Raw genomic sequence first — 90,801 nt, 5'->3', positions numbered from 1 at the left:
CCCCGCCCACGAGTCGGTAACTCGCCAACCTTCAACCACTTACACATTGAAAAAAGTTTAAACTTTTTTCAACAGATGGTTCTTCTTACCCTTTGAGACCAGTATATACCGGTCTTGAAGCCATTCAAGGTCGACCGAAGAGGCTGGATCAGATACCTTAGTTTTGTTGATACTGACTGCATTTTGTGTGATTGCCCTCCGGGCTTCCCCTTTTGATGCATATACTTCGCCTTTGCTGGCGATAGATAGTAAGTCAGTAATATCTTTACTATTGGCCAATTCCTCAGTTGTTATCTCGGTTTGTGGTACTCCTTCGAAAATAACATCGAACTCGTCGACCTGAATCGATCGTAGCGTGTCAAGCGTGGCTTTCCCAAACAATACATCTGATGCTTTCACGGCCAGATCATATCCCGCCTGTGAGTGGATACGGATTGTCACTTCTTTGGCAATCGCTTTCTGTAGTATTCGCAGATGTGGTGCTTCGGCGTGTTCTTGCTCCAATGCTTCGATTTCTTCGCGCGGCAACAGCGTAAATACACGAATTAGACGCGGACAATCGGCATCCGTTGTGTTAAGCCAAAATTGGTAGAACTGGTAGGGCGATGTCAGCAATGGATCAAGCCAGACATTGCCGCTTTCAGATTTCCCGAATTTGGTGCCATCTGCTTTTGTGACCAACGGTGTTGTCAGCGCGTAAGCCAAATGCTCGTCCGTCTGCTCTGTGCTATTACTCTCTTTTCTACGAATCAGCTCGGTTCCGGTAGTAATATTACCCCATTGGTCAGAACCGCCCATCTGTAGGCGGACGTTCTTATTCTTGTATAACCAGTAAAAATCGTATCCCTGTAAGAGCTGGTACGAGAATTCGGTAAAGGATATGCCGGTTTCGAGCCGCTTCTTAACCGAATCCTTAGCCATCATATAATTGACGGTAATATGCTTTCCTGCTTCGCGCAGAAAACCCAGGAAGGAGATCTCTTTGAACCAGTCGTAGTTATTGACCATTTCGGCTGAATTGACCCCACAATCGAAGTCCAGGAATTTGGTCAGTTGCTGCCGTATACCTTCCTGGTTCTTGCGCAGTGTCTCTTCGGACAAAAATTCCCGTTCGGCCGCCTTCCCCGATGGGTCACCGATCATTCCCGTTGCCCCTCCTACCAGCGCAAAGGGTTTATGACCACTTCGCTGAAGGTGTACCAACAGCATGACTGTGGCCAGGTTACCAATATGAAGTGACGCAGCAGTGGGATCAAAACCGATATACCCTGCTGTCATTTCTTTCAGCAGTTGTTCTTCGGTACCGGGGGTCATGTCATTTAACATACCCCGCCAGCGGAGTTCTTCGATAAAATTCATACAAATAGAGGGTAAATGAGCGAAGAGCAGCCTATACGCGCTCGTTCACTTTTTGACTATTGCAAATTAATGGTTTATGGTAGTAGTAGCGATGAATCACCGTAACTCAGGAAGCGATAATCGTTTTCGAGTGCTTCCTTATATATATGTTTCCATTCCTCACCGACCAGCGCTGCTATGAGCAGAATCAGCGTTGAGCCAGGCTGGTGAAAATTTGTGATGATTCCTTGACAGAGCCGGAACCGATAACCGGGCGTTATATAGATACCCGTATGCGCAACGATTGATTCCTGTTTTGTATCGATCATATAAGTCAGGATGGCCCGGACGGATTCCTCAACCGATGGTTGCTGAGCGTGCGGAAGCTGGTAGGCATAATGCTGATCGAGCTGAAACGGCTCCGGATCATTTTGCAACAACTTTGCTCCCATCCAATATAAACTTTCCAGCGCGCGCATGGATGTCGTCCCGACGGCAATGATTGACTTGAGATGACTCAACAGACTGTACAGGTTGGCTTTGGTGTATACCACCTGCTCTGTGTGCATATGGTGCTGCCGGATATTCTCTTCCTTAATTGGCTGGAAGGTTCCGGCACCCACATGTAAGGTCAGATAGTCGTGCTCGATGCCGCGTTTGGTTAACTCATTGAATATAGCCTCCGTAAAATGCAATCCAGCGGTTGGAGCAGCTACGGCCCCCTCCTGCTTTGAATAGACGGTCTGATAGGTTTCCCGATCAGCCTCGGTAGCATCACGTTTCAAATAAGGGGGCAAGGGAATTTCACCCGCATACTGGATGATCTGCGCAAATGTCAATTCGGCGGGCTGCCATTGTAATCGAACTACTGACTGGTCATAATCATACCAACTGGCCGTCAGCAAAACGTTTCCATGCGGTGTTGATAGCGTTGTTTCCAGCGTTTCAGAAGCTCGCCATCGCTTTCGATTCCCAATCATTCCCTGCCAGATGGCCTCACCGGTCGCTTCCATAGCCAGACTGATGGGTTGCAGCTCGCCCGATGCACCCGTCTTCAGAAATGGGCTCAGTAGAAAAATCTCGATGACAGCACCGGTGGTTTTCGTGAAATGCAGCCGGGCCGGAATGACTTTCGTGTTATTAAAAACCAGGAAACTGCCAGCTGGCAATTGATCAGGCAAACCCGAAAACGGCTCATGATTGATCTGACCTCCGCGATAAACGAGCAGCTTAGACGCGTCGCGCTGGGGTAATGGAAACCGGGCAATTCGCTCGTCGGGCAAATGGTATTGAAACTGACTCAATACTAATTCCTTTTGTTCAGTCATTGTCGCTGGGTTTCATGAACAAGCGAATTGGCAAAGCTATTATTACACCAATCAGCATAATCGCACTAAGTGGAAGCAACCAGGCATAGTCATACGTGTTGATGCCCCGATCAGAGCGGTTCAACAACGACAAAGCGATCAATCCAAGTGCTAAGACCGTATTGATGGCTGCCGTTAGCGCATAGAACCAATTGGTGAAAATATCGTTCAATTGCGAACGATGCGCAGCCCAAACGGCTTGATTCGGAACTGGAATACTGGCCGACGGCAGCCGTAGAAACAGTCGGGAAATCGCTTTCATCATCGTAATGTTGATCAGGAAAATGGCAACGGCGATATAGAAAATCACCTCGCGATCAATCATCTGAATCGGCTGGTTCTGTTCATCGAAACGAACGACAACTTCGCCTGGATACGAAATATAGCTGTTAAAAAGAGCGAACAAAAAGCCCAGAATGGACAGTATACGCCAGGTGCGCACAAAAAAAGTACCTGCTTTCATGTAAATGAGTAAAAGAGTGAACGAACAGGACCAGGACTAAGTCAGCACGATGACGCGGAAACAATACCTGCGGTCGATCACTTTATGAATTTGCTACAGACTTTTTCAAATCAGGCCGCAAAGGTACGGCCCGAATGGTGGAATTCCGTTAGCTTAGCCATTTGTTGCAACTATTGGTTTGGAGATTGTATGAAAATTTACACGAAAACGGGCGACAAGGGGCAAACAGCCCTGATTGGTGGGCGACGGGTGAGCAAAGCTGATCTGCGCATTGATGCCTACGGAACCGTTGATGAACTAAATGCCTGGGTTGGTCTGGTACGCGATCAGGCGGTTAACAGTGGCCGGAAAGAACTATTGAAAGAAATCCAGGATCGGCTATTTACGATTGGGGCCGAACTGGCGACCGATCCGGGCAAGGCTCCGACACGATCAATGCCCGCTATTGTTCCGGATGATGTGCTGGTGCTCGAAAACGAAATGGATGCTATGGATGCTGAACTACCGGAACTTCGAGCGTTTGTGCTGCCAGGAGGCCACGAATCAGTATCGTTTTGCCACCTTGCCCGAACGGTTTGCCGCAGAGCTGAACGATTGATTGTTGCGCTAACTGACGAATCGCCGGTAGATGATTTGGTAATACAATACATCAACCGCTTATCTGACTACCTGTTTGTGCTAAGTCGCAAAATAGCACTGGAAGCGGAGGTTGAAGAAGTAGCCTGGAAACCAAGGACATAGTCGTTTTGCGACCCTCAAAAAAAGTTGTCTTGACAACTAAATTAACTCAATCTATTTTTTTAGATTTGCTGCAGGTGGTTCCTAACCCACCTAACTCATTAACCAATACCCTGATTATGACGACGGACGTCTTACAAATTGAATTACGGAAAGCGGAGCGCTCCCGGATTCAGGAGGTAGATTTTAATCATCTGCCTTTCGGAAAACATTTCTCGGATCACATGTTTGTGGCCGATTTTATTGACGGTCAATGGCAGAATCAGATGATCGTGCCCTTCGACAACTTTACGCTAAGTCCGGCTCTATCGTCGCTCCATTACGGTCAGTCTATTTTTGAAGGAATGAAAGCCTTCAAAAATGAATCAGGTGAGGTGATGCTCTTCCGGCCTTTTATGAATTTCGAGCGGATGAACGAGTCGGCCCGGCGTATGTGCATGGCCACGTTGACCGAAGACGTATTCATGGGTGGTCTGGAAGCGCTGCTACGCGTCGATGCGGATTGGGTTCCGACCGCACCTGAAAGCTCGCTTTATGTTCGTCCGTATATGTTCGCAACGGACACCTACCTGGGTGTAGCGCCGTCGAAAACCTATCGGTTCTGTATTTTCACCTGTCCGGTAGGGGCTTATTACTCGAATCCGCCGAAACTGAAAGTAGAAACGGAATACATCCGCTCGGCTCCGGGTGGTGTAGGCTATGCCAAGTGTGCGGGCAATTACGCAGGTTCAATGTATCCAACGTTACTGGCCCAGCAGCAGGGCTATGATCAGTTGATCTGGACCGATGCCCGCGAGCACAAATACATTGAGGAATCGGGCACGATGAACATTATGTTCGTCATCGACGGTAAATTAGTGACTCCGGCTACGTCTGATTCGATCCTGAAAGGTGTCACCCGCGATTCGATTTTGCAGATCGCCCGGAGTTGGGGGATGGAGGTTGAAGAGCGGTTGGTCTCCATTGAAGAAGTTATCAACGGTATCGAAACGGGTCGGTTGACCGAAGCGTTTGGCGCTGGAACAGCTGTTGGCTCGTCGCCCTATTCGCTCATTGGGTACAACGGAAAGGACTACATGCTACCCGAATTTTCTCCGGAAGATTCGTTCGCTGCCCGGATCAGAAACTACCTGTCCGACTTGCGCACAGGTAAAATCGACGATACGTTCGGCTGGATGCATACGGTATAACTGACTGTTATGATGCATTGAAAAGCCCCGACCAATTGGTTGGGGCTTTTCGTTTTTTATAGTATTGTCCAGCGATCAGAAAGTAGCCAATACCAATTTTTATAATTAATTGACTATATTTTATGCTTTTACAACTATAATTGTCTACTTGAGGATACTTTTCATAAAAACTGTCTGCGACTCTTCTGTATGATTAGACTAGCTCTATTTGTATCGGCACTGTGCCTTTCTGTTCCCGAAGCCTATAGTCAGTTTACAGTTTCCCAGAACGAAAAAGGCCAACTACTCACAACCGTCGATGTGTATGGTCCGGGGAAGATCAATGCAACGTCTTACAATAAGATTACCTATTTGGGTAGCCCTTTCCTGAACTATCCTGTCTGGCAACCGGGTACAATTCAAATTGATAGATCGGGGAAAGAAATCCCTTGCCAATTAGCCTACAACCTTGTCACAAATGAAGTACTCTTCCGGTTCGATGAGACTTCGGCGGTTAAAATCATTACACCCGACCTATTCAAAATAAATGACACCGAGTATATCAGGCAGAACGATAAGTCGCTTGGCGTAGACCATCACCTGTATGTTACCACGATACACAATGGCCCCACGCAGTTACTGACATGTGTAACGAAGCGACTAGCAAATCTGAATAGCTCGGAGGCAGTCAATAATACCTACAATAGAGATTTAAACGTTGAGGGCATCTACCGAACGAAGACAACGTACTACATCCGAAAAGGTGATGCCCGCCCTGAACTCATTAGCCTAACGAAAAAGTCACTCTTGGAAATCTTTCGCGAACAAGCGCAACAACTTGCCAATAGAATTCCCGACAAAGCACTGACGACGCTCGATATCATCCATGTGATCAATGCTTACGATAGCCTGATGGTTATTGCCCGATCCGGCACATACCCATTGAATCACAACCCTTTATTTATTCAGTCTCTTCAGGACAAGATTATCTACCCGAACTGGGCCGGAAGCCAGGGAGTTTACGGACGCGTATACGCTGGCTTTGACATCGACTCGCTGGGTAAAGTCAAAAATGTAGCTTTACTCAGCCCAAATAATGCGGGATTTGGGCTGGCCCAGGGCGTACTGAAAGCACTGGATAAGCTTCCGGTTTTAGATCCAGCTTACAAAGGAACGTACGTATTACCCGTTGCCTTTACCTACACCAATTCCCTGGAAAAAGCCGGGACTCATGTCCCTATCAACCAGTTACCCGACGAACGAATGGGCAATCGTATTGTCTTAGCAGAATTTGTTGTCCCTTACGTCGTGTCGAAACAGACGATTACGGCCAAAGAGGTTTGGGGATATTATCGATAGAGACCACTCATCAGAACCAGTCAGCCAACCACAAGAAAGCCCCGACCAGTTGGTTGGGGCTTTTCGATGTATCACTACCCGATTATCCAGTAGCTTGCTCCTACTTAGCCGAAGCGGTTACGGCACCACCAGCGGGAGCAATTTTGATTTTCAACCCGAAATCTTTGCCCTTTGAAACGTCTTTCATCGTGATGGTCTCCCCTTTTGGCCCAGTCCAGATGTTGCCGCCACTGGCTGGTTTCGATGCCCCATAGCGAGCGGTGAAGTAAGGCGTCAGTTCCTTTTGGTACGCATCCACCGATTGACGCGTGTTTAAAAACAGATCGACATCGATCGCCGATACGTTCTGATTTGTCTGGTAGTACAGAATATCAGCGGTTTCAAGATTTTTGAATTCGACCGTATAGCCAATGTGTTTGGCATCACTCTCAAACGGTTCCCCTTTTTCGGTGGTTTTTACGCTGCTGAACGCATCGCCAAGATTGATTCCGCGCCAGTGGCTATCGGCGGTGAGCCCCAGATCGGCCAGCCGTCCGGTGACCGGTGTGTTCGGAGCGGTTTCGGTAACCGATGCCGTTTCTGCGGTTGAACTGGTTGTTTGATCGTCGGTTTTCTGCTTACTTCCGCAAGCCTGAAGAACGACTGTCAACGCAACGGTAATGGCAATAAAAACGTAAGTACGCATGTGCTAATGATCGATTCGAAAGAGTATCGCGGCAAAGTTAACGCATTGGTATGGATTGCCGAAATAACCGGACAAAGGCAAATTATCGGCATTCAGTCCCTTCTACGCAAACATCATTTTATAAACTTTATCTGAGATTTATCCAATCTTATGAATAGCTTAGGGAACTCAAATAGACAGAATAAGTTGATACTAGCGTACGTTTTTTTGTCACAACTATTTATTCGTTATGCCTTTTTCCTTGTTTGGTGCAGATAAAATTCCGTTTGACAGCATTCACACTATTGAAAAAAACATTCCTAACATAATACTGTGGGCAGTGCCGGTTATGCTGTTCTTTACGGCTATTGAAATGGCGGTTGCCTACTATCAGGAACACGATTTTTACGAGAAGAAAGAGACAATCGGCTCAATTCTTGTCGGTCTTGGCAACCTGGTCGTTAGTGCCGCGATCAAACTTGGTTTACTCTATCTGTGCATCTGGATCTACAATCTATTGCCCTGGCGGATGGAGCTACAATGGTGGACGCTTATCCCCTGTTACGTCATCTACGATTTTTTCAGCTACTGGGCACACCGGGTTTCGCACGAGCAACGCTTCTGGTGGGCAACGCACGTAGTACACCACTCCAGTGAACATTACAACCTGACGGTTTCCTATCGCCTGAGCTGGATTCAGCACTTGAAGATCGTTTTCTTCCTGCCGGTAGCGTTCATGGGATTCCACCCGATCATTTTCTTCGTGACGAATCAACTTGGCGTTCTGTTCCAGTTCTGGGTGCACACCGAATACATCCGTCGACTACCCGCCTGGTTTGAATACATTTTCGCTACGCCGTCAAACCACCGGGTTCATCATGGTTCGCAGGAACAATACATCGACAAGAATTTTGGCGCGACGTTCATTTTCTGGGACCGGATTTTTGGCACGTTTGAGCCCGAAGACGAGCCGGTTATTTACGGCATCACGACCAACATCCCCAATAAAGCTAACCCCTTTTTCATCAATTTTCACGAACTGTCCGACATGGTTGCCGACGCCCGAAACGCCAAAGGGCTGCGTCAGAAGCTGTTCTACATTTTCGGCAGTCCGATCAAGATCGCGGAAGAGAAGAAACGGATGTCGGTTCAGGAAACTGCTGACGAGCGAGTGGGCGTTTGATTAAACTGTCAGCGATTAACTGACTCGTTTTCTGTGGAGAAGCATATCGACCGCGTCGTTGAGCGACCCGGCTTTGGTTACCTGACCGGCGTTGATGAAGAATATTTCGTCTGCGCTCTCGATTGTGTTCAGCCGGTGAGCAATGATGATGCGGGTTGTCTTTTCGGGCAGTTTCCGCAAAATATCGTCTAAAAGCTTCTCCGTAATTGTATCGATATTGGCCGTGGCTTCGTCGAGGATGAGGAGATCGGGGTTGCGCAATACGGCCCGCATAAAGGCAATCAGCTGTTTCTGTCCCAGACTAATGGCGTCGCCACTCGTCTGCACATTCGTGTCCAGCCCATCGTCAAAACGCGCCAGCAGTTCGTCCAGATTGGCGTCATGGATAACGTCGGCCAGTTGCTCATTGGAAAAGCCGGCATACTGCTCGTTGCTGTACAGAATATTGTCCCGCACCGTGCCCGTAAACAGAAACGGCTCCTGCAAAATGAACCCAACTTTCTGCGTTCGCTCACTAGCCTCATACGACCGTATATCTTTCCCATCCAGCACAATAGTACCGCTGGTTGGGTCGTACAATCGGGCAATCAGCGATGCCGTTGTTGTTTTTCCGCCACCGGTAGGCCCAACCAGCGCGTAGGTTTTCCCCCGCTCAAGATCGAACGTAATATCGTGAAGTACCTCCTGCCCGTTGGGATACCCAAACGACACCTGTTGAAACGATAGCAGCGACGTGCTGGCTACCGGGACTGGCATATCGATCGTTTTCAGATTCGATTGAAGGGCCAGTAAATGCGCAATGCGGTCCCACCCGGCCAAAGCCACCTGGAAGCTTGACCATAACGTAGCAAGTTGCCGGAGGTTATTATACAGGTTGGTCACGTAGCTCATAAAGCTAACCAGCAGCCCAATCGTGAAGCGATCCGTGGCGATCAGGTAGATGCCAAACGTGAGAATGACAAGCTGGCCAAGGTTTGCCGAAATGCCGTAGACGGGCAAATAGACGTTGTTCGCCAACCCGGCGCCAACGGCGGTTTTGTAGTTATCCTGGTTGGCCTCGTCAAACCGTTTCCTGAAATAATCGCGCCGGTTGAAGGCAATAATGGCTTTAAAATTGGTCAGGCTCTCCTGAATTTCGGCGCTCATATCGCCCGTGCTCCTCAGATTGAGCGCGTTTTTTCGTTTCACCCACGCCGACGTTGCCTGTGTAAAAACCAGCAGCAACAGCGCAGGGACCAGTGCTGCGGCTCCGAGGGGCAGATTTATGGACAATAGAAACAGGCTGGAACCCGTAATAAAGAAGAGACTGCTCACAAACTGCATCAGTGCCTGCGAGAAGAACAGGTTCAGTTTATCGGTATCGTTGTTGACCCGCGAAATAAGATCGCCCGCTTTGTTCTGGTTGAAAAAGGCAACGGGTAGCTCCTGAAGTTTACTGAATACGGCACCACGAAGTTTAAATAGCGTCCGTTGTCCTACTCCACCCATCAACCGCGTTTGCGCGTACCCCGTCCCGAAGGCGAATAGGTAGATCACGAGCAGAATCCCGGCATTCCGTAAAACCCCGTCGAACTGTTTGGTTTGGATGTACTGATCAACCGTCCGCCCGATGAGGATGGGACCGAGTAGAACAAGTCCGGCGTAGACAAGAATGGCCAGAAACGCCAGCATCAGCGTTCGGTGTTCATCCTTGATGAGCGTCAGCAGTTTCCGAAGTGCTTTGAAAGTCGCGTTTTTTTCGTCTTCCTGCCCGGCAAACTGATTAAGATCGTAGTTCATACTGACTGGTACTGCGTTGCGACTGGTAAATCTGAATGTATTCGGGGCTAGTGCTCATCAATTCGGCGTGGGTGCCTTTGGCAATAAGTTCGCCGTCCATCAGCAGCATGATTTGCTCGTACTCTTCCACCGAAGCGATCTTCTGCGTTACAGAGATCAGGGTCAGACCGGGATAATTCGCCTGAATGTTCCGGACAATTTTCTGTTCGGTATTGGTATCGACACGGGCGGTAAAATCATCCAGAAGTAATATCCGGGGGTTGATCGCCAGCGCGCGGGCCAGCATGATCCGCTGCTTTTGCCCACCCGACAGGCTCGACCCCCGCTCAGAAACGATGGTTTGTAATTGTTCGGGCAATGCCTCGATAAAGCCCCGCAGTTCGGCGGTATCGATGGCTTTGTTCAGCGATTCGTCGGTCACCGTGTCAGTAAACGCAATGTTCTCCCGCAGGCTCATGTTGAAAATAATGCTATCCTGAAACACGAAACCCACCTGCCGGTGAAACGTCTCTTCGTCGTAGCTGTCGATTGGTCGGCCATCGTAGTCGACGCTCCCTTCCGACGCATTGATCAGCCCGGTCAGCAGATAGAGGAGTTGACTCTTTCCAGCAGCCGTCGGGCCGACGATAGCAGTTCGCGTACCGGCTTTCACGGCGAATGAGATATCCTTCAGTGCCGGTTTACCTTCGTAATAAATCGATACATTCCGTACATTGATCTCACCCGTCAGGGCCAGGTCGGTGGTGCCGGTTTTAACCGTTTCGGGAGCCAGTAACACCTGATTGACCCGCTCGAACGAGGCCGATGCCTGCGCAATGACGTTGCTCATAAATCCAATGATAATGATCGGGAAAACCAGCAACGCCAGATAACTATTGAAGGCGGCAAAATCGCCCAGCGACATGCTACCGGTGATGACAAAATGCCCGCCCAGCACCAGAATGCTTAACGCAGCCATGTTAGCGGTGAAGCTGATGATGGGAATCAAGGCCGCGAACAGGCGCAAAATGGCTAAGCCAATGTCTTTGGCATCGATATTGGCAGCCAGAAATTTATCGTATTCGAGTTGTTGCGCGTTAAGCACCCGAATCAGTGCCGAGCCTAGTACACTCTCGTTAATGACTTTGTTGAGCCAATCGACAACACCCCGGCTCCGCATAAACAATGTTCTCACCTGGCGCATCAACAGGTAGAACGTTACGCCGACGATGGGAATAATTGCCATGACGGTGAGGCCCAGTTTCCAGTTGATGCTGAGTAGCAGAATACTGGCACCAATAATAATACACAGCGAAGACACGATCGACACCACCGCCTGCGAAACAAAGGTCTTGACTGAATCAATATCGGAGGTCAGGTTGGTGAGTAACCGCGATGGGTTGGCCTGCTGGATATACGAAAAGCTCTGGCGTGAGATTTTGGCCGCTAGTTTTGTGCGCAGATCCCGAGCGACCCGCTCAGAAGCATACGTCTGAATGATACTTTGCAGGTAAGAGAAAATAAAAATGAACAGCGCAGCACTCAGAAACTGGGTAACGACCTGCTTCAGCACAAATTTCCCGGCGGTATAATCATCGATACCATGCGAAATAATCATCGGAAGAATCAGGTTCACGCCATTGCTGATGAGCGCAAATACGATCAGCAACATAACCATTCTGGAATAGGGTCCGAGAAGGCTCAACAAAGGAAACGATGACTTTTTGGGGGCCTCCTGTTGTGGTATACCTTTGTCCATAGAGGGTAAATAGCCGAAAGGAAGAGACTGACGCTACGATAAAAGAACAAACCAAAGGTAGCCAGATAAACGAATTGTTGGGGTATCCGAAGTCGTTTTCTCAGCACTAGACCGGATAAATCAGCCCGTTTCCGCCATCTAGATACAGCGATGAACCGCGTTTTCGTCAAAAAATAGGTGTATCCGCTTTCAGCTTCCGGTCAGTTACCAATGGGCGTAAATAAGCCTGAAAACCAGGAAATGATAGTCCCCCTGACCTGTATACCTGTAGTATGCAAACGAATTAGTGAGCTTACTGGCCGCCATAATTACGCAGCGCTGAAAGTAGGTTCTTTCTCACAATGGCTTTATTTAGCAGTAGCATACCAATGCGTCTGGCAGACAAGCAGCGACTGTACTAATGACCACGACAGTGCTGTCCGCTCAAGGACGTTCAACTAACCTTACATTCACCGTGACTGACGACATGTCTTTCATTAATCGATTCATTTAAAATAACTAATGGAAAATAAGCCCGGAAACTTTCGATGGACGGTTGTTACGCTCCTTTTCTTCGCCACTACAATCAACTATCTCGACCGGCAAGTGATCGGTCTGCTCAAGCCTTCGCTTGAAAAGGAATTTAGCTGGACGGAAACAGACTACAGCCGAATTGTGATGGCTTTTGCCGCTGCGTACGCCGTTGGTCTACTGCTTTTTGGCCGGGTCATTGATCGTATTGGCACCAAACTGGGGTACACCATTTCACTGATCGCCTGGAGTTTCGCGGCTATCGCTCATGCCTTCGCGACCAGTACCTTCGGGTTTGGCGTTGCGCGGGCCGCTTTGGGACTGGGTGAATCCGGCAACTTTCCGGCGGCTATCAAAGCCGTGGCCGAGTGGTTTCCCAAGAAAGAGCGGGCATTTGCTACGGGTATTTTCAACTCGGGCGCGAACATTGGTGCCGTCGTTGCGCCAGTTATGGTTCCGTGGATTCTGGGCGTTTATGGCTGGGAGGAAGCTTTTATCATTACCGGAGCAATCGGTTTCATCTGGCTTGGGTTCTGGATCTACTATTACGAAATACCGTCCCGCCAGAAACGGGTAACGCAGGCCGAACTGGTTTACATCCATAGCGATAACGAAGTAGAGTCAGCCAATGCCAAGCCCGTTCAATGGGGTAAATTGTTCGGTATCCGGCAGACCTGGGCCTTTGTCTTCGGAAAAATGCTGACCGATCCTATCTGGTGGTTCTTCCTGTTCTGGCTTCCTTCTTATTTCTCAACCACGTTCAATCTCGATCTTAAAAAACCAAGTTTACCGCTCGTGATCGTCTATACGGCTACCACAATCGGCAGTATCGGCGGTGGATATCTCTCGTCGTACCTGATCCGGCGCGGTTGGGGCGTGTTCAGAGCGCGCAAAACAGCGATGTTCTTATTTGCCGTAGCAGTAGTACCCATCATGGCGGCCCGTTACGCCACGGATATCTGGCAGGCCGTAGCCTTGATCAGTCTGGCCGCAGCTGCACACCAGGCGTGGAGCGCGAACATTTACACCACGGCATCGGACGTTTTCCCAAAGAAAGCACTGAGTTCGGTGATCGGTATCGGTGGTATGGCTGGCTCAGTTGGCGGCATTCTGTTCCCACTCCTTGTCGGCTGGTTACTGGATACGTATAAAACGGCTGGCGATATAAACGGTGGCTACAACCTGATCTTTATCATCTGCGGCTTTGCGTATCTGGTTGCCTGGGCCATCATGCACTTCTTCACACCGCGTATGGAAATGGTCAACCTCGACGATGAGCCAACAAAATCACCCGAATCAGTAACGGTTTCGTAAAATCAACATTCGGTGCCCGGTTTCAGGGCTAATACGTCAATACAAGAGGGCCGACATTTGCGCAAATGTCGGCCCTCTTGTATTGACGTATTAGCCCTGAAACTAGTTGAAATGACCCATCCATTATATATAGCCAATTGCGCTGATATCATTTATTCGGCAGAACAAATGCATCTATTTTGGCCTATGTTCAGCCCGTTTGACGGCACTCGGATTTATATCTATCCGCGCGACCATAACCCTCCTCATTTTCACGCATACTATTTGGCAGCAAAATGAAAAGCCCCTTGACGTATGACGCTGATGGGTTGTACAGTCCCAGTCAACCTATGGAATTTTACCGATTGGTGCCCATTTCAGACACGAAACAGGCGGCCTGAGCTAAAATTCCTGCGCCAGATTAAAGTAGAAACCCGCCTTTCCTTGCCGGTTAATTGACCCGCTGAACCGCACGACGAAGTTGTAATACGTCACCACATCCAGGCTCATACCCGTTCCCAGAAGCAGGCGATTGGCCAGTTTGCTCTGGTATTGTTCGGCTACCGTGCTGCTCACGTAACCCGCATCAGCAAAAGCGGTGATGTACGCGGCAATAGGAATTGTGTTGAACTGTCTGATGTGCAACCAGTTTAATTGCTTGACCGTGTTGAACAATTGATAACGGACGCTATTCCGCCAGATCGCCGATCGCTGTCCATCGATTACGTACAGTTCATAACCGCGCACCATTTCACTCGAACTGCCCAGTCCGCGCAGGTTAAAATAGGGCTGACGGGTAGGCCAGGATGAACGGCCACGAATGCTACCAGCCGCATAAAAACGACCGCCTAGGGGCCAGTAGCGCGTCATCGATGCCGCCAGTTCAAGGTAGCGAAAATTGTCGTTAGGTAGAATTCCCGACACTCCGATAACGCCACCGATTACGGTTCCCCGAAGTGGGTAAGACACGTTGTCGCGCCGATCATAGCGGTAGCTGTAGTTCATGCCCAGGTATTGCTGACGGGTACGACCATCCAGAAAATAATCCGGGTTCAGACGGGTGATGGTATCGGCAATTGTATTCCGGGTGTAGCGCGCTTCGAGAACGTGGTAATGATAGAGCCCCCGCCGGTTAGTGAGGATCAGACTCGCATAGGCGCGCTCCCGCAGTACCTGCTCATCGCGCACGTACACCCACTTGTCGGCCATCGTCCGATAGGGAATCTCTTTATTGGTAATGTAAGCCAGATCGACCCGAAGCCCGATTCGCTGCGCTTTGTCGATATAGGGTTTGGCGTATGACAGAACCGTTCGCTGCGAAAAACCCCGTTCAAAAATGACCTGGAGCTGGTCGTTATTGCCGGTCACATTTTTGTAGCTGAGTCGCCCCCCGTAGATGACCCGACGAAGGTCCCGACCCCGATCGTACCACCATTCATTAAAATTTCGGTCTGCCAGATCGAATACGGGATAGGCAATAATATACCACCGTTCTTTCATGGTAACCGTCAGATCAAGCAGGCCCAGTTGCGTCGAATCATCGGGGGTAACCTGTACCGTTGATACGTCTACCGTAACGAATAGATTGGTGTTGTTGATATTACGTTGATCCCACTCAACCCGTCCGGGCAGCTCACTCAACCGAATCGTATCGCCGACGTGCATCGTCATCTCTCGCAGAATAATCCGGTCACGCGTCCGAAAATTACCAGTAAGCGAAACGGAACGTACGATAACGGACCGTGCAGAGTCTGCCGGAGTAGTCGCCCATGCCAATTGGAAAGAAAAGAAAAAAGCCGTAAGCAGCAAAGTAACGGACAGCCGAGCGTTCGGGATCATGCTTGAAATTACGTCTTTTCAGAAAAATAAGCCAATATTTTCTCTGTATCCTGCTAACGTCTGTGTATTATTGTTGTTCATTCGTTAAAGCTACGGCCACCCTTAAAATTTACAGTACATGCAGACCGAAAAAATTCAGAAACCCACTGGCGTGACTAAGCCTTCGTTGAGTTTCTGGCAAGTCTGGAATATGAGTTTTGGCTTTCTGGGTATTCAATATGGTTTCGGTCTGCAACAAGCCAACATGAGCCCCATATTTCGGTATCTGCATGCCGACGAATCGGCAATCCCGGCCCTGTGGTTAGCCGGACCGATGACGGGCCTGCTGGTTCAGCCCATTATCGGGGCCATGAGCGACCGGACGTGGTCGGAGCGGTGGGGTCGGCGGAAACCGTTCTTTCTCATTGGGGCTCTTATCACCAGCATTGCGTTGGTCCTGATGCCCAATTCGTCCTCGCTCTGGATGGCCGCCAGCGTAATGTGGCTGCTCGATGCCGGGCTTAATGTATCGATGGAGCCATTCCGGGCATTCATCGGGGATAAGCTGAACGACAAACAACGTGATCTGGGCTTTGCCGTCCAGAGTTTCTTCGTCGGTTTCGGACAGACACTGGCAAATCTTATGCCCCGTATTCTGCCCCTGTTCGGCGTAACGATGGTCGCTGCCGGAGCCAATGGCATTCCCGATTTTGTCAAATACTCCTTCTACGTTGGTAGTGTAGCCGTGTTGGCGGCTGTTCTCTGGACCGTTTATACCACAAAAGAATACCCGCCGGAAGATATGGCCGCGTTTGAGCGTGAGAAGCGCGAAAGTGGTGGCCTGCTTCACGTCTTCTCCGAAGTAGGCACGGCCCTGCGCGAAATGCCAACCACGATGCGTCAACTCTGGTGGGTCAAGTTCTTCACCTGGTACGGACTTCCGCTCATGTGGCAGTATCTGTCGCTGGCCATTGCCCGCCATGCCTTCAATGCACCAACGCCGGAATCACCGGGTTTCGAAAAAGGGATTGAAGTGGGTAACGACTGCTTTGCCCTGTTCAACGTCGGCTGTTTTGGTATTTCATTCTTTCTGCCCGCCATTGCTGCTCGTATCGGTCGCCGGGCTACGCACGCTACTTTCCTGACCATCGGTGGTCTTGGCTTTCTGTCCATGCTGATTTCCAGCGACCGAAGTGCGTTTCTGATCGGTATGACTATGGTTGGCCTGGCCTGGGGGTCGATTCTGTCGATGCCGTACGTGCTTTTGTCGTCGTCAGTGCCGAAAGAGCGAATGGGTGTTTACATGGGAATTTTCAACGGATTTATCGTGATTCCCCAGATCATCAACATGATTACCATTCCGTTCCTGTACAAAAATGTACTCGGCAATGACCCGCTCAATGCGCTGATTTTGTGTGGTATCTGCCTGATTCTTGCTGCCGGAGCATGTTTTCTGGTCAAGGAGAATAAGCCGAGCGAAGATGCCGCCCTGCCCGTTCATCCGGGCGGAAATTAACCGTGCCGCTCTTTTTCGCAGGCTGTGGTTTACTTTGTTTTTTACATTTGCCATTCCAACCAGATGACTGCTGAACCAAACACCTCATTTGGTTGGGATGCTTTTTCTATGACGACTTCTCCCCGCCCCTACACTCTTCTCGCCGTTGGCGAATTACTGGCCGATCTGATTGGTCACCATGTTTCATCCAGTTTGCTCGACGCGCTGGACTTTAGACGATACCAAGGTGGAAGTCCGGCCAATATGGCGGCCAATATGGCCCGGCTGGGAAACAAAACGGCTATGGTCGCCTGCGTAGGGGCCGACAATATAGGTCTGTATCTGACGCGTGAGGTTGCCGAAGCGGGTGTCGATACTCAATTTATTACCAACGATCCATTGGAACCGACGAGTATTGTACTCGTGTCCCGAACGGCCGCTACGCCTGATTTCGTTGCTTACCGTCATGCCGACTGTCAGATCAAACCCAGCCAGATTCCGGATTCCCTCTTGGCGCAGGCACAATTGTTTCATACAACCTGCTTTGCGCTGAGTCGGCAACCCGCTCAAGCCGTCATTGTCGATGCGGCCAAACGTGCTCAGGCGGCTGGCTGTCAGGTAACGATCGATGCGAACTATGCGCCGAGTATCTGGCCCGACCGTGAACAGGCGTGGCAGGTGCTGGCCGATTATTGTTCGGCGGGTGCGCTGGTTAAACTGAGTGAGGATGATGCCGAACGGCTTTACGGCAAAAAACAGCCAACCGAACGCATTTTGAGCGATTTTCATACTATGGGCGCTTCGATGATCTGTTTCACGATGGGCCCGAATGGGAGCTTGGTTTCGTACGAGGGCGGTACTCAACAAGCGATCGTACCGGGTAAGAAAGTTGATGTTGTCGATGTTACGGGGGCAGGTGATGCGTACTGGGCGGGCTTTTTAACCGCTTTCGTTGATGGGCATACTCCGGAACAATGCGCTCGATCAGGTGCCACACTAGCGCACATGAAACTCGCCCGGCAGGGGCCACTTCCGCGTCAGGTTGACCGCAAATCATTATATCGTTGATCGGTAGCTAACCGTTGACTGACACGAACAATCCGAATGTGTTTAGGTCAGTCAACGGAGCTTATAAATTCCGAATGTATTTCTGGCCGCCGAGATACCGCATCTGTCGGGAGATCTGGCGTGTCCGTCGCACCACGTAGTTCGACGGATTTTTAATGGAAAACTGACGCGGATTCGGCAATACCGCAGCGATTCGGGCAGCTTCACTACGTGACAGCGTTGCGGCTGAGTGACCGTAAAACCGCTCCGACGCGGCTTCTACGCCAAAGGTCATCGGCCCGGTTTCGGCCACGTTCAGGTATACTTCCAGGATGCGCTTTTTTCCCCAGATCAACTCGATCAGCGCGGTAAAATACACTTCCAGCCCTTTGCGGATATAACTGCGTCCATTCCACAAAAATACGTTCTTCGCCACCTGCTGCGAAATCGTACTGGCCCCGCGAGGGCGTTTCCGCGTCTGGTTCTCTTTGATCGCATCCTGAATTTCGTCGAAATCGAACCCCCAGTGCGTTGGGAAATCCTGATCTTCTGACGCAACGACGGCCAAAGCCGCTTCCCTATTGATCTCGTCGTACGACTTCCATTTTTTGTACACATGACTACTCTCATCGGTTCCGAAGGTATCGACCCAGCGTGCCACAACTAATGGCGTTACCCAGACCGGTACGTATTTCAGAACGATTACGTAGCCAAACGATCCGAAAAATAACCACAGAAACGCTTTGATACAGAACCAGTAAATCCGTTCCAGCAGCGGACGTTCACGAATATACAGCCGTGCCTTCTGCCAACGTCCCCCCTTCTGTAGGCGCTGCGCCGATGAGTGGCCAGCTTTAGGCCGGGGTTGCTGCGGGGCAGTCCTGAATGCATTCGCGGGGCGCTGAGGAGTATTCATAAAAGCGATTCTAGTACGCGAAAATGATAGTTTTTCTAGTAGTGTGGACAAATTGGTTTCTCTTTTCTTCAGAAACCTATCTACCCGTCTGATCCAGTCAGCCTTCACTACCCGGCCTCCGTTTAACGTGAAAGAGGCCAGTCTCATTTTATAAATTGATACTCACTTTATTACATATTCTTTGCCAATTGCCAGCACCACTCGCAACGGTTCAATCAGCTTGCCGACGACAGCACGAATAATGGATGAACAACCCAACTTAAATGCCGGTAATCCTGTTAATTCTCTCAATCAGTCACGCAGGTGACTATCGCAAGTCATTGTACTTCGCGACCCTATTACGCTAGCTACTTATTCATGGATTTAATACCTTCTCCCCCACTCACCCGCGCTCAGGAGTCGCGCGTTGCTATTGAACGGTTGTACATCACGATGCGCCATTTATTTAACCGGGGGTTTTATAAACCGTCAGGCGTATCCGGCGAAGAGATCCGTCGGGCTCTCCTGACGCTCCAACCCGAAATCTACGGGCTGGTCGGTGACCCGCAACGGGTTGAACTGGATGGGCTGGTCTACGTGATGGACCGACTCCCCAAGGGCATTGAAGCCTGCCGGATTATTTCGCTGGCCTCCCGGGAAGGCTTCGAACATTCACACTTCCCGGTGCTGGTTCCCGCCAAACGCCGTCGCAACTGTTACCGGATCGATGACGAACAGATGGTGATTGAGGTAACGAATGGCCGCAGCGAAATCTACGACATTCTGACTCACCTAACATTCATGTTCATGGAAGCGGACAAAATCCGGCGCAACGCTTTTCAGGAACGTGGTAGCCGGACTCGTGAGTGGGAAAAACTGGAAGCCATCATTCAATCGGGCGGAACGGTATCGGACGACGAACGCGAACTGGCGCTGATGTACCTCAGCTCCATTTTGGGCCGCACGTTTGAAGAGACCCAGCGTGCCTACAACCGGTTTGCCGAAAATGCCGGTACGAACAACGGTCTGTTTCAGATCGTCTACAATCTGGGCAGCGTGTCGGTACGTGAAACGCGCGAGACCAATACAGCGCGCGAAATTAATTTCACGCCCATGCTTCGCGAACGGATCGGCCAACACCTCTACGGCGAACGCTGGGCAACCCGCATTAAACAGTACATCTGGGAACATAACCTACAGGATCGGCCCATTCACATTATCAGCGCCAACCCCCACAGCGTTATGAATTGTTTGTACGCACCCGGTGCGCTGGCCGAAACAACAACCTGGGATAATCTCTACGATCTGGCCCTGAAACTGAGTCTGCCCGCTCAACGCGAATCGCGAAAGCAAGTGATCAGCTACGCCAAGGAACACGGGATGCACATACTGGAAGACATCGCCGGAACCAGTTTGCTGGTGCAACTCATCGACACTGCTCGGCTGGACATAACAACGCTATCGTCGGAGATTACTCACGATCCCGAACACCTCAAGGCGACACAACCCTTGCTGCTGATCATGGATTATGCATTCGGTGAGCAGGCGTTTGAAACAATGGATGAGTTGTTGAAACCCTTCGAGCGGGGCGAAGAAATCATGCCGCTCAATGTGTCATCGATTTCGATCATCGGGAAAGCGGGTATCCTGACGGGCGAAAAAGGCGACCTGATGATTCCAACATCGCATATTTTTGAAGGCACCGCCGATAACTACCCGCTCGAAAACGATTTTTGCAAAGCGGACTTTGAGGGACATGGTCTTGGGGTCTACGAAGGTGCCATGATTACGGTGCTGGGAACATCGCTACAGAACAAAGACGTATTAAGCTATTTCCGGAGTTCGTCGTGGCAGGCAATTGGCCTCGAAATGGAAGGCGCTCATTATCAGAAAGCGATTCAGGCGCAGTCAAAAATACGCGATAGCATTTCAGCTACGGTGAAAGTGCGTTACGCCTATTATGCATCCGACAATCCGCTGCTCACCGGCGCTACACTGGCCTCCGGCAGTCTCGGCACGTTAGGGGTAAAACCTACATATCTGATCACCGTCAAATGCCTTGAGAAAGTGTTGACGTAGCGTGGACCGCTCGGGCGGCCCCGTTCCAGTCCGCAGGTTAACTTCATATATAATATAACTTGCGGACTGGAACGGGGCCGCCCGAGCGGTCCGCGTTACGCTAAAACGTGTGAATCCTCACGCATCACAGTGTATCCAGCTTCGCCAACAACCCCTGACAGTAAGTACGGCGCACGTATTGCTTTAGCCTAATAATGCTATTAATTAAAAAAATAGTAAAAATTCCTTATTATTTCTTTGTTGTTTAAAGGATTAAGCATAGATTTGAGCGCCGTAAAAACTAGATGAGTACTAAAAAAACTTCGCTAAAGGATATAGCGCAAAAAGCCGGTGTTTCAACCGCACTAGTGTCTTATGTTCTGAATGGAAAGGAGAAGGAGAGTCGGGTCGGTCAGGAAATTGCCCGCAAAATCAAACAAATTGCGACCGAACTCCATTACCAGCCCAATCACTTGGCGAAAAGTCTGCGCAGCGGAAAAACGCATACCATTGGACTGATCATTGCCGATATCTCGAACCCGTTTTTCGCCAATATAGCCAGGGTTGTTGAGGATGAAGCGAAGCGCAACGGGTATACTGTTATTATCGGCAGTTCGGACGAGAACGCTGATAAGTCACGGGATTTATTGAATGTACTGATAAACAGACAGGTCGATGGCTTCATCATTGTCTCATCCGAAAATTCGGAAGAACAGATTCTCGATCTAAAAGAAAAGAATATTCCTTTTGTTCTGTTAGACCGGTATTTTCCGGATATACAGACCGATTTTGTTTCTACCGATCATTATAAAGCATCGTATGAAGCCACTACCCACCTAATCGAAAATGGATACCAGCGGGTCGGCATGATCGCGTATGACTCGCAAATGTTCCACATGCAGGAGCGCATACGAGGGTATCAGGATGCGCTAGAAGCGGGCAGCCAGCATGTTCAAAAATCCTGGTTGAAAGTCGTTCGGATCGATACGATTGAGACCGGTGTCAGAACCGCTATCGATGAGTTGCTGAAAGCTGATTATCCGGTTGATGCGCTTCTATTTGCAACCTACAGTCTGGCTATCAATGGTCTGAAGTACATCAACACGCTACAGCTGAACGTACCTTCGGAACTGGCCATAGTCAGTTTTGGGCAAGCCGAAGTATTTGAGTTATACCATTGCCCGATAACCTATCTGAAGCAACCGATTGTGCTGCTGGGCCAGACAGCTATTGAGCTGTTAGTGAAGAAATTAGCTAATAACGTAACCGAACCCGCGCAGATTCTGATGAAAGCCGAACTAGTAGAGCGAGCGTCCTCTAAAACCAAAAAAGAAGGATCGACTTAAATTTAATCAATTGCTTAAACGATTAAGCGTACTCTTTTCAATTCCTCAATCAGCCAATGCAACGCAGATCCTTTCTCAAATCCTCCTTCATCAGTTCAGCCGCCATCTGGGCCGGTTTACCGCAAAGCATGGTTCAGGCTGCGCCAAAACTAAAGATTACTAAAATCAGGTACTACGCGGCCCCCGGTTACAACAAACCGCTCTTTAATCAGGCTCGTGGTATCGTTGAGATTCAGACCGATGGCGGTGTTGTCGGCATTGGTGAGGGCGGTTCCAAAGATATGATCGAACAGTGTGCCCAGATGATGATCGGCGAAGACCCGTTCCGCATCGAGCACATCTGGCAGAACGTGTACCGGGGTATGTTCTACCCGCCGGGCCGCGAAAAGCTTCACGCGCTGGGGGCGCTCGAAATGGCCTTGTGGGACATCAAGGGGAAAGCACTGGGCGTTCCCGTCTACGATTTGTTGGGCGGGGCTACGCGCGACTACGTTGAATGTTATGCAACCGGCTTTCGGGCGTCAAAAGCCAAAACGGAAGAAGAACGGGCGCGGGACTGTATCGAAGCGGGGCTGCGGGCTTATCGGATCGGGCCAACGGGTGGCAACGGGGAAGCCCCGTTTGACTTCTATGACAACGCCAAAAAGACGATTGAGTTATGTAAACGAATCGACGCGGCTGTGGGCGGTGGTGGCAAATGGGCCATTGATCTGCACACTCGCTTTGACACCACCGAGGGCATCAAAATCTGCAAAGCCCTTGAAAATCTGGAGCCTTACTTCGTTGAAGATATTGTTCGGTCTGAAAATCCGGATGTGTACAAAACGGTTCGCCAGATGACCACCGTACCCATTGCGGTGGGGGAACAATTCGGCGACCGCTGGGACAGCAACACGTTTATCGAACAACGCCTGATCGATTACACCCGCTTCACGCTCCCCAATACCGGTGGCATATCTGAGTTCAAAAAGCTGGCGTCCATGTGTGAAACGCACTACGTAGGCATGATTCCGCACTTCACGGGACCATTGGCAACGGCTACGCTCGTGCACGTACTGGGTTCCAGCAGTCCGATGCGCTGCCTGATGGAACTCGGTGGTGGGGAGCCGGAACGTCCTGCGTACTTCAATGAGGATTTCGTCAACTTCAAAAACGGCAAGCTTTACCTGAATCCGGAACCTGGCCTAGGGGTCAAATTCGACCCGAAGAAAGCAACCTTCGTTATGGAGGTCACCGCCAAAACGCAGTTTCCGCACCCAATCCTGAAAAGTCCCGACGGCGCGATACACAACTGGTAAGACCGCTCGCCAGTAACCTGAAGAAGAAGGCAGGACTGCTACCACGACCCGGATTTATCGCCGGGATGGGCAGTCGTTTCCGGAGCCGCCATAAAGTTACACTATACCAATAGTAATTAGTGATATAAGTAGTTGATTTTACCTCTTTTCCTTAACCCTATATCCTATTTCCATGAACAGAGCTCTAGTCTTTCTTCTTTTTCTGTGTCTGAGCGGTAGCCTGACACTAGCCCAGACGAACCGAATAACCGGGCAGGTCACCGGTCCCGACAAACAAGGGTTGCCAGGTGTAAACGTGCTGGTTAGCGGTACAACGATTGGCACAGCCACCGATGCGACTGGTAGTTACGCTATTAACGCTCCGGCAACGGCTTCGCTGGTTTTTTCATACATCAGCTACGTAAGTCAAACGGTTCCCATTAACAATCGCTCCGTTGTCAATGTGCAGATGGCTGAAGATGCGAAAGCCATCGACGAAGTGGTCGTTACGGCACTTGGCATCAAACGGGAATCAAAAACGCTGGGTTACGCAACGGCAACGGTCAATGCCGATCAGATTTCGACCAACCGGACGCCCAATTTTGTGAGCGGACTACAGGGCAAAATGGCGGGCGTGAATATTACCACGATGGGGACGGGACCAGCCGGAACGGCCAAAATCCGCATCCGTGGTCAGTCGTCGTTCAGTGGCCAGAACAACCCGCTGATCGTGGTGAACGGCGTACCGATCGACAATTCGAACTACTCACTGGGGGGCGATTTTGGCTCGCGTGCGGCCAACAATTCAGACGGTGGCGATGGGCTGAGTAGCATCAATCCCGACGACATTGAAACAATGACGGTGCTGAAAGGAGCCACGGCAGCTGCCCTCTATGGCTCACGGGCTAAAGATGGGGTTGTAATGATCACGACAAAAAGCCGGGGTACTGGCAAAGGCTTCGGCGTCACGTACAACACCAATTTCACCACCGATACACCGCTGGACTTTACTGATTTCCAGTATGAGTACGGGCAGGGCGAAGGCGGCAAACGACCAACTAGCCCGAACCCGACATCGGGCGTATGGAGCTTTGGCGAGAAGTTTCAGCCGGGCATGACGCAGATTCTGTTCGACAACAAAACGTATCCCTACGAGCCTGTCTACAATCGGGTAAAACAGTTCTACCGCGTGGGTACCAACTTCACCAACACCGTAACGGTAGCCAACAACGGGACAAATGGTGGTTTCAGCTTGTCGTTTGGCAACACCGACAACCGGGGTATTCTAGAGAATAACACCTTCAATCGCAAAGTGATCAACCTGGGTTTCAGCCAGAACATCAACAGCAAATTGACAGCCTCCGGAAATATCAACTACTCAAAAGAAAATAACATCAACCCGCCCCAACTGAACGCTCAGGATTTTTCGGTCTCGACAGTGGTGTTCACACTAGCCAATTCCATGCCGTTTCAGGCACTGCGGGACAATCAGACCTTACCTAATGGCGACGAGTTTGTGTTCTCTCGCTTTCTGGTGCGGAACAACCCGTACTATTCGATGAGCCATCACTTCGAGAACATCCGGCGCGACCGCTTATTTGGCAACGTTGCGCTCAAATATCAGTTCACGGACTGGCTCTATCTACAGGCACGAATTGCCCAGGATTTTTACATCCGCAACCAGGATTACAACATTCCGAACGGCTACGCGCCCATTGCCAAAGCACCCGTCGGCTTCGTAAACGGCTCATACACACAGGACGTTCGCCAGAACACCGAACGAAATCTGGACTTTATTCTGGGTGCCAACCGGACGTTCGGAAAAATTGGCGTCGACATAACCCTGGGTGGTAATGCCCGCTACGCCCGTAACGACTACAACAGCGTAACGGTCCAGGATTTTGTACAGCCGGGCTTGTATACGGTAGCCAATGGGCGGGTCAAAAATCCGATCTACGGGCTGGCAGAAAAGAAAATCAACTCCCTGTTCGGGGCTGCAACCCTCTCCTACCGGGACTATCTGTTCCTGAACGTAACGGCACGCAATGACTGGTTTTCAACGCTGGCCCCCTCTAACCGGAGCATCCTGTACCCATCGGTCACCGGTAGTTTCGTATTCTCCCAGGCGTTTGAGGCCCTGCCAGCCTGGTTGTCATTCGGAAAGGTGCGGGCGGCCTATGCGCAGGTCGGTTCCGACAACGTAGATCCCTATTCCAACGCGCTTTACTACCAGGTCGACAACAACGCCTTCGCCAATCCGTCGGGTCAGCTGGTGCCGGTAGGCGGCATTAATGCGACGCAGGTTCCCAATAAAAACCTGCGTCCGCTGCGCGTTCAGGAAGCGGAGGTTGGGCTGGAACTGAAGCTATTCAATAACAAGATCGGCTTTGACTTCACGTACTACCACAAAACAACCGACGATCAGATTCTGGCGGCTCAGATTTCCGATGCGTCGTCCTACACGACTAAGCTAATCAACGTAGGGCGCAGTCAGAACCAGGGGATCGAGATGTTATTAACATTTTCGCCCATCGTTACGCCGAAATTCCGGTGGGATGTTAGCGCCAACGTATCTTACAATACCTCAAAAGTGCTGCGCTTGGGGTTATCGCCCAATGATACCATCATCACGGCAAGCGGAGGTAGCGGCCGGGTGCTGAATCAGGTCGTCGGCAAACCCATCGGGCAATTGTACACCTTCACCTATCTGCGGGATGCCCAGGGTCGGCAGGTGTTCGATCAGAATAGCGGGATGCCTATGCGCAACAACACGCTGGTGAACGTGGGTAACGCCCTGCCAAGTTATTTCGGTGGCATCACCAACACGGTTTCCTATCAGGGCGTATCCCTTTCGTTCCTGATCGATTTCAAACTGGGCCACAAAATGATTGCGGGTCGTAACATCAACTACATGCGCCACGGCCTGTCGAAACGGACACTACCGGGACGGGATGTGGGCTACGTGATCGGGAACGGCGTTAATCCCAACGGGGAAATTAATCAGACACGCGCGGCTGTGCAACCGTTCTACGAATCGATCAACCCATTGGGTATCAACGAAGATTTCGTCAGCAATGCCGGTTTCTGGAAACTGCGGCAGCTTTCACTGGGCTACGATTTCACCTCCTTGCTACCCCAGAACCTCTTCATCAAAGGTCTGAAACTGAACGCCGTAGCCAACAACGTATTGATTATCAAGAAATGGACGGAGAACATGGACCCCGAAGAAGCGCTGGTTTCTTCAGATAACGCGGTGGGACTCGATTTCTGGCCGGGGCTGCCACCGACCCGCAGCATTGGCTTCAACCTGAACGTTCGATTCTAACCACGTTATCCGAAGAAACCATGAAAACCAAACTCATCTATACACTCGGGCTGCTCCTCTCGCTGAGTCTGCTTTCGGGCTGCGACCAGGGTTTTGACGAGATCAACACCAACAAGGTGGACCCAACCTCGCTGGCTCCGTCTCTGGTGCTCAATAAGGCCATTATCAACACCAACTACCTCGACGGATTTGGTACGCTGGGGATGCTGACCTACAACTTCGGTATCGTGCAGCAGATCATTACGCCGTATGGTAGCTCGCTGTCGGGCGCGAATTACGACCAGATCAACAGCAGTAATACCCCATTGGTCTGGCAGAATTTCTACCGCAACGTGCTCAAGCAACTGGTGTCGGTACTGGACCAAACCAAGAGCGATCCACTGCAAATCAATACCTACAACGCAGCCCGTATCTGGAAGGCGTACGTCTTCATGATCCTGACCGATACGTATGGCGATATTCCGTATTTTGAAGCAGGACAGGGGTACACGACGGAGATTATCACGCCCAAGTACGACGCGCAGCAGGACATCTACAAAGACATCCTGAAAGAACTCGACGAAGCTTCAGCTGCACTGACCACGACACAATCGGCGGTAGTGACCGATGTTCTGTACGGTGGCGATGTCGCGAAATGGAAAAAACTAGGCTATTCGTTCATGCTTCGGGCGGGGATGCGCCTGTCGAAAGTTGATCCCACGATGGCCGAAACGTACGTCAAAAAGGCCGTAGCCGGTGGAGTGTTCCAATCGAACGCCGACAATTCGGTTCTGCGCCACACGGCTATTTACAACAACTACATCGCCAACCACTTGGCGGCTCGCGAAAAGACGAACTTTTACCTTGCGGCCCCGTTCGTCGATTACCTGAAAGCCAACAACGACCCTCGCCTTTCCATTTTTGCCGTTCGCTACGTAGGGGCCAAAGGCGGTCAGGAACAGGTCTCGGCACGGGCATCGTCTGACCCGGCGGTACAGGTTGGCATGCCGATGGGGTACAACGACGTGTCGATCACGACGGTACTGGCTCAGAACAATGTGGCTAGTTTGTGGGACTTCTCACAGGTCAACCTGAACACTGTCCTCAAACTGGACGCGCCCGAATTTCACATCACCTACGCACAGACACAGTTCCTGCTGGCCGAAGCGGCCGTTCGGGGCTGGACGACGGGGACCGCAGCGGACTACTTTGCCAAAGGAATCCGGGCCAATCTGGAGCAAATGGCCTCGTACGGAGCAACCATTCCGGAAGCGAGTGTGCAAGCCTATCTCAACGCCCATCCGCTGGATGCGGCCAAAGCGCTGGACCAGATCAACACGCAGTACTGGGTGGCTTCATTCCTGGATGGCACCGAAGCATTTGCCAATTTCCGACGCAGCGGCTTTCCGGCCCTGAAGAAAAACCCGTACCCCGGTTCCGAGGTAAAGGGCGATTTCATCCGTCGCATGCCGTACCCGGACAGCGAGATTGTCGTCAATTCCGGTAAGCTGAACGAAGCCATCGCCCGGCAGGGACCGAATACGCTGGATACCCGCGTCTGGTGGGACAAAAAGTAGTTTTTTCTACGACAGGATTGACAGGATTAGGCTACCGAAAATTAATTCTGCTAATCATGTAAATTCTGTCAGAGAATAATTTATCAAATCAATTTATCTCAACCCTTTTCGCATGAATCAGCCTGATCAAAGTCGCCGTGATACGTTAAAAATGCTTGGTTTTGGCTCGTCAGCCGGCCTTATGGGCCTGTTTGGCGGCATGTCCACCGCCGAAGCGCGCGAACAGCAGGGCAAACCCCAGTACACCATCGGTGCCCCACCCGTCAGAATCAAAAGCGTCAAAGCCATTGCCACCGCTCCGCAAGGATCGAACCTCATCGTCGTCAAAGTGGAAACGACCGAGCCCGGACTGTATGGACTCGGCTGCGCTACTTTTACCCAACGGGCCGCTACCGTCGTGGTCGCGATCAACACCTACCTCAACGAATTCTGCGTTGGCAAAGATGTCGATAACATCGAAGACATGTGGCAATCGGCCTACGTCAGCTCCTACTGGCGCAACGGCCCCGTTCTGAACAATGCCCTTTCCGGACTCGATCAGGCCCTGTGGGACATTAAAGGAAAGCGGGCCAAAATGCCGGTTTATCAACTGCTGGGCGGTAAGGTTCGGTTCGCCATTCCCTGTTATACCCACGCGGGCGGCACCACGCCCGAAGCAACGGCCGACAGCGTCAAGAAGTTTATGGAGCAGGGCTTCAAGTACATCCGCATTCAGCAGGGTGGTTACGGTGGTGTTGGCAGCACGGTCGATAAGCCCGATTTCAAGGCTGCGGGTTTTGGCTACGAAGGCGACGCGTACATGAACGTGATGGGCTATCTCAAATCAGTCCCCAAGATGTTTAACGTGGTGCGCAAAGAGTGCGGGGAAGAGATCGAACTGCTCCACGATGTGCACGAACGGGTGCAACCCATGGAAGCCATCAACATGATCAAGCAGGTGGAAGAGTATCGACCGTTCTTCATCGAAGATCCCTTCTCGCCCGAAAATATGAAGTGGTTCGCGCAACTGAGGCAGACCACAACGGTGCCAATTGCGATGGGCGAGTTGTTCAATAACATCAATGAGTTTAAGGAGCCGATGGCCAACCAGTGGTTCGACTACATCCGCATTCACGTTTCCCAGATTGGCGGCATCACCCCCGCCATGAAGGTGGCCCGCCTGGGTGAATGGTTCAACGTTCGCACAGCCTGGCACGGCCCCGGCGATGTGTCGCCGGTGGGGCACGCGGCTCATGCCCACATTGATCTGGCCGTCTGGAATTTTGGTATTCAGGAAGCGGTGGCCTTTTCGGATAAGACTAAAGACGTATTCAGTGGCTGCCCCACGATGGATAAAGGATATATGTCGGTCAACGAAGTGCCGGGGTTAGGCGTGGACATTAATGAAAAGGAAGCGGCCAAATACCCCATCACTACCAAATCCAACTGGCAGGTGCGCAAAATGGACGGGACCATCATCCGGCCGTAAAACATGTAGAGACCGGTCGGAATGCCGCATCACCGCCGGTGCGGCAATCCCTTGCGGCTCATGACCGGATGGCAATTGACCGGATGGTTTTTGCTAATACACCAATTGCTGACGCAAAGGAGACGCAAGGGATTGCGTCTCTACAAATCCTAATCCTTATGAAATCACCGTCCAGAAAAAACGGCATATCACGCCGTTCTGCCCTACAATCCGTGCTGGGCATTGCGGGCATGGGATCGATGGTCCTGCCAAAAACGTCGTATGCCGCCAGTCCCGGCCACTTTGCCGATTACAGCAAAGTAAAGATTACCAAGCTTGAAACGTTCCTGGTCAAACCCCGGTGGATTTTCCTGAAAATACACACCGACGTTGGGGTACATGGTTTGGGCGAACCGCTGCTGGAAGGTCGGGCGCTGACCATTCAAACGGCCATCAAGGAGGTAGAACCCTATTTAATCGGGAAAGATCCACGTCAGGTCGTTCACCACTGGCAGGCCATTTACCGGCACGCGTTCTATCGGGGTGGTCCCATTCTAACCAGTGCGCTAAGCGGCATCGACCATGCACTGTGGGACATCAAGGGTAAGCTGCTGAACGTACCCGTCTATGAACTGCTGGGTGGCCCAACCCGCGATCGCGTTCGGGTGTACGGTCGGGCCAGCAATGCCGAAGACATGAAAAAACGGAAGGCCGAAGGCTTCACCGTCATCAAAACCGGCGTTGCGCATAAGAACCCGGCCAACATTGTCGAAAACCCACAATTCATTAAACACGCGGTCGACAATTTTGCGTCGTTGCGCGAGGCAGGTGGACCGGAGATGGACATTGCCATCGACTTCCACGGAAACATTTCACCCCAGACGGCCAAGGTGCTGATCAAACAACTGGAGCCGTTTCAACCCATGTTCGTTGAGGAACCCTGTCAGGCGCAGAACGTGGATGTGATGGTCGACATTGCGCGGGGTACGCACCTGCCCATTGCAACCGGTGAGCGGATTTTCACAAAATGGGGCTTTCGCGAGATTCTCGAAAAAGGAGCCGCCAGCATCGTTCAGCCTGACCTCTGCCACGCGGGTGGCATTACGGAAGGCCGCCTGATCGCAGGGATGGCCGAAGCCTATTATGTCCCGATTGCCCCTCATAATCCGATGGGGCCAATCTCTCTGGCCGTCGGGCTCAATCTGGCCGCCAGCGTGCCCAATTTCCTCGTTCAGGAGCAGGTTTCACTGGGCGAAGGCTACCTCAAGAACCCGTTCAAACTACAGAGCGACGGAACAGTACTAATTCCTAAAGGCCCCGGTCTGGGTGTGGAACTGGACGACGCCCTGATGAAGGACAAAATCGGTCACGACTGGAAAAATCCGGAGGTCTACAACGCCCTCGATGGTTCCGTAGTGGACTGGTAGTTCGCTGTAACGCGGGTGGGAACCCGCGATTTATCTCAACTAATCGCGGGTTCCCACCCGCGTTACATCAATCGTATTCCTTTATTCTTTAATAATCCCGTACACATGAGAAAAATTGTAAAACTCTTCGTTTTACTGCTGCTTCTGGGGCAAAGCTATGTCTTTGCGCAGACTGCCAGAGTGACCGGTAAAGTTACCGGTCCAGACAATCAGGGGCTCCCCGGTGTGAACGTGCAGGTGAGCGGCACGACCATAGGCACCTCCACCGATGCATCAGGCAACTTCGCGCTGAATGCCGCCGGTACATCGTCGCTGGTGTTCTCGACGATCGGCTACGTTGGTCAAACGGTCCCGGTGAATGGCCGCGCGGTGATCAATATTCAGCTGGCCGAAGATCAGAAAACGCTGAATGAAGTGGTGGTCGTTGGGTACGGTACGCAGCGCAAATCGGACGTAACCGGTGCCCTGACCGCCATTTCGACCAAGGAATTTGCCCAGCAACCCGTTACCCGACTGGATCAGGTACTGCAAGGGCGGGCTGCGGGTGTGCAGGTAAGCCAGACCAATGGCGCACCCGGTGGCGATGCCAAGGTCCGGATCAGAGGTGCCAACTCCGTACTGGGAAACAACGATCCCTTATATGTCATCGATGGTTTTTTAGGGGCGAACTTTAACTACGTAAACCCGAGTGACATCGAAACCATTCAGGTACTGAAGGATGCCGCTTCGACCTCCATTTATGGTAGCCGGGGAGCAAACGGCGTTGTGATCATCACCACCAAGAAAGGAGCGAAAGGCCTAAAAGTCAACTACGAAGGCCAGTTCAGCACGTCGGAGGTGATCAAAAAATACGACGTACTGCCAGCTGGCGAGTTTGCCGAAATTGTCAATGCCCGATCGACCGCTGTTGGGACTACCCCACCGTTTACTACCGATCAGATCGCTCAGTTCAAGCAAAATGGCGGCACCGACTGGCAGAGCCTGGTCTTCCGGAACGGATCTGGTCAGCAACACCAGCTCACCCTGTCGGGCGGTAGCGAAAAAACGACCTTCATGGTGTCAGGTAATTATTTAGACCAGAATGGCATCGTCAACAACAGCGGGTTCAAGCGGTACATCCTGCGCACGAATCTGAACACGCAGGTGAACGACAAGCTGTCATTTCGCCTGAACTTGTGGGGAACGCAAACCAAGAACCATAACACGCTCGACGGAGGAGCTATTGTGCAGGCACTGGCCTGGGCACCGACCACGCCGGCCTACGGAACCGACGGGCAACCAACGTTTACGGACCCCATTGGTTCCGTTTATCGCAATCCGCTGGATTATCTGTACGATCAGTCGGTCGATCAAAACCGGAGCAGTCTTAATGTCAACGCGGGTTTGAATTATAAACTACCCATCAAAGGGCTGTCGATCGATTTGCAGTATGCCGTCAATTATCTGAATGCGCAAAACCTGAGTTTGACGGGCAAGCGGCTCTCGAACAACGTGCCATCGGCAAGCCGGTATTCATCGGAGCAATTAACGCTGCAAAACACGAATAATCTGAACTACGACCTCAAGGTCGGCAACCACTCGATCAACGCAGTTGCCGTTCTGGAAACCCAGCAGTTTACGGATCGGAACTTTACCGCCAGTGCGTCGGGTTTGCGGTTTCCCCAATTAGGCTACGATAATCTTGGCCTTAACACAGCCGCCACCGTGGCATCGGGTTACCAGAAGTGGACGATTTTTTCGTTGCTGGGCCGTGTAAACTACGGGTTTAAGGATAAATACCTGGTTACGGCGGCTGTTCGTCGGGATGGGTCGTCGAAGTTTGCCACAGGCAACAAATACAGCGTTTTTCCGTCGGTGGCGCTGGGCTGGCGGTTATCGGAAGAGGAATTTATCAAAAAACTTAATGTATTCAGCAACCTCAAACTCCGGGGAAGCTGGGGTATGACGGGTAGCCAGGCGCTAGGTGCCTATTCGACCATATCGACGTATAGCACCGCCCAGGTCGCTTACAATAACTCAGCCGCTACAGCGGGGGTACTGCTGGGTAACCCAGGCAATCCAAACCTCAAATGGGAAACGACCAGGCAGACGGATGTGGGCCTTGAAATGGAGTTTCTGAATGGTCGGTTACACATCGAAGCGGATTATTTTAAGAAAAACACATCGGACCTGCTGCTGAACGTGGCGATCCCAAGCTATGCCGGTGGGGGTACACAGGCCCGGAACGTGGGGGAGGTCGAAAATAAAGGATTTGAATTCTCGATCGGTGGTACCCCCCTGATCGCCGGCAGCTTCCGCTGGGAGACGAATCTGAACGTGTCGACGTTACAAAATAAAGTACTCGATCTGGGCGGTTATCCAAGGCTTGGCACAGGTACGGGCGTCGGTGGCGGTATGTCCACAACGAACGAGTTTATGCTGATACCGGGTGAGCCACTGGGGTCGTACTGGGGGCTAAAGTACCTGGGCACCTGGAAACCGAACGAAGCCGATGCGGCCGCCAAGCAGGGTCGCGTACCGGGTGATCCGCATTACCAGGACCTCAACGGCGACAATACCATCACAACGGATGACTTCCAGATTATTGGCCGGGCGTTTCCGAAAGCGACGGGCGGCTGGAATAACACCTTCTCGTACAAAGGGCTGACACTGAACGTCTTCTTCAACGCTGTTTTCGGTGTCGACAAGCTCAACTACACGCGGGCAGCCGCGATGTCGGGGGCGGGTGACGCCCGGCAGTTCATTCTGTCTGAAATCCGTGATTACTATCGGTCAGGGAATGAAACGTCTGACGTACCGGCCTTTACGAAAACCTACCAGCCCTTTACGCAGTCGAGTCGGTTCATCGAAGATGGCAGCTTCGTTCGGCTGAAAAACGTTAGTCTGTCGTACAACGTGCCAACGAGTTTCATCAACAGCAAAGCCACTATCCGGGTATTTGCGAGCGCGACAAACCTGTTGACGATCACGAACTACAAAGGTCCCGATCCAGAATCGGCCCGAGTAGGTTCGGGCACCGACACCGCCATCGGCATTGATTATGGTTCCTATCCAAACGCCAAACAGTATACGCTCGGTATCAACCTGGGCTTCTAAACCCCTTCGATAAATCATGAAAAAACTAGCACTATTTGGACTGGCGGCTCTGCTCATGGCAGGCTGCAAAGGCTACCTCGAAGAAGATACAACCGGCCTGTTGTACGGTGGTAACGTGCTCTCAACGCAGGACGGCCTGGAGTCGGCACTAACGGGCGCTTACCGGGGCCTGGGCACCCAGTGGACCTACGGGTTCCTGCACCCTTCGGCCAACGCTGCCGTGCTGGGTGCCGACGACGTAACAACGCACCCGGCCAGTAACAAAGCGGACTGGCGTGAATTTGACCAGTTCAACGTATCGACCACAAACCAACGGTCGGGAGCCGTTTATAATGGTTGCTACAAAGCCATTCAGGGTGCCAACAACGTGATCAATAACTACGCAAAAACGGTTGGAACGAAAGCGACCATCGATATTATTGCGGGCGAAGCGTACTTCATTCGTGGCTTTTCTTATTATTGGCTGACCCGGTTCTACGGCAGCATTCCACTGGTCACGGCGGGCGAATATTCGGCGGATCTGCTCACCATCAAGAAGTCGACACCAGCGGAGGTATACGCACTGATTGTCGAGGATTTGAAGAAAGCCGAAACCATGCTCCCCAATACCCGACGCGATCCAGGTCGGCCTAACGCGGGTTCAGCAAAGGCGTTTTTGGCCGATGTGTACCTGACAATGGCCGGCTGGCCGCTTAAGCAAACCGCCAACTACGATCTGGCGGCTGCGAAGGCCAAAGAAGTGATTGACAATCGCTCGACGTATGGCTTCTCGCTGATGTCATCGTTTGCGGCTGTTTTCGACAACGACCCGGCAGTGGCTAGTATTCCGGAATCGGTGTTTCAGATCAACGGCTTTACGGGCGGTAGCGGTACGGCCAATGCGACCTACGGCAACACCACGATGCCAGGCGAAGAAGGGGGCTGGGATGATATGTTCGCCGAGCTTAACTTCTTTAAAAACTTCCCCGCAGGACCCCGTAAGGACGCGACCTTCCGCACGCAGTTCGGTTTGGGCGCGACTACAATTCCCTGGGAACAAAGCCTGACAAAACATCCCTACTACAAAAAATGGTACATCAAAGGAAACATCGTAACGTCCAGTATTTCACTGCCCACGGTCATGATGCGTTACCCGCACGTGTTGACCATTTATGCCGAAGCGAAAGCCCGTGGTACGGGTGGTCCCGATCAGGCAGCGTATGATGCGCTGAATCAGGTTCGTTCGCGCGGCTTACCGACCGGCACCAAAATACTGGCACCGGGTGATGGCCTGACGGCAGCCCAATTTGCTGATGCTGTCGTGCAGGAACGGGCCTGGGAATTTGCCTGCGAACGGACCCGCTGGTTCGACCTGGTCCGGCTCGAAAAAGTCGAAGAAGCCAATGCCGCCAAAAGTGCGGATGATCTTCAACCGATCAAGGCGATCACGAAAGCAAATTACTGGTTTCCACTTCCGTACACCGATACGTCGATTAATCCGAACCTGAACTAACCGGCATTGCGGGCTTTAGTCCGTCTTAACGCACCAACCGGCTGTTTAAGACGGGCTGAAGCCCGTGATACCAAAACCCATACGACGTTGAAAAAGGCACTTCTCGCGACCTTCGTAGTTGTCGGCTTGTCCAGCACCAGACTTCCAGTAGCCGAGTGGCCGGAGGCCGCGCTTTCCAATGGACTTATTCAAACAACACTGTATCTGCCCGACGCCAGCCAAGGTTACTACCAGGGAACCCGCTTCGACTGGTCGGGAGCGTTCAAAAACCTGACCTACAAAGGCCACAGCTTCATTGAACCGTGGTTTGACAACTACGACCCCAAGTTACACGATGCGATCAGCGGCCCCGTAGAAGAGTTTACACCACTGGGTTACACCGATGCGAAACCCGGCGATACGTTCGTAAAAATAGGCGTCGGTACACTCCGTAAACCCGACGACAAAGCCTATGCCTTCGCGAAATACTACGACATAGTGAATCAGGGGACCTGGAACGTAAAACAGCACAAGGATCGTAAAGCCACCGTTGCGGTTGACTTTACGCATGAACTTACCGACCCAACGGGCTATGGGTATCGTTACACGAAAACCGTCCGGCTGACTAAAGGTAAACCCGAACTGGTGTTGGAACACCGCCTGACAAATACCGGCCAATTACCCATCGAGACGAGCACGTACGACCACAATTTCTTCATCATCGACAAACAGCCCACAGGTCCGACTGTAGTAACTCGGTTCCCATTCGAGGTAACAGCGGAGGGGAAAGGATTCGGCAGTGTCATTCTGCCGCAAGGCAACCATCTCGTGTATGCGCGTGAACTGGCCAAAAAAGAGCAGGTGTTCAGCGCTGGTCTGAACGGATTCGGACCCACCGCCACGGACTACGACATTCGTATCGAGAATCAGAAAACGGGCGCGGGCGTGCACATCACCGGCGATCAGCCCTTGCAAAAACTAGTGTACTGGGCCTGTGCGACAACCTCTTGCCCAGAGCCGTATATCCACTTAATGGCCGCTCCCGGTCAGGAAATAAAGTGGACGATCAAGTACGAATTCTACGAAAAAACGAAGTAACAAACGTATCGATCTCCTCGACCGATCACTGACTCGACTTATCCATGAATGGCTTGCTAAAATTCTCCGTTGGCATCCTGGCGCTGGCAGGTTTGCTGTCGGCAAACTGGGTAACGAACGCCGTGAATCCGCATCTACCGGGTAATGACTGGCCCACGTATGGTGGCAATAACGCGGGTAATCGTTATTCTCCACTGACCCAGATTAACCGGCAGAACGTAAAGAATCTAACCCTTGCCTGGACGTACGAAACCGGCGACAACACCGATCCGGGCCAGCGGGGTATGGACATTCAGTGCCAGCCGATTGTTGTAGACGGGGTTCTGTATGGCACCTCTCCGCGCATGAAACTGTTTGCGGTCGATGCGGCAACCGGTAAGCAACGCTGGCAGTTCAACCCCTTTACTGACCCAGCAAAAAAACCGCGCTTCCACCCGGTTCGCGGGGTTGTTTACTGGGCCGACAGCGACCGGGCCGACGCTCGGGACAAACGAATTCTTTATTCGGTAGGAGCTTTTCTCTACGCGGTTGATGCCACGACGGGGCAACTGATCGACAGCTTCGGCCAGCACGGTGCGGTCGATCTGCACGAAGGACTTGGTGATAAGGAAACGCTCGGCTACGACGTTGCAAACTTCTCGATACGCGTCACGACCCCCGGTGTCATTTACAAAGATTTGCTGATTACGGGCTCTGCCGTTTCGGAAGGGGGCGATGCTCCTCCGGGCTATATCCGGGCGTTCAACGTGCGTACGGGTAAATTGGCCTGGGTGTTCCGAACGATCCCCCTGCCGGGTGAATATGGGTACGAAACCTGGTCGCCCGACTCCTACAAAAAACTGGGCGGGGCCAACTGCTGGGCGGGTATGGTCATCGACGAGAAACGGGGCGTTGTCTATGCCGGGACCGGGTCGCCATCGGTTGATTTCTACGGTGGCGCACGAAAAGGCCAGAACCTTTTCGCCAACTGCGTTCTTGCCATCAATGCCGAAACGGGTAAACGCATCTGGCATTTTCAGACCGTACATCACGACTTGTGGGATCGCGACCTGCCCTGCCCGCCTAACCTCGTCACCGTTAAGCACAATGGCCCCGACGGTCGGCCCCGGCTGGTCGATGCGGTTGCGCAGGCGACGAAAGACGGGTATGTGTTTTTGCTCGACCGCGACACCGGAAAGCCGCTTTTTCCCGTTAACGAAGTACCCGTCCCTACCTCGCCCGCCCTGCCCGGCGAACAACCCTGGCCAACGCAACCCGTTCCGACAAAACCGGCTCCGTTTGTCCGGCAGGAGCTGACGGAAGCTGACATTACCACCCGCACGCCCGAAGCACATGCGTACGTACTGGACCGATTTACGAACAGTCGGCACGGCAGTAAGTATATGCCCCCAAGCGAAGAAGGCTCTTTGTTGTATGGTTTTGGCGGGGGTGCCGAGTGGGGTGGCAATGCCGCCGACCCCGACGGTATACTCTACCAGAATGCCAATACCATGCTCTGGTGGTTGAAAATGCGGGACCTGCGCGCGCAAACGAACGGGGCAGCCCTCACGAAAGGAGGCACCTTGTTTGCCGCTAACTGTGCCGTCTGTCATGGGCTGGCCGGTAAAAGCAATGAGACCAGTAAAACCCCGCAAGCGGCCCAGGCTTACCCAGACCTCACCGATGTGGGTAAACGCATACCCAAAGAACAGATCGAGGCTCTCCTGGTAACCGGGCGGGGACGGATGCCTTCCTTTGCTCACTTGTCGAAAGAAGACCGGGAAGGATTGGTCAACTACCTGCTTAAGCTGGACGCGAAACCAACCAACGCGCCTGCCGATCAGCACAATTCCGTTGTCTCGACACCCATTCCCGAAGGTGCTTCATTCCCCTACATTCCTCCTTATCTGAATAATGGCAACACCCAATTTCGCGATCAGGACAATTACCCCGCCATCAAACCGCCCTGGGGAACGCTGAATGCCATCAACCTGAATACGGGAGAATATGTATGGCAGGTGCCGCTGGGTGAATATCCCGAATTGAGCAAAAAGGGGATTCCGCCCACCGGCACCGAGAACCACGGCGGTCCCGTCGTCACGGCGGGCGGACTGGTGTTCATTGCGGCAACCTACGATGAAAAGCTCCGCGCATTCGACAAGAAAACGGGCAAAATCGTGTGGGAGTACAAACTGCCAGCCGGCGGCTTCGCCACGCCGATCACGTACATGGTCAACGGAAAACAGTATATCGCCATTGCTGCGGGCGGCACGCGATATGGATTGAAACCGGGGGGTTCTTACGTCGCCTTTGCGTTGCCATAACCAGTATTTAACAGAACGAATTCATGACAAACTATCTATTAGGTTGCGACTGGGGAACGTCATCTTTCCGGCTTCGGCTAATACGAACAACCGATCTTCGGGTAATTGGCGAAGTGACTTCGCAGGAGGGCGTCGCCAGTACGTTTACCGCCTGGAAAGCATCCGATGAAACCAATACCGTTGCCAGAGCGCATTTCTTTCAGCAGCGGCTAAAACGTCAGATCGATGCACTGGCGGCTAACGTGACGCTAAATCTGGATACCATTGCCGTTGTTATTTCGGGAATGGCCTCATCGTCGATTGGTATGGATGAGGTTCCGTATGCCACGCTACCCTTCCCGGTCGATGGGAGTCAGGCCAGTGTCAAACGCCTTGAAGCACAACCCGATTTTCCGCACGACATCTTCCTGATTTCCGGCGTTCGGACAACCCACGACGTAATGCGGGGCGAAGAAACCCAACTGATTGGCTTACTGGCGTTATTGGATACCCTCCACCATACCGTTAACGATGCCATTCTGATCTTTCCCGGCACTCATTCCAAGCACATCTACATACAAAACCAGCAGGTGGTTGACTTGCAGACCTTTATGACGGGTGAAGTATTCAACCTCATGTCGCACTACAGCATTTTGAAAGATTCGATTGAGCCCACCGGATTGACGACCTTTTCCGATAATGAGTTAGACGGCTTTAAGTTGGGCATTCACGAATCAACGGCTTCCTCGATCCTGAACAACTTATTTCAGGTACGAACGAATCAATTGTTCGATCTGCTAACGAAAAAACAAAATACACTGTACCTAAGCGGCCTGTTGATTGGCGACGAACTGAAATCGCTGATCGATCAGAAAGACTGGTCATTGATTTTGTGCAGTGGCTCAAACCTGTATGAGTTGTATAAACTGGCCATCGAAGAACTTAATTTATCGGACCGGACCATGACGATTTCTGCCGATTTGATCGACCAGGCCACCATTGCCGGGCAAGTAAAGATTGTTCAAAACCAGCTAGTAGCCGTAAACAAATGAGCGACCACGCAACGCAGCCCCCTTTCTCCTGGGCCTTATTTTCGAAAGCACCTTTGATCGGTATCATACGGGGGTTATCATTCGACGTAGTTAAGCAGCTACTGCCGATTTATCGGGAAGCCGGACTGACCACGCTGGAAATAACGATGAATACTTCGGGCGCTCAGGCCATGATCCGACACGCTATAGACAATTACGGCGATGGCCTGAATATCGGCGCAGGAACCGTTTGCACTAAAGATGATCTGCACAAGGCGCTAGATGCCGGCGCACAGTTCATTGTGACACCCGTTATCAACAAAAAAGTGATCAAGGCCAGCGTGAAGCGGGGCATTCCTATTTTTCCCGGCGCGTTTACGCCATCCGAAATTTATCTGGCCTGGTCATTAGGGGCGTCAATGGTCAAGGTGTATCCGGCCACGTCGCTGGGACCGGACTACATAAAGGACGTAAAAGCCCCACTCGATCAGGTAAAGTTGGTGCCAACGGGCGGTATCAGCATAGACAATATGGCTGCGTATTTCCAGGCTGGAGCCGATGGGCTTGGCGTTGGCGGACACCTCTTCGACAAGGATCTTATCAGGCGGAACGATTGGGCCGGATTAACGCAACACTTCCGGGAATTTGTCAAAAAGCTGCCTGTAACGTCCGACATAAACTAACTAACCATGCACGTCAATCAGCCGCCCAAAACCCCTACGCTCGTGACTCCTGCCAAAACGCAGAATTATCGGTGGATCATCGTTATTCTGTTATTCACGGCCACGACAATCAATTATCTCGATCGACAGATTATTGGTTTGTTGAAGCCGATTCTGGAAAAAGAATTCACCTGGACCGAAACCGATTTTGCCCATATCGTTATGGCGTTTACGGCAGCCTACGCGGTAGGGCTACTGGTGTTTGGCTGGATAATCGACAAGATTGGCACGAAAGTGGGCTACTCGATCACCATCATTATCTGGAGCGTGGCGGGTATGCTGCACGCCATTGCCCGGAGTGTTTTCGGTTTTAGCATCGCCCGAATTGGGCTGGGCATCGGCGAAGCAGGCAATTATCCAGCCGCCGTAAAAACCGTAGCCGAGTGGTTCCCTCAGAAAGAACGCGGACTGGCAACGGGTCTCTTCAACGCCGGAACCAGTATCGGTGTGGTCGTCGCGGTGCTGATTGTTCCCTGGATATTGACCAACTACGGCTGGCACGAAGTTTTCTGGATCACGGGCGCGCTGGGGTTCGTGTGGCTGATTTTCTGGTTGATATTCTACGATATTCCAGCCCGGCAATCGCGCTTATCAGCGGCAGAATACCAGTACATCACCAGTGGGCAGGAAGCCCCGGATGAGTCAGCGGACAAAAGCTCGATCAACTGGTTAAAACTATTCACATTTCCCCAGACCTGGGCCGTCATTACGGGCAAGGGGCTGATCGACCCCATTTACTGGTTTTTTCTCTTCTGGCTTCCCTCCTATTTTTCGTCTACGTTCAATCTGGATTTGAAGAAACCGAGCGTTGAACTGATGCTGATTTATACGGCCACCACACTCGGCAGTATCGGCGGGGGCTACCTGTCATCCAGTCTGATCAAAAGAGGATGGGCTACCGTAAAGGCGCGAAAGACCGTTTTGTTCGCCTTTGCCCTCGTCGAAATATCGATCATGCTGGCCCAGTTCGTTACCGATGTCTGGGTAGCGGTGGGATTGTTAAGCGTAGCCGTGGCTGTTCACCAGGCGTGGGCAACGAATGTGTTTACGCTCGCGTCGGATCTGTTTCCCAAGCAGGCTGTCAGTTCGGTGGTGGGTATCGCAGGTACGGCGGGTGCCATCGGTGGCATTCTGTTCCCGATTCTGGTCGGCAGTTTGTTAGACAAGTATAAGGCTGCCGGCAATCTGGCGGGGGGCTACAATCTGCTGTTCACGATCTGCGCGTTCACCTACCTCATCGCCTGGACAATCATTCATCTGCTCACACGGAAAGCTCCGAAGATCGAGGTAGAACGTTTATTGTAAAGACCGAGAAAGAACACGGCAAACTGTTCTTTTCACCCAGACTTGTCTAGTCGATTTGTGCAGTTGCACTGCCAGGTAGTTTTATTTTAATCGTTCAGTCCAACCTCTGTCTGACGCTCAATCCATGCAACTATTTTTAGTCCTGATCACAACGATCTTCCTGAGCCTTTCCGCTTACGCCCAGAAGCCGAATTTGCTCAGTGGTAAATTTCCGCCGAATGAGTTGAAAAAAGTGCTGATTCCGCAGGCACGATGGACGCCTTTCCCCAAACGGGATGATCGAGCCGGATGGGCCAAAGCCGACCAAACGATGATGCAGGCCTACCTCCGAAAAGCCGAATCGTACCTCGACTACAAATGGCCGTACATACCAGCGACAAAATCACTGCTCATTGAACGAACCGGCGACCGGGATCAGTTTCAGGCGGTGAGTTTTGAGAAACGGGAAGTATTGGGCACACTGCTGCTGGCCGAAATCTACGAGAACAAAGGCCGGTTCGTCGATCCCATTATCGATGGCGTGTGGTCCATCTGCGAAGAGTCGTTCTGGGGTGTGCCCGCACACCTGCCCAAGTCGAAAGACTACGCGGGTTTGATGGATGTGTCGAAACCCTTTGTCGATTTGTTTGCCGCCGAAACCGCGACGTATCTGGCCTGGGTCGATTATTACCTGGGCGACAAACTGGATGCGGTTTCACCCCAGATCCGTAAGCGAATATATAGCGAAACCAACTACCGGATTTTTGGGCCGCTCATGACCAAGCCACACGGCTGGATGACAAAAACGGCTAACGGGCGCGCCCCGAACAACTGGAACCCCTGGATTTGCTCGAACTGGCTGAATGCGGTTTTGCTCCTCGAAAAAGACGACGAGAAACGGACGGCATCGGTGGCCAAATTACTCGACGTACTCGATGAATTCCTGAACCCATACCCGCCGGATGGGGGCTGCGACGAAGGACCGAGTTATTGGGGAGCTGCTGCCGCTTCGTTGTATGACAACATCGCCATGCTCAATCTGGCCAGCAACGACGCGTTCCAGTATGTATACGCCGACGAGAAATTTCGCAACATGGGCCGCTTCATTTACCGCGCCCAGATCAGCGAGAACTACTTTCTGAATTTTGCCGATGCGGACCCGCAGCCCGGTATGGCCGCGACGATGATCTATCGGTACGGTAAAGCGATCAACGACCCGGATATGATGAAATTCGGAGCCTTCTACCGCACGCCCGAAGATGGCTCCATTGGCAAGTTTCACTACTTCCGGCATTTTTATTCGCTCTTCATGCAGGACGAATACCAGAAGGCGGCCCAGGGCTTGCCGCTCCCCAAAAATGTATGGCTACCTGACCTTCAGGTCTTTGCCGCCCGCGATCAGGCAGGCACAACGAACGGGTTTTATGTAGCGGCCAAGGGTGGGCACAACGACGAAAGCCATAACCACAACGACATTGGCAATTACGTGGTGTATTACGATGGCCAGCCGCTGTTGATCGACGTGGGACGCGGTACGTACACCGCTAAAACGTTCAGCAACAAGCGCTACGACATCTGGTATAACTGCTCAGATTTCCATAATCTGCCGACGATAAACGGTAAAGATCAACTACCCGGCATGTCGTTCAGAGCGTCGAATGTGGCATATAAAACTGATAACGCATCGACCCGATTTTCGGTCGATCTGACACAGGCGTATCCGAAGGATGCGGGCATAACCAGCTGGCAGCGAACTATTCAGCTCAACCGGGGCCAGAACGTTCAGATCGACGATGCGATTAAACTGACCAATGCCAGTTCCCTCACACAACACCTGATGACGTGTTATCCAGCCGAAGTCGGGAAGCCCGGCGAACTGATCATCCACTACGCACCCAAAGGCGATCAGGCCAAAAATTTTGTGGTACGATACGATCCCAAACAGATGCGGCCATCCATCGAAAAGGTTAAGCTGGATGCTCCCGAAGACCGGGGCATTATTACCAAGTGGGGTGATACTATTTATCGGATCAATTTCACGGTGCTGACCCCAAAGCCCTCGGATAAACTGACTTTCGTCATTGCTGAGTAGCGTAGGAAAGCGGCAATCAACAACCAGTCCGGTTATTGAAGCGTTCGGGTATGTCTCTGTCATTACCAGAATCAGCAGCCAAAGATGAGCTGTTCTTGGTTACAGCTAACCTGTCCAGCTTTCTAACCGCTCTTCATCAGGCTTATTTTACCTGCGTCAATAACCAGGTTGCGAGGTCTTTGCCAGCCTGGAAGTTTTCGTAACGAGCCGGTATTTTGCGTCCGTCCGTGTATTCATTGTACAGCCACGGATCGCCCACCGCGAACACCGTACCGTTGCCCACACGGGCAACGGCCATGATCACGTTGTCGCCCGCACTCACCACCGATTTAGCCGGCGCTTTCACATCAAGCGGAGACAATTCTTTGATGTAAACCTCTTTGGTATGGGTAAAAATCGGATTACCCGCCGGAATGATCACCGACCCCTGCTCAAACTGGTCCCCTTTCACCATATTGACATTTTTGGGCAGAAACTGTAAGCCGAAGGTAGCGGCCAGTTGATTGAAGTGAGTATGTTCACAGTTGGATGTATCGTTGGCCATGAGCACCAGAACCCCACCCGCTTTCACCCAATCGCCAATCGCTTTGCTATCGGCTGGGTTCACGTAGTTCGGCTTAGCGGTTTCTTTTGGCGTATCAGGATCAACGATGATATACACGTCAACACCTTTTAGCGAAGCGGCCGTCGGTGCGGTTGGCACCAGAACGGTTTTAGCGCCCAGATCGCGGAAGGTGCGCCCCCACAGCCAGAAACCCGAATGCTGACGGTCATCCCAGGTGTAATGAAAAGGTTCCGGCTGATTCGGGTCTGTACCTTTGCGAAACTCGTGGTTGAAGTACGTATCGACGCCAACCGTTTTGCCTTTCCCAATCCCCAGTTCCTCTGCGGTTTCCATTTCGACACTAGCCATAATAAACGGGCCAACTCCTTTCAGATCATCCTTGCGGATTGGCTCACGCAGGTAGTATTCATAGCTGCCATCCCGGTAAGGTTCGCCCCCGAGTCCACTGACGCTCACGGTCTTCTCAAGGTGAATGAGTCCGGCATCGTCGGTCGAGATGAAGTTTTTCAGCATACCGGCGTACCCCTTTTTTGCGTAGCTCATCATCGATGCAGGCAAGTACCCCAGCCGCACGCCTTTGGCTAGTCCGTACACGAACATGGCTGTTCCTGACGCTTCCAGGTAGTTGTTTTTATCGCCACCCCGATCCGTTACCTGATACCAACACCCTTCTTTCGGGTCCTGGTATTTCACCACCGCTGGCATCAACCGTTGCAGGATAGCCACCAACTCACCCCGTCGCGGATGATCAGCCGGTATGTAATCCAGCACATCGACCAGTGCCATCACGTACCAGCCAATGGACCGGCTCCAGAAATTTGGTGATTTACCCGTTTTCGGATCGGCCCACTTCTGCTGACGGCTCTCATCCCAGCCGTGATACAGCAATCCCGTTTTCGAATCGCGGGCGTGCTGCTCCATCCACACAAATTGGTTAATAATATCGGTGAAACCCTTCCCGTCACGGTCGAACAGGCGGGTGTATTCGGCATAAAAGGGCTCGGCCATGTACAGGCCATCGAGCCACATCTGATTGGGGTATATTTTTTTATGCCAGAATCCACCTTCGTTCGTGCGGGGTTGTTTGGCCAGTTGCTGGCGGAGCAGATCAGCCGCTTTTTTGTATTTTTCCTTGTTGGGCAGCGTCTGCTGGTAGAGCATCAGCAACGACCGACCCGGCGTAACGTAATCGATGTTGAAATGATCCAGATCGTAGGTTCGGATGGTGCCATCGTCTCTCACGAACCGATCCATGTTCTGCTGAATGTACTTAAAATACCGAACATCACCCGTGCGATACCACACCAGTTCGAGCGATTGCAATAACACGCCCGTTTCGTATTCCCAACGCGCCATCTTGTTGGGATAAGCAATAGAGTCGGCGTTGGTGGTCATAATGCTGGCGGCCATTCGTTGCGACCAGGGCAACTGAACGGATGTACCGGATTGCGCAACCAAATAGTACGGCAGGACAAACAGGATCAGGAACGTAATTTTCTTCATCGGTCATTTCGTGGTCAACAACTATATAGGGAAATTAAGGTCGGTTTCTACTGTCTTTCAGGAAGCTGGCTCTCCGGCACAGAACCGTTTACACACGCTAAATGCATAAAGCCAATTATACCTTTAAATAAACCAAATTCGGCAAAAATAGCCGCCGTTCGTTCAGCGCATCTTCCCACAATAGGCACAACTGACAAATTTTTAGATAAAGTTTTTTTCTAACATTCCGCCAACGCCTATGCACTTGATTGTCAATTGCCTAAAGATTTTATTTTCGTTTTATTGGCGGACTATTTTCTGAGTTTTACGCCGGGGCACGGCACTTATTTTTACTTGGCTACTCATTCGGAACAAGCAAACCCCGAAATTTGTAATTACAAAGAATACATACCTCTGCCGATCATCATGGCGAATCGAAATAAATCTGTACAAAAAGGCCCCGATGTCATTCTAATCGGTGCCGGTATCATGAGTGCAACACTAGGCGTGCTGCTGAAAGAGTTGCAACCCGACCTGACCATCGAAATCTACGAGCGGCTCGACAGCGCAGCCGCCGAAAGCTCCGATGCCTGGAACAACGCGGGTACGGGTCACTCGGCTTTCTGCGAACTGAACTACACGCCCGAAAAGGAAGACGGTACCATCGATCCGGCTAAAGCGGTCAAAATTGCCGAGTCGTTCGAACAATCGAAACAGTTCTGGTCCTACCTCGTTGAGGAAGGTTTTCTCAGCGATGCGCCTAACTTTATCCGGTCCATTCCACACATGAGCTTTGTGTGGGGCGCGGAGAACGTAAACTATTTGCGGAAACGCTTCGAGGCACTTCAGCAGAACTACCTCTTTCATGGCATGCAGTATTCCGAAAACAAGGAACAACTGACCGAATGGATGCCGATCGTAATGGAGGACCGCAATCCGGATCAGCCGGTAGCCGCAACGCGCATGGAAATCGGTACGGATGTAAATTTTGGTGCGCTCACACGGGCCATGTTTCGTCGGCTGACCGATATGCCGGGCGTTCGTTTATATTTTGCCCATGAAGTGCGTGACCTGTGGCGTTCCAAATCGCTCGGCGGCTGGAAACTACGGGTAGAGAACGTCACCACGAATCAGGTACGTGACGTACAGACCCAGTTTATTTTTATCGGTGCGGGTGGTGGTTCACTTCGTCTGCTCGAAAAATCGGACATTCCCGAAAGTCGCGGATTTGGCGGTTTCCCCGTTAGTGGGCAGTGGCTCAAATGCGTGAACCCCGAAGTCATCGAACGGCATCAGGCAAAGGTTTACGGAAAAGCGTCGGTGGGTGCTCCGCCGATGTCGGTGCCTCACTTGGACACGCGCATGATCGAAGGGAAACGCGAACTGCTGTTTGGCCCATACGCCGGCTTCTCGACGAAATTCCTGAAAAGTGGTTCGTATATGGATCTGCCCAAGTCCATTCAGCTGAGCAATATGGCCCCGATGCTGATGGCGGGCATGCACAATATTCCGCTGACGAAGTACCTGATTCAGCAGGTCTTGCAGTCACCGGAGGATCGGCTGGCAGCGCTGCGCGAGTATTACCCGGATGCCAAAATGGAAGACTGGGAGCTGGAAGTTGCCGGTCAGCGGGTGCAGGTGATCAAGAAAGATGAACACGAAGGTGGCGTACTCGAATTTGGCACAGAGGTAGTCAGTGCCGCCGACGGTAGCATTGCCGCGTTGCTGGGCGCATCGCCGGGGGCATCAACAGCGGTATCGATCATGCTCGACCTGCTAAAACGTTGCTTCCCCGACCAACTAGCGACCGAAGCGTGGCAGCAGAAGTTGAAAGCCATGATTCCGAGTTACGGTCAGGTACTGGCCAACAATCCGGAACTCGGTATCGAACTTCGGAAACAGACCAGCGAAGTGCTTGGCCTGGGCGTGTACGAGTATACCCCTGACGAGAAACACTAGCCTTTAGACTCCAGTCAATACGACGTGGTGGTACGATTTAAAAACCGTGCTACCACGTCGTATTTATTAGGTTCACAGCGCGCTCAGGTCGGCTTTCATTTCGATGCCGTACCCGCTTGGGGCGCATTCGTGTTAAAGATGTCTCGGTGGAGTTTCCAGTCGCCTTTTTCCTGTTTCCAGATCACGATGTACTTGCCCATATCAATCTGAACATCGTTTGTCGTATACAATGTATAGCGGCCAACCTCAACAATCACCTCACCTTCCTGTGTGGCTTCAAGCGTTTCCAGTTTTGCCCATTTAAGGCCCGAATCAAACCCACCTTTCCAGAACGTACCAATAGCAGTACTACCCTGAATAATATCACTATTGGGCGGGAACAATTGTGCATCCGTGGTGTACAGGCTTCCCATAGTCGTTGCCCCTTTAGCCAACGCATCCATAAACTTCTGATTGGCCGCTACAATAGCCGTTTTCATGTCTTTCTGCGCAAAACCCGACAGATTCGCCAGCAGAAGCAGCGCAACACTAAAAAACACCTTTTTCATAGCTATAAGTATTTGATTATGAAGTACAACATTCAAAAAAATAGTAGTGATTCAGGATTAATTTTCTTTAAGCTTACCGTTACATTAGTTAACGGTAGCATGTTTGTCTACTGAAAGTATGCACCCTGTATCACAAAAAATCGGATAGTTTTCCGACTATCCGATTCAGAAGTAAGTGACTGATAAACGCTCACTCGTATGCGCTTCAGCATACAAGCGGCTCTGTATTTGTAAAGAATCTAACCTCTGTTATTTTATTCTCCAGCTAGTTGTCCGGCTACATATCGTTTGTATACTTTACCGATGCGCAATTCTTTTGTTCCGATCCGAACCGTGTCAGACTCGATTGTGTCAACATGTGCCGTGTTCACGATAGACGACCGGCTGATGCGGACAAATAACCGTTTGGGCAGTCGCTCTTCGGCTTCCTTCAGGGTCATCCGCGTAATGTACGTTTTCGATTTCGTGAAGACCTTAACGTAGTTTTCTAGGCTCTCGATATAGCGAATATCAGGATAGGTAATCACCTGACGCACGCCATCCACCATACAAGAAAAAGTATCCGTTACGTCGGGCGTCGTCTTCGTTTCTTCGACGGGTTGCCTTTCGTTTTGCCCTTGCATACCGATATACCGATACGTCACATATACGCCTAACCCCGTGACGGTGTACACCCAAAAATTGACCAGATGCGGAAGGGAATGAGTAGTAGCAAATTGCGTTTTCAGAATGAAGTTCATATTGAACGACCCCAACGCCATGAGCAGCAGCAGACAGCCAAAGTAGATTACTTTCTTGCCTTGTAGAAACAGCCGTTCAAACAGAACACGGTTGTGAAAAACCAGCCAACCGTACAGCATCCACAGATACATGTAAGGCGACAGCTTCGAAAAGCCTACCCGCTGATCCATAGCGTACATGTCGGCCAGGAAGTGAACAGCCAGCAAAGCGAGCAGCCCCAGCCAATTACGTACGACGAAATGATTCAGAAGCGGGTTGCGTTTCATACCCCTAAATTACAATCCAGAACCTGTACAGCCATGCATTAGGTGACAAAAGGCGTTCGTCACAGCCCGGATTACTTGGTCACGAAAGGCTTGCCACCCCGCTCATACCTGCCCAATTTTACGACAGTCCGGCCCGCCAACAACCCGGAAGTCTTCCCATGCAAACGCTTCATACGGTCAACATCGTTGTCCACATTATTTTTGGAATCCTTGGCTTACTTATTGGTTCAATAGCGCTCTTCTACCAGAACCGCGCCCCGCAGCACGTTCGTTATGGACGCTGGTTTTTATACGTACTAACGGTCGTAGTGGCCACGGCTTTCGTGGGAATACTCTTCTTTCGATCCAATTCCTTTTTGGTTATTCTGACCCTATTGTCTGGCTACGTAGGCTATTCGGGATACCGCATCAGTAGGCTCCGTGAACGACGCGCTTCGTGGCTGGACGCGTCGCTGGCCGTGGTTGTGTTGATCACGGGTGGCTTGTACCTACGATCCATGCAACTATCGGGCGGCCACTGGTCTCCCACCGTAATTTACCCCACGCTTCTGGCTCTGGTCCTGGTGGCAGGTTACGATTTGATCAAATATATCTGGCTCTTCCAACGGCTCAAAAAAGAGTGGCTCTACGAACACATCTACAAAATGGTATCGGCTTATAGCGCCCTGGCGTCGGCTTTTGGCGGTACCGTGCTGTCTAGTTATCAGCCGCACAGCCAGATTCTTCCTTCGGCAATTGGCTTTGGCCTAATCGTTTACTTCATTTGGAAACGAGCACGTACGAAAAGTAACCCAGCAAATCCGGTAATTTAGCCCGTATGGCAGCACCAGAAATAACCCAGTTTGTCTATATTGTGCGCTTATACGTCAACTTCTGCGACCATCGGCATCAATGATGGGTCAGTAAGAATTAACAAAACCGTACACGCTACTTTTATCTACTTAACCATGCAAGCATTGAGTTGCTCAAATTGCCAGCAAGAGGTAACGCACAAGTACTGTGCTCATTGCGGACAGCCCGTTGCCCTAAAGCGTATTGATGGTCATTACATCAAACACGAAATTGAACACGTCTTACATTTTGAACGGGGCCTTTTGTACACGGTCCGGGAACTGCTGGTAAGTCCGGGCGACAATGTCAGGCATTATATTTCGGAAAACAGAAGTCGACTTGTAAAACCCATCATCTTTATCATCATAACGTCTTTGCTGTATACGATCATAAACCACTTCTTCCACATCGAAGACGGTTATATGAAACTTGACGAAGCCAAAAAGACAACCACGGGTGTCATTTTTAAATGGATTCAAGACCACTATGGTTACGCTAACATCATTATGGGCGTCTTTATCGCTTTCTGGGCGAAGCTATTTTTCAGAAAGTACGGGTATAACTTTTTTGAAATTCTGATTCTCCTATGTTTCGTAATGGGAATGGCGATGTTGATTTTTACCGCTTTTGCCATTTTTCAGGGACTAACCCATCTGAGTTCGATGCAGATTGCCGGTATCGTTGGCGTAGGGTACTGCACGTGGGCGATAGGTCAGTTTTTCGACAAGCGGAAGATTGCTAATTATGTAAAGGCGCTCTGTGCGTATGTGCTGGGCATGATAACCTTCTCGCTGGCAGCGCTACTGCTCGGAACGCTGATTGATCTGGCCATAAAATAGAACGAATTACGATCCCTGAGACGGAAGGTGAGGCAGTACGCTGCACCTGTAGCTTCCGGTAAGCAGACAGTCCGTATCGAAGATGAAGCCCAACAGCTTAGTCAACTACCGTATTCGATAAATGTAAATCGCCCCCCTCAATGAGTGTTGAGGGGGGCGAAAACAACTGCCGCTCTTGGCATCCAGACTTTCCACTCAGGCTCCTACTCCATCACCATCTCCGTGTGGGCCGGTGCTTCGATTTTCTTACCAATAAACAGTAACAGCAACGGTACACAGATCAGGAAGAATCCCCCGATAATCAGGAACGAATCGGCATAGGTCATGACCAGCGCCTGCTTGATCACAGCCCCCTGCATGATGCCGTATGCCTTACTCGTTGCGGTCGCCAGCGCATCACCTTTTGACAGAAACAGGTTCGTATACTGCCTGATCCGTTCGGCGGATAGCGGATTGTAAATCGATACATTATCCGACAGACGCGACGAATGGAGAATGGTACGGGTCGAAATATAGGTGGTCATGATTGCCGTTCCGAACGTACCGCCCAGCTGACGAATCATACCGGTCAAGGCAGACCCCTGCGGAATCTTGACGCCCGGCAGATCGGCTAACGTGATCGTGGTCAGCGGGATAAAGATCATGCCCATCCCGATACCCCGAACGATGAGCGGCCAGAAGAAATAATCGGGTCCGGCTTCAAGGCTGATGGCCGACAGATTGAAACAGAAACCGAAGAACAACAGAAAGCCAATGGCTGCGTACCAGACGGGCGAAATATAATTCTTGCTCAGCAAGCCACCCACGATGGGCATCATCAGCCCCGTCATAATTGATCCCGGCATGAGCAACAAACCTGTCTGGCTGGCGGTGAAGCCCAGAATGGTCTGACAGAACACCGGAATGATAAACACCGACGCAAACAGACCGAACCCGAGGATAAAGTTAAATAACGTACCCACCGCAAACCGGCGCTCACGCAATAAGCTCAGGTCCAGAATTGGCAGTTTTACGACCAGCTGACGCCAAATAAATCCGATAATGCCAACGCCGGCCGCGATAGACATACCAACGATAAACTCCGACGTAAACCAATCTTCTTCCTGTCCTTTTTCCAGAACGATCTGCAACCCGCCGATGCCCATGGTCAGAAGTATCAACGCCAGCCAGTCCATCTTACCCGCTTCCAGCTTCTCGGCGGGCTCTTTAATGAATAGATAGGTCAGCACCGTAGCCGCAATACCGAATGGAATGTTGATGTAAAATACCCAGTTCCACGACAGATTGTCGGTAATATACCCCCCCAGCGTAGGCCCGATCGATGGTCCGATGATAACGCCCATCCCGAAGATAGCGTTGGCAATCCCTAAATCTTCTTTTGGAAACGTCTGAATCAGAATCGACTGAGCCGTCGTCAGCAAACCACCACCCCCAATTCCCTGCACGACCCGGAAAAAGACCAATTCCCACACGTTGGTAGACGTTCCACAGAATATAGACGATATGGTGAACAGGACAATCGATGCAGCAAAGTAATTTCGGCGGCCCAGTTTGGCGGTCAACCAACCCGACATGGTAATCATGACCGCACTGGCGGCTGCGTAGCCCGTTACGACCCAGCTGATATCGCCCAGCGATGCGCCGAGGTTACCCATCATCTGGTTAAGCGTCACGTTAACGATGGACGAGTCGATGGTTTGCAGCAGGGCGGCTGTCGTGACCGTGATTACGACAATCCATTTATCAAAGCCTAACTTCATACTGTTCGTACTAATTTTAGTGGTGTCGGATTCTCAAACCCGACATTCATTCGTCAATCGTGTTGGCGAGCGGTAAAACCCGCCAACACTGAAATCCGTTTATTTCTGCAAATCCACCGCTACGGTCACGCTCATTCCAGGGCGCAGCTTCGCGTAAAGTTGGCTGTTCTTCTCCAGTTCGATCCGAACCGGAACCCGCTGAACAACTTTCACGTAGTTACCGGTTGCGTTGTCGGGAGGCAGCAACGAAAATTTAGCGCCCGTCGCTCCCGCAAACGAACCAACATGACCCTTCAGCTTTTCACCTTCAAACGCATCGACATCAACCTCTACGGTCTGGCCGGGCTGCATCTGGTGCAACTGCGTCTCTTTGAAGTTAGCCGTTACCCACAGGTTCGAATTGCCAACGACCGAACAAACGGCCTGACCTGCCTGTACCAACTGCCCGATCTGCACCGACCGTTTCGACACTACCCCCGACACCGGAGCCCGTACAATCGTGTACGATAGCTGAAGGTTGGCCAGGTCTAAATCCGTTTTGCGTTGCTTGATAACCGCCTGAGCGACTGAAATCTGCCCCTGCGTAGCCCGACTCTGCGAACTCGTCACGCCCGTTTGCGTACCCGCAGCATTGACCTGCGACTGCGCTGTCCGTAATTGAGCCTGCGCGGCCAGCAGTTGAGCCTGAGCCGCATCGCGCTCAGCCTGCGTAGCATCGAACTGTTGTTGTGGCACTGTTTTTTCGGCCAGTAACCGGCTGTAGCGTTCAAAATCCTGATTCGCTCTGCGCGCACGGGCCTGAGCGGCCACAACGTTAGCCTGAGCGGTCGCTACCTGATCGCGGGCCGTTTGTACACTAGCCTGCGAACTCTGCACCGTGGCCAGCGCTACGTTTACCTGCGAACGCGAAACCCGGTCGGAAGCCATCGCACTTTGCAGAGCTGCGTCGGCCTGAGCCACCCGAATTTTATAATCGGCATCATCCAGCACGAACAGCGTATCGCCTTCTTTTACGAACTGGTTGTCTTTGAACCGGATTTCTTTCACATACCCACCAACTTTCGGTATGACTGGATTGACATCGCCATCGATCTGAGCGTCGTCAGTCGTTTCGTGACGTTGCAGGTAGCGAAATTCGCTGTATCCAAAAAAGAGGGCAACCGCCAAAATAAGGACACCCCCAACGCGGAATAAAGTTTTCTTATCCATGATTACTGATCAATACAAGATTAATTGAGGTTGTTACCGGTAGCTTTTAACAGGCGCTGATAAGCCAGTTGCGCATCTACGGTTGCGTTAATAACATTGAGCTGGGCCTGGAGCAAAAAACTGTCTGCTTCCAGCAAATCCGTTGAGCCAACCAACCCATTCCGGAACCGTGATTCGGTCAGGCGGTAATTCTCCGTAGCTTGCCCAACCGCCGTACGAATCACGTTTTGCTGCTCCAGAGCCAGCTGATAGTTGTTGTAGGCCGTGACCACTTCACTGCGAATCTGATCGTTTTGCTGCTGACCTTGCAGCGTCGCCTGATCAATTGAGTTCTGGGCTGTATGCAGCTTCCCTTTCAGATTATAGAGCGACCCGATGTTGTACGAAACGCCCGCGCCCACGTTCCAGGCACTGATAAACGAACTCGCCTGAGGAACGATGCGGGCCGTCGGGTTGATGTAGTTATAACCAGCCGACACCCCCAAATGCGGATACATGATGCTTTTCGTGTTCCGGAGCATCTCTTCCGCGGATTGCACGCGGAGCGCATTGGCCTGCACTTCCGGACGCACCTGCACGGCCCGCGTCAGAAACGAATTCAGCGGCTCAAGCGCCGTAACGGGATTCACCAGCGTCGTATCGATGGCGATCGTCTGATCGTCGGGTAGTCCAACCAGCAGATTAAAGTTGTAAAGCGCGGTTTGACGGGCTTTCTCGACCTGAAGGCGGCTCAGTTGCAGGTTGTTTTTCTGCAACTGGATTTTCAGCACTTCATTGGCGGTTACGATACCTTCTTTCAGCAGGTTGTTAGCCTCCCGTTCCCGCTCGTCGAACTGTTTGATATTTTGCTCGATAACGCCGATCGAACGGGCCAGTTTGACAATGTTGTAGTAGGCATCCGTTACGGTGTACACCAGCTCAGACCGGTTACGCTGGGCATCCAGATGACTGGCCCTGGCCAATAACTCAGCTGACTTCTCCGCCGATTTTTCAGCGAAGCCCCCGAATACTTCCTTACTGATCGTCACACCACCAATAGTCGCATTGAATGCACCCGCCGGAATGGTTAACGCTTCACTACCGGCACCCAGCGAAAACGGACCGGTCAGGCTATACCGCGAGTAGGCAAGCGACGCGTTGGCCTGGGGCAAACTACGATCTTTGGCTTCCTGCGAACGGGCTTCAGCCGCCTGCGTACGGACATCGGCCAGCTTGATCCCTTTATTATTTTGCAAAGCCAGCTGAACGGCCTTGTCAAGCGGCATTACGGCTGGCGTCGACTGGGCAACGGCAAGACTTAAACCTGCCAGCCATACGCCAACTGCCATTACGTACTTTTTCATATTAGCGATTTCTAATTTTTTCCAGGAGTGTATTCATAATCTGTATTTCCTCATCCGTCAGATGACTGACAATGGAGTCAAAATCCTTAAATTCGACGGCTACCGCTTGAACAAACTGGTAGGATTCTTCCGTGAGGGACAGGTTAACCCGTCGGCGATTCTGAGGGTCTATCGCCCGCACAACCAGTTTTTTGGCAACCAGTCGATCCGTGAGCCGGGTCATGTCCGAATTCAGATCCGTCATCTTTTCTTTCAATTCACCAGCGGCTAAGCTGTCCGGATAAACTTCTGATAATCGGCGCAAGGCAATGTATTGTTGCACAGACAAGTCGAACGGAGACAGCTTCTGCTGGAAGTAATTGAATATATATCCGTCCGTCTTGTGGATGTTGGCAATCAACCGGTGGTACTCATTTTGAAACAGCTTTTTCATGTTCTCTAAAGGTGCAACAAAGGTATAACCAACATTTGTTTAAACAAGTTTTGTCTAAACGACAGTCTGAAAACGAGAAGAAACAAATTGTACAATTCCATCAATAAATTTATTAATAAAATTTTTATATTTTACATAAGTCACTAATTATCAAATATTTAACTTGAATATATATATTACAGTAAGCCATTACACGTTTATACTATTCTTCTTAATTACCTAAATTTTAATCGCATTTTAAGATAGATGTACCCTTTAAATTGAGCGTATTCTCGTAGCGTTGAGTCCGTATTCGGTATGCCGTATCTTCGAGATACGGCATACCGAATACGGACTCAACGCTACGAGAATACTATTTTCAGATCGTCTGATAAGTCTTCCAATGCCAAAGGCCCCGATGAACATCACCGGGGCCTTTTATCACTTCTGGTTTGGCTAGGTCAAGCTCCCACTTAATCCAGTCAGAATGTTGATCACAGTAGACGTGAGTGATTTATGCATTCGCAATCTTTACAGACGTCATGGTCAGCGAACCCGCAACGGCCTTATCGTTGAAAAACGAAACAGCATCGCGCTTTCCCTGTAGCGCCATTGTATAAATTAACGGCAGGTAATGATCGGGTGATGGAATAGCCAGCCGGGCCTCCGGTCCTAACCGATCGTAGTGGATCAGCGACTGATGATCACCGTTCATAATCAGCCTCTTGAACGTGTCATTCATGTGAATGGCCCAATCATGCCCGTACGCTTCGTTAAAATCGCCGGATTTCGGCAGACCAATCATCCGTAAATTATGGACCATATTGCCGCTCCCCAGAATCAACACGCCTTTCCGACGGAGTGCGGCTAATTCCTTCGCCAGATCGTAATGATACTGAGCGTCTTTCGTGTAGTCAATGCTTAATTGCAGCACCGGAATGTCAGCCTTTGGATACATCTGCCGAACAACGCTCCAGGTGCCATGATCGAGACCCCAATCGTGGTCGAGACCAACGACGGTGGAATGAATCAAACCCGCCGTTTCTTTAGCCAACGCCAAACTACCCGGAGCCGGATACTGCACATCAAAGAGTGCTTTCGGGAAGCCGCCAAAATCGTGGATCGTTTTCGGAAAATCCATTGCCGTAATGTGCGTGCCCCGGCTTAGCCAATGGGCCGAAATGACCAGAACAGCTTTCGGGACGGGAATTTCCTTCGCCAGTTGTCCCCAATAGCTACTGAATTCATTGGTTTCGATGCCGTTCATGGGCGATCCGTGGCCCACAAATAAAACGGGCATTTCGGGTCCCTGCTCCGGAAGCTCATCCGTGAATTGCCGGAACCCCGCTAACATGGTTGTACCGATCATGGTGGTTAAAAATTCGTTACGTTTCATTTTCTTACGAAACAATCACTCATCGTCAGACTCATACACCAGAAGTGCGCAATATCTATGCGTACACCTACATTATATGTACCTACATCATACGATCAATTTTAGTTCATTTATTTCTGTTTTGGTCCGTCCTGGAATGCCGGGACGCAGCATCGCCGGTCATCCAGCACATTTTCTAAAATCAATTGCACTCTATCTCGACAAAAAATGATTATTTTGACCTACATATGGCCTCCCTCTGGTTGATTCATCCCAACGTCGACCACGACGAGTTGACGGGCCATACCCATTGATTTACCTTATGAAACACAAACGTACGTACATCGGGCTGTTAACGCTTTTATCAGCATCGACAGTCATGGGTCAAAACTGGACCGAAACGAAAGCCAGTACCTGGTCGAAAGTTACCAACAAGGGCGGACAGACGCTGGGCTATTCGCCCGCTTCCGGCGTAAAACTGCTTACCGACAAGGGCTTTGCGTTTAAGGATCTAAACAAAAACGGCAAACTGGATCGCTACGAAGATTGGCGACTACCCGTTGCCGACCGTGCCAAAGACCTGGCGTCTAAACTGTCGGTGGAGCAGATCGCGGGACTGATGCTCTACAGCAAACACCAACCTATTCCGGCGGCTGCTGGCGGTCCATTCGCTGGTACATACGGCGGAAAAGTGTTCGCCCAAAGTGGTGCCAACGTCTCGGATCTGTCCGATCAGCAAAAGGAATTCCTGACTAATGACAACCTGCGCCACGTGCTGATCACATCGGTGCAAAGTCCGGAGGCAGCCGCGCAGTGGAACAATAACGCCCAGGCACTGGTGGAAGGTCTTGGACTAGGCATCCCGATCAACAGCAGTTCAGATCCCCGTCACGGAACCCGCGCCGACGCCGAATTCAATGCCGGGGCAGGCGGCACCATTTCGATGTGGCCCGGTTCACTGGGCCTGGCAGCTACGTTCAGGCCCGAACTGGTGCAGCGATTTGGGCAAATAGCCGCGACCGAGTACCGGTCGTTAGGCATTGCTACGGCCCTGTCGCCACAGGTCGATCTGGCCACCGATCCGCGCTGGAACCGGGTAAGCGGCACGTTCGGGGAAGATCCACAGCTCGCGACCGACATAGCCCGGGCCTATATCGACGGTTTCCAGACTTCGACGGGGGCACAGGAAATAACCGGCGGCTGGGGTTACAACAGCGTTAATGCCATGGTTAAGCACTGGCCGGGCGGTGGCTCGGGCGAAGGTGGCCGCGATGCGCACTACGGCTATGGCAAATATGCGGTTTATCCGGGCAAAAACTTTGACACGCACTTTCTCCCGTTCACAGAAGGAGCCTTCAAACTTCGGGGTAAAACCGGTTCGGCAGCGGCTGTGATGCCCTATTACACGATCTCGTTCGGTCAGGACACGAAAAATGGCGAAAATGTCGGCAACAGCTACAACAAATACATCATTGGCGACTTGCTCCGGGGCAAATACCACTACGACGGCGTAGTCTGCACCGACTGGCTCATTACAGCCGATGAAACAGCCGTTGATGTCTTTCTAACCGGCAAATCGTGGGGGGTTGAAAAGCTGTCCGTACCCGAACGGCATTACAAAATCCTGATGGCAGGAGCCGATCAGTTTGGCGGCAACAACGATGCCGGACCGGTGACCGAAGCCTACAAAATGGGGGTTAAAGAAAAGGGTGAAGCCGCCATGCGGGCGCGGTTCGAGCTGTCGGCGGTGCGCTTGTTGAAAAATATCTTTCAGGTTGGCCTCTTCGAAAATCCGTATCTGGACCCCGAAACGTCCCGTAAAGCAGTGGGTAAACCGGAATTCATGCAGGCTGGTTATCAGGCTCAGTTGCAATCGGTAGTGATGCTGAAGAACAAAGCCAAAGCACTACCCCTGACCAAAGGAAAAAAGGTGTATATCCCCAAGCGGTTTACGCCAGCGGGTCGTAATTTTCTGGGTATGGACACGCCCGAAAAACTGGAATATCCAATCAATCTGACGGTTGTGAAAAAGTACTTCACCGTAACCGACAACCCGGACGAGGCTGATTTTGCGCTGGTATCGATCCGAAGTCCGGACTCAGGGGGTGGTTACAACAGTGCTGACACCAAAGCCGGCGGAACGGGCTATATTCCGGTTAGCCTGCAATACGGCGATTACACGGCCAAAGGCACCCGCGATCCAAGTATTGGTGGTGGTGACCCCCTGGAAAAATTCACGAACCGGACCTACAACGGCAAAACGGCGAAGACAATCAACAATACCGATCTGGGCATGGTAACGGACACCTACGCCAAAATGAAGGGAAAACCCGTGATTGTTGCCCTGTTAGTTTCGAACCCGACCGTAGTGGGTGAATTTGAAAAACAGACCAACGCGTTGCTGGCCCATTTTGGTGTTCAGGATCAGACCCTGATGGACATCCTGACCGGAGCCAATGAGCCATCAGCCCTGTTGCCCATGCAGATGCCCGCCGATATGGCTACGGTCGAAACGCAGGCCGAAGACGTTCCCCGCGATATGAAAGCTTACACAGATTCCGAGGGGAACACCTACGATTTCGGTTTCGGCCTCAACTGGAAAGGAGTTATTCAGGACGCACGCACGGCCAAATACAAAAAAGCCCCCATGCGCATGAGCATGAAATAAAGCCGGGTACAACAAAACCACCATAACACAAACAGCCGGAAGAGCAATCTCCCGGCTGTTTGTGATTTACAATAAATACAATATTGAAACTGACTACTTGATCTCGCCGACCATATCTTCGGGCTTCACCCATTCGTTAAACTCGTCTTCGGTCAGGTAGCCGAGTTGCAGGGCCGTCTCTTTTAGGGTCGAACCGTTCTTGTGGGCAGTTTGGGCGATTTCGGCGGCTTTGTAATAGCCGATTTTCGTATTCAGCGCCGTAACCAGCATCAGCGACGAATCGACGTGCTTTTTGATGTTTGCTTCGATCGGTTCGATACCTTCCGCACACTTGTCATTGAACGATACACAAACGTCACCGATTAACCGGGCCGAGTGCAGGAAGTTGAAGATCATGACGGGCTTGAACACGTTCAGTTCAAAATGACCGCTCATGCCCCCAATGTTGATCGCCACATCGTTACCCATCACCTGCGCGGCCACCATCGTCATGGCTTCGCACTGTGTTGGGTTCACTTTACCCGGCATAATCGACGAACCTGGTTCGTTATCGGGAATGTGCAATTCGCCAATACCCGCCCGTGGGCCGGAAGACAACATCCGGATGTCGTTACCAATTTTCATCAGGCTGGCCGCAACGGTTTTCAACGCACCGTGTGCTTCCACGATCGCGTCGTGGGCGGCAAGGGCTTCAAACTTATTCTCGGCGGTGATAAACGGCAGACCCGTCACCGTAGCGATGTGTTTCGCGACGTTCTCCGAATAGTTTGGGGGCGTATTGATACCCGTTCCAACCGCCGTTCCGCCAAGGGCCAGCTCGCTCAGGTGAGCCAGCGAATTGTTGATGGCGCGTAAGCCGTGATCAAGTTGCGACACATAGCCCGAGAACTCCTGACCAACCGTCAACGGTGTGGCATCCATGAAGTGTGTCCGCCCGATTTTCACGATATGCATGAACTGCTTCGATTTGGCCGCCAGCGTATCGCGCAGTTTAGTAATGCCCGGAATCGTAACGTCGAGCAGAATTTTGTAGGCCGCAATGTGCATGGCCGTCGGGAAGGTATCGTTCGACGACTGCGACTTGTTCACGTCATCGTTCGGGTGCAGAAACTTCTTCTCGTCGGTGAGCTGACCACCGTTCAGCACGTGTCCCCGATACGCTACCACCTCGTTGACGTTCATGTTCGACTGCGTACCCGAACCCGTTTGCCACACAACCAGTGGGAACTGGTCATCGAGCTTGCCATCCAGAATTTCGTCACAGGCCCGCCCGATCAGATCGCTTTTCTCCTGCGATAATACACCCGCATCGAAGTTCGTCAGCGCGGCTGCTTTTTTGAGGTATGCAAACGCCCGGATAATCTCGCGGGGCATCTTATTAATGTCCTGAGCAATTTTGAAATTCTCGATAGAACGCTGGGTCTGCGCGCCCCAATACACATTGGCCGGGACCTGTACCTGGCCCATTGTGTCTTTTTCGATGCGGTATTCCATGAATAGACGAAAGATATAAGAAGTTAGACAAAAGACTGTCTGGCAATTGCGACGACAAAGGTAGGATGGGGCTTGTGTTTTCCCATACCGTTCGTCAGTTTTACAAAAACCAGTGCAACCGATGGTATTCAATTAGTGAGTTTCAGGACTGGTCTGCCAGCAAGGTCCCGATTTATGGAATGGAAGACCAACAACTCTTGTTCGTACAGACACAGGCCAAAAGGCGTGTAGTTCCGTTTCAAACGCACTTTTACGGGGGTTATTCTGCCCCTCACCCATGGCAACTTACAAGTTACCCCAGAAAATCGCGGCCCGGCAGCATGAGATAACCGCCGATTTCCTCGCTATTATTGATCGCCATCTGACTGACCTGCTGGAAGAACGGGTGACGGAGATGTACGAAATTCGGGATATTGCCAGCGAGATGAACATTCACCCGACGCACCTAAGCAATACCATTAAACTGACCACCGGCCAGTCGCCCTGTTATTTCTTCGAACGGAAGATCATGGACATTGCCCGGACGATGCTGCACGACAACCAACAGACCATCGCCACAATTGCCGCTACTTTGACCTTTGATCCGTCTAACTTCACGAAGTTCTTCAAGCGGTTTCAGGGTGTAACACCGAAGCAGTACCGGGAATCTGTTTTGGCGGCCGATCGGCAAAAAACTGAACTGCTCACCATTTAATCTGAAGCTGTCACCATAACCCGGCCTGGTAAACCCTGCACCTTTGTGTTCTCATTTATTCGTAAACAAGATGGCAACACAGAGCAAAATAGCACTAGTAACCGGTGGCAGCCGTGGTCTGGGTAAAAATATGGCCCTGCAACTCGCAGCCGATGGCACCGACATTATCCTGACCTACCGCACTAGACAGGAAGAAGCCGAAGCGGTCGTCAACGAAATTGAGCAGACGGGTCGCAAAGCCGTAGCACTCCGACTGGACACGGGTATCAGCAGTACCTTCGACGCCTTCGTTCAGCAGGTTTCGGTGGTGCTGACCGAAACGTGGGGACGTACCACATTCGACTTCCTTATCAACAATGCCGGTATCGATGCGGCATCGCCTTTCGCCCAGACAACCGAAGAAGATTTCGACAATCTATTCAACGTTCACCTCAAAGGCGTTTATTTTCTGACGCAGAAGGCGTTGCCCCTACTCGCCGATAACGGAGGCATCGTCAATGTCTCCACCGGCCTAACCCGTTTCGCAACGCCCGGCTATGCCGCCTATGCATCGATGAAAGGCGCGATTGAAGTCTTCACCAAGTACCTGGCGAAAGAATTGGGTTCGCGCGGCATTCGGGCCAATCTGGTTGCGCCGGGCATTATTGAAACTGATTTTACCAAAGCAGCCCGCGAAGCACACCCTGAAATGAGCGCGTTTCTTTCATCACAAACGGCACTGGGCCGTATAGGACAACCCGACGACATTGGCGGTGTAGTTGCCTTTCTGTGCTCGCCCAATGCCGGTTGGGTAAACGCCCAACGAATCGAAGCATCGGGTGGTATGTTTTTGTAAGCGCAGCCAGCGTAGCACGGATTTCAGTTCGTTTACTGGCACCCGCCTGATGCGGCAAACGGGCTGAAGTCCGTGGTAGGCAAGAAGTTTGCATTTCCGTGAACGATTCATCAGCTTTACAGAACAAGCCCAAACTTAGACTACCGATGGATCAGCGCATTATCAATCTGTTCGACGAATACACGCACAAACCGCTCAAACGCGACGATTTCCTGAAGCGGCTGGCTAAGCTGACCGGTGGCATGGCAGCCGCAATGGCCGTACTGCCGCTACTGGAAATCAACTACGCACAGGCCGAGACCGTCGCTCACCAAGACGACCGTATCAAAACCGAATCGATCACGTATCCGGGTGTCGATACCACGATGAAAGGGTATCTCGCGCGACCCGCAGCCGCCGGAAAATATCCGGCGGTGGTGGTCATTCACGAAAACCGGGGCCTGAATCCGCACATCGAAGACGTGACCCGACGACTGGCGCTGGCGGGTTTCCTGGCCCTCGCGCCCGATGCACTTTCGGCATCGGGAGGAACACCAGCCGACAACCGTAGCGACGGTTCAGACCAGATTCGCGACTTGTTCAGCAAACTGGATGCGCAGAAAACACGCGAGAATTTCGTTAAAGCCCTGGACTATTTAAAAAATCGGCCCGACAGTACGGGTAAGCTGGGTGCGGTTGGTTTTTGCTGGGGCGGTGCCATGGCCAATCAACTGGCGGTTCACGATTCGGATCTAAAGGCCGCCGTTCCGTTCTACGGTCGTCAGCCCGACGCAGCCGACGTTCCCAAGATCAAAGCCGCCATGCAACTCCACTACGGCGGACTGGATGAACGAGTTAATGCCGGGATACCAGCCTACGAAGAAGCCCTGAAAAAATCGGGTGTGCCCTATGAGCTGTATGTGTATGAAGGAGCTCAGCACGCGTTTCACAACGACACCGCGCCCACGCGCTACAATGAAGCAGCCGCCAAGCTGGCCTGGAGTCGAACGGTGACGTTTTTGAAAGCGAAACTGGTTTAGGTGCCCCCCTTCGTCGAACCCATTTCGGCTATTTGCCATTGAAATGCCAAAAAGAACCAAAAATTCTGTGAAACGATGGGTTACTATTCTTAACTACCGGCATTAATAGTCAGAAACATAGACTTCACCTCTATTATTTGACAATTATGGCTAAATCTGCATTCTTCCTGCTTTCTTTGATGGCGCTGGCAACGGCTTGCTCAAGCACCAAAACTGAATCAACCGAATCGTCTACGACGGTAACGGATTCTAGCTCGACCATGTCGTCGGATTCATCTTCGATGTCGACCATGTCTAGCGACTCTACGATGGCAACAGACACCACCAAAAAGGATTCGATCAAATAGTCAATCCTATATCGTTACCGGAAAGGCTCTCAGCAATGGGAGCCTTTCTTTTTTTATCCGTACCAAAAGCCAGTCCACATCCCTGATGCCCGATGGCCTGTTCAAACCGATAAGTCGCGCTTTTCGCCAATCAATTTCCACAACAGATTAAGGAGTCTTTACGGGAAAATACGTTTACATGTTTACGGTAGTATCAACCCTGTTCGTCTTTCGTACACTACAATAAACGGAATCATCGTTGACGAAAACTTATGCAGGTACGGCCATCACATTAGTTTAGCGAAATGCTACCGTTTACTCACTTGATTTTGACATCTCATCCCTTATTGGCTTACTTACAAGGAGTTAACTCAATGAACTGTTAACTTATAATCACGCCATATTCATGAATACGCTCGCACCTTCTCTTTACGGGAAAAACCTGTTCCCACCTAAACTTAATAACCGCGAACTTCAATTTCTCGAACTAGCCTGCTCGGACTTAACCTACGTGCAAATCGCCGATCGGATGTGCGTCAGCCCCCGCACCGTCGATGGGTACCGGGAAACGTTATTTGAACGCTTCGAAGTAAAGAGTCGGGTCGGGCTCGCGCTGTGGGCCGTAAAAACGGGGGTTGTCATTTTATAACAACCGCTCTTCCAGATTAGCCATTGCCATAGCCCGCCATCCGTAGCGGGCTATTTCTTTTTCTATCCGAGATGCCTGATCAGTATTGGCGCGATACGCCGATTGGCCAATTCACGGCTGACACCATTTCCCAACAATCCTGTATCTTCGCAGCCAGTTTTCTTCTGTTCCTTTTGCATATGCTCAACCTTGGCTTTGTGTCGGCAATACTGGCCGACTATGATTTGAACGGTGTTCTGAAGTTTGCGGCTGAAAATAAGTTCAGTTGCATTGAATTGATGTGCTGGCCCGGCGGAAACGCCGATGCACGCCGGTATGCGGGTGTAACGCACATCGATGTCGATAACCTGAACGTCGAGCAGGTGCACACATTGACCCGGCTCTATGGGGTTTCAATTTCGGGACTTGGTTACTACCCGAACCCGCTGGACCCCAACCCGGAGCAGGCCGAGTTTTATCGGGAGCATATCAAGAAGATCATCCGGGCAGCGGCTAAACTGGGTGTTCCAGTAGTCAATACATTTATTGGTCGTAACCCATCATTGAGCGTTTCCGACAACCTGAAGTTATACACGGAGCACTGGCCCGCTATCGTGAAGGTGGCAGAAGAACACAACGTAAAGATCGGCATCGAAAACTGTCCGATGTGGTTTACGGACGATGAATGGCCGGGTGGCAAAAACATCGCGACTACGCCCGCCATCTGGGACCGCCTGTTCGAGATCATTCCGTCCCGAATCTTGGGGCTGAACTATGATCCGAGCCACCTGATCTGGCAGATGATGGATGAGGTAAAACCCATTTATGACTACCGCGACCGGCTGCACCATATTCACCTCAAGGACGTTAAGCTTTACCGGGACAAACTGAACCGTGTGGGTATTATGGCGAATCCACTCGAATACCATTCGCCGAAGTTACCCGGCCTGGGCGATGTGCGCTGGGGCCACTTTTTCGCTGCGCTGACCGACGTGCGCTACCGGGGGCCGGTTTGCATTGAAGTCGAAGATAAAGCGTATGAAGGCAGCGCCGAGGATGTTCATACCGCGATTTTAACGGCCCGAAATTACCTGAGCCAGTTCCTGGTTTTGTAACGTTTCGTAAACCGACTTCACCTTGCGCGACGCGATCAATCAATTCGACACGGATCTATTTCTGCGACTTAACGGTATCTACGCATCCTGGCTGGACCCAATCATGATCTTCGCTACGGAACGGAACACCTGGTTTCCGTTCTACGCGTTGCTGATCGGCTGGCTGGTCTTTCGCTATCGGAAACAGGCGATCTGGATGGTATTGACGCTGGTGGCAGCGGTAGCGATCAGCGACCAGACAGCATCGGCACTGCTCAAACCACTCACGCTCCGATTACGGCCCTGTCACGTTCCGGCCTTGCAAAGACTGATCCACCCCGTGCTGGAGTGTGGGGGGCCATACGGATTTGCCTCTTCACACGCAGCCAATACGTTCGCACTGGCAACAGGGGTCTGGTTGCTTGTCGGCAGGCAGTACCCGTGGACGAAATGGATTTTCCTCTGGGCCATTTTTGTTTCCTACAGCCGGATTTACGTAGCTGCTCATTACCCGCTCGATGTGATGGCTGGCGCTGGCATTGGCGTGCTGGCAGCGACACTATGCGTCTTTATCTATCGTTCGCTCGGAGCGAAACGAACCCGTCAGGACATAGCTTAACACGCCCCAATTCGTCACCATTGGCATAGTTTTTCGGCTTCCACGCCCGTTCAGGTAACAATCATAGGGTTATCCGGTTGTCATCATACCTTACGGATATATGTGAGCGATCAAGGCGTAATCGACCCTATGCAAACTGAAATTGACGATGCCCCAGAACATCTGATTGTAAGTCCCTTTTTGTTTCCTGAGCTATCCTCTCCCTTACTGCAACTGACTGTCATTGTGCCAGTTCGCAACGAAGCACATCATTTGACCCAAACCCTGGATGCGCTTCGCAATCAGTTGGATTGTACGGGCAAACTACTCAGTTCTACCCTGTATGAAGTACTGCTCCTGGCCAATAACTGCACCGATCAATCGTACAAAGTGGCTAGTCAGTACCAGCGAAATTACCCCGACTTTCCGCTGCATATTGCTCAGATACAACTCCCGCCTAATAAAGCAAACATCGGCACTGTTCGTCGGCTTCTTATGGATGAAGCACACCGGCGGTTGACAAGCACCGGAAACGCGGGTGGTATTATCGCATCTACCGATGGCGACACGATTGTCGATAAACACTGGGTTTATTACATCATGCTCGAGATTGCGAACGGAAACGACGCCGTTGGTGGCCGAATTCTGACCCATCCTGAATCGAGTAAGGTACGCTTGTATCACCTGCGCAACGTGATGTATCGAACGCTGATCGCCAAAGCCGAAGCCATGATTGATCCGTGCCCGAACGATCCGTGGCCCCGCCATTTCCAACATTTTGGCGCTAGTATTGCCGTTACCTGCCAGATGTACGAACAGGCGGGCCGTTTGCCGGAGAAACCATTTCTGGAAGATGAAGCGTTCTACAAAGCACTCCTGAGAACCGATGCGAGGGTGAGGCAAAGTCCACACGTAAAGGTATTTACGTCTACCCGCACAAATGGTCGCGTAGCGGTTGGTTTTTCGGAGCAGCTGCGCTATTGGGCGGCTTTGGATCAGTCGGGAAACGAGCAGTTGGTTGAGCCCGTTGAAGCGATACTTTCTAAATTCCGGAATCGTCAGAAGTTGCGTCTGTGGTGGCAAGCTCAGGGGCAGCTATCCCGTCCAGATGATATTGTGCAGATTGCCCAGGATCTGTTAGTGGATGCCAACTGGCTCATGACCGAGATCGAGAAGAGTCGTTTTTTCGGTCAGCTATGGGAGAAAGTGGAAGAAGCGATAGCCAGAGGACCGTGGGCCGAGCAATGGACACCAGTACCCATCACGGCTGCCATTCAGGATCTGCGCACGTTCGTCAGATCCTAATTTTCTACGTAGAGACGCAATCCCTTGCGTCTCATTCGCGTTAGCAATCGTGCGTCTCATTCGCGTCAGCAATCATTGGCAGCCATCCGGTCAGGAGACGCAAGGGATGCCGCACCGGCGGTGATGCGGCATCCCGACCGGTCTCTACATGGATTTCCCAAATAGGTCTAACCGGTATTTGTCCGTGCGCTGCCCGAGCAGATGAATCAGCGGTTTTCCTGCTCCGGTGGATTCCAGAAAAAGCTCGTGTACCTGATCGCCGGTGAGCGGATAATCATGTACGAAAGGTGTCCAGTGGACCAATAGCAACTGTCCGTTGGTCTCCAGATGATCAATCAGCAATTGCCTTACCTGTTTCAGATCGTCCAGCGCCAGGTAATAACCGACCTCAGACATCAGGATAAGATCGAACGGCTGGTCCGGAAATTCGTTGGGAATGCTCATCTGGCTGATCGTCACCTGCGGGTAGGCAGCCAGTCGCTGACGAGCGGTTTTGAGCGGCAACTCACTCGCATCGACAGCCAGCAGTTTACCACAGCGTTGCGCCAGCATTTCGCTCAACACACCGATCGAGCAGCCGATTTCGAACGCACTTTTATAATGATCATTCGGTAAAGCGGCCATTGTCGCTTCGTATTTGGCTCGTTCGTATGGGCTGGTTTCAAAGGCCCAGGGGTCTTCATTAGCCCGGTAGACATCATCGAAATAAGTGGTTGGCAGACTTGGCATACGTTGTCAATAATTAGGGTAAATGGCTTCCAGAAATAACTCGCGGGGCGTTTCGAAGTGGGTCAAGAGTTCCGGCGACAGATAAAAAGCAGTCGGGTCATCGCTGATCAACCGGCTCACCTGCGAGCGATGAGCCGCAATGGCTTGCCTGCGCTGATTCATCACCGACTCGATGGGTACGCACCAGACGTTCATCTCGTCATGACGGGGCATATCGGTTTCGTTGCCCAGCTCCCACAGCCAGATCAAATATTCCAGTACGCGCGGCTTCGTCGAACTACGAGCCAACGCGCCCATCAGAATCTGCCACGATGCCCGATGGTCGCGGTGCGGGTCCCGACGCCAGGGCACCAGTATCGTTTGGGGCTTAACCCGATCAATAAGGTCATGCATGAAGGCAACCGCTTCGTCGAAACCTGACTTATCTGGCACAGCGACCTGCGTGTCTTTCTGGCGCATAAATGTGCAATCATGTGGCGACACACCCAGAATAGCCAGTGCTTCCAACGCTTCTGATTCGCGTAGCTGGCGAAGCCGTTCGGCTGGGTAACTGGGCGAATTGGGGTGTGACATGCTTCCATCGCTCACGAACAGAACGTGCACCGCATATCCCTGTTCACGCAGCAACGCAATCGTACCGCCACACCCCAGCGATTCGTCGTCAGGATGCGGGGCTATTACCAGCGTATCACCAAGTTGCTCAAGGCGTTGGGGGTCAACTGGCACTGCCAGTCCATCCAGAAAATGGGCCTTATCAACGCCAGAGATCATGCGCTTTTGGTTGATTTGTGAGCACAAAATGACCAATATCAGCGAGGGTAGCATCCGGAGCCGGTTGACGAAGATAGAAGGTCAGATCGCGGTGGATACGCTCGAATGGGAGCGGTCGCATCAGGCCCCTTGCTCCTACCGATCGTTCGGCCAACTGCATCACGCGCAGACAGATTTCTTCAATGGCGGTTCGAGTCATGTTGGCGTATGCCACGATCTTATCCGTCTCCCCCCCGCGCGTTATCCACTCGTCGGCTTTTGTACCTGATGATGCAAGCCACTGGTTTCCAGACTCAATGAGGTAAGCCATTTCAGCCAAGCGCGTTTTCTGCGCCTGATCGTCAATCCGATTCATCGACGCCAGAAATGAGCGGGTCTCGTTAAAGACCGCTTCGGCTCCACCTAGCTGCACAGCCGCAAACCGAATGGCTCCGCCACTGAAGTAAGGTTGCCGGAAGTAATCACCCGGCTCACCCAGCAGGTCGGCATCAGTTAGTTCAACGCCCGTAAAGTCGAGCTTGTAACTGACCGATGCCCGCATACCCAGCGGCTGCCAGAAACGCGTATCCTGCGGAATCGGCTGTACGCGTTCGGTGGGAATAATGCACATCTGCCAGCCTTTTTTTTCCGCACCGATCAGTTCACCGGTTACGAGCGGACGGTGAATCCAGCCCGCGCCTGAGCAGAACGTTTTCGATCCTTCCAGGCGATACCGGCCATCGCCGATCGCATGAATCCGAACACCGTCGCCAGCCTGCGTGTTCCAGACACTAAACAATCGATCATATTTCCGCACGTCATCAGCCCAGACTCGTTTTTGGTCTGAGTTAGCGTATAAATCAATCAGGTTCAGCGCATTGATGTGGCCTTCGTAAATTCGTCCGACCGCCAAATTTCCCGTGCCGATTCGTTTCAATAAGTTCAGCAGCTGATCAGTAACGGGCAACCGGTTATCCAATTCCTGACCGGGAAGGGTAACGGCCAGCAGTCCGGCTTCCGTCAGCCAGCCGAAGGCCGTTTCCGGAAAGGTGCCGTCCTCATCCGTCTGGGCCGCAACGCTGGCGATTCGACTAATCAGTCCATCCATTTTTCCGGCATCGGATAGCCACAATGTACTTGGTCGTGGTGTGGTCGTAGCGGTGTCTATCATACGTACAGAATCGACTGAAAGGCGAATTGTTTGGCTTTCGCGTACGATCCATAGGGTAAGTTATCAATAGGTACGACCGGCAGGCAGTAACTCCGTTTTTTGTCACTCCCCTAATAAACTCTGCGGAACAGGGTTTCCTCTACTTATTTTTTTCGTACCTTTGCGGGAAATTTGTCAGGTACTAATGGCTTCGTTCAATCCGGTTAAGATTTTTTCAGGGAGTCAATCCACTTACTTAGCCGAAAAAATCGCGCACTACTACGGGAAAGACCTGGGCGGCTATACGTGTCGGCGTTTTAGCGACGGTGAAATGTCGCCTAGCTTTGAAGAGTCGGTTCGTGGCTGCGATGTGTTCTTAATTCAGTCGACGCCCCCTCCCGGCGATAATCTGATGGAATTGCTGCTGATGGTCGATGCCGCCCGTCGGGCTTCAGCACACTACGTCACCGTTGTCATTCCGTATTTTGGGTACGCCCGTCAAGATCGTAAAGACAAACCCAGGGTATCGATTGCGGCCAAATTAGTCGCTAATATGCTGGCGGCATCGGGCGTTGACCGATTGATGACGATTGATCTACATGCCGGACAAATTCAGGGTTTTTTCGACTTCCCCGTCGACCATCTGGAAGGAACGTCGGTGTTCGTGCCGTACATTAAAAGTTTGAATCTGGAGAATCTGGTCGTTGCGTCGCCGGACGTTGGCGGTGCCAATCGCGCCCGGACGTTCGCCAAGCACTTCAATGCTGATATCGTGCTCTGCGATAAGCACCGGAAACGGGCCAACGAAATTGCGTCGATGCAGGTCATTGGTGACGTTGAAGGAGCCAATGTCGTACTCGTGGACGATTTGATCGACACGGGGGGAACAATGGCAAAGGCGGCCCAGATCATTATGGACAAAGGCGCTGCGTCGGTACGGGCGGTGTGTACGCACCCCATTATGTCAGGCAGAGCCCACGAGAATATTTCCAATTCGATATTGGATGAGCTGGTCGTTGCGGATACACTGCCGATGAAGCAGCCTAACGAAAAAATAAGAGTGCTGTCGGTAGCCGAGCTATTTGCAAAAGCCATTGGACGCATTCGGGATCATGAATCTATTAGTTCACTGTTTATAAAAAACTGAGCCCTCAGGTGATTACGGAATGGAGCTCTATTGGCGCTTTACGGTCATTTACGGCTCACTCACCAATTAATTTTAAGTATCATGAAAAAAATCGAGATTGTAGGGTATCAACGAGCGAATCTCGGCCGTGCGGAGTCACAAGCGATTCGGGCCGAGGGTAATGTTCCGTGCGTGTTATACGGAGGAGATGAGCAGGTGCATTTCTACGCGCCAGCTATCCTGTTCCGCGACCTGCTCTATTCGCCGAACATTTATGAAGTGGCCCTCAACATTGAAGGCGCTGAATACCGGGCGGTTCTTCAGGAATCCCAATTCCACCCAGTGAGCGACGTATTGTTACACGTCGACTTCCTGCAAATCACGGACGGCAAATCAATTAAGGTTGCGGTTCCGGTTCGGTTGGTTGGAACGGCTCCTGGCGTACAAAAAGGGGGTAAACTGGTAACCCGCGTTCGGAAACTGCGCGTGAAGGGCCTTGTTGAAAACATCCCTGATTTCATCGACGTTGACGTATCAGATCTTGATCTGGGCAAATCCGTTCGCGTTGGTCAGATTGTTGTAAAAGACTTCGAACTGCTTGAGCAGGCTTCGAACCCAGTGGCCAGCATTGAAATCCCACGTGCACTGCGTGGTACGGTTTCGGCCAAATAATAGTGCCTTTACGGGTTAGTACAACTAATAGACGTAAAAAAGCCGTTCTGATCAGTCAGAGCGGCTTTTTTATGTCTGTATACGAGCAGGATGGTTCTACTTCTCCGTTACCCGAATCGAAATCCGGCGGTTTTGGGCCTTACCCTCTTCGGTTCCATTCGACGCAACGGGGTGTTCCTGTCCGTATCCCTCGGCCGCCAGACGCTCACTGCCGATACCCAATTTTTCCAGTTCAACCCGCACCGAATTGGCCCGGTCCTGCGAGAGTTTGAGGTTGCTGGCCGCTTTGCCCGTGTTGTCGGTGTAGCCACCAAGCTTCACGTGTACAGCGGGATACGCTTTCAGAATTTCGGCGATGTTTTTCAGCTGTTCCTGCGATTCAGGTTTTAAGGTAGCCGCCCCCGTGTCGAAGGTCAGCCGGTCGAAATCGAACCAGGTCGTTTTATCGACAGGCTTGTCACTTTTGATAAACGTCAGCAGCTTGTTTTCGACCCCAAACTCGGGAATGTTCAGCGCAACACCACTCGTCAGCTTCTGAATGCTGAACGCACCCAGCTTGGCATTCGGGGTGCTAACGTCGTCGTTATCAGCCGCCGTTGACTCTTCCAGCGGAACTTCCGTGCCAGCCGCTACCTTACCTTCCCGATCGTAGCCCGGCGTATCCGACGATTGCACGGCGATGTAGGGCGCAATGACCAGCGACACGATCGACATCAGTTTGATCAGAATGTTCATCGACGGGCCGGATGTATCCTTGAACGGATCGCCGACAGTATCACCCGTCACGGACGCTTTGTGCGGCTCCGATTTCTTGTAGAACATTTCGCCATTGATCAGCACCCCCTTTTCGAACGACTTCTTGGCGTTATCCCACGCGCCACCGGCGTTGTTCATAAAAATACCCATCAACACGCCCGAAACCGTGACCCCCGCTAACAGACCACCCAATACTTCGGGACCAAAAATAAAACCGACGATTACGGGTACGGACAGCGCAATCGCTCCAGGCAACATCATCTCCCGAATTGATGCCTGGGTTGAAATGGCTACGCATTTTTCGTATTCGGGTTTGCCCGTTCCTTCCATAATACCCGGAATATCCCGAAACTGGCGTCGCACTTCTTCCACCATCGCCATGGCCGCCCGACCCACGGCAGCAATCGCCAGCGACGAGAAAATGAACGGAATCATGGCCCCCACGAACAGGCCCGCCAGCACATCAGCCTTGTAAATATCGATGGCCGAAATGCCCGAAAGACCCACGAAAGCAGCGAATAATGCCAACGCTGTCAGCGCAGCCGATGCAATAGCAAACCCTTTTCCGGTTGCCGCAGTCGTATTACCAACGGCATCCAGAATGTCGGTTCGACCCCGAACCTCCTCGGGCAGGTAGCTCATCTCGGCGATTCCCCCCGCGTTATCGGCGATGGGACCGAAGGCATCAATCGCCAGCTGCATGGCCGTTGTAGCCATCATGCCAGCCGCCGAAATAGCTACACCGTACAAGCCGGCAAAGTGATACGACGTGTAGATACCAGCCGCCAGCACCAGAATAGGTAATACGGTCGATTCCATACCCACCGACAAGCCGCCGATAATATTGGTAGCCGCACCCGTTGCTGACTGACGAATGATCGACAATACCGGCCGACGACCCATAGCGGTATAATATTCCGTGATCGACGACATCAGCGCCCCCACGATCAGGCCCGTCACAATGGCGTAAAACACATCCATCCGCGTAAATTCAACACCCCGAATCGTCATCGTAACGTCGGGCAAATAGCTTGTCACCAGAAAATAAGACGCTACCAGTGTCATGCCGATTGATGCCCAGTTGCCCAGGTTCAACGCGCCCTGTACACTGCCGTTGTCGTCTTTCACCCGGACAAAATAAGTAGCGATAATCGAAAAGATTAGTCCTAAACCAGCAATGACCATCGGTAACACGATGGGCGAATGGCCGTAAATATTCAGGTCGGCGGGAATTTTGATTTCGCGGCCAAGCACCATCGTCGCCAGAATGGTCGCCACGTATGAGCCAAACAAGTCAGCCCCCATACCGGCTACGTCCCCCACGTTATCCCCTACGTTATCGGCAATGGTTGCCGGATTTCGGGGATCATCTTCCGGAATACCGGCTTCAACTTTACCAACCAGGTCAGCGCCAACGTCGGCGGCTTTCGTATAAATACCGCCCCCGACACGGGCAAACAACGCGATGGATTCGGCACCAAGCGAGAAACCGGCCAGTACTTCGAGCGTCTTCTCCATTGGCAGGCCATTAACATCGCCATCGGCACCGACGTACAATTTATAGAGAATGATGAATAGCCCGCCAAGGCCCAGCACCGCCAGACCGGCCACGCCAATGCCCATAACCGAACCGCCGGTGAACGAAACCTCGAGCGCACGCTTCAGGCTGGTACGAGCCGCATGGGCCGTCCGGACGTTGGCCTTGGTGGCAATGTTCATACCGATATAGCCGGCCAACGCCGACAGAAAGGCACCCAATATGAACGACAGACCAATGATTGGGCTCGAATTAGGCACGAGAGAACCCATGTAACCCAGTAACAAAGCAACAACAACCCCGAAGTAAGTAAGTACCCGCCACTCGGCTTTAAGAAAGGCAATAGCCCCGTCGGCGATGTATCCGGCAATTTCCTGCATCCGGGCGTCGCCAGCGTCCTGCCGCGAAACCCAGAGAAATTTTGTAAACATCACCAACAGGCCAACAATACCTAACACAGGCGCTAAATAGACGCTGTAATTCATGTGATTGATTGATAAGTTAGAAAATGAATTTAGGAATAGGAATGCTCACAAATATAGAATTTGCCTCTGTATAACAGCGACTTACATTGACTTTTTTTAAGGATAAGTACGTTTTTTTCAGGAGATTTCGGGTCATTACCGGTCAATTCATTCCAGCGCTAGGAAGTGTAAACGCAGCTGTGTAGGTTAAGAAACTGAATCATCAGAACTAACCATCTTACTCGTAATCAGCACGTTGTCCTTCCTCTATGAAATCTATACCTGAACTGATTAACCCGAGAGCAGCCCTTTTTGGCTTAATTCTATTTTTTCTTTTTATAACCCAATTAAAGGCTAACACGATCGACTCAATTCGGGTCACGGTTACGGAAGGTACCAACATGGCGGCCGACCTCTCCCCCGACAAGTCGAAGATCGTCATCGATTTGCAGGGAACCATCTGGATAGTACCCGCAACCGGTGGAGTCGCTAAGCCCATTACCGATAATTTGGGTGACTGTCGCCAGCCAAGCTGGTCGCCCGATGGGAATCAGATTGTGTTCCATGCTTTTTGGGATGGCCGCTATCATATCTGGACCGTTCCGGCAACGGGCGGCAAGCCAAAACAACTAACGTCGGGCATTCAGGATGACCGCGAACCGCAGTGGTCGCCCGATGGAAAACGGATTGTGTTCTCGTCGGATCGTAGCGGCAATTACGACATCTGGCAACTTACGCTGGCCAATGGTCAATTAACCCAACTCACCACCGATTCGGGCAACGATTTCAATCCGGCCTTCTCGCCCGATGGGTCACGGGTTGTCTTCGTTTCCGACCGAACCGATGCGCCGGGAATTTATGTAACAGCACCCGGTGGCTCCGAAAAGATCGTCTCACCGTCGAACGCTAAACTCGCCGGACCAGCCTGGCAGCCGGATGGTTCGCATATTTTTTATAACGCGCTGACTAAATCGCAAAGTGGGCTGGAAACGGTGTCGGTAGCGGACAATAAAACACAAATGCTCACCGAAGTCGCCGACGACGTATTTCCATTCCGGGTAAGCTGGTTCTCATCGGACGAATACCTGTACACGGCGAATGGCCTGCTGAAACGTCGGAAGATTGGCAGCAAAACAGCACAGACGATTCCGTTTCAGGCCATCATCGCGTTACCTCGTAACAGGTATAAGCGCAAGACATACGACTTCGATAGCCAGCAGCCGCAGGTTGTCAAAGGCATCAAGGGAGCAACTATTTCGCCCGATGGCAAGCAGATCGCGTTCGCGGCTCTGGGCGATTTGTGGATACTGGCAAAAGGCACGAAATCACCCGAACGAATAACGCAGGGACCGACTATGGAACTTGAACCGAACTGGTCGCCAGACGGGACAAAACTCGTTTACGTGTCTGATCGCAACGGCAACATGGATGTCTGGATTCGGGATCTGAAAACGGGTCAGGATAAACTTCTGAGCGACATGGCCGACGATCTCCACTACCCGACCTGGTCGCCCGATGGCAGCAAGGTGGCTTTTTACCAAAGCGATGCGCGTAACGCCTGGGGCCGCAGCACCCTCTATACCGCCGATGTGACTTACACTGCTGACGTAACGGTGCCTAAAACGCAAAAAATACACGAGTCGATCTTTGTTCCCAGTCAGGCTACGTGGTCGGCGGATGGCAGAACCATTGCTGTGTCGGCCCTTCACCCCTACTCGTCGCGGTATCGGGAAGGCGTTAGTGAGGTGCTGCTGATTTCGCTCGATGGTAAGAATGATCGGTATGTCTCACCCGCTCTGGCGCACAGCCTCGCTACCCGTGGTCAAAACGGCCCGGTCTGGTCGCCCGATGGCACCAAAATGGCCTACGTTCTCGATGGGTTGTTGTGGCTGACGGACGTAAAACCGGATGGGTCCATCGTGGGAACGCCCCGCCAACTAACCAGCGAACAAGTTGACACGCCCACCTGGACCGGCGATTCAAAGAGTTTGCTCGTTCTGGCTACGGATGTTCTGAAACAGGTCTACGTAGCCGATGGTCGCATCGAAGTAATTCCGATGGATTTGGCCTGGAAAATTAGCCAGCCTACGGGTACCGTCGTGGTCCACGCCGGACGGTTGTTCGACGGAAAATCAGCGACTTACCGTACGAATGTCGATATTCTGATCGATGGTCACCGCATTAAAGCCATCGAGCCCCACAAAGCGGGTCGTACAGGTACGCTGATCGACGCATCGACAAAAACAGTTATTCCAGGGCTGTTCGAGATGCACACGCATCAGCATTCGATGGTTGGGGAGAAGATTGGGCGGCTATGGCTTTCGTTCGGTATCACCTCCATCCGCGAGCCGGGTGCTGACCCCTACGATGCGCTTGAACGGAAGGAATCCTGGGCGAGTGGTGTCCGGCCCGGTCCGCGTCAGTTTTTCACCGGTGGCCTCACCGACGGCACCCGGATCTATTACGGTGCTGCTACTAGCATCAACTCCGACGAGCAACTCGACCGCGAACTAAACCGCTCGGTCCGGCTGGGGTACGACCTGATTAAAACGTACGTTCGGATGCCCGACGCCATGCAGCAACGGATTACGACCTTCGCTCACGCCCACGGTATGCCGGTGTCCTCGCACGAAATTTTCCCGGCTATGCGCTACGACGTGGATGCCGTTGAGCATATCGGCGGAACAAGTCGGCGCGGGTATTCGCCCAAGATTACGGCTATGAACCGGAGCTACCAAGACGTGATTCAGTTACTGGCCAAATCCGGCATGAACATCACACCAACGGCTTCCTTACAGGGCGGCTTTTCAGTCCTGGGTACGAAAGATCCGAGTTTATACGAGAACCGACAATACCGGGCTTTTTATTCGGAAGAGTACAACAACACACTTCAGGCGGGAGCAGCCCAGTACGCCAAGCTCAGTCCGGGGTATCTGACCAATTTCGGCAACTTGCAGAAAGGAGTAAAGGCACTGGTTGATGCGGGGGCGCACGTCACAACCGGCACTGACAGTCCATTTGTTCCCTACGGATTAAGTCTCCATACCGAATTACAATGCTTTGTGGGTGCGGGTCTAACACCTTATCAGGCGCTACGTTCGGCTACACTCTGGGCCGCCGAAACGGTGGGTGTCAGCAAGGATTTAGGCTCCATCGAACCGGGAAAACTCGCCGATCTGGTCATCGTCAACGGTGATCCGCTGACCAAAATAACCGATGCGCTGAACGTTGAGCAAGTCATTAAAAACGGGCAGGTCATGCCCATTGACCGATTGCTGACGCGCCCGTAAGTATTCACCACAACCCCTCTCCTGAAACAAGGAGAGGGGCTTCGTTCAACGATTATCAGAAGCCAGCGGCCTGGCCGTCCTTGCGGGATTCAGTGGCCCCATGATAGACTTTATTTTTGGGGTCGTACATAATGGCCTGATAGCCACCGTAGCCCCCCATGCCGTAACCGACCTTGTGACCCCGGCGCATCAGGTCACGGATCGTTTCGTAGGGATACCCCGATTCCAGCGTTATCAGACCCGAATCCGTCATTTTTTCGCCGGTTGGCTCCGATGACCCCGAATGATCGATCCGGGGCGCATCGCCCGCTTCCTGCGGATTCATCCCGAAATCGATCATGTTCATAACGATCTGAACGTGGCCCAGCGGCTGAAAGCTTCCACCCATCACGCCGAAGCTCATAAACGGTTCCCCATCTTTCGTTATAAACGCGGGAATAATGGTCTGAAAGGGTCGTTTGTGGGGCGCAAAGGTGTTATTCTGTCCGTCGATCAGGCTGTACAACTCACCCCGATCCTGAAGCATAAAGCCAAGGCCATCAGGAACCATACCCGAACCAAATCCACGGTAGTTACTCTGGATCAGCGAGACCATATTTCCTTCGTCGTCGGCAACGGTCAGGTAGATGGTGTCGCCCTGTTTCAACGCCGGATTACCCGCATCCACGCGACTGGCTGCGCGCGTCAGGTCGATGAGCTTACGGCGTTCAGTGGCATACTCCTTCGATACCAGTTCCTTCACGGGGATCTTGGCAAACGCCGGGTCGGCATAGTATTTGGCGCGATCTTCGAACGCCAGCTTCTTCGCTTCGATAAACCGGTGGATGTGTTCGGGACTTCCCCAGGGCGTTTGCGAAAAATCGTATCCTTCAAGAATGTTCAGCATCTGCAACGCAGCGATACCCTGACTATTTGGCGGCAACTCCCACACATCGTAGCCCCGGTAATTGGTCGAGACCGGCTCAACCCATTCCGAGGTATGATCGGCCAGGTCTTTCGCGCTGAGGTAACCGCCCATCTTTTTCATGAACCCATCGATGCTCTGCGCAATATCCCCTTTATAAAACGCATCCCGTCCCCCTTTGGCAATCTTTTCGAGTGTATTGGCCAATGCGGGATTCTTGAACAAATCACCCCGTTTCGGTGCAGCTCCGTTGATGGCGTAGGTTTCCTTCACATTAGGGTATTTACCGAACCGGTTCAACATAGTGGGCCAGTAATAAGCGGCTTCGTCGTGAACCGGGTAGCCTTCGCGGGCGTAGCGAATGGCGTGTGACAGGATTTTAGGCATGGGTGTCCGGCCAAACCGCTTGTGCAGTTCAAACCACCCATCGACACAACCCGGCACCGAAACAGGCAGTGGTCCATCCGACGGAATATGTTTCAAACCCCGCTTTTGCAGTTCGGCCAGCGTCAGGCTATACGGTGACCGTCCTGACGCGTTAAGTCCATACAACTTTTTGGTTTTGGCATCCCAGACGATCGCAAAGAGATCACCACCGATGCCGTTGACGTGCGGTTCAACCAGCCCCTCCATCGCATTGGCCGCAATAGCCGCGTCGATGGCGTTGCCCCCTGACCGAAGTACGTCGACCGCAGCCTGGGTCGAAAGGGGATGTGATGTGCAAGCCATTCCGTGCCGGGCCATCACCACGGCCCGCGTTGCGAAGGTTTTCCCGCTGAGCCGATCCTGCGCGTAGGTCGACGATGCCAAGCCGCCCGCTAAAAGCAAGGCACTGACCAATAAAGGGTGTTTCATGAAAGAGGTTTGTTGATTGAGTTGTATCCGGTTGTACTGAATTACGTGTGCACCTACTTTCTGTCATCCGATGACAAAAGCCGATTCTAAAGGTTTACCCTCACCCCCAACCCCTATCCCATTCTGGGCGAGGGGAGCGCAAATACCAGTTTTTTCTCCCCTCTCCCGTTTTGGGAGAGGGGTTGGGGGTGAGGGTAAACAAGCAGCATCACCACTCACCGTCCGGCACGCTTCTGCAACGCGTCGCGCGACATAACGATCAAATGCCCAATCGGTTTTCCGGCCCGGTACGTGATCACCCGAAGCGTGATCGGTCCTTCCGGTAATTCGACCGCCTGCCTGTACTTCGTCGAAAAGGCGTCGGGCATGGTATCGTCAATCGTGTAGTAGATATCCAGGTTAGGCACCTCACTGTCCAGTTCCAGCACCAGTTTCCCGTTCTTCTGGCTCGTTTTGATAATCGCGTCGTAAACCGCCCGCGAATAATTGACCTGCGCCACATCGGCACGGTCAAAATGAGCTTCCATACGAGGCACAAATTTTTCCCAGTTTTTCGACTCCTTCGGCGACCAGTACACATCGGCCAGTGCCCACCCGCGTGGATAGGTCATGTACTCGGCGTAACGAAGCGTCGGAATCTGTTCCGTCCAGAGATTGGCCTGCCCGCCCAGAATGTGTTTCGCGTCGACACCCTCGGGCACCGGATCAAAACTGTAGCTTTTTTTGGTACGCAGCATCGCATAAATAGGCGGATCGACGTCGCTCTGCTGATAATCGATGTAGGCAAACGTCGATGGGGTCATCACCACGTCATGGCCCATCTGAGCGGCTTCGATGCCGCCCTTAATACCCCGCCAGCTCATCAGCGTTGCTTCCGGCGAAATACCACCTTCCAGAATTTCGTCCCAGCCGAGCAGCTTTTTCCCTTTTGCTTTCAGAATCTTCTCAACGCGGTTCATGAAGTACCCCTGCAAGTCTTCAACGTGCCGAATGTTTAACTGCTTCATCAGCGCCTGACAACCGGGGTCCTGTGCCCAGTAGCCTTTGTAGCACTCATCGCCACCGACGTGGATGTACGGATTCGGAAAAAGGGCCGCTACTTCGGTGAAAACCTTATCCAGAAACTCATACACTTTTTCATCCGACGGATTCAGTGTGTTTTCCTGGAACATCTTGAACGTCCCGTTGCCGTACCAGGTGGCAAAGGCCGTTCCGGGATTGACCATGACCGGCGTTTTGGTGCAACTCAGCTCTGGATAGGCAGCCAGGGCGGCCATACTATGACCGGGAACGTCGATTTCGGGAACGATGGTAACGTTACGATCCTGCGCGAATTTGACAACTTCTTTGATGTCCTCCTGGGTATAAAAACCGCCGTATGGAACAGCTTCGCCCGGTTTAGGGTCGAGTCGGTCGCCAAAATGACCCGACCGCTGAACGCGCCAGGCTCCGACTTCCGTCAGTTTGGGCAATGACTTGATCTCGATTCGCCAGCCGTTATCATCGCTCAGGTGCCAGTGAAAGGTGTTGTATTTCAGCTTAGCAATCTCATCGATGTATTTTTTCACGTCTTCTTTGGAGAAGAAATGGCGACTCACATCGAGCATAATACCCCGCCAAGCAAAGCGCGGGTAATCGGTGATACGAACGGCGGGCAGTGTCCAGGCGGCACTGGCGGGCTTCTTACTTTCAATTTCTTTAGGTAGAAGCTGAATCAGCGACTGCATTCCGTAGAAAAGACCGGCTGGCTCGTTGGCCGTGATAACGACCCCTTTCGACGAGGCATCAAGCGTGTAGCCTTCTTTACCGAGCTTTGGATTCGGTGTTGCGTTCAGATCGAACTGGATCGCACCTTTTTTACCGGATTTTGCGTTTAGTCCAAACCCGGTTGGTGTATTCAGTTGTTGCGCCGTCATGGCGGCTACCGCCTGGGCTTTGGGCTGATTGTAGCTAATCGTTGTGGTTTTGCTGATCGTAAACGTACCCTGTTGCGGTTGCACATCAACGGGCTGAGGAATAAGATGAATGGGCTGTTGCGCACTGGCAACATGCACCAGGAAAAACAGAAATAAACTACCAACGCTTGGTATGTTCATGCGAATAAGGGTTTGACAGGTAATCGACGTTATTTCGGTGCTAATTTAACGATTTGCCAGCCGCGCCAAACCTTATCCACCCAAAGTTAACGACACAGTATCTAGTGTTTGCGTTAAACGACTGCGCGTTTTTAACTACTCATTTTTAGAGTTGACTAGGCATTGTACCGGTAAAGCTCCGGAAAGTTCAACAAGAAAGTCCTGCATAACGTGTAAATTTGGCCGATAGCCTAAAATCGCTTCTTCACCGTGTCTCTACGCAAACGCCTGTCTGCCCTACTTCTTGGTTGTTCCCTTGTGTCAACCCTATTCGCTCAGGTTCCTTACGGCCCAATCAAACCCCCAGCACCCGGCGAAATTTTATCCAACCTGAAAAAATTGAACGTGCTGGGGTCAGTATTGTACATAGCCGCTCACCCCGACGATGAGAATACGCTGATGCTGGCTTATCTGGCCAAGGATCGACTGGTGCGGACGGGTTATCTGTCGCTGACACGGGGCGATGGCGGCCAAAACCTGATCGGTCCGGAACAGGGCGAAAACATTGGCGTCATTCGCACGCAGGAGTTGCTGGCCGCCCGGCGCGTTGATGGGCCCGACCAGTTTTTCAGCCGCGCTTACGACTTCGGTTTTTCTAAATCGACGGACGAAGCCGTTCGGACGTGGGGGCAGGATAAAGTGCTGGCCGACGTTGTCTGGATGATCCGTAAGTACCAGCCAGATGTCATTATCACCCGTTTTCCGCCCGACGCCCGTGCGGGTCACGGTCACCATAGCGCATCCGGCTTTCTAGCCGAGCAGGCATTCAAGATTTCTAACGATCCGACGAAATTTCCCGAACAGCTGACCTACGTGAAGCCCTGGCAGGCCAAGCGCATTCTCTGGAATATGTTTATTCCCGGTGCGTTCATGAGCAATAAAAAACCCGACGAAGCCGGTAACCTGATCGGTATCGAAACGGGTTTGTACAACCCATTGCTGGGCAAATCATACGGTGAGATTGCCTCCGAAAGTCGTAGTCAGCACAAGAGTCAGGGATTTGGGGTAGCTGCTAACCGGAGTGCCCGCATCGACTATCTGCTGCTGAAAGGCGGAGATCCGGTCGAAAAAGATCCACTCGATGGTATTGACCTGACCTGGAAACGGGTGCCTAACAGTGCCGCTGTGCAGGGACAAGTTACCAAACTCATTGCCAGCTTCAAACCCGATCAACCCGATGCGTCGGTGCCCGCGCTGGTCCAGCTATACGGTGCCCTCAACAAACTCGACACCACGTCGATTTACGTCAAGGCCAAGCGACAGGAAGTAGAAACGCTGATTCGGCAATGCCTGGGCCTGTGGTTTGAAACCAATCCAACCGACTTTGCCGCCACGCCCGGCGAAACCATCAAAATAGCAACCAATATCGTCAGCCGGACCGACGTACCCGTTACGCTGGTAAATGTCCGCTACTCGACGGGTAAGGATACGACGCTGAATCTGGCCCTCAAACCAAACGATGTGGTGCTGTTGCCAACGCTCGTGACTATCCCGAAAACGCAGAAAATTTCACAACCCTACTGGCTCGAAAAACCAATCGTTAAAGGCGTATTTCAGGTCGACAATCAACAGCTTATCGGATTACCCGAAAATCCGCCCGCACTAACGGCCAGCTATACGTTCGAGATTAGCGGCCAACGGTTTACCTTCAGCCGGCCGGTTGTATACAAATCAACGGACCCGGTCGATGGCGAGATTTACCGGCCCTTTATCATCCAGCCTGACGTAACGGCTAATATGACAGAACGGGTATATGCGTTCTCGGATGCAACACCTAAAACGGCGGAACTTGTCCTGCGGGCGGGACGGGCCAATGTATCGGGAACCGTAAAAATCAATGCCCCCTCAGGCTGGACAGTTGAACCAGCATCACTGCCTTTCTCGCTGGCGGGTAAGGGAAGTGAGCAACGGGTAACGTTCAAAATTATCCCGACGGCCCAGGCTCAGAATGGCAAACTACAAGCCGTTATGAACACCGGAACACCAGACGGCACATTCACAACCGGGCTGCGCATCATTGCCTACAAGCACATTCCAACGCAAACGCTCTTCCCTCCTGCCGAAGCCAAGCTGGTCAAACTGGACGTAAAAGTAACGGCTAAGAATGTAGGCTACATCGTTGGAGCTGGCGATGAGGTTCCTGCCGCGTTGCAGCAGATGGGCTGTCGCGTCACAATTCTCGGCCCGGCCGAACTAAGCCAGAATCTGTCCGGTTACGATGCGATTGTGGTCGGCATACGGGCATACAATATCAATGATTACCTGGCCAATTATCAGGCTACGCTGATGGAATACGTAAAGAACGGCGGAACGATGGTGGTTCAGTACGTTACGCCGGGCGGATCGGGTTTTATTCAGAACGGGCTCAAGGTTAGCCAGATGGGCCCTTATCCCTTCAAAGTGGTGAACGAGCGCGTAACGGAAGAGGATGCACCGATGACGTTCATCAACCCGCAGCATCCCCTGCTCAATTACCCGAACAAGATCACCGAAGCCGATTTTTCGGGCTGGATTCAGGAGCGCGGCATTTACTTTGCGCAGGATTGGGACAAAGCCTACGAACCCATTTTCTCGTCGCATGATCAGAACGAAGCGCCTAAGCAGGGAAGTCTGATCTACGCCAAGTACGGCAAAGGAAGCTTCATGTACACGGGTCTTGTGTTCTTCCGGGAGTTGCCCGCCGGTGTGCCGGGAGCCTATCGACTCTTTGCCAATCTGATTTCAGCGGGGAAATAATCGGACAGCGTAATCAGTATGTTCACATCAAAAATGAACGTACTGATTACGCTGTATGATCAAGACGATCGATCCCCCGGAACGTCAGCTTTTCTGTTAGCCTGGCGTATCGTGTCATCGGCACCAGTGGATCAACCGCTCAGTTTGGGAATTGCGTTAGTTGGCGAAGGTACAGGTGCTGCAAGAGCATGATCGTTTTACCGTCCATGATCTCACCGCTTTTCATCATCGCCAGCGCCTGTTGAAAAGGCAGTTCCAGAATATCGATCTCTTCTTCATCGATGCCGCCACCGGCATTCCGTTCCGTATCGGCGGTGTATTCGGCGATGTAGAAAAAGAGTTTTTCGGTTACTGAACCGGGGCTCATGTAGGCTTCCATCACTTTCTGCACGGACTGAATCCGATAGCCCGTTTCTTCTTCTGTCTCCCGTCGGATTGCCGTTTCCGGATCGTCGTTGTCCAGCAGACCGGCGCAGGTTTCGATCAACATACCCGACGATGGACCGCCATCGCTATTGCCATTGACGAAGGTTGGCAATCGAAACTGGCGAGTTAGGATGACGGTATCCGCTTGTGGATTGTAGAGCAGAATCGTAGCCCCGTTGCCCCGGTCGTAGGCTTCGCGCTGCTGGGTTGTCCATTTGCCGTTTTTACCAAGGTAATTGAATGTGAACCGCTTCAGCACGTACCAATTATCAGACAACAGTTTCTCTTCCGTTATTTGCACCCGTTCAGTCGTCATATTGTTCAAAATTGTTTGAATTTGTTTATTTTTGAACAAATCAACTGAGTAAAGTATGAATTTCCAAAACCGAAAGCAGCTAATTGTACGAACGGTCGATGAACGCGGCTCCGTCGATGTCGGTGAATTAGCCGAATTACTCCAGACGTCCGAGATGACGGTCCGGCGCGATTTGGTGCAGCTAGCGGCTTCGGGCCTGATTTATCGCACGCGGGGTGGGGCCATGAAAGTGAGTCTGGCGACGGACAAACACACGTTTGCCAACAAAACGGCGACTCATGCGGATCGTAAAGATTATATCTGCCAACTGGCCGCTCAGGAGATTCAGGAGGGCGACGTAATTTTTATGGATTGTGGCAGTACCGTATTCCGACTTTGTCAGTTTATCCGAAACAAGCGGATCACAGTCGTAACGAATTCACTGCCCATTGTCGCGGAGTTGATGGACGCCGAGGTGGCCGTTAATCTGGTCGGTGGCGAAGTAGATAAAGAGCGTCAGGCCATGCACGGGCTGATGGCCGAAGAACACATGATGCGTTACCGTGCCAACCGGGCGTTCATTGGTGTCGATGGTATTTCGCTGGAAAAGGGGTTGAGCGCCAACGGCGAAAAAGAAGCCAGCACGGCCCTGACCATCGCTAAACAGACGGATAAAGTTTACCTCCTCTGCGATTCGTCGAAATTAGAAACCAACAAATACCTCTATTTTGCGCCTTTAAGTCTGTTTGACGTACTGATCACCGACAAGGAAGCGAGTCCCGCTCTGGTAACGGCTTATCGGGAGGCAGGCATTACATTGATCAATTAACCCATGTGGCAAATCTGGATCGACACGGGCGGCACGTTTACCGATGGCCTCGCCCAGGACCCAAACGGACTAATTCACCGCACAAAAGTTTTGAGTAGCAGCCGTCTGCGCGGTCAGTTCATTAACGGCAAACTCGTTGCTCCCTGGCTAACGGCTCCTATTTTTGACGGCTATCAACTACGGGTTATTGAGACAAACGAAGTTTTTACAATCGAATCACTACGTGTTGATGGGAAGATAGAAGTGCGTAACGCGGACATCCTGTCCGCAGATTTCGATACGGACAGGATGTCCGCGTTACGCATCACCGAATTGCAGACGGTTGAACTTTTTACCGGTGAAGAAGCGCCGGTTCTGGCCACGCGGTTGTTGACACAAACACCGCTGAACCAACCATTTCCTCCTTTGGAAATGCGTTTGGGCACAACGAAAGGAACAAATGCCCTGCTTGAACGAAAGGGTGGCCGCGTGACTTTATTGGTTACCCAAGGATTTAAAGACTTGCTTAAAATCGGGACCCAACAGCGTCCAGACCTCTTCCAGCTGGCGATTTCATCCGCTGACGTGCTGTATGATTCGGTGCTGGAAGTGGCCGAACGCATAACGGCCGGCGGGGACATACTGACTCCACTGAGTGACCAAACGATTGAGCACCTTGTTGACCAGCTTCGCCGGATACGACCCGACGCCGTAGCCATATCGCTCCTGAACGCTTACCGGAATCCAACGCACGAACGGCAGCTCCGCGATGCCCTGACAACCACTGGATTCACCTACCTAACGCTGTCAAGCGACGTTTCGGTAGCTCCGCAGTACGTCTCCCGGACGCAAACTACCGTTGTCGACGCTTACCTGACACCCGTCATGCGGTCCTACCTGGACAACGTACAACAGCAACTTGGCTGCAGCCCAACGTCCCGAAATTCGGTGCGTATCATGACCAGTTCGGGCGGCCTGGTTCGGGCAGATCTGTTTCAGCCAAAAGATAGTCTGCTCAGTGGCCCGGCGGGGGGGGTGATTGGTGCGGCCGCGACCAGCCATGACCAACCGGTGCTTACCCTCGACATGGGCGGCACCAGCACCGATGTAGCGCGGGTTCAAACCACCCTGGATTATCGATTCACGACCCGAATCGGCTCCTTCGATCTGCAACTGCCTTCGCTGGCTATCGAAACGGTAGCGGCCGGGGGCGGCTCCATCTGCTGGTTCGAACGTCACGGGGCTTCGTCGGGGCAACTCCGGGTTGGTCCGCACAGCGCGGGGGCCAATCCCGGTCCGGCCTGTTATGGCGCAACAACACCCGACCAGCCGCTACTGCTTACGATTACGGACGTCAATCTGTTACTGGGCAAGTTGCACCCAGATCAGTTCGGCATTCCGGTGTTTCCGGAAAAAGCGCAGACCGCGTTACAGTCGATTATCGAGCAGATTGAGGCCGTAACAGGCCATCGTCCCGACGCGGTGGAGTTGTTACGCGGTTTCGAGCACATTGCGAACGAGACAATGGCCGGAGCCATCCGCAAAATTTCGGTGGCGCGTGGGTTCGATCCCAAAGACTATAGCCTGCTGGTTTTTGGGGGAGCGGGCGGCTTACACGGCTGTGCCATTGCCCGATTGCTCGACATGGAGCGATTGATCCTCCCCTTCGACGGCGGTTTACTGAGCGCCTATGGTATCGGTAAAGCGCAGATTGAGCGAATCGTATCGCGGTCGATTTTACAGCCGCTGGCAACTGTTTCGGACAAGTTACCCGCTCTTTTTGACGAGATTGGCCACCAGGCTATCGACGCGTTACTAACCGACGTTAGTGCAGATGAGCCGGTCGAACTACCATCGGCCCTCATCTATTTGCGTTTGCAGGGCCAGGAATCGTCCGTTGACATTCCTTATCCTTCCTCGCTGTATGCGAATCAGGAGCCGTCAGCCGTTATGGTCCGTACGCATCTGGAAGCTGTCTTTCAACAGAAGTACCAGCAGCTCTATGGTCATTTTCCAGCAGATGCCACTGGTCAACCGCGCCTTGTCGAAGTCGAAAGCATCCGCGTTATCGCCAGTACGATTAATAGCCAAGATCCCACCAGCGGACCGCCCGTCACTCATCGCCATGCGGTTCCGGCTTTCGAAACAGCTGAATTTCCAGCCTACAACTGGACACAGTTACAGGAGGGCGATACCTTTCGCGGGCCGGCTTTACTGCTGAACACAACCTCATCCGCTTTTATTGAAGCCGGTTGGCGGGTAATCGTCCAGGCCGGCAACAATGTGATCGTTGATTATATCGAGGACGTTGATATTGCCCCCCGTTTCTGGAACAGTCAGGCTACCGTTGCGGGAGAGGCCGGAGCAGTCCGCCGGGTCGGTGAGGATAAAGGCAGTCAGGAGGTGATCCAGCTAGAATTGTTTACGCAACGATTCCGGGCCATTGCGGAGGAAATGGGTGCCCAGTTGCAGCGGACAGCGTTTTCGGTCAACGTGAAAGAGCGACTCGATTTTTCCTGTGCGCTACTCGACGCCAATGCCGAACTGGTTGCCAATGCCCCCCATATTCCCGTCCACCTGGGCAGTTTGGGTATTTGTGCCCGGTTGGTCCTCGCGCATATCCAGCTCGAACCGGGGGATGTCGTCATTACCAACCACCCTAAATACGGCGGTTCGCACCTGCCCGATGTGACGCTCCTGAGTGGTGTTTTTACGGACGCGAATGAACTGATCGGCTACGTTATTAACCGGGCGCACCACGCCGAGATTGGCGGAAAAGTGCCGGGCTCCATGCCGCCCGACGCAACGAATCTGACCGAAGAAGGCGTGGTTCTGGAGCCTCAGTACATCGTGAAAGGTGGACAATTTCTGTGGGCGAGCACGGGCAATCAGGATACAGATGGTCTTTCCTCCCGCTTTACCAATGCCCCCTACCCGACCCGCGCCCTGGCCGAAAACCGGGCCGACATCGAAGCCGCACTGGCATCGCTGAAAGCGGGTGAAACAGCCCTGCGAACGCTGGTCAACCAGCATGGTTTATCCACGGTTCATCACTACATGGCACGTCTGCAACAATCGGCTACAGACGCGATCTTATCGGTACTAAAGCCACTGAATGGTAACCAGTTCACGGCCGAAGAATCCCTCGACGATGGTCATACGATTTGCGTTCGTATGGCGATAGACAACGGCCGAATAACGTTCGATTTTTCCGGCACGTCAGGCGTTCATCCGAATAACCTGAACGCGAATATTTCCATTCTGTACAGTGCTATCCTGTACGTTTTACGGCTCTGGTGCAAGTCCGACGAGACACCTGTTGATATCCCGCTCAACGAGGGTCTGATGGCGCCGGTTGACCTGATCCTGCCCGAATCCTCGTTTCTAAACCCTATTTTCCCCGACGATCCTGCCCTGTGTCCGGCCGTAGTGGGCGGCAACACGGAAGTTAGTCAGCGGCTGGTTGACACATTGCTCAAGGCATTGGGTTTGGCGGCTTGCAGTCAGGGTACGATGAACAACTTTTTATTTGGCAAACCGGCCACGACCTCACCGGGTTTCGGGTATTACGAAACGATCGGTGGGGGTACCGGGGCAACCCAGGGCGCAGCTGGTCGCTCGGCGGTTCATCAGCATATGACCAACACGAAGCTCACCGACCCCGAAGAACTCGAACGGCGCTACCCCGTTCGTTTACACCAGTTTAGTATCCGCGAAGGGTCCGGTGGCAACGGCCGATGGCGTGGTGGCGACGGAATTATCCGTGAGATCGAATTTCTAGGACCCGTTCAGGCAACCCTATTGAGTCA

At 52.0% G+C, this 90,801-nt stretch carries 64 protein-coding genes (1 of these 64 only partly in view); 39 read left to right on the top strand and 25 right to left on the bottom strand.

Going from position 1 to position 90,801, the window contains the following annotated elements; translation table 11 throughout:
* Positions 1-57 precede the first annotated feature (57 nt).
* The 3 genes from tyrS to GK091_RS24070 all read right to left on the bottom strand — a co-directional run bounded on the left by tyrS (position 58) and on the right by GK091_RS24070 (position 3,168).
* Positions 58-1,359, bottom strand: coding sequence for a tyrosine--tRNA ligase (gene tyrS, locus GK091_RS24080; protein WP_164042846.1), 1,302 nt, complete (start codon positions 1,357-1,359; stop codon positions 58-60).
* Between the two features lie 74 nt (positions 1,360-1,433).
* Positions 1,434-2,666 carry an S-adenosylmethionine:tRNA ribosyltransferase-isomerase gene (locus tag GK091_RS24075; protein ID WP_164042844.1) on the bottom strand — a complete coding sequence of 411 codons (1,233 nt, stop codon included), beginning with the start codon at positions 2,664-2,666 and terminating at the stop codon, positions 1,434-1,436.
* Entirely contained in the window at positions 2,659-3,168 is a 510-nt protein-coding gene (locus GK091_RS24070) for a hypothetical protein (protein WP_164042842.1), read from the bottom strand. The genes GK091_RS24075 and GK091_RS24070 overlap by 8 nt, the downstream gene beginning before the upstream one ends.
* Before the next feature lie 189 nt (positions 3,169-3,357).
* Between GK091_RS24070 and GK091_RS24065 the strand changes: the two genes are divergently transcribed.
* The 3 genes from GK091_RS24065 to GK091_RS24055 all read left to right on the top strand — a co-directional run bounded on the left by GK091_RS24065 (position 3,358) and on the right by GK091_RS24055 (position 6,434).
* The gene (locus GK091_RS24065) at positions 3,358-3,909 is read left to right on the top strand and encodes a cob(I)yrinic acid a,c-diamide adenosyltransferase (protein ID WP_164042839.1); all 552 of its coding nucleotides are present in this window, start codon (positions 3,358-3,360) and stop codon (positions 3,907-3,909) included.
* A gap of 116 nt (positions 3,910-4,025) precedes the next feature.
* Complete coding sequence (locus tag GK091_RS24060; RefSeq protein ID WP_164042838.1) at positions 4,026-5,096, top strand: branched-chain amino acid aminotransferase; 1,071 nt, start codon at positions 4,026-4,028, stop codon at positions 5,094-5,096.
* Positions 5,097-5,285: 189 nt separating this feature from the next.
* Positions 5,286-6,434 (top strand): hypothetical protein, encoded by a 1,149-nt coding sequence (locus GK091_RS24055; RefSeq protein WP_164042835.1) that lies wholly within the window; start codon positions 5,286-5,288, stop codon positions 6,432-6,434.
* Between the two features lie 100 nt (positions 6,435-6,534).
* Here GK091_RS24055 and GK091_RS24050 read toward each other — a convergent pair whose 3' ends face one another.
* A complete protein-coding gene (locus GK091_RS24050) occupies positions 6,535-7,119 on the bottom strand; it encodes a hypothetical protein (RefSeq protein WP_164042833.1) in 585 nt (194 codons plus the stop codon).
* A 229-nt stretch (positions 7,120-7,348) separates the two neighbouring features.
* Between GK091_RS24050 and GK091_RS24045 the strand changes: the two genes are divergently transcribed.
* Positions 7,349-8,281, top strand: coding sequence for a sterol desaturase family protein (locus tag GK091_RS24045; protein ID WP_164042831.1), 933 nt, complete (start codon positions 7,349-7,351; stop codon positions 8,279-8,281).
* A 15-nt stretch (positions 8,282-8,296) separates the two neighbouring features.
* Here GK091_RS24045 and GK091_RS24040 read toward each other — a convergent pair whose 3' ends face one another.
* Both GK091_RS24040 and GK091_RS24035 read right to left on the bottom strand, forming a co-directional pair.
* A complete protein-coding gene (locus GK091_RS24040) occupies positions 8,297-10,060 on the bottom strand; it encodes an ABC transporter ATP-binding protein (protein ID WP_164042817.1) in 1,764 nt (587 codons plus the stop codon).
* Positions 10,044-11,798, bottom strand: coding sequence for an ABC transporter ATP-binding protein (locus GK091_RS24035; protein ID WP_164042815.1), 1,755 nt, complete (start codon positions 11,796-11,798; stop codon positions 10,044-10,046). The genes GK091_RS24040 and GK091_RS24035 overlap by 17 nt, the downstream gene beginning before the upstream one ends.
* Before the next feature lie 501 nt (positions 11,799-12,299).
* On the opposite strand from GK091_RS24035, the gene GK091_RS24030 reads away from it, so the two are divergent.
* Positions 12,300-13,622, top strand: a complete 1,323-nt coding sequence (locus tag GK091_RS24030; protein ID WP_164042811.1) for an MFS transporter — start codon at positions 12,300-12,302, stop codon at positions 13,620-13,622.
* 381 nt (positions 13,623-14,003) lie between these two features.
* On the opposite strand, the gene GK091_RS24020 is transcribed toward GK091_RS24030, so the two are convergent.
* Positions 14,004-15,440, bottom strand: a complete 1,437-nt coding sequence (locus GK091_RS24020; protein WP_164042807.1) for a BamA/TamA family outer membrane protein — start codon at positions 15,438-15,440, stop codon at positions 14,004-14,006.
* A 118-nt stretch (positions 15,441-15,558) separates the two neighbouring features.
* On the opposite strand from GK091_RS24020, the gene GK091_RS24015 reads away from it, so the two are divergent.
* Positions 15,559-16,935: an MFS transporter gene (locus GK091_RS24015; RefSeq protein ID WP_164042806.1), complete on the top strand. Its 1,377-nt coding sequence runs from the start codon at positions 15,559-15,561 to the stop codon at positions 16,933-16,935.
* A gap of 108 nt (positions 16,936-17,043) precedes the next feature.
* Positions 17,044-17,982 carry a carbohydrate kinase family protein gene (locus GK091_RS24010; protein WP_164043040.1) on the top strand — a complete coding sequence of 313 codons (939 nt, stop codon included), beginning with the start codon at positions 17,044-17,046 and terminating at the stop codon, positions 17,980-17,982.
* A 61-nt stretch (positions 17,983-18,043) separates the two neighbouring features.
* Here GK091_RS24010 and mtgA read toward each other — a convergent pair whose 3' ends face one another.
* On the bottom strand, positions 18,044-18,877 hold the full coding sequence (gene mtgA / locus GK091_RS24005) for a monofunctional biosynthetic peptidoglycan transglycosylase (RefSeq protein ID WP_164042804.1): 834 nt from the start codon (positions 18,875-18,877) through the stop codon (positions 18,044-18,046).
* Between the two features lie 357 nt (positions 18,878-19,234).
* Here mtgA and GK091_RS24000 point away from each other — a divergent pair, with 357 nt between their 5' ends.
* The 15 genes from GK091_RS24000 (at position 19,235) to GK091_RS23930 (ending at position 44,368) form a co-directional block, all read left to right on the top strand.
* Positions 19,235-20,935, top strand: a complete 1,701-nt coding sequence (locus GK091_RS24000) for a DUF6909 family protein (protein ID WP_164042802.1) — start codon at positions 19,235-19,237, stop codon at positions 20,933-20,935.
* Positions 20,936-21,219: 284 nt separating this feature from the next.
* On the top strand, positions 21,220-22,260 hold the full coding sequence (locus GK091_RS23995; RefSeq protein WP_164042799.1) for a LacI family DNA-binding transcriptional regulator: 1,041 nt from the start codon (positions 21,220-21,222) through the stop codon (positions 22,258-22,260).
* A 56-nt stretch (positions 22,261-22,316) separates the two neighbouring features.
* On the top strand, positions 22,317-23,558 hold the full coding sequence (locus GK091_RS23990) for a mandelate racemase/muconate lactonizing enzyme family protein (RefSeq protein ID WP_164042797.1): 1,242 nt from the start codon (positions 22,317-22,319) through the stop codon (positions 23,556-23,558).
* A gap of 172 nt (positions 23,559-23,730) precedes the next feature.
* Entirely contained in the window at positions 23,731-26,862 is a 3,132-nt protein-coding gene (locus GK091_RS23985; RefSeq protein WP_164042795.1) for a SusC/RagA family TonB-linked outer membrane protein, read from the top strand.
* 20 nt (positions 26,863-26,882) lie between these two features.
* Complete coding sequence (locus tag GK091_RS23980; protein WP_164042793.1) at positions 26,883-28,418, top strand: SusD/RagB family nutrient-binding outer membrane lipoprotein; 1,536 nt, start codon at positions 26,883-26,885, stop codon at positions 28,416-28,418.
* A gap of 112 nt (positions 28,419-28,530) precedes the next feature.
* On the top strand, positions 28,531-29,886 hold the full coding sequence (locus tag GK091_RS23975; RefSeq protein ID WP_164042792.1) for an enolase C-terminal domain-like protein: 1,356 nt from the start codon (positions 28,531-28,533) through the stop codon (positions 29,884-29,886).
* 158 nt (positions 29,887-30,044) lie between these two features.
* On the top strand, positions 30,045-31,292 hold the full coding sequence (gene dgoD, locus GK091_RS23970; protein ID WP_164042790.1) for a galactonate dehydratase: 1,248 nt from the start codon (positions 30,045-30,047) through the stop codon (positions 31,290-31,292).
* Positions 31,293-31,397: 105 nt separating this feature from the next.
* Entirely contained in the window at positions 31,398-34,388 is a 2,991-nt protein-coding gene (locus tag GK091_RS23965) for a SusC/RagA family TonB-linked outer membrane protein (protein WP_164042788.1), read from the top strand.
* A gap of 16 nt (positions 34,389-34,404) precedes the next feature.
* Positions 34,405-35,880, top strand: coding sequence for a RagB/SusD family nutrient uptake outer membrane protein (locus tag GK091_RS23960; protein WP_164042786.1), 1,476 nt, complete (start codon positions 34,405-34,407; stop codon positions 35,878-35,880).
* Positions 35,881-35,967: 87 nt separating this feature from the next.
* Positions 35,968-36,957: a hypothetical protein gene (locus GK091_RS23955; protein ID WP_164042783.1), complete on the top strand. Its 990-nt coding sequence runs from the start codon at positions 35,968-35,970 to the stop codon at positions 36,955-36,957.
* Between the two features lie 44 nt (positions 36,958-37,001).
* Entirely contained in the window at positions 37,002-39,260 is a 2,259-nt protein-coding gene (locus tag GK091_RS23950; RefSeq protein WP_164042781.1) for an outer membrane protein assembly factor BamB family protein, read from the top strand.
* A 23-nt stretch (positions 39,261-39,283) separates the two neighbouring features.
* The gene (locus GK091_RS23945) at positions 39,284-40,291 is read left to right on the top strand and encodes a 2-dehydro-3-deoxygalactonokinase (protein ID WP_164042779.1); all 1,008 of its coding nucleotides are present in this window, start codon (positions 39,284-39,286) and stop codon (positions 40,289-40,291) included.
* Positions 40,288-40,953 (top strand): bifunctional 4-hydroxy-2-oxoglutarate aldolase/2-dehydro-3-deoxy-phosphogluconate aldolase, encoded by a 666-nt coding sequence (locus GK091_RS23940; RefSeq protein ID WP_164042777.1) that lies wholly within the window; start codon positions 40,288-40,290, stop codon positions 40,951-40,953. The genes GK091_RS23945 and GK091_RS23940 overlap by 4 nt, the downstream gene beginning before the upstream one ends.
* A 6-nt stretch (positions 40,954-40,959) precedes the next feature.
* Positions 40,960-42,297 carry an MFS transporter gene (locus tag GK091_RS23935; RefSeq protein ID WP_164042775.1) on the top strand — a complete coding sequence of 446 codons (1,338 nt, stop codon included), beginning with the start codon at positions 40,960-40,962 and terminating at the stop codon, positions 42,295-42,297.
* Positions 42,298-42,421: 124 nt separating this feature from the next.
* Positions 42,422-44,368, top strand: coding sequence for a heparinase II/III domain-containing protein (locus tag GK091_RS23930; RefSeq protein ID WP_164042773.1), 1,947 nt, complete (start codon positions 42,422-42,424; stop codon positions 44,366-44,368).
* Between the two features lie 142 nt (positions 44,369-44,510).
* Here the strand turns inward: GK091_RS23930 and GK091_RS23925 are convergent, their stop codons facing one another.
* The gene (locus GK091_RS23925; RefSeq protein WP_164042771.1) at positions 44,511-46,436 is read right to left on the bottom strand and encodes a glycoside hydrolase family 88/105 protein; all 1,926 of its coding nucleotides are present in this window, start codon (positions 46,434-46,436) and stop codon (positions 44,511-44,513) included.
* A 405-nt stretch (positions 46,437-46,841) separates the two neighbouring features.
* On the opposite strand from GK091_RS23925, the gene GK091_RS23920 reads away from it, so the two are divergent.
* Positions 46,842-48,374 carry a malate:quinone oxidoreductase gene (locus tag GK091_RS23920; protein ID WP_164042769.1) on the top strand — a complete coding sequence of 511 codons (1,533 nt, stop codon included), beginning with the start codon at positions 46,842-46,844 and terminating at the stop codon, positions 48,372-48,374.
* 95 nt (positions 48,375-48,469) lie between these two features.
* Here GK091_RS23920 and GK091_RS23915 read toward each other — a convergent pair whose 3' ends face one another.
* Positions 48,470-48,922, bottom strand: a complete 453-nt coding sequence (locus GK091_RS23915; RefSeq protein ID WP_164042766.1) for a YybH family protein — start codon at positions 48,920-48,922, stop codon at positions 48,470-48,472.
* Positions 48,923-49,176: 254 nt separating this feature from the next.
* A complete protein-coding gene (locus GK091_RS23910) occupies positions 49,177-49,929 on the bottom strand; it encodes a LytR/AlgR family response regulator transcription factor (RefSeq protein ID WP_164042764.1) in 753 nt (250 codons plus the stop codon).
* A 158-nt stretch (positions 49,930-50,087) separates the two neighbouring features.
* Between GK091_RS23910 and GK091_RS23905 the strand changes: the two genes are divergently transcribed.
* Both GK091_RS23905 and GK091_RS23900 read left to right on the top strand, forming a co-directional pair.
* Positions 50,088-50,741: a hypothetical protein gene (locus GK091_RS23905; protein ID WP_164042762.1), complete on the top strand. Its 654-nt coding sequence runs from the start codon at positions 50,088-50,090 to the stop codon at positions 50,739-50,741.
* Positions 50,742-50,876: 135 nt separating this feature from the next.
* The gene (locus GK091_RS23900) at positions 50,877-51,599 is read left to right on the top strand and encodes a DUF3667 domain-containing protein (RefSeq protein WP_164042760.1); all 723 of its coding nucleotides are present in this window, start codon (positions 50,877-50,879) and stop codon (positions 51,597-51,599) included.
* 203 nt (positions 51,600-51,802) lie between these two features.
* Here GK091_RS23900 and GK091_RS23895 read toward each other — a convergent pair whose 3' ends face one another.
* The 5 genes from GK091_RS23895 to ygiD all read right to left on the bottom strand — a co-directional run bounded on the left by GK091_RS23895 (position 51,803) and on the right by ygiD (position 57,719).
* Positions 51,803-53,359: a DHA2 family efflux MFS transporter permease subunit gene (locus GK091_RS23895; protein ID WP_164042759.1), complete on the bottom strand. Its 1,557-nt coding sequence runs from the start codon at positions 53,357-53,359 to the stop codon at positions 51,803-51,805.
* Positions 53,360-53,458: 99 nt separating this feature from the next.
* A complete protein-coding gene (locus GK091_RS23890; RefSeq protein WP_164042756.1) occupies positions 53,459-54,568 on the bottom strand; it encodes an HlyD family secretion protein in 1,110 nt (369 codons plus the stop codon).
* Positions 54,569-54,588: 20 nt separating this feature from the next.
* Positions 54,589-55,911: a TolC family protein gene (locus tag GK091_RS23885; protein ID WP_164042755.1), complete on the bottom strand. Its 1,323-nt coding sequence runs from the start codon at positions 55,909-55,911 to the stop codon at positions 54,589-54,591.
* A 1-nt stretch (position 55,912) separates the two neighbouring features.
* Complete coding sequence (locus GK091_RS23880) at positions 55,913-56,344, bottom strand: MarR family winged helix-turn-helix transcriptional regulator (RefSeq protein ID WP_164042752.1); 432 nt, start codon at positions 56,342-56,344, stop codon at positions 55,913-55,915.
* Positions 56,345-56,837: 493 nt separating this feature from the next.
* Positions 56,838-57,719, bottom strand: coding sequence for a 4,5-DOPA-extradiol-dioxygenase (ygiD, locus tag GK091_RS23875; protein ID WP_164042750.1), 882 nt, complete (start codon positions 57,717-57,719; stop codon positions 56,838-56,840).
* A gap of 301 nt (positions 57,720-58,020) precedes the next feature.
* Here ygiD and GK091_RS23870 point away from each other — a divergent pair, with 301 nt between their 5' ends.
* Entirely contained in the window at positions 58,021-60,366 is a 2,346-nt protein-coding gene (locus GK091_RS23870; RefSeq protein WP_164042748.1) for a glycoside hydrolase family 3 protein, read from the top strand.
* 93 nt (positions 60,367-60,459) lie between these two features.
* On the opposite strand, the gene fumC is transcribed toward GK091_RS23870, so the two are convergent.
* The gene (gene fumC / locus GK091_RS23865; RefSeq protein ID WP_164042746.1) at positions 60,460-61,860 is read right to left on the bottom strand and encodes a class II fumarate hydratase; all 1,401 of its coding nucleotides are present in this window, start codon (positions 61,858-61,860) and stop codon (positions 60,460-60,462) included.
* A gap of 277 nt (positions 61,861-62,137) precedes the next feature.
* Between fumC and GK091_RS23860 the strand changes: the two genes are divergently transcribed.
* The 3 genes from GK091_RS23860 to GK091_RS23850 all read left to right on the top strand — a co-directional run bounded on the left by GK091_RS23860 (position 62,138) and on the right by GK091_RS23850 (position 64,408).
* A complete protein-coding gene (locus GK091_RS23860) occupies positions 62,138-62,554 on the top strand; it encodes a helix-turn-helix domain-containing protein (RefSeq protein ID WP_164042744.1) in 417 nt (138 codons plus the stop codon).
* Positions 62,555-62,624: 70 nt separating this feature from the next.
* Positions 62,625-63,389: an SDR family NAD(P)-dependent oxidoreductase gene (locus tag GK091_RS23855; protein ID WP_164042742.1), complete on the top strand. Its 765-nt coding sequence runs from the start codon at positions 62,625-62,627 to the stop codon at positions 63,387-63,389.
* A gap of 146 nt (positions 63,390-63,535) precedes the next feature.
* Entirely contained in the window at positions 63,536-64,408 is an 873-nt protein-coding gene (locus tag GK091_RS23850) for a dienelactone hydrolase family protein (RefSeq protein WP_164042740.1), read from the top strand.
* Positions 64,409-64,541: 133 nt separating this feature from the next.
* On the opposite strand, the gene GK091_RS23845 is transcribed toward GK091_RS23850, so the two are convergent.
* Positions 64,542-64,751: a hypothetical protein gene (locus GK091_RS23845; protein WP_170312746.1), complete on the bottom strand. Its 210-nt coding sequence runs from the start codon at positions 64,749-64,751 to the stop codon at positions 64,542-64,544.
* A gap of 389 nt (positions 64,752-65,140) precedes the next feature.
* Between GK091_RS23845 and GK091_RS23840 the strand changes: the two genes are divergently transcribed.
* The 4 genes from GK091_RS23840 (at position 65,141) to GK091_RS23825 (ending at position 68,359) form a co-directional block, all read left to right on the top strand.
* Positions 65,141-65,383, top strand: coding sequence for a response regulator transcription factor (locus GK091_RS23840; protein ID WP_164042738.1), 243 nt, complete (start codon positions 65,141-65,143; stop codon positions 65,381-65,383).
* Between the two features lie 179 nt (positions 65,384-65,562).
* The gene (locus tag GK091_RS23835) at positions 65,563-66,477 is read left to right on the top strand and encodes a sugar phosphate isomerase/epimerase family protein (protein WP_164043035.1); all 915 of its coding nucleotides are present in this window, start codon (positions 65,563-65,565) and stop codon (positions 66,475-66,477) included.
* A 22-nt stretch (positions 66,478-66,499) separates the two neighbouring features.
* A complete protein-coding gene (locus GK091_RS23830; RefSeq protein ID WP_164042736.1) occupies positions 66,500-67,075 on the top strand; it encodes a phosphatase PAP2 family protein in 576 nt (191 codons plus the stop codon).
* Between the two features lie 129 nt (positions 67,076-67,204).
* Positions 67,205-68,359, top strand: a complete 1,155-nt coding sequence (locus GK091_RS23825) for a glycosyltransferase (RefSeq protein ID WP_164042734.1) — start codon at positions 67,205-67,207, stop codon at positions 68,357-68,359.
* Between the two features lie 144 nt (positions 68,360-68,503).
* Here GK091_RS23825 and GK091_RS23820 read toward each other — a convergent pair whose 3' ends face one another.
* Genes GK091_RS23820 through GK091_RS23810 form a run of 3 tightly spaced genes read right to left on the bottom strand, consistent with a single transcriptional unit; the run spans position 68,504 to position 71,009 of the window.
* Entirely contained in the window at positions 68,504-69,088 is a 585-nt protein-coding gene (locus GK091_RS23820) for a class I SAM-dependent DNA methyltransferase (RefSeq protein WP_164042732.1), read from the bottom strand.
* Between the two features lie 6 nt (positions 69,089-69,094).
* Complete coding sequence (locus GK091_RS23815) at positions 69,095-69,859, bottom strand: PIG-L deacetylase family protein (RefSeq protein WP_164042729.1); 765 nt, start codon at positions 69,857-69,859, stop codon at positions 69,095-69,097.
* Positions 69,843-71,009, bottom strand: a complete 1,167-nt coding sequence (locus tag GK091_RS23810; protein ID WP_164042727.1) for an acyl-CoA dehydrogenase family protein — start codon at positions 71,007-71,009, stop codon at positions 69,843-69,845. The genes GK091_RS23815 and GK091_RS23810 overlap by 17 nt, the downstream gene beginning before the upstream one ends.
* Before the next feature lie 184 nt (positions 71,010-71,193).
* Between GK091_RS23810 and GK091_RS23805 the strand changes: the two genes are divergently transcribed.
* Positions 71,194-72,135, top strand: coding sequence for a ribose-phosphate pyrophosphokinase (locus GK091_RS23805; RefSeq protein ID WP_164043032.1), 942 nt, complete (start codon positions 71,194-71,196; stop codon positions 72,133-72,135).
* 81 nt (positions 72,136-72,216) lie between these two features.
* Positions 72,217-72,786, top strand: coding sequence for a 50S ribosomal protein L25/general stress protein Ctc (locus GK091_RS23800; protein WP_164042725.1), 570 nt, complete (start codon positions 72,217-72,219; stop codon positions 72,784-72,786).
* A gap of 96 nt (positions 72,787-72,882) precedes the next feature.
* On the opposite strand, the gene GK091_RS23795 is transcribed toward GK091_RS23800, so the two are convergent.
* Complete coding sequence (locus GK091_RS23795; protein WP_164042723.1) at positions 72,883-75,564, bottom strand: sodium-translocating pyrophosphatase; 2,682 nt, start codon at positions 75,562-75,564, stop codon at positions 72,883-72,885.
* 248 nt (positions 75,565-75,812) lie between these two features.
* Between GK091_RS23795 and GK091_RS23790 the strand changes: the two genes are divergently transcribed.
* Positions 75,813-78,833 carry a DPP IV N-terminal domain-containing protein gene (locus tag GK091_RS23790; protein WP_164042721.1) on the top strand — a complete coding sequence of 1,007 codons (3,021 nt, stop codon included), beginning with the start codon at positions 75,813-75,815 and terminating at the stop codon, positions 78,831-78,833.
* 55 nt (positions 78,834-78,888) lie between these two features.
* Here the strand turns inward: GK091_RS23790 and ggt are convergent, their stop codons facing one another.
* Entirely contained in the window at positions 78,889-80,592 is a 1,704-nt protein-coding gene (gene ggt / locus GK091_RS23785; RefSeq protein WP_164042712.1) for a gamma-glutamyltransferase, read from the bottom strand.
* A 215-nt stretch (positions 80,593-80,807) separates the two neighbouring features.
* The gene (locus tag GK091_RS23780; RefSeq protein WP_164042709.1) at positions 80,808-82,688 is read right to left on the bottom strand and encodes a beta-N-acetylhexosaminidase; all 1,881 of its coding nucleotides are present in this window, start codon (positions 82,686-82,688) and stop codon (positions 80,808-80,810) included.
* A 249-nt stretch (positions 82,689-82,937) separates the two neighbouring features.
* On the opposite strand from GK091_RS23780, the gene GK091_RS23775 reads away from it, so the two are divergent.
* Positions 82,938-85,463 carry a PIG-L family deacetylase gene (locus GK091_RS23775; RefSeq protein WP_164042707.1) on the top strand — a complete coding sequence of 842 codons (2,526 nt, stop codon included), beginning with the start codon at positions 82,938-82,940 and terminating at the stop codon, positions 85,461-85,463.
* Positions 85,464-85,602: 139 nt separating this feature from the next.
* Here GK091_RS23775 and nudK read toward each other — a convergent pair whose 3' ends face one another.
* Positions 85,603-86,205 (bottom strand): GDP-mannose pyrophosphatase NudK, encoded by a 603-nt coding sequence (gene nudK, locus GK091_RS23770; RefSeq protein ID WP_164042704.1) that lies wholly within the window; start codon positions 86,203-86,205, stop codon positions 85,603-85,605.
* 55 nt (positions 86,206-86,260) lie between these two features.
* Between nudK and GK091_RS23765 the strand changes: the two genes are divergently transcribed.
* Together GK091_RS23765 and GK091_RS23760 are read left to right on the top strand one after the other, a co-directional pair.
* Entirely contained in the window at positions 86,261-87,013 is a 753-nt protein-coding gene (locus tag GK091_RS23765) for a DeoR/GlpR family DNA-binding transcription regulator (protein WP_164042703.1), read from the top strand.
* A gap of 3 nt (positions 87,014-87,016) precedes the next feature.
* Positions 87,017-90,801 carry the 5' portion of a hydantoinase B/oxoprolinase family protein gene (locus tag GK091_RS23760; protein ID WP_164042701.1) on the top strand. It continues 181 nt past the right edge of the window, so only the first 3,785 of its 3,966 coding nucleotides appear in the window; it begins with the start codon at positions 87,017-87,019; its stop codon lies beyond the right edge, outside the window.

It is taken from the genome of Spirosoma agri (assembly GCF_010747415.1).
In the GTDB taxonomy this organism is placed as follows: Bacteria; Bacteroidota; Bacteroidia; order Cytophagales; family Spirosomataceae; genus Spirosoma; species Spirosoma agri.
This window is presented reverse-complemented; position numbering and strand designations above follow the sequence as displayed.

Coding starts and splice junctions, on each gene's coding strand:
- tyrS (WP_164042846.1), bottom strand. CDS start 1,359: ATGAATTTTATCGAAGAACTCCGCTGGCGGGGTATGTTAAATGACATG.
- GK091_RS24075 (WP_164042844.1), bottom strand. CDS start 2,666: ATGACTGAACAAAAGGAATTAGTATTGAGTCAGTTTCAATACCATTTG.
- GK091_RS24070 (WP_164042842.1), bottom strand. CDS start 3,168: ATGAAAGCAGGTACTTTTTTTGTGCGCACCTGGCGTATACTGTCCATT.
- GK091_RS24065 (WP_164042839.1), top strand. CDS start 3,358: ATGAAAATTTACACGAAAACGGGCGACAAGGGGCAAACAGCCCTGATT.
- GK091_RS24060 (WP_164042838.1), top strand. CDS start 4,026: ATGACGACGGACGTCTTACAAATTGAATTACGGAAAGCGGAGCGCTCC.
- GK091_RS24055 (WP_164042835.1), top strand. CDS start 5,286: ATGATTAGACTAGCTCTATTTGTATCGGCACTGTGCCTTTCTGTTCCC.
- GK091_RS24050 (WP_164042833.1), bottom strand. CDS start 7,119: ATGCGTACTTACGTTTTTATTGCCATTACCGTTGCGTTGACAGTCGTT.
- GK091_RS24045 (WP_164042831.1), top strand. CDS start 7,349: ATGCCTTTTTCCTTGTTTGGTGCAGATAAAATTCCGTTTGACAGCATT.
- GK091_RS24040 (WP_164042817.1), bottom strand. CDS start 10,060: ATGAACTACGATCTTAATCAGTTTGCCGGGCAGGAAGACGAAAAAAAC.
- GK091_RS24035 (WP_164042815.1), bottom strand. CDS start 11,798: ATGGACAAAGGTATACCACAACAGGAGGCCCCCAAAAAGTCATCGTTT.
- GK091_RS24030 (WP_164042811.1), top strand. CDS start 12,300: ATGGAAAATAAGCCCGGAAACTTTCGATGGACGGTTGTTACGCTCCTT.
- GK091_RS24020 (WP_164042807.1), bottom strand. CDS start 15,440: ATGATCCCGAACGCTCGGCTGTCCGTTACTTTGCTGCTTACGGCTTTT.
- GK091_RS24015 (WP_164042806.1), top strand. CDS start 15,559: ATGCAGACCGAAAAAATTCAGAAACCCACTGGCGTGACTAAGCCTTCG.
- GK091_RS24010 (WP_164043040.1), top strand. CDS start 17,044: ATGACGACTTCTCCCCGCCCCTACACTCTTCTCGCCGTTGGCGAATTA.
- mtgA (WP_164042804.1), bottom strand. CDS start 18,877: ATGAATACTCCTCAGCGCCCCGCGAATGCATTCAGGACTGCCCCGCAG.
- GK091_RS24000 (WP_164042802.1), top strand. CDS start 19,235: ATGGATTTAATACCTTCTCCCCCACTCACCCGCGCTCAGGAGTCGCGC.
- GK091_RS23995 (WP_164042799.1), top strand. CDS start 21,220: ATGAGTACTAAAAAAACTTCGCTAAAGGATATAGCGCAAAAAGCCGGT.
- GK091_RS23990 (WP_164042797.1), top strand. CDS start 22,317: ATGCAACGCAGATCCTTTCTCAAATCCTCCTTCATCAGTTCAGCCGCC.
- GK091_RS23985 (WP_164042795.1), top strand. CDS start 23,731: ATGAACAGAGCTCTAGTCTTTCTTCTTTTTCTGTGTCTGAGCGGTAGC.
- GK091_RS23980 (WP_164042793.1), top strand. CDS start 26,883: ATGAAAACCAAACTCATCTATACACTCGGGCTGCTCCTCTCGCTGAGT.
- GK091_RS23975 (WP_164042792.1), top strand. CDS start 28,531: ATGAATCAGCCTGATCAAAGTCGCCGTGATACGTTAAAAATGCTTGGT.
- dgoD (WP_164042790.1), top strand. CDS start 30,045: ATGAAATCACCGTCCAGAAAAAACGGCATATCACGCCGTTCTGCCCTA.
- GK091_RS23965 (WP_164042788.1), top strand. CDS start 31,398: ATGAGAAAAATTGTAAAACTCTTCGTTTTACTGCTGCTTCTGGGGCAA.
- GK091_RS23960 (WP_164042786.1), top strand. CDS start 34,405: ATGAAAAAACTAGCACTATTTGGACTGGCGGCTCTGCTCATGGCAGGC.
- GK091_RS23950 (WP_164042781.1), top strand. CDS start 37,002: ATGAATGGCTTGCTAAAATTCTCCGTTGGCATCCTGGCGCTGGCAGGT.
- GK091_RS23945 (WP_164042779.1), top strand. CDS start 39,284: ATGACAAACTATCTATTAGGTTGCGACTGGGGAACGTCATCTTTCCGG.
- GK091_RS23940 (WP_164042777.1), top strand. CDS start 40,288: ATGAGCGACCACGCAACGCAGCCCCCTTTCTCCTGGGCCTTATTTTCG.
- GK091_RS23935 (WP_164042775.1), top strand. CDS start 40,960: ATGCACGTCAATCAGCCGCCCAAAACCCCTACGCTCGTGACTCCTGCC.
- GK091_RS23930 (WP_164042773.1), top strand. CDS start 42,422: ATGCAACTATTTTTAGTCCTGATCACAACGATCTTCCTGAGCCTTTCC.
- GK091_RS23925 (WP_164042771.1), bottom strand. CDS start 46,436: ATGAAGAAAATTACGTTCCTGATCCTGTTTGTCCTGCCGTACTATTTG.
- GK091_RS23920 (WP_164042769.1), top strand. CDS start 46,842: ATGGCGAATCGAAATAAATCTGTACAAAAAGGCCCCGATGTCATTCTA.
- GK091_RS23915 (WP_164042766.1), bottom strand. CDS start 48,922: ATGAAAAAGGTGTTTTTTAGTGTTGCGCTGCTTCTGCTGGCGAATCTG.
- GK091_RS23910 (WP_164042764.1), bottom strand. CDS start 49,929: ATGAAACGCAACCCGCTTCTGAATCATTTCGTCGTACGTAATTGGCTG.
- GK091_RS23905 (WP_164042762.1), top strand. CDS start 50,088: ATGCAAACGCTTCATACGGTCAACATCGTTGTCCACATTATTTTTGGA.
- GK091_RS23900 (WP_164042760.1), top strand. CDS start 50,877: ATGCAAGCATTGAGTTGCTCAAATTGCCAGCAAGAGGTAACGCACAAG.
- GK091_RS23895 (WP_164042759.1), bottom strand. CDS start 53,359: ATGAAGTTAGGCTTTGATAAATGGATTGTCGTAATCACGGTCACGACA.
- GK091_RS23890 (WP_164042756.1), bottom strand. CDS start 54,568: ATGGATAAGAAAACTTTATTCCGCGTTGGGGGTGTCCTTATTTTGGCG.
- GK091_RS23885 (WP_164042755.1), bottom strand. CDS start 55,911: ATGAAAAAGTACGTAATGGCAGTTGGCGTATGGCTGGCAGGTTTAAGT.
- GK091_RS23880 (WP_164042752.1), bottom strand. CDS start 56,344: ATGAAAAAGCTGTTTCAAAATGAGTACCACCGGTTGATTGCCAACATC.
- ygiD (WP_164042750.1), bottom strand. CDS start 57,719: ATGAAACGTAACGAATTTTTAACCACCATGATCGGTACAACCATGTTA.
- GK091_RS23870 (WP_164042748.1), top strand. CDS start 58,021: ATGAAACACAAACGTACGTACATCGGGCTGTTAACGCTTTTATCAGCA.
- fumC (WP_164042746.1), bottom strand. CDS start 61,860: ATGGAATACCGCATCGAAAAAGACACAATGGGCCAGGTACAGGTCCCG.
- GK091_RS23860 (WP_164042744.1), top strand. CDS start 62,138: ATGGCAACTTACAAGTTACCCCAGAAAATCGCGGCCCGGCAGCATGAG.
- GK091_RS23855 (WP_164042742.1), top strand. CDS start 62,625: ATGGCAACACAGAGCAAAATAGCACTAGTAACCGGTGGCAGCCGTGGT.
- GK091_RS23850 (WP_164042740.1), top strand. CDS start 63,536: ATGGATCAGCGCATTATCAATCTGTTCGACGAATACACGCACAAACCG.
- GK091_RS23840 (WP_164042738.1), top strand. CDS start 65,141: ATGAATACGCTCGCACCTTCTCTTTACGGGAAAAACCTGTTCCCACCT.
- GK091_RS23835 (WP_164043035.1), top strand. CDS start 65,563: ATGCTCAACCTTGGCTTTGTGTCGGCAATACTGGCCGACTATGATTTG.
- GK091_RS23825 (WP_164042734.1), top strand. CDS start 67,205: ATGCAAACTGAAATTGACGATGCCCCAGAACATCTGATTGTAAGTCCC.
- GK091_RS23820 (WP_164042732.1), bottom strand. CDS start 69,088: ATGCCAAGTCTGCCAACCACTTATTTCGATGATGTCTACCGGGCTAAT.
- GK091_RS23815 (WP_164042729.1), bottom strand. CDS start 69,859: ATGATCTCTGGCGTTGATAAGGCCCATTTTCTGGATGGACTGGCAGTG.
- GK091_RS23810 (WP_164042727.1), bottom strand. CDS start 71,009: ATGATAGACACCGCTACGACCACACCACGACCAAGTACATTGTGGCTA.
- GK091_RS23805 (WP_164043032.1), top strand. CDS start 71,194: ATGGCTTCGTTCAATCCGGTTAAGATTTTTTCAGGGAGTCAATCCACT.
- GK091_RS23800 (WP_164042725.1), top strand. CDS start 72,217: ATGAAAAAAATCGAGATTGTAGGGTATCAACGAGCGAATCTCGGCCGT.
- GK091_RS23795 (WP_164042723.1), bottom strand. CDS start 75,564: ATGAATTACAGCGTCTATTTAGCGCCTGTGTTAGGTATTGTTGGCCTG.
- GK091_RS23790 (WP_164042721.1), top strand. CDS start 75,813: ATGAAATCTATACCTGAACTGATTAACCCGAGAGCAGCCCTTTTTGGC.
- ggt (WP_164042712.1), bottom strand. CDS start 80,592: ATGAAACACCCTTTATTGGTCAGTGCCTTGCTTTTAGCGGGCGGCTTG.
- GK091_RS23780 (WP_164042709.1), bottom strand. CDS start 82,688: ATGAACATACCAAGCGTTGGTAGTTTATTTCTGTTTTTCCTGGTGCAT.
- nudK (WP_164042704.1), bottom strand. CDS start 86,205: ATGACGACTGAACGGGTGCAAATAACGGAAGAGAAACTGTTGTCTGAT.
- GK091_RS23765 (WP_164042703.1), top strand. CDS start 86,261: ATGAATTTCCAAAACCGAAAGCAGCTAATTGTACGAACGGTCGATGAA.